This window comes from Arthrobacter sp. BPSS-3 (assembly GCF_044628475.1).
Lineage (GTDB): Bacteria > Actinomycetota > Actinomycetes > Actinomycetales > Micrococcaceae > Arthrobacter.
The window spans coordinates 173015-285031 of record NZ_JBIMMV010000003.1; the positions used below are offsets into that span (position 1 = coordinate 173015).

Below are 112017 nucleotides of genomic sequence, written 5' to 3' on the forward strand. Positions count from 1 at the left end.
AAGGCCTCGTTGATCTCGAACAGGCCGATGTCCTCGATGCCGAGGCCGGCGTTCTTCAGCGCCTTTTCGGTGGCCGGGACCGGGCCGATGCCCATGACCTCGGGTTCGACGCCGGCAAAGGCGTAGCTGACCAGGCGCATCTTGACCGGCAGGCCCAGTTCCTCGGCGGCGTCGGCGGAGGCCAGCAGTGCGGCGGTGGCGCCGTCGTTGAGTCCGGCGGCATTGCCGGCGGTGACACGGCCGTGCGCGCGGAACGGCGTGCGCAGCCCGGCGAGGTCCTCCACCGTGGTGCCGGGGCGGGGAGGCTCGTCCACGGAGTTCACGGTCCAGCCCTGGCCCGGCTTCATGGTGGCCACGGGGACCAGGTCCGGCTGGATCTGCTCCTTGGCGTAGGCCGCGGCGAGCTTGTCCTGGGAGGCGACGGCGTAGGCGTCGGTGCGCTCCTTGGTGATGGCGGGGAACCGGTCGTGCAGGTTCTCGGCCGTGTTGCCCATGTTCAGGGCGGCGGGGTCCACGATCCGCTCGGACATGAACCGCGGGTTCGGGTCCGCGCCGGCGCCCATCGGGTGGTTGCCCATGTGTTCGACGCCGCCGGCGATGACGACGTCGTAGGCGCCGAAGCCGATGCCGCTGGCGGTGGTGGTGACGGCGGTCATGGCGCCCGCGCACATGCGGTCGATGGCGAAGCCGGGAACGGTGCGGGGCAGGCCGGCGAGCAGGGCCGCGGTGCGGCCGATGGTCAGGCCCTGGTCACCGGTCTGCGTGGTGGCGGCGATGGCGACCTCGTCGATCCGCCCGGCCGGGAGGGAGGGGTTGCGGCGCATCAGCTCGCGGATGCACTTGACCACCAGGTCATCGGCGCGGGTCCCGGCGTAGATGCCTTTCTCGCCGGCGCGGCCGAATGGGGTGCGCACGCCGTCGACGAAGACGACGTCGCGCACGGCGCGGTGGGCGGAGCGGGGGGTGCCGCTGCTGCGGGCTCCGCTGGGGCTGTCTTGGCTCACGTGTAACTCCTCATTGAGACAGGGGTGCCGGGCCCGTCCCCGCGGCCGGTGACGGCTGGTGCGCGGGATGGCCCTGGCGGCATCGCTAGCAATGTTACTCGTGAGTAACATCACAAGCAAGGAGCCTGCCCCGGAACTTAGGCAGTCAGACAGCGGGCGGCGTGATCGGCTTGGGTTCCTTGGGCGGCAGCGGCTGCGGGTTGAGGAACGAGTCCGCGATCAGCCCGGCGGTGAGCTCGATCTGCCACTGGCGGGCGCCGAGGTTCTGCAGCTCCTCGGCGATGCCCTCCTCGCTGACCTCGGCCGGCGGGCGCCAGGCCACGCGGCGCAGGAAGTCGGGGGTGAGCAGGTTCTCCACCGGCAGGTTCAGTTCCTCGGCCAGGGCCTGGAGCCGGGGACGTGCGGTGGCCAGGCGTGCCGCGGCCTCGGGGTCACGATCGGCCCAGACGCGCGGCGGCGGGGGAGCGTTGGTGGGCAGGTGTAGCGGAGGCAGATCCTCAAGGTTGCGGGCGGTGCTGATGCAGCGGAGCCAGCGCGGGGCCTCGCGCTGGGCGGCCCGGCCGTGGAAGCCCTTGGTGCCCAGCAGCTGCGGGACCGTGGTGGGCATCGCCTTCGCCGCGGCCACCAGGGAGGAATCGGGGATCAGCCGGCCGGGGGCGACGTCGCGCTTCTGGGCCAGCGAGTCACGCTCTAGCCAGAGTTCGCGGACCGCTGCGAGTTGCCGGCGGTCGCGGATTTGGTGCAGGCCGGAGGTCTTGCGCCACGGGTCCACCCGCGGCGGCGCCTGTCCGGCCTCAAGGATCGCGGCGAACTCCTGCTCGGCGTACTCCAGCTTGCCGTCCGCGGTCAGCAGTTCGATCAGTTCCTCACGGAGCTCGGTGAGGACCTCGACGTCGAGGGCGGCGTAGCGCAGCCAGGGCTCGGGCAGCGGCCGGGTGGACCAGTCTGCGGCGGAGTGTTCCTTCGCCAGGCCGAAGCCCAGGAGCTGTTCGATCACGGCGGCCAGGCCCACCCGGGGAAGTCCGGCCAGCCGGGCGGCGAGTTCGGTGTCGAAGAGTTTGTCCGGCCACATGCCCAGCTCGGAGAGGCAGGGGAGGTCCTGGCTTGCCGCGTGCAGGATCCATTCCACGCCGCGGAGCGCGTCGTTGATGATGGTCAGGTCGCGGAAGGGTTCCGGGTCGATCAGCCAGGTTCCGGCCCCCTCGCGGCGGATCTGGACCAGGAAGGCCCGCTGGCCGTAGCGGAAGCCGGAGGCCCGTTCGGCGTCGACGCCGGCGGGGCCGTGGCCGGCGGCGAGGGCCGCTGCGCACCGTTCCAGGCCGGCCTGCGTTTCGATCACGAGGGGGACGCCGTCGCGCGGGGCGTCCAGGTCGATGACCGCGGGAACCAGGCTGTCGAAGCCCTCGACGGTGATGTGCTCGGCTCCTCCGGGCTCCGGCGTGCCGCCCGCTGTGGCGGCGGCGGTGGGGGCGGCGGCTGGTGCGTCAGCCGTGTCTGCGGGGCTGGAGTCCGGTATCTGAGCGGTCATGGTAACTCCAGTTTACCGATAACCCCGCTGAGCAGGCCGAAAGCCGCTTGACGGGACACCGCGGCAGGGTCCGGCAAGGGGCGTAAACGGTGCTCCCAGGGGCGCCGGAGGGGTGCTCAGGCGAGCCGGGGGCGCCGGCGCGGGAGCACGGCCACGCCCTCGGGAAGCGGCGGCAGTCCGGCGAAGGTGCAGACCATGTCGGCCCAGGCCTCCAGGTGGGCGCCGATGTCCCGTCCCTCCGGGGTCCAGGAGGCCCGCAGCTCGATGTCGATGGTGCCGGGACGGTCCGCCAGCGTGCCGAAGCTTTCCGAGAGAACGCGGGTGGCGGTCCCGCCGGCGGAGCGGTACGGGGCCCGGTGGTTTTCCAGCGCCTCGACCAACCACGTCCAGGCCACGGAGCCGAGCATTTCGTCGTTGCCCATGTCGGGTTCGAGCTGGGCGCGGATGTAGGTGACGATCCGGAATTCGCCGTCCCAGACCTCGGAACCGTCCGGGTCGTGCAGGAGGATGAAGCGCCCGGTGGCGAGTTCGACGTCGTCGCTCCCGGCGGCCGGTGCCAGCGCCGCAGCCGCGGGGCCGTGGACCGGTGCCCCGTCGCCGGGTCCCACTACCTCGGCGCCGAGGGCGACGGCGAAGGGGGCCAGCCGGGCGGGGGCGGGGATCTCGTCGAGACGCAATTCGCTGCGGCAGCGGGCTTCGCGGAGGGTGCCCAGGGCGAAGAGGAAATCCGCCGGCGCCTGGTCGAGTGCAGTCACAGGGACAGGGTAAGCACGGGGTCCGCCCCGGCCGGGCAGGCTCGCCGCCGGGCCGGAGCGGAGGGACGCCTAGTGGTCCGCGAGTTCGTGCCGGATGGCGGCGACAAAGGCATCGACGTCGTCCTCGGTGGTGTCGAAGGAGCACATCCAGCGCACCTCGCGCCGCGCTTCGTCCCAGTCGTAGAACCGGAACGAGGTGCGGAGCCGGTCCGCCACGCCGGGAGGAAGGATGGCGAAGACGCCGTTGGACTCGGTCTTCTGACTCAGCTCGACGCCGGGGACGGACTCGACGCCGGCGCGCAGCCGGGCCGCCATGGCGTTGGCGTGCGAGGCCGAGCGCAGCCACAGGTCGCCCTCCAGCAGGGCGATGAACTGCGCGGACATGAACCGCATCTTGGAGGCCAGCTGCATGTTCATCTTGCGCAGGTAGATCAGGCCGTGGGCGGCCTCGGGGTTGAGGGCCACCACCACTTCGCCGAACAGCAGGCCGTTCTTGGTGCCGCCGAAGGAGAGGATGTCGACGCCGGCGTCGCGGGTGAAGGCGCGCAGCGGCACGCCCAGGTGGGCGGCGGCGTTGGCCAGCCGGGCGCCGTCCATGTGCAGCTTCATGCCCTTGGCGTGCACGTGCTCGGCGATGGCCCGGACTTCCTCCGGGGTGTAGCAGGTGCCCAGTTCGGTGGTCTGGGTGATGGAGACGGCCAGCGGCTGGGCGCGGTGCTCATCGCCCCAGCCCCAGGCCTCCTGGTCGATCAACGCGGGGGTCAGCTTGCCGTCCGGCGTCGGGACCTGCAGCAGCTTGATGCCGCCGATCCGCTCCGGGGCGCCGTTCTCGTCCATGTTGATGTGGGCGGTGGAGGCGCAGATGACCGCACCCCACCGGGGCAGCAGCGACTGCAGGGAGAGCACGTTCGCGCCGGTGCCGTTGAAGACCGGGAAGCACTCGATGCCGGTGCCGAAGTGTTCCTCCATCAGCTGCTGGAGGCGGGCGGTGTAGTCGTCCTCGCCGTAGGAGACCTGGTGGCCCTCGTTGGCGGCGGTCAGGGCGGCCAGCACCTCGGGGTGCACGCCGGAGTAGTTGTCGGAGGCGAAGCCGCGGACCGCGGGGTTGTGCAGCCGGGCGATCGTGGGTGCTTGTTCGGGGGTGTGGACCGCGCTGGTCATCGTTTCGTTCACGCTTTCAGTGTAGGCAGGTGCCGGTTCAGCGGCTAAGCGGCAGGCGCTGGCCGTTGAGTTCCCCGGCGGGGGTGTCGAAGAGCCGGACGACGGCGGCGGCCAGGTCGGCGACGTCCGTGTAGCCCGGGAATTTCCGCTCCGGCGCCGCGGCGCGCATGGCGTCGTCGACCAGCGCCTTGACCACGAAGACCGCCGCGGCGCTGTGCTGTTCCACCGGGTGTTCCTTGTGGCCGGACTGCTCGCGGCGGAAGCCGTCGGCCACGGCCAGGGTCCAGGCTTCGGCGGCGGCCTTAGCCGCGGCGTAGCTGGCCGCGCCGGCGGTCGGGGCGGCCGCGGTGGTGGAGGAGACCATGGCGAACCGCCCGGTGCCGGAGGCGGCGAGGTCGTCGTAGAAGGCGCGACTGACGTTGCGGAGCGTGGTCACGGCGTTCCGTTCCAGGAAGTCCCAGTCCTCATTGGGCTGGTCCGCGATGCCCTTGGCGCCGCGCCAGCCGCCCACCAGGTGGATGACGCCGTCGAGCCGGACGCCCCGCCCGGTGAGGTCTGCGCGCAGGGCAGCGACGGCGGCCGGGTCGGCCAGGTCGCAGGTCAGCGGGACCACGCCCTCCCCGGCGGCGGCCGCGGCGGCCGTGATCCGGGCGGCGTCCGAGCCGACGGTGAAGACCGCGTGCCCGGCGCCGCGGAGGGCGCGGGCGACGGCGATGCCGGAGGCGCCGCTGCCGCCCGCGACCAGGACGTTCAGCACGTCAGCGCTCATGCGACGGTGGCGGTGGCGGAGCTGCCGGTGATGCCCGCGGTGGACTCGATGACGGTGCGCATCTTCTTCTCCAGCGCCTCGTAGAACATCGAGAGCGGGAACTCGTCGTCGAGGACCTGGTCGGTCAGGCCGCGCGGCGGGCCGTCGAGGGGGAGCGCCTCCGGGCCCTTGGCCCAGACCGAGGCCGGGTTGGGCGTGACGGTCGAGGAGATGAGCTCATACGCGGCCAGCCAGTGGGCGGTCTTGGGCCGGTCGATCGAGCGCCAGTAGAGTTCCTCGATCCGGGCGCCGAGTTCGACGACGACGTCGGCGGCCTCGTCCCAGTCGATGCTCAGGCGGCTGTCGGTCCAGTGCAGGACGTGGTGCTGGTGCATCCAGGCGAAGAGCAGTTGGCCGCCCAGGCCGTCGTAGTTGCGGACCCGGCTGCCGGTGATGGCGAAGCGGAAGATGCGGTCGAAGATCACGGCGTACTGCACCAGCTTGGCGTGCCGGCGGGCTTCCGGATCGGCGTCCTCGTCCTTTTCGATCTTCACGGATTCGCGGAAGGCGGTCAGGTCGCAGCGGAGTTCCTCGAGGGAGTACAGGAAGAAGGGCATGCGCTGCTTGATCATGAACGGGTCGAAGGGCAGGTCGCCGCGCATGTGGGTGCGGTCGTGGATCAGGTCCCACATCACGAAGGTTTCCTGGGTCAGCTCCTGGTCCTCGAGCAGGGCCGCGGCGTCGGCCGGCAGCTCCAAAGAGGTGATGTCCGCGGCGGCGCGCAGCACCCGGCGGAAGCGGGCGGCCTCACGGTCGGCGAAGATGGCGCCCCAGGTGAAGGTGGGGGTCTCGCGGACGGCGACGGTCTCCGGGAAGAGCACCGCGGAGTTGGTGTCGTAGCCGGGGGTGAAGTCGAGGAAGCGGATCGGCACGAAGAGCTTGTTGGAGTACTCGCCCGCTTCGAGGCCGTCGATGAATTCCGGCCAGATGACCTCGATCAGGACGGCTTCGACCAGCCGGTTGGTGCTGCCGTTCTGGGTGTACATCGGGAAGACCACCAGGTGCTGGAGTCCGTTGACCCGGTGCTGCTGCGGCTGGAAGGCCTGCAGGGAGTCCAGGAAGTCCGGGACGCCGAACCCGCCGTCGGCCCAGCGGCGGAAGTCCGTGACGAGCAGGTCCAGGTAAGCGGCGTCGTGCGGGAAGGCCGGGGCCATGGCGGCGATGGCCGCGGTGATGGTGGCGACGTGGTCCGCGGCGGCGGCGTGGTCCGCGGCCTCGGGGACCGAACCGTCCTTGATCTGCAGGGCCTGGAGGGCGGTGGCGGCGGACTTCAGGCGCTGCCAGTCCGGGGACTCGGCGGTGATCGGGGCGGAAACGGTGAGGGCGGTAGCGGTCACGTCGGCGGCCTTTCTGGTTGCTCGGGAATCTACGGCGAGCGTAGCAAGCAAGCAGCATCCCTAACGCAAAATTAGCGCGAGCATAAGAAAGACTGGGGCAACCGTGGCCGCCCCAGTCTTCCAGCTCAAGCTGTCCGCGCCCTTGGCTAGTCCTCTGCCGGAACCAGGGTCAGCGACACGGAGTTGATGCAGTACCGCTGGTCCGTGGGGGTGCCGTAGCCCTCGCCCTCAAAGACGTGGCCGAGGTGCGAATCGCAGGCGGCGCACCGGACCTCGATGCGCTCCATGCCCAGGGTACGGTCACGGATGTAGCGGACGTTGCCCTCCGCGAGCGGTGCCCAGAAGGAGGGCCAGCCGCAGTGCGAGTCGAACTTCTCGGCGCTGGTGAAGAGCTCGGTGCCGCAGGCGCGGCACTTGTAGACGCCCTGGGTGTGGGTGTCCCAGTACTCGCCGGTGTAGGGCCGTTCGGTGCCGGCCTGACGGAGCACCTGGTATTCGGCCGGGCTCAGTTCCTGGCGCCACTCATCCTCGGACTTGACCACCGGCCGCACGCCGGTGCCGGCAGTCTGCTCCGTGTCGGGTTCGGCGTCGGTGACGGGGGAGGGGACGGGTGAATTCTTGGGTTTGTTGCCAAAGATACTCATGGCATCCATAACGCTTAGGAGTCCCCGATAAATCCCGAGCCGGCGTACAGGTGCAACACCGGCAGGCCCAGCTTGTCCTGCGCCTCGTTGGCCCAATCGGTGTGGAAGGTGTCCGCCACCGCGTGCGGGCGGGTGATGACCACGGCCTGGCCGGCGTTGAGCTCCCGTGCCTTGGCAACCAGAGCGTCCACCGGCTTGCCTTCGACTACCTCTCCGGTCACGCCGCCGCCGATGCCGCCCAGGGCGGTCAGCGAGGCCGCGAGGGTCTCCGCGGCGGCCGTGCGCTCGTGCTCCGGATCCGGCTGCTTGCCGGAGAGTTCGCGGAATGCCTTCGCGAACTCCAGCATGGAGAGGTTCTCCAGGAAGTCCACCAGCAGGTGCCGTTCGGTGTTGGCCGGGACCAGGACCACCAGCGGCATGTCGCCGTCGGCGACCAGGGTCTCGATGTTGACGCGGTCGTCCGCGTTCAGGGGCTCTTCTGTCAGGATGACAATCGGGTCGCTCATGCCCCCAGCCTAGTCCCCGCGGAAAGCATCCGGGCGGGTCCCGCGCCCGATGCCGGACTGGCGTGCCGGGTGGGTGAGAATGATGGCATGGTCTCCCTTCCGCGTCCCTCCCGGCGTCCGGTGCCGGTACCGATGTCAGCCGCCCTCGCCTGGCAGAGTCCGCCTCCGGCGTCGCGCGCCATGCAGCGTTTCTCCGGCGGAGCATTCCGCCGCGGCACCAGCCGCCGCGTCCTGCCCATCCCGGTGGCGGCTGCCCCCGCGCCGGCCGCGTCCCTGACCCGCAACGCGAAGTGGGCGGCGGCCGGGATTGCCGGCGGCGGAGCCGCTGCCGGACTGCTGGCCGCCGGCTCGTCGGCGCTGGCGCTGTATTTCGCCCGCCGCGTGGTCACCCCCGTCCGGGTCCGGGAGGAGGACCAGGAGGTCCTGGCCGTGATCCGCGACGCCGGCGGGAAGCCGCAGGTGATCCTCAAGGCCACCCCGGACGCCGTGGTGGACGGCGTCTATGGGCTGTTCTTCGACGGCGGCCGCGGGCACGCCCGGATCGGCCGGATCGTCTCCTACTCGCCGGCGGAACAGACCGTGCTGCGCGAGGTGGAGGCCGTCTACGGCGGCGACCTCAGCCAGGTCCGGCGGGCCTACTGGAGCGGCGCCGTGCATCCGGATCCCGCGGCGCTGGGCCTGCCGGCGGAAGACGTCGAGATCGAGGTCGACGGCGGCACGGCGCCGGCATGGCTGGTCCGCCCCGCCCCGGCCGTCGACGCCCCGTCCGGCGCTCCCGTCGCATCCTCTGCTGCCGGAGACGCTCCCGACGCATCCTTCGCACCCGCCGCAGGCGAAGCCCCCGCCACTCCCGGTGCCGAGGCGCCGTCGAGGGAATCGGCGCCGCCGTCGGATGTGTGGGCGATCATGGTCCACGGACGCGGCGCCTCACGGCAGGAGGGCCTGCGGGCCGTCCGCGTGGCCCGCGACCTGGGCCTGACCAGCCTGCTGATCACCTACCGCAACGACGGCCAGGCGCCCTCCGCCCCGGACGGCCGCTACGGTCTGGGCTGGACCGAGTGGCGCGACGTCGAGGCGGCCATCGGCTACGCCCTGGAGCACGGCGCCCGCGAGGTGGTGCTCTTTGGCTGGTCCATGGGCGGCGCCATCAGCCTGCAGACCGCCGACCTCTCCCGATACCACCACCTGATCCGGGCCATGGTGCTGGACGCTCCGGTGATCAACTGGGTGGACGTGCTGGCCCACCACGCCCAGCTGAACCGGATTCCCTCGGGTATCGGACGCTACGGGCAGCTGATGATGAGCCACCCGCTGGGCCGGCGCCTCACCGGTCTGGCGGCGCCGGTGGACCTCAAGGCGATGGACTGGGTGTCCCGCGCCGTGGAGTTGCGGACGCCCACGCTCATCATCCACTCGGTGGACGACGAGTACGTTCCCTACGGCCCGTCCGCGGTGCTGGCGGAGAAGAACCCGGAGATGGTCACGTTCGAATCGTTCACCACCGCGCGGCACACGAAGGAGTGGAACGTGGACCCGGAGCGCTGGGAAGCCCTGGTGACGGCGTGGCTGGGACAGCGGTTGGCCCCGCGGGCCACCCCGGTGGACTAGGCGGAACGCCCGGCCGTCAGCGGCCGGTGCCGATCCGGGCCGTGCTGGCGCCGGTGAGCCGAACCAGGTCCTGCGGGCTGAGTTCCAGGTCCAGGCCGCGCCGTCCGCCGGAAACCAGGATGGTCTCGAGGGCCAGGGCGCTCTCGTCCAGCACGGTGGGGGAGGACTGCCGCTGGCCCAGCGGGGAGATCCCGCCGAGGACGTACCCGGTGCGGCGCTCCGCCGTCGCCGGATCCGCCATGGCTGCCTTCTTCCCGCCGAGGGCCGCCGCGATGGCCTTGAGGTCCAGGTTGCCGCTCACCGGCACCACGCCGACGGCGAGCCGGCCGTCGACGTCGACCATCAGGGTCTTGAACACCCGGGCCGGGTCGATGCCCAGCACCTCGGCGGCCTCCATGCCATAGCTGGCCGCCGCCGGATCGTGGGTGTAGGGGTGCGCGGTGAAGGATACCCCGGCCGCCGCGAGTGCCGCGGTGGCCGGGGTTCCCTGGGAGGCAGTCTTGCGTGCCATGGTGCCGTTTAGCCCTGCTGCGGCAGTTCGGCGACCTTGCGCTTGATCCGCCCGAGCATCGCGGTCATGCCGCGCATCCGCAGCGGGGTGATGGCGCGGGTCAGGCCCAGCAGTTCGGGCATGTCGTCCGGCACCGCCAGGATCTCCGCGGGGCTCAGCCCGTCGAGTCCCTCGTGCAGGACACCGGCAAACCCGCGGGTGGTCGGAGCCTCCGGCGGGGCCTTGAAGAACAGCCGGACGCTCTGGGCCCCCGACTGATCCGCGGCGGGCTCGGTTTCGATCGTAAGGAACAGCGGCGACTGGCACTCGACCACCTGCTCCAGCAGCTCCGGGTGGTCCAGGAGCCGGGCCGGCGGGTCGGGCAGTTCGCGGGAGAACTCCAGCAGCAGCTGCAGGCGCTCGGATTCCTCGAGTGCCTGGAAGTCGTCAACGATCTCCGCCAGGGCGGTGGGCAGGGCAGTGGAAGTCACGATTCCAGCTTACTTTCCCGCGGGGACGGTGCCGCGCTCGGCGCCCCTGGCGATCGGGACGCGGACGGCGTTGCCCCACTCGGTCCAGGAGCCGTCATAGTTGCGGACGTTCTCGAAGCCCAGCAGGTACTTCAGGGCAAACCAGGTGTGGCTGGAACGCTCGCCGATCCGGCAGTAGGCCACGACGTCGTCGCCAGGGGTCAGCCCGGCCTCGCCCAGGTACAGCGCCTCAAGCTCGGAGCGGTCGCGGTAGGTGCCGTCCTCAGCGGCCGCGCGGGCCCAGGGGATGGAGGCGGCGGTGGGGATGTGGCCGCCGCGGAGGGCGCCCTCTTCGGGGTAGGCCGGCATGTGGGTGCGCTGGCCGGTGTATTCCTCGGGGGAGCGGACGTCGATCAGCGGCTTGCCCAGGTGGGCCAGCACGTCGTCCTTGAAGGCGCGGATCGGGGTGTCGTTGCGCTCGACCACGGGGTACTCGGCCGGTGCGACGGCGGTCTTGTCCGTGGTGAGCGGCCGGCCCTCGGCGATCCACTTGTCGCGGCCGCCGTCGAGCAGCCGGACGTCCTCGTGGCCGAACAGGGTGAAGACCCAGAGCGCGTAGGCGGCCCACCAGTTGGACTTGTCGCCGTAGATGACCACGGTGCTGTCGCGGGAGATGCCCTTGGCGGAGGCCAGGGCGGCGAAGGCTTCCCCGTCGACGTAGTCGCGGGTGACCTCATCGTTCAGGTCCGTGTGCCAGTCGATCTTCACGGCGCCCGGGATGTGGCCGGTCTCGTAGAGCAGCACGTCCTCGTCGGATTCGACCACCACCAGCTGGCCGTTCCCGACTGCCCCGTCCTCCAGCGCGGCGGCGAGCCACTCGGTGGAGACCAACCGCTCGGGGTGGGCGTAGCCGGCAAATTTCTCGTTCTGCTCAACGGGGTAGGGCATCAAGAGCGCCTTTCACTGGAAGTCGGGGGTGCCCGGCGGACGCGTGTCGCGGCCCCGGGCCTATGACAACACTAACCACGGGCGCGCGGGATTGTTCCTTCGGGGTTCTCAGGGGGAAATATGGTCTTCGTCACGGCCGCGGCCGCCGCCGGTAGCCACTGCGGCTTTGCCGGTAGTCTTTCTGGGGACACGAGACCAGCAGAACGGACCACCTTGGTACAGATCGAACAGCTCGCCGCCAGAACCCCGGCGGTTTCCGTGGATGAACTCCTCAAGGGTTTTTATCCGTCGCCGCGCTTTGGTGAGGTCTCTTTCGCCAGCTACCGCCCCGATCCGGCCCAGCCCAGCCAGGCTCACGCCGTCCGGGCGCTGGAAACCTTCGCGGCCGGCGTCGGCGCCGGAAGCGGCGATGGCCTGTTCAAGCGGCTCTTCGGCAAGAAGGAAACGTCCCGCGCGGGCATCTACCTCGACGGCGGTTTCGGCGTCGGCAAGACCCACCTGCTGGCCTCTCTCTGGCACGCGGCGCCCGGGCCCAAAGCGTTCGGCACCTTCGTGGAGTACACCAACTTGGTCGGCGCGCTGTCCTTCCGGAAGACCGTGGAGGCACTGAGCAGCTACAAGCTGGTCTGCATCGACGAGTTCGAGCTCGACGATCCGGGGGACACCGTGCTGATGTCCCGGCTGATGCGCGAGCTCGCCGACGCCGGCGTCAAGCTCGCCGCGACCTCCAACACACTGCCCGGTTCCCTGGGCGACGGCCGCTTTGCCGCCGTCGACTTTCAGCGCGAGATCCAGGTGCTGGCGGACCAGTTCGACGTCGTCCGGATCGACGGCGAGGACTTCCGCCACCGCGGTCTGCCGAAGGCTCCGTCGCCGCTGCGCAACGACGAACTCACCCACCACATGCAGCGGGAATTCGACGGCAAGACCGTGGCCAAGGACGAATTCAGTACCTTGATCAACCACCTGGCCGGCGTGCACCCCAGCCGCTACCGGCAGCTGATCGACGGGATCGACGGCGTGGTGTGGCGGAACGTGGAGACCATCACCGAGCAGGCCGTGGCGCTGCGCTTCGTGGTGCTCGCCGACCGGCTGTACGACAAGGACGTCCCGATCCTGGCCAGCGGTGTGCCCTTCGACCGGCTCTTCACCGAAGAGATGATGACCGGCGGCTACATGAAGAAGTACTTCCGGGCGGTCTCGCGCCTGACCGCCCTGGCCCGCGAGGGCCAGAACCACGAACCGTCGTAGGACTCACGGCGGCGGTGGTCCCGCCGTCCGCCCCGGCGCCGCCGGCTGCCCGCGGCAGCCGCGCCGCGTCGGCGTCTCGGCGTCTCGGTGTCACTGATTAAACGACGAAGGTGCCGGCGCCGCCTCACGGCGGGACCGGCACCTCGCTGACGTACCTGGGCTAAAGGCCCTGCTGCCGGGGTTCCCCGGCTACTGGCGGGACCCCCGCGACGTGGGGTTCGCTGGCGGGACCCGTTTCGGGCCGTCCGTTGGCGTTGTCCACGTAATCGGAGGCGCTCCGCTGAACGGTGTCGACGCGGTCGGCGTACTTTCCGCCGGTCTTGGAATCGACGAAGTCACCGGCCTTCTCGATGCCGTCCTTGATAGCCGTTTCGTTGCCATCAATCAGCTTCTGAGCCTTGCCCTTTAGATCGTCAAGTAAACCCACGGGCACCTCCTTTCAGTCGCGGAGCCAGATCGCTCCTAGCGCTTTCGATCCTAGCCCCGGCCCGGAGGCATGCCAAGGGAACTGACGGTTTGTACGCCCAGAGGAGAAAGCCATGATGGAAGGGGCATCACGACGGCGGCCGGTCGCGGTGCCGGGAGGCGAGGAAACGAAAAAAGCAGCTCCCGGGGGAGCTGCTCTGAGAGTGGGCGATACTGGGATCGAACCAGTGACCTCTTCCGTGTCAGGGAAGCGCGCTACCGCTGCGCCAATCGCCCGCAACCGGAAGAATCCGGAGTGGATGGTAAAGAGAGCGGACGACGAGATTCGAACTCGCGACATCCACCTTGGCAAGGTGGTGCTCTACCAGCTGAGCTACGTCCGCATTTAGTCCGTCCGGCAATGCCGGCGGTACTGGTCAAGCAAGTTTCCTTGCTTTGGTGGGCGATACTGGGATCGAACCAGTGACCTCTTCCGTGTCAGGGAAGCGCGCTACCGCTGCGCCAATCGCCCCTATGCATCCGGCCGGGACCGGAAACCAGGGTTTTCACCGAGGTGGGTACGGGATTCGAACCCGTGTATACGGCTTTGCAGGCCGCTGCCTCGCCTCTCGGCCAACCCACCGTGTAGACAGAATCCGTGAAGATCCTTATCCGTGACAGTGTCCTGCGAGCGGACGACGAGATTCGAACTCGCGACATCCACCTTGGCAAGGTGGTGCTCTACCAGCTGAGCTACGTCCGCAGTGTTGATTGTTGATTTCCCGCCGCACTCGGCAGTTCCTCGCGTTCCAACGAGTAAGAACTCTATAGGAGGTTCAGGCAATCTACAAATCGAGGGCGCTCCGCCGGCCGGCAACCCCCGCGGATCCCTGTAACCACGCGGATTTTGCTAATTACAGAGCTGTAATTCGGGGCCGTTTCCGGCATCGTCGCGAGGGGCGGAGGCGACAGCTCGGCTGGGGACACGACCGGCCCGGCGCCGCTCCGGCGTCACGACTCGCTGGTCCGGCCATCCGAATCCTGGCTTTGTACGGCCGAAGGCTCTGCGGAGGATCCGACGTCGTCATCACGATTCGCGGACACCCCCGATATGGGCCCGGCCCGGGACCCGTCAGGCCGCCCCGCCCCAGTTGAAGGCCGATTTTAGATTTCCGCCGGGGTGGGCTAGCATTCAAGGGCACCCGGGGCGATTGGCGCAGTGGTAGCGCGCTTCGTTCACACCGAAGAGGTCACTGGTTCGAACCCAGTATCGCCCACCAACAGATGGTCCGTTCCGCTCTTAGAGCGGGGCGGACCATTGTTTTTTTGCGGTGAGGCGTCGTTATCGGCTGGGCCGGTCGGGCCGAGGACTGGACGGTCTCGGACAACTCGACGGACACCGACCGCGGGCAGCGCCTCCCGGCGATGTATTTGGCCACCGGCTACCAGCTACGCACACGCGGCGCCCGCAACCGCCGTCGTCGTTGATCGCCTCCACAGTTTCATATCGCGTCAGACCCCTGTGAAAGAGTTTTTGCCATGACAGCCCCACTCCTCGCCCACGCCACCGAGTATGGACGGATGTACGCCCGTTCCACCTCGGCCCAGTTCACGGTTCCCTCGATCACCACAGTGATCGGCCAGCAGCCGCACGGACTGGATGGCTGGTTCGGCTACATGGGCGCCAACAGCCTGGCCGCAGATCCATCGCTGCCGGAGATCCTGGGCAGCCCGGCAAAGGTCCGCCAGGCCGTCAGCCGGGCGGCGAAGGCAGCGGAAACCTATCGGGACGACGCGGCCAAGCGCGGCGACCGGGTACACAACTACTGCGAACAGGTTGCGTTGCGTGCCTTGGGCCGGCCGCACCAGATGAAGGAAACCCGCGAGGCACTGGCGGCTAACGGCGAGGAAGCCTTCGCGGCCCGCTTCGACGAGTGGTGGGAGCTGTTCCAGGTCGAACCGATCGCACCGGAGATCACCGTCTGGAACCAGACCGTGGGCTACGCGGGAACCCTCGACCTGGTGGCGAAGATCAACGGCCGCACCTGCCTGATCGACTACAAGACCAAGGGCACCACGCGGGACGGTATGGTGAAGCCGCTGGACGCCAAGGTGGTGATGCAGCTGGTGGCCGGTATGAAGGCCGAGGAGAGCCTGGTTGACCCGGTGGCGGGGGAGTGGGAGCCATGGCAGCACGGTGATTCGCCCATCCTGCTGGCCGTGGCCATCGGCGAGACCGAGGTCCGCCCGGAACGCGCCAACCCCAATGTCCTGAAGCACCACTGGTGGAAGTTCTGCGCGCTGCGACGGGTCTGGGAGATGTCGGCCGACACCGTGGCGGCGGGTCCTGCGCTGCTGCCGATCGCCCCGCCGATGGCACGCTAACCCTTCGCCTTAGCGCCTCTTTCGGGCCGAAACGCCCTGCCGCGAAGCGGCGCCGGGTGGGCAGGCTAGGGCATGGCAGTTCGGCGTAGCTCTCTTTTTCTCTGCATGGTCGGTGCCTTCACCATGGCACTGCTAAGTGGTTGCGCGGCTCCCGGAGGGCCGGGACGGGGGACGACATCCGCAGCACCCACCGTGGAATCGGGATCCCCGACCGCTCAGGCTCCTGGACCAGCGACCACGCCGGCATCCCGGTCGGGCGCCCCAGCCACTACTGCCGTGCCGGCGTCGGAGACTCCTGTTGCCGTGCCGTTCAACCTCTTCACGCATTGCGGTATCCGCGAGGCACTGGTCGACGGGACGTACTTCCTCGCCGACGAGATCCTCGACGACGGCAATGGCAACCCTCCCGCCGGCTGGGACAACCCCTACCAGGCCGGCACGATGACGGTCAGTGGCTCCACCGCGGTCTTCCGAGACGACGCGGGACACGAAGTGACCTTCCATTCGCGGCCGGGAGCCACCGGTTTCCTGAACATGTGTTCGTGACAGCAACCCCGGGCAGGCCTAGTCACGACGGCGCCGCCAGCCACTAAACGGCGGGAGGTAGCAGCCGGTCCCGCGGCGCTGGCCGAATGACCGGCGGGAGGTAGCATCCCGTCCCGCGGCGCCGGCCAGATGACGACGGCAGACAGTAGCCGGCCGCGCGGCAATGGCACGGAAGCGCCGGCCAGCCAGCAAACGGACGGACATTCCGGCTAGGCAGCGAGGGGACGGAAGAACCCGTTGCGGCGCGGTCTTCGGCCGGGGTCCACGTGCGGTGGCGGGATGAACCAGGGCACCCCCAGGCGGACTCGGATCTCCCACTGCTCCTTGTGGACCACGTGGTGGTGGTGCGAGCACAGCAGCGCTCCGTTGTCAGTGCTCGTCGCGCCGCCCCTGGACCAATAGTCGATATGGTGCGCCTCGCACCATGGCGCCGGAATGGAGCAGCCTGGAAAGGCACATCCTTGATCCCGAGCCACCAGTGCTTTCCGGATGTGCGGCGGGAACACCCGTGACGCCCGGCCGATGTCCAAAATGCGGCCCTCACCGCCGAGCACCACGGGAATGATGTCCGCGTCGCACGCAATCTTCCGCACCGTCGAGGCGGTGACCGGGCCCGAGAAGAGCATGGTCCCCGTGCCCTCGCTTGATTCGATCCGTTCCAACAGGTCCCGGTAGTCGATAGTCACCATCACCTGCGGCCTGAGCCCTCCGGCGGCCGGTAGCCCATCTGAGCCGGAGGCAACCTTGCAGCCACCGACCAGTCCGTCGAGGCGCTTCTGGGCAAGGGAGCGCAGGTCGAGTCCCACCCCGCCGTCCATATCCGGGGGTGAACCAGAGACGCCGCCCTCGGTGCCCGGCCTTCCGCAGCTGGCGCCATCGCGGCCCTCTGCAGGGGTTACGGACCCACCGTCGTCGTTCCCGATCCGCGGGTTCGTTGCCGTGTTCATGACGGTGATGAGGTGCTCGAACTGCTCGTCGGTGGCGAAAATCTCGAGGTGCTGCAGACCGTGCCGCCGCCTCCGGATGAAAGCGCCCTGCAGCTGCCGGAGTAGCTCCTCCGACGGTTCGCTCCCGTCCGGGTCCACAGCGTTCAACCACCGCTGCGCGATCCGGACCAGGAAATCGGGGTCCTGTTCGACGGCCGTGCGGGTGAGGGCGTGTTCGATGCGCCGGAGCGTAGCGGTGTCGCAGACGGGTTTTGCGTTTGCCAGGGCCGCCACGGTGACGCCGGCCGACCGCGCAGAGACGTCGCCCGCTGCCACCGCGGCTCCCAGTTCCTCGCGGACCGGCGGAAGGAGCTCTCCAGTCAGGTCCTGCCGTGGCAGTACCGCCTCGGACAGCCGCAGCCTGCTCCGTGCCTCGGCGAGAGAGATGTGCAGCCTGGCCCGGAGGAATTCCGCAGAATTCCGGCATCCGTCGTCCGAAGCAACGGCAGGGGTGATGGCGGGATCTTTGGGGGCCGCCCGCCGCGCGGGAGCCACTGTCGCTGCCGCCTCCGCGATTTCCGGCCGGGTCGGCTTGGCAGACGCCTGCCAGCCGGTGGTCCACCCGGGAACGGCGTGTGCGTCCGGCGCGACAAGCTTCCTGCTTCGGTCCACCGCCGCTGCGGCCACGAGTTGCCAATATTCGGTGAGCCGGGACAGCTGCTCGACCGCATCTGCCAGGTCGGCCGCGGCCTGGATGTCGAATCGATAGGCGGCCCGCACCGCCTCCGGACCGGCCTCCCGGATCAGGGACAGGGCCGCATAGAGACCGGCGACCGACGTCGGTCCGGAATCGAGATCCGCGATGAAACCCTCGATGGCTTCCATGGATCAAGTCTCCTGCGGGGGTCTGACATTTTTAGCGGGGGGTGCACAAGGCAGGGAAAATCCCCGCCGCCGAATCTGGCACTAAACTGGATGGAATCCCTGACCGCCCAGCTCGAAGGACAGATCACCCATGGCCATTTTGAACATCCGCATCATCGGGGACCCTGTGCTGCGCACAGTTGCCGATCCCGTGACGGAGTTCGGGCCCGAGCTGGAGAAGCTGGTGACGGACATGCTCGAAACCATGGAAGACGTCGAAGGCGCCGGCCTGGCCGCCCCGCAGGTGGGCATCAGCCAGCGCGTCTTCACGTACCGGATCCGCGGCGTCGAGGGCCACATCATCAACCCCGTCCTGGACAACAGCGAGGACTTCCAGCCCGACGAGGTGGAGGGCTGCCTCTCCATCCCCGGCCTGGGCTTCCCGGTCCGCCGCTTCCGCCACACGCGGGTGACCGGCGTCGACGTGCACGGCAACCCGGTGGAGCTCGAGGGCGAGGGCATGCTGGCCCGCGTCTTCCAGCACGAGACGGACCACCTGGACGGCATCCTCTTCACGGACCGTCTCGAGGGTGAGGACCGGAAGGCCGCCCTGCGCGCCATCCGCAACGCCAACTATGACTCCATCACCGAACAGACGACGTCGAAGCGCGCCAAGACCGTCGACTCCAGCTTCGGCGCCGGCGCTTCCTTCGGTTCCGCCCAGTGAGGGTTCTCTTCGCCGGGACCCCCGCCGTCGCCGTCCCCTCACTTGACGCCCTGGTCGGCGCAGGGTTCGACGTCGTCGCCGTCCTGACGCGCCCCGACGCGCCGCTGGGGCGCAAGCGCGTCATGACCCCGTCGCCGGTGGCGGCGCGGGCGGCCGAGCTCGGCATTGAGGTCATCCACGCGGCCAAGGTCGACGCCGATGTGACGGCCCGGATTGCCGCCGCCGCCCCGGACGTCGCCGCCATTGTTGCCTACGGAGGGCTGATCCCGCGATCCGCGCTCGACGTCCCCGCTCACGGCTGGATCAACCTGCACTTCTCGCTGCTGCCGGCCTGGCGGGGCGCCGCCCCGGTCCAGCGCGCCCTGATCGCCGGCGACGACGTGACCGGCGCCGTGACCTTCCGGCTCGAGGAAGGCCTGGACACCGGCCCCGTCTACGGCACCCTCACCGAGTCCGTCGGACCCGAGGACACCGCGGGGGAACTCCTGGAACGCCTCTCCCACAGCGGTGCCGTGCTGCTGGCCCAGACACTCTCCGCGGTCGACGCAGGCAAGGCCGCCGCGGTCCCGCAACAGGGGGATGTCACCCTCGCCCCGAAGCTCACCCTCGAAGACGGCCGGCTCGACTGGCAGCTCCCGGCGCTGGCAATCAGCCGACGCTCGCGCGGCGTCACACCCGAACCGGGTGCCTGGACCACGCTGGACGGACAGCGGATCAAACTTGAGCCGGTCCGGCTGCGACCCCAGGCTGGGGCACTGCAGGCTGGCCACGTGGCGTTGGATGGGAAGGCCGTCCTGGTAGGAACCGGCTCACACCCGGTGGAACTGACCCGGGTACAGCCCGCAGGCAAGAAAATGATGGCCGCCGCCGACTGGGCGCGCGGGCAGGCAACACTGGAAAGCGTGGTCTTCGAATGAGCGAGTCCGGATCCAACGGAAACGGCCGCGGCCGCAGCGGAGGCGGCGCGGGCAACCAGCGCGGCCAAGGAAACTCCGGTAACCAGCGCGGCCAAGGAAACTCCGGCAGCCAGCGCGGTAAGGGCGGCGCCGGAGCCGACAGCTCCCGCGCCGGCGTGCGCCGCGACGCCCAGGGCCGCGAACGCAACCGGGGTCCCAAACGCAACTTCACCGAAAGTGCCCCGGCCCAGCGCACCCGCCGCGCCGACCCGGCCCGGCTGGTGGCCTTCGAGGTGCTCCGCGCCGTCGCCGCCGAGGACGCCTACGCCAACCTGGTGCTCCCGGCGCGGATCCGCCACCACGGCCTGGACAAGCGCGACGCCGGCTTCGCCACCGAACTCAGCTACGGCGCCCTCCGCGGCCAGGGCACCTATGACGCCATCCTGGCCCGCTGCGTGGACCGGCCGCTGGACCAGCTGGACCCGGCGATCCTCGATGCCCTGCGGATCGGCGCGCACCAGCTGCTGGCCATGCGCGTTCCCGCCCACGCCGCCCTGGACGAGACTGTCGGCCTGGCCCGCGCCGTCATCGGCGCCGGCCCCTCCGGCCTGATCAACGCCGTGCTGCGCAAGGTCTCCGCCCACACGCTCGACGAATGGCTCGAGCTCCTGCTCACCGGAGAAGCGGACGAGACCAAGGGCGCCGCCATCCGCTACGCCCACCCGGAATGGATCGTCCGGGCCTTCCGCCAGTCGCTGGTGGCGCACGGCCGGCCGGTCTCCGAGATCACCAGCCTGTTGGAGGCGGACAACGCCGCCCCGGTGGTCAACCTGGTAGCCCTGCCCGGCCTCGGCAGCCTCGACGAGGCGCTGGAAAACGGCGCCACCCCCGGCGAGCTGGTGGAGGGCTCGGCGCTCTCCAGCGGCGGCGACCTGGGCCGGCTCGCCTCCGTCCGGGACGGCAGCACCCGCGTTCAGGACGTCGGCTCCCAGCTCGTGGCCCGCGCCCTCGCCGCGGTGGACCTCGCAGCCGAAGGCCACGGAGAAGCCAAGAACGACGACGGCGAACGCTGGCTTGACCTCTGCGCCGGCCCCGGCGGCAAGGCGGCCCTCCTCGGAGCCCTCGCCCGGCAGCACGGCGCCACCCTGCTGGCCAACGAACCCGCGCCGCACCGCGCCAAGCTGGTCAGCCAGGCCCTCAGCGCCGTTCCCCGTGAGACCTGGCAGGTCCGCACCGGCGACGGCCGCGAAGTGGGAACCGAGATGACCGGCCAGTTCGACCGAGTCCTCGTCGACGTGCCCTGCACCGGCCTCGGGGCCCTGCGCCGCCGCCCGGAATCACGCTGGCGCCGCACGCCCAAGGACCTTGCGGACCTCGGTCCGCTGCAGCGGGAGCTGCTCAAATCCGCACTCGATGCGGTCAAGCCCGGCGGCGTCGTCGCCTACGTGACCTGCTCGCCGCACCCGGCCGAGACCACCGCCGTCGTCAGCGACGCCCTGCGCAAGCGCGAGGACCTGGAGCTGCTCGACGCCGGCGCCGCCCTGGACGCCGTGAGCCTCACCGGTCACCTGGACGCCGGCCACGAGTCGACCGCCCAGCTCTGGCCACACCTGCACCGGACGGATGCGATGTTCCTGGCGCTCATCCACAAAAAGGCCTGATCCAGCGGTCATACTGGCACCACACCGGCACCACAGCAAAGGACTTCCATGTCGCACACCTGCATCAACCCCAGCATCCTCTCGGCCGACTTCGCGAACCTGCAGACCGAGCTGGCGAAGATCCGGACCGCGGATGCGGTGCATGTGGACGTGATGGACAACCACTTCGTGCCCAATCTCTCCCTGGGCCTTCCGGTGGTGCAGCGGCTGCAGGAGATCAGCCCGATCCCGCTCGACGCCCACCTGATGATCGAGCATGCGGACCGCTGGGCACCGGCCTATGCCGACGCCGGCGTCGCCTCCGTGACCTTCCACGCCGAGGCGTCCATCGCTCCGGTGAAGCTGGCGCGCGAATTGCGGGCCAGGGGAGCAAAGGCCGGGCTGGCGCTGCGCCCGGGCAGCGGCGTCGAGCCGTTCTTCGACATGCTCGGCGAACTGGACATGATCCTGATCATGACGGTGGAGCCCGGCTTCGGCGGCCAGGAGTTCCTGGAACTGACCCTCCCCAAGATCCGCCGGGCCCGCGCGGCCATCGACGCGTCCGGCCTGGACGTGCTGCTGCAGGTCGACGGCGGCATCACCGAGGACACCATCTGGCGGGCTGCCGAGGCGGGGGCGGATGTCTTCGTCGCCGGTTCCGCGGTCTATGGGGCCGACGATCCGGCTGAGGCGATCGAGCGGCTCCGCGAGGCCGGAAAGCGCTAACACCGGACCGAGCGTCTGGACGACGCTGCGGCTTCTGGACGACCCCGCGCCTGTTTCGTCCGGTGACGGCCGCGGGCCCGGAATACCCGGCCGCCAGGCGCGGTTGTGTCAGAATAGCTACACACATACGTGCTCCGGGGTCGGTGTAAGTCCGAACCGGCGGTGATAGTCCGCGACCCGCGAGCCGGCGCCTTCCAACAGGAGGGCAACGGCGGACGGTTGAACCGGTGGAATTCCGGTACCGACAGTTAAAGTCTGGATGAGAGAAGCACGTACAGCTGTTACTGCGGCGCCCTTTCGCGCCGCGGCACTGTGCTGTCGTATACCCCCGGAGCCATCGCGGTTCAGAGGAAAGGTATAGACAGACACATGAACCCCCTGCGATGGCTCTTCAACCGCACCGCGGTCCTCCGGGACCGGGCGGGCGGCCGATGAGCGTTCACCACACCACACCTGACTTCAGCGCAGCCGAATCGGCGGCCATGGACGCCGCCCTCGCCGCGGCCGCCCTCGGTCCCCGCGGCGCAAATCCGCTGGTGGGAGCCGTCATCATCGCCCCCGACGGGTCCCCGCTGATCACCGGCTACCACCGCGGCGCCGGCACCCCGCACGCCGAGGCCGACGCGATCGAGCAGGCGAAGCTGGCCGGGTTCGACCTCACGGGAACCACCATGGTGGTTACCCTCGAGCCCTGCAACCACGTGGGCCGCACCGGCCCCTGCGCCCGGGCCATCATCGACGCCGGCATCGCCAACGTCGTCTACGCCGTGGACGACCCGCATGATCCCGCCGCCGGGGGAGCGGCCACGCTGCGCGCCGCCGGCGTCACCGTCCGTTCCGGCCTTGCCGAAAAGACGTCACTGGAGCTCAACCGGCGGTGGTTCGACGCCGTCGCCGCCCAACGGCCGTTCGTCACCCTGCACATCGCCCAGACCCTCGACAGCAGGATCGCCGCCGCGGACGGCACCAGCCAGTGGATCTCAAGCCCCGAGTCGCTTGAAGATAACCACGCCCTGCGCGGCCGGATCGATGCGATCCTGGTGGGCACGCAGACCGTCCTGGTGGACAACCCGCGGCTGACGGCCCGCACCCCCGACGGCCGGAACGCGGACAAGCAGCCGCTACGCGCCGTGATGGGTCTGCGGGGCATCCCGGAGGACGCCGCCGTGCACGGCGACGACGGCAAGGTGCTGCACCTGCCCACCCGCGAGCCGGCCGAGGCGTTGGAACAGCTGTTCGACGCCGGCGTCCGGCACCTGATGGTGGAGGGCGGCTCCAGGATCCTCAGCGCGTTCCTGTCCGCCGGCCTGGTGGACGAGCTGATCCTCTACCTCGCGCCCACCCTGCTGGGCTCCGGCACGGCCGCCCTCGAGGACCTTGGCATCGGCACCCTAGCCGACGCCCAGCACTGGGACTGGGACGAGGCCACCGGCGGCTCCGTGCAGCGGCTCGGCCGCGACCTGCGGCTGCACCTGCGGCCCCGCTCCGCCCACCCGGGCGCCGAGACAGGCACCCCTTCTTCATCTGAGACCACCCCGCGCCACCCCGCGATCACCGCCCCAGGAGGCAACTGATGTTTACCGGAATTATCGCCGAACAAGGAAAGGTACTCTCGGTCGCCCGCGACGGGGACACCAGCGCCACCCTCCGGCTGCACGCACCCACCAGCACCGAGGGCCTGGCCCACGGCGGCTCCATCGCCGTCAACGGCGTCTGCCTGACCGCCACGGACATCGACGGGACCGACTTCAGCGTCGACGTCATGGGCGAGACCCTGGTCCGGAGCGCCATCGGCAGCCTTGCTGCGGGGGACCGGGTCAACCTGGAACGCTGCCTCCCGGCCGGCGGCCGGCTGGACGGGCACGTCGTGCAGGGCCACGTCGACGGCGTCGGACAGCTCCTGGAGCGCGAGGCGCTGGGCAACTGGGACCGGCTGCGCTTCGGTGTGCCCGCGCCGCTGGCCCGCTACATCGCCGAGAAGGGCTCCATCGCCGTCGACGGCGTCTCCCTCACCGTCACCGCGGTCAGCCCCGCCCCGGCGTCCGAGCCATGGTTCGAGGTGGGCCTGATCCCCACCACGCTGGCCGAAACCGGACTCGGCGCCAAGGAGATCGGCGCGCCTGTGAACCTGGAAGTGGACGTGCTGGCCAAGTACACCGAACGGCTCCTGGCCTTCGCCCCCGCACGCACCGCTGGAGAGGACGCATCATGAGCACGCTGCAGAACCGCCAGGACGACGCCGTTCGCGCCGCCGGCGCGCGTGCCCGGGTGCTCGACCCGGTCGAGGACGCCATCCGCGCCATGGCGGAAGGCCGTCCGGTCCTGGTGGTCGACAACGAGGACCGCGAAAACGAGGGCGACATCATCTTCGCCGCCGCGCACGCCACCCCGGCGCTGATGGGCTGGACCATCCGGCACAGCTCCGGCGTGATCTGCGTGCCGCTGGAGGACGACCGCGCCGACGCCCTGGCCTTGCCCCCGATGGTCACCATCAACGAGGACGCCAAGGGCACCGCCTACACCGTCTCCTGCGACGCCGCAATCGGTGTCAGCACAGGAATTTCCGCCACGGATCGGGCCCTTACGGCCCGGATTCTGGCCGATCCCACCAGCGAACCCAGCTCCCTGACCCGGCCCGGGCATGTTTTCCCGCTTCGCGCCGTTAAGGGGGGTGTGCGGGAGAGGCCCGGCCACACCGAAGCAGCCGTCGAGTTGTGCCGGCTGGCCGGCGTCGAACCCGTTGGTGTGATCGCAGAAGTAGTGCACGACGACGGAGAGATGATGCGGCTGGACGGACTTCGCAGCTTCGCGCTGGAGCACGGCTGCCCGCTGATCTCGATCGCCGACCTGGTGGCGTACCTTGAGGCCGGGAACACCGGTAGCTACGCGGCGGCCTCCGCCTAGGACCTTGGACAGAGGAGAAACAATGACGACTTCCCCAGCGCAGCCGGCCACCCCGGCGCAGCAACCGCACCCGGTCAGCGGCGGCCCCATCGTGCAGCTTCCCACCGCCTTCGGCGAATTCGTGGCCCAGGCCTGGACGGACCTGGAAACCGGTGCCGAGCACCTGGCGGTCAGCTCCCCGCTGCCCGCCACCGACGGCAAGGCGCCCCTGGTCCGGCTGCACTCGGAGTGCCTCACCGGCGACGTATTCGGCTCCTACCGCTGCGACTGCGGCGAGCAGCTGGCCTACGCCCTGGAACTGATCCACGAGCACGGCGGAACCCTGCTCTACCTGCGCGGCCAGGAAGGCCGCGGTATCGGCCTCGCGAACAAGATCCGGGCCTACGCGCTGCAAGAAGCCGGCTTCGACACGGTCGAGGCCAACGAGCAGCTGGGCCTGCCGGTGGACGCCCGCTCCTACCAGGCCGCTGCCCAGATCCTGGCGGAGATGGGCCTGAACGAGGTCCGGCTCCTCAGCAACAACCCGGACAAGCAGGACCGGCTGGCCCAGGCCGGCGTTCACGTGGTCGAAATGGTCCCCACCGAGGTGCCCTCCCGCGAGCAGAACCTCCGCTACCTGCAGACCAAGAAGGACCGGATGGACCACCGCCTGGTCCTCGACATGCAGCCGGCCACGCTGGACCCCGGAGCTGGTGCCGCCGGCGTCGAATCCGGCGTCCAGGCCGGCTAGGCCGCACCTCCTCCCACCCACTTTCTCCCCACAGAACCAACAGCAAGGACACCCTATGAGCGGCCACGGCGCCCCCACGATCGACCTGACCACCCAGTCCTCGGAAACCGGCAGCCTCAAGGTGGCCATCGTTGCCGCCAGCTGGCACACCGCCATCATGGACGGCCTGCTCGACGGGGCCCTCCGCGCGGCCAAGGAGGCCGGCATCGCGGAGCCCACCGTCCTGCGCGTGCCGGGCACCTTCGAACTGCCCGTCGCCGCCGCCCGGCTGGCGCCGCACTTCGACGCCGTCGTCGCCCTCGGCGTCGTCATCCGCGGCGGCACCCCGCACTTCGAATACGTCTGCGAGGCGGCCACCATGGGCCTGACCGAGGTCAGCGTCCGCACCGGCACGCCGGTGGGCTTCGGCGTTCTGACCTGCGACACCGAGCAGCAGGGTATCGACCGGGCCGGCCTGCCCGGTTCGAACGAGGACAAGGGCCACGAGGCGTTCACCGCCGCCGTCGCGTCCGCCGTCACGCTCAAGCAGTACCGCTAGGCTGTGGAATCCCTCACATCAGGGGAGTCATCAGGAGGCCCGGCAGGCGGCGTCACGCCCGGAGCAAGTAGGCTGGAGGGTGTGAAGAATTTCGAGTCGCTGTTCGCAGAACTGAGTGAGAAGGCCGCCAGCCGTCCGGCAGGCTCCCGCACCGTCGCCGAACTTGAGTCCGGCGTCCATGGCATCGGCAAGAAGGTGGTGGAGGAAGCCGCCGAAGTGTGGATGGCTGCCGAGTACGAATCCGACGAGGCCGCAGCCGAGGAGATCTCCCAGCTGCTGTACCACCTGCAGGTCCTGATGCTCGCCAAGGGACTGACCCTGGAAGACGTCTACAAGCATCTCTAGCCACGCGGTTCCGCGTCCCCCGGCCCACGCCGGCGGACGCGGAGCAGTCCGTGGCCCGCAGTGCCTGTTACCCCATGACGATCGATCCAGAAAGAAACTTCCCATGCTGAGAGTTGCCGTCCCGAACAAGGGATCCCTGTCCGAAGCCGCCTCGGCCATGCTCGCCGAGGCCGGTTACCGCCAGCGCCGCGACAGCCGCGAACTGGTCATGGTCGACCCGGACAACGACATCGAGTTCTTCTTCCTCCGCCCGCGCGACATCGCCGTCTATGTCGGGCAGGGAACGCTCGACGTCGGCATCACCGGCCGCGACCTGCTCCTCGACGCCGAGGTCGACGCCGAGGAACTGCTGCCCCTCGGTTTTGCGGCCAGCACTTTCCGCTTCGCCGGCCCGGTGGGCGACTTCAGCTCCATCGACCAACTCGAGGGCAAGCGCCTGGCCACCAGCTACGACGGACTGCTCCGCGGCTACCTGGCCGAGCGCGGCATCAACGCCAAGGTCGTCCGGCTGGACGGCGCGGTTGAATCCTCGGTCCGCCTGGGCGTGGCCGACGCGATTGCCGACGTCGTCGAGACCGGGACCACGCTCAAGGCCGCCGGCATGGAGATCTTTGGCGAACCGATCCTGAAGTCCGAGTCGGTGCTGATCGGACGCAAGGGCGAGCAGAACCCCGCCGTCGAGATCCTCATCCGCCGTCTGCAGGGTGTGCTGGTGGCGCGCCAGTACGTGCTGATGGACTACGACATCCGCAACGAGCTCGTGGAGCAGGCCGCCGCCCTGACCCCGGGCCTGGAATCGCCCACGGTGTCTCCGCTGCGTGACTCCGACTGGGTTGCCGTGCGCTCGATGGTGCCGAAAAAGGACACCAACCGGATCATGGACGAGCTCTATGACCTGGGCGCCCGCGCCATCCTGGTGAGCAGCATCCACGCCTGCCGGATCTAGGTCAGCCGGTCTTAGGTCAGCCAGGGCCCCCGAACAGCACGTCAACAGCAGGAGCAGTCATGTCAGTAGCCGTCCGCGTCATCCCGTGCCTGGACGTCGACGCCGGCCGCGTGGTCAAAGGCATCAACTTCGAGGGCCTGCGCGACGCCGGTGACCCGGTGGAACTGGCCCACCGCTACGACAACGGCGGCGCGGACGAGCTGACCTTCCTGGACGTCACGGCCTCCTCGGGCAACCGGGAGACCACGTTCGACGTCGTCCGGCGCACCGCCGAGGAAGTCTTCATCCCGCTCACGGTGGGCGGCGGAGTCCGCGGCGTTGCAGAGGTGGACAAGCTGCTGCGCTACGGCGCGGACAAGGCCGCGATCAACACCGCCGCCGTGGCCCGGCCGGACGTGATCGACGAGATCACCCGGCACTTCGGCTCGCAGGTGCTGGTGCTCTCCGTGGATGCCCGCCGCACCCGGCCCGGGTCCAAGCCCACGCCCTCCGGCTTCGAGGTCACCACCCACGGCGGCCGCCAGGGCACCGGCATCGACGCGCTCGAGTGGGCGCGGGAAGCTGCGGACAGGGGAGTGGGGGAGATCCTGCTCAACTCGATCGACGCCGACGGCACCAAGGACGGTTTCGACCTGGAACTGATCCGGCTAGCCCGAGCCGCCGTGAAGGTCCCGCTGATCGCCTCCGGCGGCGCAGGCCGGCCCGAGCACTTCCCGCCGGCAGTGGCCGCCGGGGCCGACGCCGTCCTGGCCGCCTCCGTCTTCCACTTCGGCCCGGTGGACATGATCGCCCAGGTCAAGACCGCGATCCGCGACGCTGGGTTCGAAGTCCGATAGATCGGGCTGGGCTTTACCGAACCTCTTGTGGTGAGTGTGGCGTGTTTAGGTCCCCTGCGCTGGCGTCGCGAGTTTTGCGAGGTGCCTGGCGATGCGGTTCGCACGCAGACCTTTTGTCCGGGCGGTGGTTACATCGAGCAGTATCCGATAGCGGGCGCCGCTCGGGAGGGCATTGAAGGCAGCCTCTGCATCGGGCGCTGTGCGGAGAGCGCAGCGTAAGTCGTCGTGTACCTCTATTGACGCGGGCCCAGCGTAGGCCCTGTCCCAGCGCCCGTCTGTCTGGGCGAGAGCTACTTCGGCGTGACCGCGTTCGCGCATGCGGCCCGCAGCGGTAAGTGCACCGACAATTTTGATGTTGCGTTCTGACCACATGGATCGTGCCCGGCGCGGAGTGAAGTGCTGGCTGTACGTTCGGGCATCGATCTTATTCCTGCGACCATCGATCCACCCGCTGCACAGCGCTTCCTCAAGAGCTTGGGTGTACGTGAGTGTTGTTGGGGTACTGGTGTCCTTCTTGGCGAGGGTCAGCCACACCCCGTCGCTTGTGTTCTCGTATTCGTTCAACCACTCCCGCCATGCACTGGCGTCTGCCACGGTCAAATGTGAGTGGATCATGGCTTGCCTGCTTCACAGCGGGTCGTGTCGTTGCCGCCCACCAGGGCAACCGACTTGGCCGGGTGCGCGGACCAAGTGAAGTCAGAGCGGGCAGGGAACATGATTCTCTTTTCATGGAGGGTGGTGTGCAGCTGCGGAGGCCGTGGCGGGAGTCAACCGGACCCCGCGCCACGGCGTTTGGAGCATTTAGGCGGTAGTGACGCTGAAGCTCCAGGTAACGCCGAACTGATCGGTGAGCATCCCGAAACCGGCGCTCCACGCCGACGCGGCAAGCGGTTCGATGATGGTGGCATCAACGGCCAGCGCGTCCCAGTAACCCTGAAGCTCTTCGAGGACGTCGGATTCGATAGCGACGAAGAAAGCCTGGTCGGTGATAGTGGTGTTTTTCTCACGGCGGGTCGAGCCGCCCCCGGCAATCGTGCCTTCGCTTTCGCCGGGAATGTCGTAGCCCATCACGCGGAAACCGTTTTCCGCGGTGACGAGGCCAAATACGATCTTGTCGGCACCGGGTAGTTCAGCTGGCATGCCGAAGTCTGCGTAGGTGTTTAGCACGGTGTGTCCGCCGAATACGGACTGGTAGAACTCCAGCGCTTGGCGTGCATCGCCGCGGAAGTTGAGGTGGGTAGTGGTTTGAATAGTCATTGGGCTCCTCGGTGAAATACGGCCTACCGGCTCGATGGAACCAGCATTACAGGCGTCTAGGTCAGATCGTGTCCTAGACCTCCACATATGCTGGAGTGCATGACAACGACTTCACGGCTGCTGAATCTGTTGTCTCTGCTGCAGACCCGCCGGGACTGGCCAGGATCGCTCCTGGCCACACGGCTGAACATCAGCGACCGCACCGTCCGCCGAGACATCGACCGCTTGCGGGAAATGGGCTACAGCATCCGGGCCACCATGGGTCCGGACGGCGGGTACCGTCTCGACAACGCAGGCAAAGAGCTGCCACCGCTGCTCTTCGACGATGATCAAACCCTCGCCGTGGCCATCGCCCTGCAGGCAGCCCCCGCCCTCGGCGCGGGAATCGAAGAAGCCGCAATCCGCGCCCTCGGCACCGTCCGCCAAGTAATGCCATCACGGCTCCGGCGCCGGCTCGATGCGCTCACAGTCACGCCAGTCGGGGGGCCCGGCGACGCGGCACCCAGAGATGTCTCCCTAGACACTCTTGTCACCGTCGCGAATGCCATCCGTGACCGGGAATCCCTCCGCTTCGACTACGCCGCAGACGAAGCCACCTCTGACACTGGGAGTCAGGCACCATCACCCCGCCGCGCGGAACCCCATCACCTGGTGACCTCTCGCGGGCGGTGGTACCTCGTCGGCTGGGACCTGGATCGAAGCGACTGGCGCCTCTACAGGATCGATCGCCTCCACCCTCGCGAACCCCGCGGTGCCCGCTTCACCCCGCGCATGGTGCCCGGCGGCGACGTCAAAGACTTTGTCTCCGCCCGCTTCAAAGGGTCCCACCTCAATCAGTGGCAGTGCCGCGGCACAGTCATTCGTAACCTCCCCGCGCAGAAAGTCCTTCCCTTCGCCAACGACGGAACAGTTACCGCCATCGATGCCCGAACCTGCAGCCTCGAAGCAGGAGCCTGGTCCTGGGAAGCGCTGGCCGCCTCATTTGGAAAATTTGAAGCGCACATGGAAGTCGTCGGTCCCCCCGAACTCACCTCAGCCTTCGCCAGCCTCGCCCAGCGATACGCCACCATTGGCAGAATCAGCGAGCCGGACTAAGAGCGGGTCGAGACGAAGTCGATAGTCCGGCGCCGGATTCCCTTTAGGGCATCTCCGCCCGGCAGATTGCGGGCGGCCTGCACGAGACATCCTGAACGGGTATTCCGCAGTGTCGTACGTCAAACCTCGGTTGTCGCAGTGGGGGACCGGCATACGGGCGCGGTCAGGTCATTCCTTATCGCAGCGGGTTACTTCTCCTTATGACCGCATATGCGTCATCAGATGCAGCCGGCAAAGGTCGAGCGATGAACTTAAGAACCATTTGCTTCCCCCAATTCCAATACCTCAGACTACACGGCGCCCCGGCCCGCATCGTCTGGATCAATGAAGCGGGGTCCGCAGGCCGTGCTGATGCTCCGAAGACATGCGCCGTGAATCGTGCACCGTACTACTACTGTGGGGCCATGACCTTTGCGAATGTGGGAACGCTTGGCACAGTCTCTGGTAAGCGCGACGAACTGGTGCGTCATTTGACGCGGCGCAGCGAGACCCTTCGGCAGGTCGGCTGCCTTGCCTACGAGGTGGGAGTCAACGAGGATGACCCGGACACCGTGTTTGTCGTGGAGCTGTGGGAAAACGAGGAGGCGCATCGGTCGTCCCTCACATTGCCGGAGGTTCAGGCGTCTATCGCCCTCGCACGCCCGCTACTGTCCGGCGCATTTGGAGGGTTCCGATTCGAGGTTGTCGGGTCACCGCTCCGTGACTGAGCCACGACAGCAGCGTCGGCGCCAACAACGGCTCTTGCCGCTGCTAGGCAGAAGCGGCGGCCCCGACGCCATCGTTGGGTCCATGCTCGATGAGCGGGCCCAAGACGTCTCCGATCCGGGTACCCTTCTCGGTTGTTGCGCCCATGACCATCACTCCAAACTCGAAGCCCGAGTACCGCCTCCGCTTAAATGGGCCGGCCTTCGGCTCAGCATGCCCGCCGGGCCCGACCGCCGATATGAAGACGTCACGGGCCTCGTCACCACTGGCGACGAAGGTCACCCGACGGTGGAATGTCTCCGAGTCGAAACGGGCGCGTAGCTCGATGACAAACTCGCCACCCACCTTCACATCAGGATGCAGGATGCGCAGTTCGCCCAAGACGACTTCTCCTGAAGGCTCCAGGGTCCCGTCAGCCTGGCGGACCAAAATCGTGGCGCTACCTTCCCGGACCCTGCCATCTTTCGCCCAGGAGACGTCGTCGCGCGGATAACACCCCACAGTCACTTCGTCCGCTTTCACAACATGCGCCCTTTCCTGGTCCATTGGGCACAACCTTACGGTGAGGCGAATGGGATTCCGCCGGCATGTGGCTGGCGCCTTCACCAAAATCGCATAAACAGTCAGTGCGCCGTAACGCCGTTGGATTAGGGCGGCGGATACTTCCGCGGTTACGACCCGCTGCGGCCCGGGATTATCGGCGGTGGCCCGTATTATCCAGGCCGACAAAATGTGAATTGCCCAGGGTCTGGCCGCGGTGAAAGTCGCGAAGCGCCCGTTCCGAATCCGGGCCCGATACCGCTGGCGGCCGTAGCGACTTTCTTGAGACATCGCGCCAAATAGATGCAACGATAATGACCAGAGCGGCAATGCCTAAAAGAATCCATTCCATGACTTCCCCCTAGGTCATCAGTCTAGCCCGGGGCCTGCGGGCCGCCTTGAATCAGGGCTTTCCCACATGCGCAGCACGTCGGTGGGTAGCATGCGGAGGATGACGATCAAACTGGAGAACGTTGGGATTGCCGTCCGCGACATCGAGGCGGCGATCGCCTTCTTTGTTGACTTGGGCCTCGAACTTGTCGGCCGGGACACCATTGCGGGGGAGTGGGCGGACACCGCCGTCGGCCTCGACGGTAACCACGCCAAAATCGCCGTCCTGACGACGCCGGACGGGCACGGGCAGATCGAGCTCTTCGAATACCTCCACCCCGACGCCATCGAGACAGGCCCCACCCTGCCCAACGAGATTGGCATGCACCGCGTTGCGTTCTCCGTGGACGACATCGACGCGGCGCTGGACATAGCGTCCCGGCACGGCTGCTATCCGCTTCGCGGGGTGGCAACGTACCGGGACATCTACAAGCTCACGTACCTCCGCGGTCCGAGCGGCATTTTGGTCATGGTGGCCGAGGACCTGACGAAGAACAGAGGGCCGGCTGAGTAGCGTCCCTACTTGCGTCGGGCGGCCAAAAAAACAAGTAGTGCACTCTCTGTTGCCTCGCCGTCGCTTTGGATAGTTTGGGCGCCATCGCGCCAGCGAGCGGCGCGCGAGGGGGACGCGCTGCACCTGCCGTTGAGTCTGCGGGGCCCGGACCCGCGTGCTGCTTACCTGCGTTGAGCTAGACGCCGCACGGTCCGGCTCCTATCGGGGCACCGCATCCGGGTGGTGCCGGAGCGCGCCCCCCGGATCGGGAGGCGGACCGGTGATCCGAGAAGGGACGCCTCATGCAGCGAACATCCACCACGGCGGCGATCATCACGGCCGCCTTGCTTTCCCTCACCGGCTGCGGAACGGGGTCCGGCACCGGAGGAGGTACCGCGACGGCGGAGGCTACGCCGGCGGCGGCCCAGCCATCCTCGTCCACACCGACCCCCGTGAAGACCTTCAGCAACGCAGACCTCAGCGGCTTGCTCTCCACGCTCAGGGATGACCAGGGCCAGCCCCTGACCGTCGTTCCGGCCGCGCAGATCGATCAAGGCATTCTCAGGGCCAAAGAGCTGCTCAAGACCGCAGTGGTGAGCCCCGAAACCTGCAAACCTCTCGTCGACAGCAACGCCAATGTCCCGGACGGCAGTACCTACGCCGGAGGCACGTCCATCTCCGCGGCCGACAAAACGACGATCGCGGTGACGGTCATCGCACTGAAGGACACCAAAACCATGACCCAACAGCTTGCTGCCTCACAGGCTGCGGCCGCTCCGTGCAAGTCGTTCACCATCGAGGTGGGCGGCCAGAAAATAACCACTGAGACCACGCCCGTTGACGCCAAGTCCGACGGCGACGCGTCCTTTGCGGCGCTCACCACCCAGCACCTTGCCACCGGACAAGCCCAGACCGCACTGACCGTCACCGACGTCAAGGGCAATCTCGCCGTCACTGCGGTGAAGGCGGGGCCGGCGGTGACTCAAACGGCGTCGGCCGAGCTCATCAAGCTGATCAACACGGTCCTCGCCCACGACTGACGCGATGGTTGGTTCAGGGTCCCGCAGCGGACCCTGGACCAACGGCCGGCCTACGGGCCACCATGTTGGGTCTCGCGGCGCTGCTCGATCTCTGTGGCTATCCATCCGCTACACCGGGGCGGAGAATGACAGGATGAACACCATCGAGTGGTGGCCAAATTTGGACGCCGATGCACGGGCGTGGCTGATCGAACACAACGGCGAGGCTATCGCCGCTGATGTCGTGATCAAGATCGCGGCCGCCGGCGGCGACGTTGCATCGAACGCCTGGTGGATCGGGGAACAAAATCCCGAAGGAATTTATCTTTCCGACTAAGCCGTCGATTGGATCGAGGGAACCGCCAACGGCGAATGAACCGGAGCGTGCCAGAGGGAAGATTCACTGGCCCCGAAAGTCGTGATGGACCAGGCGGGTCGGTGATGACTGGAGGGCAGCACAGAGGGGAACCGCCCGGCCTCCGCGCGTAGGATCGGGTGATGAGCTGCCAGAAGGAATCCCCAGCCACGCAGGTCAAGAGAACCGGAATCATGCGGTGAATCCAGTGGATAGCCTGCTTTGATGTACTCGCAGGGCGGTCTTGGGGCCAGTCGGGGCCAGCTTTCCCGCCCTCCGTGGCCCAGCTCGCGGTCTATCCGGTGGGACAAGCGATTCCCTTGGGCGTGACGCCCGGCCTGTTGATACCTCAGGGCATGTTTTTACGCATTGAACGCCCCGCCAAACGAACAGAGAAGAGCAACCTCATGACCACTGTCCTCGTTGCCGGAGCCACCGGTGATCTCGGCCATCGGATCGTCCGCGAGCTGCTCGCCGCCGACGCCGAAGTCCTTGTTCGTGTTTTGACCCGCCCAGGCGGCGGCGCCGCTCAGGCGCAATACGGCGGGTGTGACCGCGTTGAGGTTCGCGCGGCGGCCTATACGGACCACACCGGCCTCGTCGACGCTCTCCGCGGCGCCGACGTCGTCGTGTCTGCCGTCAGCGGCGCGCGCTCCGTCATCGTCGACGCCCAGGAGGCGCTGCTGGCTGCGGCCGTTGAGGCCGGTGTGGCACGCTTCATCCCGTCCGACTACTCGGCTGATTACCGCCGGGTAACCCCTGGCAGCAACCGCAACTTCGAGCTGCGCCGGGAGTTCGCCGCCGCCGTCGATGCCACTCCGCTCCGGGCCACGTCCGTGCTCAACGGGGCCTTCGCGGACATGCTGACCGGGCAGGCTCCAATGATCCTGTTCAGGAGGCACAAGGTCCTCTACTGGTCCTCGCCCGACCAGCTGCTCGACTTTACAACCAAAGACGACGTCGCCCGCACCGTCGCTCGCGTGGCACTGGACGACGCCGCGCCACGCGTCGTCGAGGTGGCCGGGAGCCGGGTGACAGCCCGGGATATCGCGCGGATTATGACAGAGCTCACCGGCGCCGCGTTCAGCACCCAGTGGGCGGGCACCACGGGATTGCTGTCCGGCATGGCCCGGATCGGACGTCGCATATCAAGGGACGAGGACGCGACGTTCCCTGCCTGGCAGGGTATGCAATATTTCGTCAGTATGTTCAGTGGCGAGGGCCAGTTGCATCACGTGAACAACGACCGCTACGGGCCGCAGGCGTGGACCAGCATCCGTGACGTCCTTGAGGCGCACGTGAAGGACGGTGCGACCAGGGGCTGACGACGGCGACGCCGCCTCGGCTTGGCCCGCGGGAACGAGAAGGCGAGCTTGCGGTACTCGGCGGGGAGCATCACCCGCAGAAGTGTCATGATGGTCTGAAAGCCGGTGGGGCCGAGCTGCACGGCGCCCATGGGACAGGGGTGTGACTGTTTCGGTAACAGCGGCGTGGAAGGGCAGCCATGATTGATGAGCGGGTAGCCGCCGAGCGCTTTGACCGGATTGTCCTGATCTTCAATCCCGGCAAGCCCGGGATGGGTGCCAGGATCGATGAGGTGCGGCGAAGCCTGGCTGACGGATTGCCGGGTCTGCCGGTTGAGTCGATGCCGTCGGAGTTCGCCGGGCATGCCCGGGAGCTGGCGCGGTCCGCGGCCGCCAGGGGTGCGCCCCTTATTGTTTCCATCAGCGGCGACGGCGGGTACCACGAGGTCGTCAACGGGGTCATGGATGTACGCGACAGCAGGGCTGTGTGTACCGTCGTCGCGGCCGGCAACGCCAATGATCATCACCGCAGCATGCCCGCGCGTTCGTTGCCTGCTGCCGTGCGTGAAGGCCGGATCCGCCACATCGACTTGTTGCGCATCCGATTCAGCGGGGAACACGGCGAGCAGACGCAGTACGCCCATTCGTATATAGGCTTCGGACTCACACCCTTGATGGCGATCGGCATCGAGAAGGGCCGCAAGGGAAAAATCCTCGAACTCATATCCGTGGCCCGCACCCTTTCGGCGTTGAGTCCGTTTGAGCTCATTCGGGGAGACGGAGCCACTGCGCGCTTTGACAGCCTGATCCTTGCCAACATTTCCCGGATGGCCAAGTACGGAACGGTCAGCGAAATGGGCACTCCGGACGACGGCATGTTCGAGGTGGTGACGCTGCCACATGCCGGGCGGTGGAAGATGGCGTTGATGACGCTGCGGGCTGTGACGCTGGGCCTCGGCCACCAGCCAAGCGTGAGCAGTTACGCCTTCACCACGAGGGACGCCGTTCCGTGCCAGATCGACGGCGAGGTCCTTCACCTTCCGGCGGCAACGCACGTGCTGGTGGAGAGCGCCAAGGGGGCCTTGGCAGTCGTGTGACTCCTGAGGCCTTGCCCCAGTCGCTGGATGGTGGACCGCCGGGCGATCCGAACCCACCGCTTGACCATTGATGTGTCAGTTTCCACCTATCTCAGCGGACGAGGGCGTACAGTCAGAGTATCGGGACGGCCTGACTGGACATCCGGTATTCCGACTATTTGAAACTAGCTCCGCGCCCGCCGCCGGCACCATGCGGCTGCGACATCCGGTCACTGCAACCTCGTGGTGATGAGCTGGGATGACGAGGGCGGCCCCACCGTTCGGCCGCGTGCATGCCGGACTCTTGCGGCCCTGCCCTCCCTACCGATAGGCCCGGTTTCGGGTTCGTCGACCTCCAGCCGCCGTTGATCCGCCCGTTTTCCGGCGTTGTCGACTGCGCATCTCCAAGAAATGTTGGCGCTATGCCATGACCACCACCCCAGTACAGCCCGTCCAAACCGTGGGGAGACTCGCCCTCAGCGGGGTTCTCGCCTCCGCCCTGCCTCACGACCTCGGCACGGCGAAGGCCGCGTCTCGATACATTGTCCCTGTCGTCTTCTCCCGTAGGCCCCAGCCCCGGGAACTGGACCTGCTTCATGATCAGAGCGTCACCCGGCGCTTGGCGGAAGAGGGCTACAGCGACGTCGAGCTGCGAGTCTCTGACCGCCGCCTCCTCATTACCAACACCAATCTGCAGGACCTTAAGTCAGGTCTTGCGCACCTGGTTGGCATGATCCTGCGCGAGATCTCAGTGCAAGCCGACGCGGAACGCGCGCATAGATCAGAAGAACTGGATACTTTGGGGCTTCTCGAAGAGCAGCGAATCGAAGCAGTCCGCCGGTCCGCGGCCGACATCAGCTTCGACTAATACTCCCAGGCGCACTGGCGCGAATTCTGCGCCGCGGGTTGCTTTCTCGGCACGTAGTTGGGGGCCGAGAAAGCATCGTCCTGGAACGACCCGCAACGGAAAAGGAAACAATGACTTCCATGCATCTTGAGGAACACTGGCACCGCCTGTCTCCGGCCAGCAAGCAGTGGTTTATCGACAACCCTGGTTGTGTAGTTCTACCCCGGACCATCTCGGCCGAAATCAATGCCGAATCCGGAGAGAACGCCGATTCTGATAGACACGGCGAAACGGTCCTGTCGCAGGAAAATATCGATTTCATCCGATCCAAAACACACCCGGAAGAACCTTCCATGGCGCAGCCGCCCTATCGGTTCTTCGACTCCGTGCAGCCCTGAACTGCTGCCGGCGGCCACCCAGGATTGAGGCCGGCCGGTTCCCTCGTGCCCGAATCATGTGGGCCCGCTCAAGAAGCAAACAAACAGATCCGCACGTTGCTGAGAAGACGGCTCGGCGGGGGATAGTTGGAGGTGTGGCAATTAACGACTCCCGGAGTTTTTACACGCGGGGTGATTCCATTAGCGTCGGTGCTTCACGGGAACACATCGAACGTTCCCTGCTGAACTTTGGGGCAACCGAGATTATTTTCAGCCAACGTGGCCATCTGAACGCTATTTCGTTCAGGGCCTGCGGAAGGCAATTCCGGATGGTGCTTCCGCTGGTGCCGGCAAAGGCGCACGCTACTGCTCCGGATGGAGTCTCCGAGGTCCCCGGCCGGGACGCTTCCGCACGAGTGCTCGAACTCGATGCCCGTCGCTTCTGGCACGCCTTAGCCCTGTCGACGGATGCCAAACTCGCGGCAGCGACAGCGGGCGTTGCAACGCTGGAGTCCGAATTTCTGGCCCATGTGGTGCTCCCCGGGAACCATACGGTGATGGATGAGCTTGGACCCGTCATAGCCTCGGCCTACAGGTCCGGGCAGCGACCCACGATCGGCACTGCGTGTCCTCCGACCGCGGCCAAGGCGAACACCATGACGTGAATCAACGGATTTCCCTGATTCCTATCGGACCGTTCCCGAGGGTTTAGAGTCGAGGCACAACTAATGGGGGGAGTCTCGGTGCAGCAGCTGACTGGTCAGAACAGGCCGAATACAACGCCGGCGCCGGAACGTGGGCCGGCAATTGCTGTTGTCACCGCTGTGGCGGGTTCGCTGCTGCTCATTCTCTTGACGGGCTATCTCACGATGCAGCTTGTGATGTCCGGGATGAGCGCATTCATGACCTTTGATTCCCGCGCCGTTGGGATCTCAGCCGGCTGGTTGCCATACGTGTGGCGGCTGAGTCTGATTCTCCTCGCCCTCGCAGCGGTGATGGTGCACCGCAATATCCTCCGGGGCACAGCCGGCCGGATCGTAGCGCTGGCAACCCTGGCTGCTGTTGCGTTCATCGGCACTACGATGACGACTGGACAGCACCCCGCCGGGGAGCAGCAGTCCCTGATCCTGGTGATCGCTGCAGAAGGTGCCAAATCACCGCTAATCCTGGCTCTCATTGGAGTAGGTGTTGCCGACCTGGTTGCCCGCCGCCAACCGACGCGTGCGCAGTAACCTGCCGCGGCACCTGACAATTGACAGCTAGGGAAGCGTCCTTTGCGCGGTCATGCGACGGCGGGAATCCGCGGCGGCCTGCTCTCGGGACGTTGGGCACTGTCTCGTGGGCTCGGTGGGGTCTAGGGTTTGGACCCTCTTGGTCGGCGTCGTGGGGGCGGTGCGCGGTTCCCGGGAGGGCCTGCTAGCCCCGGGCGGGAAACTACCCGCGTTGTCCTAAGCGGGCCCAGTGATTCATGGACGGCGCCTTTGGAGGCAAAGGCGACAGATCGGAACAGCAATGATGGCTGACCCGGAATTCCCTCTGCCCGTTGCCGCTCCTGGCGGCGGAGTGTACCTGTTGGACGACCACGAAATTGTGCGGCGTGGCGCGCGCTATTTGGTGGAGTCTGCCGGATTGGTCGTTGTGGGCGAGTCCGGGTCGGCGCGTGAGGCGTCCCGCCGGATTCCTGCCCTGCGCCCGGCCTTGGCCATTCTCGATGATGATCTTCCGGACGGCTCGGGAGCGGAAGTATGCCGCGCCGTCACCACGGCCGACCCATCTATCCGGTGCATCCTCATGACAGCCAGCGACGACGAATCGGTGCTCATCCGCTCAATCCTCGCGGGTGCCTGGGGTTGCCTTTCGAAGCTGGATGACAGCGGTGAGCAGCTCAGGCTGATTTCCCGCGTCCTCTCCGGCCACGCCGCGTACAGCCGCAGGTTTTACCCGGCCCTCATGGGACCGGCCCGGGATGTGCATCCAGGGGTTGACGAGATGAGGCTACGGGACCTGTCGAAGCGCGAATCAACAGTTGCCCTGGGCATCGCCACCGGGCTCAGCAATCGGCAGATTGGTCAGGAGATGTTCATCGCGGAGAAGACGGTAAAGAACATGGTCTCCTCGATATTGAGCAAGCTTGGCATGGCCCGAAGAACCGAGGTGGCCGTCATGGTAGCCGGGACGCTCAACCGTTCACGTGCCGTCGCTGCCGACGGCGCGGACTACCGGTCCTGCGCTTTCCCCGACCTGGTCTCCGATGTCACGGCCGCACTGCGGGAATGCGTCAGCGAGGATCCTTCACAATCCGAGGCCACAGGGGGGCGGACCGCAGCTGCTGCCAGGCTCGCCCGGACGCTGGCCGCCACCAAGCCTTGAGCTGTCCCAGCTCATGGCTTCCCTGCAGTCGCGCCCGCGGGCAGTCGCCTAGAGCCCGACTTCGGCGGACTGCAGGAGGGCGACGGCGTCGGGCTGGCCCTCGAAGGTGACCAGCGCGTGCCGGGTGCGGCCGTGGGCATGCATCAGCAGTTCGCCGGGCTCGCCGACGATCGCCACGGAGACGGGGGCCCGCTTGGCGACGTGCCGGGGTCCGGAGGGGCTGACCAGCACAATGCCCAGGTCGACGCCGCGGTAGAGGATGGCGGCGCGTTTGATCAGGTCATCCCACAGCGCATCCGAATAGCCCTCGTCCAGCGCCCGGGGAGCCCAGCGGTCCACTGCCCGGCGCACGTCCTCGGTGTGGACGAAATATTCAGTCAGGTTGGAGCTCTCGTCCAGCGCCTTGATCCGCATGGGGGACAGGGCGGGCGGCCCGGCGCGGAAGGTGTTGACCAGCTTCGCGTACGCCTCGGGGCTCTTCAGGGTCTCCGCGAGTTCCGCCGTCGCCTCATCCGAGGTCTTCCTCAGGCTCTTGATGAGCAGGCCCAGTCCCACGCGCGCCTTACGCTCACGCAGGTACAAGTGCGCGGCAAGATCACGCGTCTGCCAGCCCTTGCAGAGCGTGGGGGAGTCGGGGCCGGCCGCAAGCAGGGTTTCGGCCAGGACTTCTCGGGACGGGTCGACGAAATGCATCACTTGTGAAACTAGCACGAGACGCCCTTCCCTGCGCACAGGAAACGGCGGTCATTTCGCAACCCGTGGCCGTAACCCGTGGTGCGGGTGATGAAGGAGATAGGGCGACGACGGCGGGCCAGGCCCCGGCGGGTGCCCCGGTGCACGGCGTCGAGGTCGCCCGGAGCTCGTTCGGTAGCGCCGGGGGCTTCGCACTGGGACCCGGCGGGCGGCGTGTCCCGCGCAGGCACTAGACTTGGGGGTGATGTCTGAGCAGCCCGCCCCCGCCCCCGCCGCGCCTTCCGGCCCCCTCCTCGAGGACCTCGCACGATCCCTGAAGCGGGACGCCGCCGGACTGGTCGCCGCGATCATCCAGCAGTTCGATACCGGCGAGGTGTTAATGCTCGGCTGGATGGATGACGAGGCGCTGCATCGGACCATGACCACCGGCCGGGTGACCTTTTACTCCCGGTCCCGCCAGGAATACTGGCGCAAGGGCGATACCTCCGGCCACGTCCAGTGGGTCAAGTCGCTCGCGCTGGACTGCGACGGCGACGCCCTGCTGGTCCGCGTCGACCAGGTGGGCGCGGCCTGCCACACCGGCACCCGCACCTGCTTCGACGGACGCGACCTCGACGCCGTCGTCGGCCACGCCGGCTGACCGGCCGGCACCATCCCGCGCAGCAGGCGCCGCCGCAGCCGGGAACTACCGCAGCCGAACCAACCCGCACACCTAAGACCTACAGAACAGGCGGAAGTACGCAGCCATGCAGGACCTCGGAATCATCAGCCCCAGCCTGGAGGAGTTCCGCGAGCTCGCGGCCGGCAACCGCGTCATCCCGGTCCGGCTCAAGGTGCTGGCCGACGCCGAAACGCCTATCGGCCTCTACCGCAAGCTCGCCCAGGGCCAGCCGGGAACATTCCTGCTCGAATCCGCCGCCGTGGGCGGATCCTGGTCCCGGTACTCCTTCATCGGTGCCCGGTCGCGCGCCACGCTGACCACCAAGGACGGCCAGGCGCACTGGCTCGGCGAACCGCCCGTGGGCGTCCCCCTGTCCGGCAGCCCCGTGGACGCCGTCCGGGACACCGTCCGCGCCCTGCACACCGAGCGCTTCGAGGGCCTGCCGCCCTTCACCTCGGGCCTCGTCGGCTTCCTCGGCTGGGAATCCGTCCGCCACTGGGAAAAGCTCACCAGCCCGCCCGAGGATGACCTGCAGCTGCCCGAGATGGCGCTGAACCTGGTCACCGACATGGCCGTGCACGACAACATGGACGGCACCGTCCTCCTGATCGCCAACGCGATCAACTTCGACAACAGCTCCGAGCGCGTGGACGAGGCCTGGCACGACGCCGTCGCCCGGGTCAAGGAACTGCTCGCCAAGGTCAGCACCCCCACAGCACAGCCGGTCTCCGTGCTGGAATCCGCCGCCCTGGACTTCGCCTCCAGCGTCCAGGAGCGCTGGGACGAGAACCAGTACCTCGCCGCCCTGGACCGCGGCAAGGAGGCGATCGTCGACGGCGAGGTCTTCCAGGTGGTGATTTCCCGCCGCTTCGAGATGGAGTGCGGTGCGGACCCGCTGGACGTCTACCGCGTGCTGCGCAACACCAACCCCAGCCCCTACATGTACCTGTTCAGCCTGGCCGACGCCGACGGCCGCGAATACTCGATCGTCGGCTCCTCGCCCGAGGCGCTCGTGACGGTCACCGGCGACGAGGTCATCACCCACCCGATCGCCGGATCCCGCCCGCGCGGCAAGACCGTGGAAGCGGACAAGGCCCTGGCCGAGGAACTGCTCGCCGACGAGAAGGAACGCGCCGAGCACCTGATGCTAGTGGACCTCTCCCGCAACGACCTTTCCAAGGTCTGCGTCGCCGGCACCGTGGACGTCACCCAGTTCATGGAGGTGGAGCGGTTCAGCCACATCATGCATTTGGTCTCCACCGTCGTCGGCCGCCTCGCCCCCGACGCCACCGCCTATGACGTCCTGAAGGCCACCTTTCCGGCCGGTACGCTCTCCGGCGCTCCCAAGCCGCGCGCCCTTCGTCTCCTCGACGAGCTGGAACCCCACCGCCGCGGCATCTACGGCGGCGTGGTGGGCTACCTCGACTTCGCCGGCGACATGGACATGGCCATCGCAATCCGCTCCGCCCTGTTGCGCGACGGGCGCGCCTACGTCCAGGCCGGCGGCGGCATCGTCGCGGACTCGGTCAACGCCGCGGAGGCCCAGGAAACCATCAACAAGGCCGCGGCCCCCATGCGCGCGGTCCACACGGCCCAGTCGCTGCACACCATCACCCCGGACTCGTTGCCGGGCGCCGAGGGGAGCCGGGCATGAGCGGCACGGTCAAGAGCACCAGCCCGGTGGTTCCCCGCTGGGCCCGCAAGTCCAGCCTGGTCCTGCTGATCGTGGTGCTGGCCCTGGCGGTCTTCGGCGCCACCACCCAGACCTGGCTCACCGTCCGGCTGGACGCCGGGCAGCTGGGCCAGGCGGTCGCCAACCGTGACGGCCTCCAGGTGCAGGGGAGCAAGGCCGCGACGGCGGTCACGGCGCTGGCCCTCGTGGCCCTCGCCGGCGGACTCGCCGCCGCCATCGCCGGCAAGGTCGCCCGCTGGGTCATCACGGTCATCATCCTGCTCGCCGCCGCCGGAATCGTCACCGCCGCCGGCACCGTGCTGGCGGACCCACTGGCCGCCGCGCAGGGATCCATCGCCGCCGCCACCGGCATCAGCGGCAGCAACGTCTCGGTGGCGACCACCGTCTTCCCCCTCCTGGCCGTCATCGCCGGGGCGCTGCTGGGCCTCTCCGCGCTGCTGGTCGTCCCGGCCAGCCGACACTGGAAGAGCCGGACGAAATATGACGCCGCCGCCGTCAAGGCCGGCACCGGGGGTCCCGCCGACGAAATCGACAGCTGGGACCGGCTCACCCGCGGCGACGACCCGACGTAGGCAGCGCCCCGCGCGGCCCGGCTCACGTGCCGACCGGCCCGCCCGCGCCCCCGGCCATTGTCACGGCCAAAAAATGGCAGAATGTAAGCAGTATTGATCCTGAGGAGATTTCCATGAGCAAAGCCCCCATGTCTGCACCGAAGCCCGCCGCCGGCACCGGCATCTACGACGACGTCGACCACAGCGAGCCCACCGGCCACGGCAACAGCCCCGCCGCCTGGACCACCGTGATCATCATGCTGGTGGGCGCACTCATCGCATCGATCGCCTTCGTGATCGCCAACACCCCGATCTTCGTCGCCGGCGCGGTCATTATGCTGGTGGGCCTGGTCGTTGGCTTCGCCATGCGCAAGGCCGGCTACGGCGTGGGCGGCAGCAAGCTGAAGAACTCCGGCCACTAGGAGTGAATGTTCTCGACGACATCAATGCCGGTGTCCGGGAGGATATGGAGGCCCGCCAGCGGCTGGTTTCGCTCGCCGAGCTGAAGGACCGCGTGGCGGCCGTCGCTCCGGCCCGCGATGCCTGGGCCGCCCTGGGCGGAGACTCCGCCAGGGACCAGCTGAAGGTGATCGCCGAGATCAAGCGCAGCAGCCCCTCCAAGGGAGCGCTGGCCACCATCGGCGATCCGGCCTCGCTCGCGCGGCAGTACGCCGACGGCGGTGCGGCCGTGATCAGCGTCCTGACAGAGCAGCGCCGCTTCCACGGTTCCCTTGCGGACCTGGACACGGTCCGCGCCGCGGTGGACGTTCCGCTGTTGCGCAAGGACTTCATGATCGATGAGTACCAGTTCTGGGAAGCCCGCGCCCACGGCGCGGACCTGGTCCTGTTGATCGTCGCCTCCCTCTCCGACGCCCAGCTCCGTGATTATGCGGCGCTGAGCCACGAGCTGGGAATGAACGTCCTGGTCGAGACCCACACCCCGGAGGAAGTCGAACGGGCCGCGGCGGCGGGTGCCAGGATCATCGGCGTCAACGTCCGCAACCTCAAGACGCTCGACGTCGACCGCTCCGTCTTCGCCGACCTCGTCGCCGCCATCCCCGCCGGCGCGCTCGTCGTCGGCGAATCCGGTGTGCGCGACGTCGACGACGTCCGGCACTACGCGGCGCACGGCGCCAACGCCGTCCTCGTCGGCGAAGCCCTGGTCAAGAACGCGACCCCGCAGGAGCGGATCGCCGAATTCATGGCCGCGGGCGCCGAGGAAATCGCAGCACGGTCCTGACGCCGGGAAGGCGCCGGGCCTCTGCGGTCCGGCCCTCCGGCGCCTCCGTGCGGCCCCAAGATCTAGTTAGCAGTGGAACAGGATGGTGAGACTGATGGTCGATGCACCCATGACCGGCTCAGAGGAAAGCCCCGCGGACGCGTTCCTGCAGGGAAACCGGCCCGATGAAGCAGCGCAGGGCACGCCCTCGCTGCGGCACGCCCCGGGACCGTACTTCGGTTCCTACGGCGGCCGCTGGATGCCCGAATCCCTGATCGCCGCCCTGGACGAACTCGAGGACACCTTCGAGAAGGCCAAGGCCGATCCCGAGTTCACCGCCCAGATCGCCGAGCTGAACAAGAACTACTCCGGCCGGCCCTCGCTGCTGACCGAGGCCAAGCGGTTCGCCGAGCACGCCGGGGGAGTGCGGATCTTCCTCAAGCGCGAGGACCTCAACCACACCGGCTCGCACAAGATCAACAACGTCCTGGGTCAGGCCCTGCTGGCCAAGCGGATGGGCAAGACCCGCGTCATCGCCGAGACCGGCGCCGGCCAGCACGGCGTGGCCAGCGCCACCGCCGCGGCCCTGCTGGGGCTCGAGTGCGTCGTCTACATGGGCGCCGAGGACTGCCGCCGGCAGGCCCTCAACGTCGCCCGGATGGAGCTGCTCGGCGCCACCGTGGTCCCCGTGACGAACGGCTCCCAGACCCTCAAGGACGCCATCAACGAGGCCCTCCGCGACTGGGTGGCCAACGTGGACAGCACCCATTACCTGCTGGGCACCGCCGCCGGTGCCCACCCGTTCCCGGCCATGGTGCGCTACTTCCACGAGGTCATTGGCGAGGAAGCCCGCGCCCAGATGCTGGAACAGACCGGCCGGCTGCCGGACGCGGTCTGCGCCTGCATCGGCGGCGGCTCCAACGCCATCGGCATCTTCCACGGCTTCCTGGACGATCCCTCCGTGAAGATCTACGGCTTCGAGGCCGGCGGCGACGGCGTCGAGACCGGCCGCCACGCCGCCACCATCACGCTCGGCCGCCCGGGCGTGCTGCACGGCGCCCGCTCCTACCTGATGCAGGACGAGGACGGCCAGACGGTTGAATCGCACTCCATCTCCGCCGGCCTGGACTACCCGGGCGTCGGCCCGGAGCACTCCTACCTCTCGGACATCGGCCGCGTCAGCTACGAGCCCATCACGGACAGCGAGGCCATGGACGCGTTCCGGCTGCTGTGCCGCACCGAGGGCATCATCCCCGCCATCGAGTCGGCCCACGCCCTTGCCGGTGCCATCAAGATCGGCCAGCGCCTCGCCGCTGAAGCGGCCGAGTCCGGCAACCCGGAGAGCGTGCACGAGAAGATCGTGCTGGTAAACCTCTCGGGCCGGGGCGACAAGGACGTGGCCACCGCCGCGGAATGGTTTGACCTGCTGGACAAGAACTCTCCGGAAGCGGAGATCGCCAAGGAAGGGGAGCAGCTGTGAGCTCCGAGACGCCTGCAACGGCCAGCAAGTCCGCCGCCGCCATCGACCGCGCCCGGTCCCAGGGCCGCGCCGCGCTGATCGGCTACCTCCCCGCCGGGTACCCCACCGTCGAGGAGACCATTGCCGCCGGCATCGCGCTGGCCGAGAACGGTGCCGACCTGATCGAAATCGGGATCCCGTACTCGGACCCGGTCATGGACGGCCAAGTCATCCAGGCCGCCACCACCGAGGCCCTCGCCAAGGGATTCCAGGTCAGCCAGGTCTTCGACGTCGTCCGCGGCATCACCAGCAAGACCGACGCCGCCGTCCTGGTCATGACTTACTGGAACCCCGTGGTCCGGATGGGAGTGGACGAATTCTCCCGCCGCCTGGCCGAGGCCGGGGGAGCCGGGCTCATCACGCCCGACCTGATCCCGGACGAGGCCACCGAATGGATGGCCGCCTCGGACAAGTACGGCCTGGACCGGGTATTCCTGGTGGCGCCGTCCTCGACTCCGGAACGGATGAAGCGCACCGTGGACGCCAGCCGCGGCTTCGTCTACGCGGTCTCCATCATGGGCGTCACCGGTGCCCGCACCTCGGTCAGCTCCGCCGCGAAGAACGTGGTGTCCGCGGCCCGTGCCGCCGGCGCCGAGCGGGTCTGTGTGGGCCTGGGCGTTTCCAACGCCGGCCACGTCCGCGAGATCGCCGCCTACGCGGACGGCGTGATCGTCGGCACCGCGCTGGTCGCGGCGATCGGTGAGGGCGGCGTCGATGCGGTAGCGTCCCTGACGAAAGAGCTCAGCACCGGCCTCACCAAGGAAGAAGCGTAGTCAATGCAGGCAGTCCTCCACGCGGCAGCGCTGGTTCCCACGAGCATACCGAGCCCGGTCTGGTCCGGGTTCGACATCCCGCTGCCCTGGGGTTCCCTGCGGATCCACGCCTACGCGCTGTGCATCCTGGCCGGCATCATCGCCGGCCTCTGGCTCACCTCCGTGCGCTGGGCCAAGCGCGGTGCCCCTGAGGGGAGCGTCTGGGACATCGCCATCTGGGCCATCCCGTTCGGCATCATCGGCGGCCGGCTCTACCACGTGGTCTCCTCCCCGGACGCCTATTTCGGCCCCGGGTTCGACGGTACCGGCGACCTCTCGCTCATCCCGCAGATCCAGCGGGGCGGCCTGGGCATCTGGGGCGCCGTGGTGCTCGGCGCGGTGGGAGCCTGGATCGGCTGCCGCCGCTCCGGCGTCAAGCTCAGCGCCTTCGTCGACGCCGCCGCGCCCGGCCTGCTGCTGGCCCAGGCCATCGGCCGCTGGGGCAACTACTTCAACCAGGAACTCTTCGGCGGCCCCACCACCCTGCCGTGGGGCCTGCAGGTGGACCCCACCAACCCGAACTTCCCTGCAGGAATGCCGGCGGACACGCTCTTCCACCCGACCTTCCTCTACGAGTCCCTGTGGAACCTCGTCGGCGTCGTGATCCTGCTGGCCCTGGACCGGAGGTTCTCCTTCCGCCGCAGCCGGCTCTTCTGGCTCTACGCCATGTACTACACGCTGGGTCGGGTCTGGATCGAGACCATGCGCATCGACGATGCCGAGCAGATCAGCCTGTTCGGCATCACCACCCGCCTCAACGTCTGGACCAGCCTCCTGGTCCTGGCCGGCTCGCTGCTGGCCTTCATCCTCCTGGGGCTGCGGAAGAAGACGGGCGAGGACACCGTGTACCTGCCCGGCCGCGAACCCGCCGCCGTCGAGGGTGACGCTGAGGATGCCGACGACGACCACGTCACCGAAGTCAGCGCGGAGGAGCGCGATGCCGCCGAAGGCAAGGCGGAAGAGCGCGACGGCGAACGGGACGCGGAGGACCGCGACGGCGACGCCGTCGAGGGCGGCCGCGACGCCGAGAAGGCCACCGTCCCGGCCGTCCGCCATTCGGACTCGGCTGTCTCAGATAATGAATCCCGTGATAATCTCCCGGTGAATACCAGCGGTCCGGACCGGGCTTCGGCCCAGGCCGTAGCCGCGGGCGAACCCAACGGCGGCCACGATGCCGCCGCCGCGAAGCCGGCAACCGGGAAAACCGGCCGCCGCGCCGCCGGAACCGCGCCGGAGACTGACGCCACCCCATAGTTCAGGACCGGCATTCGGGCTGCAGGGAAACCCCCGGCCGGGCCCGTTACCCACAGCGTCGTGGTCTCATAGGACAGCGCGTCCGGCACATAACAGCCGCGCGCAAGTCCGGCCGGCGGCCCGCGTAACTGTTCGTGCAGTATGCGGCCCTGGCCTACAATTCCAGTAGGAAAATCACACTGTTGTGCCCGTCACACCGGCGCAGCGTCACGGGCCAATGTTGTCCCTCCCATACGCTCGATCAGGAGGAAGGACGTCTCCCATGACCCAAACTCTGCACAGCCCCAGCTGGTCCGAACCGGACCAGCCCGCGACGGCACTCTCGCCTTTCCGGCGCTTCGCGGCACTGCCCGACGCCGCAGGCCTCTACAACCCGGAGCAGGAGAAAGACGCCTGCGGCCTGGCCATCATTGCCACCCTCCGCGGCGAACCCGGCTACGACATCGTCGATGCCGCTCTCACCGCCCTGCGCAACCTCGAACACCGCGGCGCCGTCGGAGCCGATGAGGGAACCGGCGACGGTGCCGGCCTCCTCATGCAGATTCCGGACGAGTTCTTCCGTGCCGTGACCAGCTTCGAGCTGCCCGCCGCCGGCCAGTACGTGGTGGGCACCGCCTTCCTCCCCGCCGAACAGCGCGAAGCCGACGCCGCGAAGGCAGGCATCGAAGCCCTCGCCGCCGATGAGGGCCTCGCCGTCCTCGGCTGGCGTGAGGTGCCGGTGGTCGCCGACCTGGTCGGCGCCATGGCCCGGGCCTGCATGCCCTACTTCTCCCAGCCGTTCCTGGCCTCCAGCACCGGTGAGGTGCTCTCCCACAACGACCTGGACTCCCGGGCCTGGCGGATCCGCAAGCGCGCGCAGAACAAGTTCGGCGTCTACTTCCCGTCGCTCTCGTCTCGGACGATGGTCTACAAGGGCATGCTCACCACCGCGCAGCTGGAGCCGTTCTACCCGGACCTCTCGGACAAGCGCTTCAAGACCAAGCTGGCGATCGTGCACTCGCGCTTCTCCACCAACACCTTCCCGTCCTGGCCCCTTGCCCAGCCGTTCCGCACTATCGCGCACAACGGCGAGATCAACACCGTCAAGGGCAACCGGAACTGGATGCGGGCCCGCCAGTCGCAGCTGGCCAACCCGCTGCTGGGCGACAGCCCCGAGGAGCTGTACCCGATCTGCACCCCCGGCGCCTCGGACTCGGCGTCGTTCGATGAAGTCGCCGAGCTGCTCTGGCTCTCCGGCCGGCCCATCACGCACTCGATCATGATGATGATCCCCGAGGCCTGGGAAAACCATGCCACCATGGACCCCGCCCGCCGGGCGTTCTACGAGTACCACTCCCTGCTGATGGAGCCGTGGGACGGCCCCGCCGCGGTGTCCTTCACCGACGGCGCCCTGGTCGGCGCCACCCTGGACAGGAACGGCCTGCGTCCGGGCCGTTACTGGATCACCGAGGACGGCCTGGTGGTCTTCGCCTCCGAGGTCGGCGTGATCGACGTCGAACCGGCCAAGGTGGTCAAGAAGGGCCGCGTCTCGCCCGGCAAGATGTTCCTGGTGGATACCGAGGCCGGCCGCATCATCGACGACTCCGAGGTCAAGGCCGAGGTGGCCGCGGCCAACCCCTGGGCCGAATGGCTCAAGGACAACCTGATCGACCTCAAGGATCTACCCGAGCGCGAGCATGTGGTGCACACCGCCGCGTCGGTGAACATCCGCCAGCGCACCTTCGGCTACACCACCGAGGAACTGAAGATCCTGCTCGGCCCGATGGCCCGGACCGGTGCCGAACCCCTCGGCGCCATGGGCTCGGACACCCCGGTGGCCGTCCTCTCCAAGCGGCCCCGGCTCTTGTTCGACTACTTCGTGCAGTCCTTCGCCCAGGTCACCAACCCGCCGCTGGACGCCATCCGCGAGGAACTGGTCACCTCGCTGACCTGCGCGATCGGCCCCAACGGCAACCTGCTGGACACCAAGCGGGTCCGCCAGCCGCAGGTCTCGCTGCCGTTCCCCGTGATCAACAACGACCAGCTGGCCAAGATCGCGAACATCGAGAACGCCGACGGCGACCGCGTAGCCATGAAGGTCCGCGGCCTGTACCGGCCCGAGGGCGGCGAGAACGCGCTCCGGGCCCGGCTGACCGAAATCTGCGAGCAGGTCTCCGGCGCGATCAACCGCGGCGTGCAGTACATTGTGCTCTCGGACCGTGACTCGAACGCCCAGTGGGCCCCGATCCCGTCCCTGTTGCTGGTCAGCGCCGTGCACCACCACCTGCTGCGCAGCGCCAACCGCACCAAGACCGCGCTGGTGGTCGAGGCCGGAGACGTCCGCGAGACCCACCACGTGGCCGTGCTGATCGGCTACGGCGCGTCCGCGGTCAACCCGTACCTGGCGATGGAATCCGTGGAACAGCTCATCGCCTGCGGCGACGTCACCGGCGTCACCCCGCAGGACGGCGTCTACAACCTGATCAAGGGCCTGGGCAAGGGCGTCCTGAAGATCATGTCCAAGATGGGCATCTCCACGGTGGCCTCCTACACCGGCGCCCAGACCTTCGAGGCGCTCGGCCTCGGCCAGGAACTGGTGGACGAATACTTCGCCGGCACCCACTCCCAGCTCGGCGGCGTCGGCCTCGACGTCATCGCGGCCGAGGTGGCCGCCCGGCACCGCATGGCCTACCCGGAGAACGGGATCGAGCAGCCGCACCAGCCGCTGCTGGGCGGCGGCGAGTACCAGTGGCGCCGCGACGGCGAACCGCACCTGTTCAACCCGGAGACGGTCTTCCGGCTGCAGCACGCCACCCGGGAACGCCGCTACGACATTTTCAAGGCCTACACCCGCGGCGTGGACGACCAGTCCACCAACCTCATGACCCTCCGCGGGCTGCTGAAGTTCAAGGACGGACTGCGCCCGGCCGTGCCGCTGGAGGAAGTGGAACCGGTCTCCAGCATCGTCAAGCGCTTCTCCACGGGCGCGATGAGCTACGGCTCCATCTCCCAGGAGGCCCACGAAACCCTTGCCATCGCGATGAACCGCCTCGGCGGCAAGTCCAACACGGGCGAGGGCGGCGAGGACGTCGAGCGGCTGCTGGACCCCACCCGCCGCTCTGCGGTCAAGCAGATCGCGTCCGGCCGGTTCGGCGTCACCAGCCTCTACCTGACCAACGCCGACGACATCCAGATCAAGATGGCCCAGGGCGCCAAGCCCGGCGAGGGCGGCCAGCTGATGGCCCAGAAGGTCTACCCCTGGGTGGCCCGGACCCGGCACTCCACGCCCGGCGTCGGACTCATCTCCCCGCCGCCGCACCACGACATCTACTCGATCGAGGACCTGGCGCAGCTGATTTACGACGCCAAGCGGGCCAACCCCTCGGCGCGGGTGCACGTCAAGCTCGTCTCCGAGGTGGGCATCGGCACCGTGGCCGCCGGCGTGACGAAGGCCAAGGCCGACGTCGTGCTGGTCTCCGGCCACGACGGCGGCACCGGCGCCTCGCCGCTGAACTCGCTCAAGCACGCGGGTGTGCCGTGGGAGCTCGGCCTCGCCGAGACCCAGCAGACCCTGATGCTCAACGGCCTGCGCGACCGCGTGGTGGTGCAGGTGGACGGCCAGCTCAAGACCGGCCGCGACGTGGTCATCGCCGCGCTGCTCGGCGGCGAGGAATACGGCTTCGCCACCGCGCCGCTGGTGGTCTCCGGCTGCATCATGATGCGCGTCTGCCACCTCGACACCTGCCCGGTGGGCGTCGCGACGCAGAACCCGGAACTCCGGTCCCGGTTCAACGGCAAGCCCGAGTTCGTGGTCAACTTCTTCGAATTCCTGGCCGAGGAAGTCCGCGAGATCCTCGCCGAACTGGGCTTCCGCAGCCTGGAGGAGGCAATTGGCCACGCCGAGATGCTGGACACCCGCGAGGCGATCAGCCACTGGAAGGCCGAGGGCCTGGACCTGGACCCCATCCTGCACGGGCTGGAGTTCGACGACGACGCGCCGCTGCGCAACCTCACCGGCCAGAACCACGAACTCGACAAGCACTTCGACCAGCGCCTGATCGCGATGGCCGCCGAGGCCCTCAGCGACCGGACGCCGGTGAAGATCTCCGTCGACGTGATCAACACGGACCGCTCCGTGGGTACGATGCTGGGCCACGAGGTCACCAAGACCTTCGGCACCGACGTGCTCGCCCCGGACACCATCGACATCACCCTGACAGGCACCGCCGGCCAGTCGCTCGGCGCGTTCCTGCCCGCGGGCATCACGCTGCGGATGTTCGGTGACTCCAACGACTACGTCGGCAAGGGTCTCTCGGGCGGCCGCGTCATCGTCCGCCCGGACCGCACCAACGTCTTCCCGGCCGAGCGCAACGTCATCGCCGGCAACGTGATCGGCTACGGCGCCACCAGCGGCGAGCTGTTCCTGCGCGGCCAGGTGGGGGAGCGGTTCATGGTCCGCAACTCCGGCGCCACCGCCGTCGTCGAGGGCATCGGCGACCACGGCTGCGAGTACATGACCGGCGGCCAGGCGCTCATCATCGGACGGACCGGCCGGAACTTCGGCGCGGGCATGTCCGGCGGCACCGCCTACGTCCTGGACCTGCAGCCCGAACGGGTGAACAAGCAGGCCCTCGACGCCGGCGAACTGCTGCTGCGCGAGCTCGACGCCGAGGACCGCGAGATTGTCCGCGCGCTGCTGACCCGGCACGTGGAGGAAACCGAGTCCCAGCACGCGGCCCGGCTGCTCGAGGACTTCGACGACACCGCCGCCCGCATCACCAAGGTCCTGCCGCGCGATTACGCGGCGGTCCTGCAAACCCGTCTCGACGCCATCGAAGAGGGCCTGGACCCCGACGGCGAAGAAGTTTGGTCTCGAATCCTGGAGGTTACCGGTGGCTGATCCACGCGGATTTTTGAAAGTACGCCAGCGTGAGACCCAGCCGCGCCGTCCCGTCCCGGTCCGCATCATGGATTGGAAAGAGGTCTACGAGGCGCAGGAGAAGGGCGTCCTGAAGGCCCAGGCCGGCCGCTGCATGGACTGCGGCGTGCCGTTCTGCCACCAAGGCTGCCCGTTGGGAAACCTGATCCCCGAATGGAACGACCTGGTCTGGCGGGACAAGGGCGAAGAGGCGATGGAGCGGCTGCACGCCACCAACAACTTCCCCGAGTTCACCGGCCGGCTCTGCCCCGCCCCCTGCGAGGCGTCCTGCGTGCTGGGCATCAACCAGCCCGCCGTGACCATCAAGCAGGTTGAGGTCTCGATCGTGGACCAGGCGTTCGACAACGGCTGGGTCACCCCGCTGCCGCCGGCGCGCCTCACCGGCAAGACCGTCGCCGTCGTCGGCTCCGGCCCGGCCGGCCTGGCCGTGGCCCAGCAGCTCACCCGGGTGGGCCACACGGTTGCCGTCTACGAACGCGACGACAAGATCGGCGGCCTGCTGCGCTACGGCATCCCCGACTTCAAGATGGAAAAGGACCACGTCGACCGCCGGCTGGACCAGATGAAGGCCGAGGGCACCCGCTTCCGCACCGGCGTCGCCGTCGGCACCGACGTGACCTGGGAACAGCTGCGCCGCCGCTACGACGCCGTCGTGATCGCCACCGGCGCCACCGTGCCCCGTGACCTGCCGATCCCGGGCCGCGAGCTCGAGGGTGTGCACTTCGCCATGGACTACCTGGTGCCCGCGAACCGCGTGGTGGCGGGGGAGACCGTGGAGAACCAGATCAACGCCGCGGGCAAGCACGTGGTGATCCTCGGCGGCGGCGACACCGGCGCGGACTGCCTCGGCACGGCCCACCGCCACCAGGCCGCCTCCGTGACCACCCTGGCGATCGGCAAGCAGCCGGCCGCCGAGCGTGCGCCGCACCAGCCCTGGCCCACCTTCCCGACCCTGTTCGAGGTCGCCAGCGCCCACGAGGAAGGCGGCGAGCGGACCTACCTGGCCTCCACCGTCGAGTTCGTCGGCGAGAACGGCAAGCTCACCGGCGTCAAAGTCGCCGAGACCGAGTTCGTCGACGGCAAGCGCCTGCCCAAGGCCGGGACCGAGCGGATCATCCCGGCGGACCTGGTGTTCCTTTCGCTCGGCTTCACCGGCGCCGAACCGGCCGGCATCACCGAGCAGGTCCACGCCGACTTCGATGGCCGCGGCAACGTGGCCCGGGACGGCTACTACATGACCAACACCGAGGGCGTGTTCGTCGCCGGTGACGCCGGCCGCGGCCAGTCGCTGATCGTCTGGGCGATCGCCGAGGGCCGGGCCTGCGCCGCCGCGGTGGACAAGTTCCTGATGGGCAGCACCACGCTGCCCGCGCCAGTCGCGCCGACGGACCGTGCCATCTCGGTCCTCTAAACCGGCTCCGGGCCGGCGGGGCGATCCCTCGCCGGCCCGTGAAGGACGCCTGCCGTTCTTCTCCCCGTCAGCTTAAACAACCAAGAGACTACTAGGGTAGGTATATGAGACGCGCTAAAATTGTGGCCACCTTTGGACCGGCGATCGCCAGCTTCGAGAACACTCTCGCCGTGCTGGAAGCCGGCGTGGATGTGGCCCGGATGAACATGAGCCACGGCGACTACTCCGTGCACGACAACACGTACGAGAACGTGCGCAAGGCCTCCAAGCAGCTCGGCAAGGCCGTCGCCATCATGGCCGACCTGCAGGGTCCCAAGATCCGCCTCGGCCGCTTCGTCGACGGGCCGCACCTGCTCGCCGTCGGCGACATCTTCACCATCACCACCGAGGACGTCCCGGGCACCAAGGACATCTGCTCCACCACCCTGAAGAGCCTCACCGAGGACGTCAACCCGGGCGATGCCCTGCTGATCGACGACGGCAAGGTGGCACTGCGCGCCCTGGAGGTCGACGACGTCAAGGTTGTGGCCCAGGTTGTCGTGGGCGGCTTCGTGTCCAACAACAAGGGCATCAACCTCCCCGGCGTGGCCGTCAACGTGCCCGCGCTGAGCGAAAAAGACGAGGATGACCTCCGCTGGGCCATGAAGCGCGGCGTCGACATGGTGGCGCTGTCCTTCGTCCGCGACGCCTCCGACATCACCCGCGTCCACGAGATCATGGACGAGGAGGGCCGCCGGGTTCCGGTGATCGCCAAGATCGAGAAGCCGCAGGCCGTGGAGCAGCTGCCCGAGATCATCGACGCCTTCGACGCCATCATGGTGGCCCGTGGCGACCTCGGCGTGGAGCTTCCGCTGGAGGAAGTGCCGATCGTGCAGAAGCGCGCCGTCGAGCTGGCCCGCCGCTGGGCCAAGCCGGTCATCGTCGCCACCCAGGTGCTCGAATCCATGATCGACAACCCGCGCCCGACCCGCGCCGAGGCCTCCGACTGCGCCAACGCCGTGCTCGATGGCGCCGACGCGGTCATGCTCTCCGGCGAAACCAGCGTGGGCAAGTTCCCGATCGAGACCGTCAAGACCATGGCCCGCATCATCGAATCCACCGAGGTCCACGGCCTGGAGCGCGTCCCCCCGCTGGGCACCAAGCCCAAGACCCGCGGCGGCGCCATCACCCGTGCCGCCGTCGAGATCGCCGACCAGCTGGAGGCCAAGTACATCTGTACCTTCACCCAGTCCGGTGACTCCGCCCGCCGCCTCTCCCGCCTTCGCCCCACCCGCCCGGTGTTCGCGTTCACCCCGGTGGAGCACGTGTGGAACCAGCTGGCGCTGACCTGGGGTATCCAGCCGGTGCTGGTCCCGATGGTGGGCCACACCGATGAGATGACGGCCCAGGTGGACCGCAACCTCCTCGAGATGGACCTCGTCGACGACGGCGACATGGTGGTCATCGCCGCCGGTTCGCCTCCGGGCAAGGCCGGTTCGACCAACATGCTCAAGGTGCACCGCGTAGGCGACCTCGCCGACGCCGGCAGCCAGGGCGACGCGACCGTCACCAAGGACAAGCTCGGCCCGTGGCCGGAAAAGAAGAAGAAGAACAACAAGATCTAGTTCTTCGGACACACAAGGAGGGCCCCGCCGCTGGAAACCAGCGGCGGGGCCCTCCTTGTTTACGTGCTGTGTGGCTCTAGTTGACCTGGTTGATGATGGTCTCGGCGACCTCGCGCATGCTCAGGCGGCGGTCCATGGAGGTCTTCTGGATCCAGCGGAACGCCTCCGGCTCCGTCAGGCCCATCTTGGTGGTCAGCAGGCTCTTGGCGCGCTCCACGAGCTTACGGGTGGCGAACTGCTCCTGCAGGTCGCTGACCTCGCTCTCCAGGGCCTTGATCTCCTCGTGCCGGGACAGGGCGATCTCCAAGGCGGGGATCAGGTCCGCGGGGGTGAAGGGCTTCACCACGTAGGCCATGGCGCCGGCGTCGCGGGCGCGCTCGACCAGTTCCTTCTGGCTGAAGGCGGTCAGCAGCACGACCGGGGCGATGCGGGCCTTGACGATCTTCTCGGCGGCGGAGATGCCATCCATGACGGGCATCTTCACGTCCATGAGGACCAGATCCGGCTTCAGCTCCTCGGCGAGCTGCACGGCCTTCTCGCCGTTGTCCGCCTCGCCGACGACGTCGTAGCCTTCGCCGCGCAGGATCTCGATGATGTCCAGGCGGATGAGGGTCTCATCCTCGGCGACCACGACGCGGCGGGCGGGCTGGGAAGCGGGGGTGGAATCCGTCTGTTCTGACACGGGAACTCCTTGAAAAGGTACGGCGGGCGTTGAGCCATTCTGTGGCGCGTCCGCGGGTGTACTGGGGCCGTTGGGGATCGATGCGGCTTCACTGGCGCGATTCTGGAATTCAGCCTATCTGCATGTAGAGTAAATCCGCGCACCGGAAGCGATCGCGTTGCTCACAGGACCCCTGGAGCGGCCGATTATGACAGCCGGTGTCTCCGCGCCCGAGTGGCGGAATTGGCAGACGCGCCGCACTCAAAATGCGGTATCGAAAGGTGTGTGGGTTCGAGTCCCACCTCGGGCACGTTTAGACCCCTCCTCAGAGGGGTTCTTTGCTTTAACGTCTGTGCAGCGCTCCTTCCGGGGGCACTTTGGCGCGGACTCGCCGATAGCCAGGCCGCCGGCGTCGGGCATTGACCCTGAAAGTGCCCCCGGACAGAGGCGGCGACGCAGTAAAGCGGCGTCCTCATGCGGTTCGGCCGGCAGCGCGACCCCTCGTCGGAGGGGACCACGCCGAGGCCGGCTCGGGCCAGAGTTCCTTGAGTTGGTGCGGCGCTCAGTCCTCAAGCTTCGAATGCTCGCCCAGCCGATGCCACGAACGGTTGTGGTAGACCAGTGCGTCGCCGGAGTCGCCCGCTCGGACCTCACGCATCATGCGGAACTCCAAGGCGTGGACGGCGATGATCGTGGACGTCCCGACCTCCATGCGGTTGATCACGGCGCAGCGCACCCAGGCACGCGCGTCGTCGTACACCGCCTCGCCGGTTGCAAGGGTTGACCAGCGGTGCGTCTGGTCAAAGCGGTCCGCCCCGGGGGTCGCCCCACGCTTCGCCAGGTCGACGTCGTGCGCGTCCAGCAGGTGCACGACGACGGTCTCGGCGCGCAGAAGTACCTCCGACGCCGAAGAAAGCGCCGAGACCGAGAAAATCAGTAACGGAGGGTCCGCACTCACGGACACGACCGACGATACCGTCAGCGCCACCGGTCCTTCGCCGGCATCTGCGGTGATGACGGCGACACCTCCCGGGTGGCCGCGGAACAGTGCCTTGAATTCGTCGGCTGTGAGGGAAGACGGGAAGCGTTGCGCGGGTGCCTGCAGCCAGGTATCCGGGGGGTAGGCGTGGAACACGGTTACGACGCCCCGGGGGCGGAGCGGGCGAGCTCCTCGCGAACGATGTTCGTCCCCGCACTCAGGGCACTCAGTTTCGCCAGTGCCACATCCCGGGGAAACGGTGCCATGCCGCAGTTGGAGCTGGGGATCAGCTTGTCCGCATCCACGAACTGCAGGGCCTTGCGGAGCGTGTTGGCGACCTCCTCCGGGGTCTCGACGGTCTCGCTGGCGACGTCGATGGCCCCGAGCATGACTTTCTTGCCGCGGAGGAGTTCGATGAGGTCCATGGGCACGTGGGAGTTCTGGCATTCCAGCGAGACGATGTCGATGCTGGAGGCCTGCAACAGCGGGAAGGTCTCCTCGTACTGCCGCCACTGCGCGCCGAGCGTCGCTTTCCAGTCGTTATTGGCCTTGATCCCGTAGCCGTAACAGATGTGCACGGCGGTCTCCGCGCGCAGTCCCTCTGCCGCTCGCTCCAAGGCGGCCACGCCCCAGTCCTTGACCTCGTCGAGGAAGACATTGAACGCGGGCTCGTCGAACTGGATGATGTCCACGCCGGCCGCTTCCAGCTCTTTCGCCTCCTGGTTCAGGATCGTGGCGAACTCCCAGGCCAGCTTCTCGCGGCTCTTGTAGTGGTCATCGTAGAGCGTGTCCACCATCGTCATCGGACCGGGAAGGGTCCACTTGATCGGGCGGTCGGTGGTTGCGCGGAGGAACTTTGCGTCGTCGACGAACACCGGCCGTTCGCGGCGCACCGGTCCGACGACGGTCGGCACGCTCGCGTCGTAGCGGTCGCGGATGCGCACAGTCTTGCGCTGTTCAAAGTCGACACCGCTGAGATTCTCGATGAAGGTCGTGACGAAGTGCTGGCGGGTCTGCTCGCCGTCACCGACGATGTCGATGCCGCGTCGGCTCTGCTCGTGGATTGCGATGCGCAGCGCATCCTCCTTGCCCTCGACCAGTGCATCTCCCTCCAGCTTCCACGGGGACCAAAGAGTCTTCGGCTGGGCGAGCCACGATGGCTTTGGCAGGCTTCCGACGACGGTGGTGGGCAACAGTGTGTTCATGAGTGAGGATTCTCCGTGTGTCAGTTGACGAGAGCGGGGTAGTTGGCGGTCCACTGGTCCAGTAGATCCTTGTGGGGCGTGATGAAGTGCTCTTCCGTGTACTTCGCCTGCGTGATCGCGAGCTGACCGCGCTCGACGCGGTCGTAGGCGATCTGGGTCCGCGAGTAATCCTGCTCGCCCAGGCTCGGCTGGTAGACGGCGGCGGCTGCGGAGTTCGCGTTGTAGACCTCCGGGCGGTAGATCTTCTGGAACGTCTCCATGGTGCTGATCGTGCCGATGAGCTGCAGGTTGGAGTAGTCGTTGAGCAGATCGCCGCGGAAATAGAAGGCAAGCGGCGCAACGCTGCCGCGTGGCATGAAATAGCGGACCTGAAGCCCCATCTTTGCGAAGTACGCGTCGGTCAGCGAGAACTCGTCCTGCTGGTACTCGACGCCCAGGACCGGGTGCCGGTTCTCCGTTCGCCGGTAGGTCCTGCTTGTCGAGACGCTGATGCACACCACGGGCGGCTGCGGGAAGCGTTCCCGGCATGCCGGGGAGTCGAGGAACTTCTGGAACAGTTTGCCGTGAAGATCGCCGAAGTCCTCGGGGATGGTGGGCTTCCCGGACTCCGCTGCTGCCGCCGGCAGCACTACGCTGAAGTCGAAGTCACGGACGTAGGAAGAGAAGTTGTTCCCGACGATCCCATGGTGGCGGACCCCGTTCAGCCGGTCGACGATCGAGATGTCGAGAACCTCGAACAGGGGGAACTGCCGATCCTTACCATCGGCGGTGAACTCTATCTGCACGGAGACGATGTCAAGGTCGATCACGTAGCGGTCCCTGTCAGGGTTGTCCCAGTCTGCGAGATCGTTGAAGCGGCGCCGCATCATGGTGAGGGCGTTGCGGAGGTTTTCCCGGCGGTGCTCGCCCCGTGCCAGGTTGGCGAAATTGGTCGTGATCCGGGAGTCCTCCGACGGGGTGTAGTCCTCGTCGAAGCGTGTGGTGCGGATGCTGAAGGTGAAGTCGTCTGCCATGTGCTGCCAATCCGTGGTGATGGGCCGGGATGGCCGTCCAGAAGAGATGTGTCAATGGTGCAACCTGGCGACAGCTATCGAGTAACTGTGCCTTGCTATGCGCTGATATAGCATTTGCCTATGCCACATCTTTCGAGCGGACTGACCCTGCAGCAGCTCCGTTACTTCATCGAAGTTGCAGCTGAGGGGTCGATCTCCGCGGCCGCCGATCTTTTGTACGTAGCCCAGCCGACCATGTCCGCGGCGATGAAGGACCTTGAGGCCCGGGTGGGCCGCGCGCTCCTGGTTCGCTCCGCCCGCGGGGTCACCCTCACCGCCGACGGGGCAGAGTTCCTTGGGTATGCGCGGCAGGTCGTCGAGCAATTCGCCCTTCTCGAGCAGCGTTACCTTGGCAGGCCGCCGACGCGGCGGCTGTTGGGGGTGTCAACGCAGCACTACTCGTTCGCCGTGGACGCCTTCGTTCGGATGGTCAAAGCCACTGACGTGGCCGAATACGAGTTCTCGCTCCGTGAGTCCCGCACCTGGGACATCATCGAGGACGTCCGCACCCTCCGCAGCGAGATAGGCATCCTCTACCGGAACGACTTCAACCGCAAGATCATCGACAAGCTGCTCCGGGAATCCGGGCTCGCGTTCACGCCACTTTTCCACGCCGATCCGCACATTTTCGTTGCACGGAACAATCCTCTTGCGTCAAAGGAACGCGCGACCCTCGACGATCTCGCCGGCTTACCGCGGCTGACTTTCGATCAGGGTGCGAACAACTCGTTTTACTTCGCGGAAGAGATTCTCTCCACCATGTCCAGCAAGCAGGAGATCCGGGTCTCCGACCGCGCCACGATCTTCAACCTCATGATCGGGCTCCACGGCTACACGATCTCGACCGGCATCATCAGCGGGGAACTAGACCCCGAGATCGTCGCCATCCCGCTCGACGTTGACGAACGCATCGAGATCGGCTGGATTGGTCACGCCGCGATACCGCTGACCGAGCAGGCGAAGCGCTACCTCGGGGAATTGCGGGCCGTGGTCTCTGAGTTCGGGATAGTGCTACTCGGCTGACTGCAACCGGTAAGGCGGGTGCCACCCCCGCGGCGCGTTCCTGTTGCGCCAAATGTGATCTGGGATAAGCTCCAAAGATGGCACCGCGGAGTTTTCTAGAATGGCCGGTTATCCGGCAGCTCAGCACCGGCGATTTGCTCGGGCGTGGTCCCTCTGTGACCTCGCCCAAGACCCGAAGCATGGCCCCGCGGACGGCCACCGCCGATAAGGTGGTGCAAAGCGTCTGCCCGTACTGCGCCGTCGGCTGCGGCCAGCGCGTCTACGTGAAAGACGAACGCGTCGTCCAGATCGAGGGTGACCCGGACTCGCCCATCTCGCGCGGCCGGCTCTGCCCCAAGGGCTCCGCAAGCGAACAGCTCGTCAACTCTCCCGGCCGTCAGACCAAGGTCCTCTACCGCGCCCCCCGCGCCAAGGAATGGCGGCGGCTGGAACTCTCCACCGCCGTCGACATGATCGCCGACCGTTTCATCGAAAGCCGCCGCCGGACCTGGCAGCAGACCGACGATCACGGGCGCCTGCTGCGCCGGACCATGGGCATCGCCTCCCTCGGCGGCGCCACCTTGGACAACGAAGAAAATTACCTGATCAAGAAGCTCTTCACCGCCGCCGGAGCGGTACAGACGGAGAACCAAGCCCGTATATGACACTCCGCCACGGTTCCCAGTTTGGGAGCCTCGTTTGGACGCGGTGGTGCTACGCAATCACTGCAGGACATGGCCAACGCCGACTGCATCATCATTCAGGGATCCAACATGGCCGAGTGCCATCCGGTCGGATTCCAGTGGGTGGCGGAGGCGAAGGCACGCGGAGCCAAGGTCATCCACATCGACCCCCGGTTCACGCGTACCTCGGCGGTCGCTGACAAGCACCTGCCGATCCGGGCCGGATCCGACGTCGTGCTGCTTGGCGCCCTGATCAACTACGTCATCGCCAATGACCTGTGGTTCAAGGAGTACGTGAGCGCGTACACCAACGCGGCCACGCTGGTCCACGAGGATTACCGCGACGCCGAGGACCTGGGCGGCCTGTTCTCCGGTTTCGACCCGGAGAAGGGGGCTTACGACAACTCGTCCTGGGCCTACGATGAAGCCAACGACGGTTCCATCACCGAACCCGGAGGTCCGGAGCACGGCGCCGAAGCCGGGGCCCGTGCCGCCGGCGATGCGCTCGGCAGCGGCGGCGCGCCCCTCGAACACGCTGAGGTGCTGCGCGACGACACGCTCCAGAACCCCCGGACGGTCTTCCAAATCGTGAAGCGGCACTACGCCCGCTACACCCCCGACATGGTTCGCGACATGTGCGGCATCAGCGAAGCGGACTTCGCCTATCTGGCGAAGACCATCACGGAGAACTCCGGGCGCGACCGGACCACCTGCTTCGCCTACGCGGTGGGCTGGACCCAGCACTCCCTGGGGGCCCAGTTCATCCGCGCCGCCGCCATCCTGCAGCTGCTGCTGGGCAATGTGGGGCGCCCGGGCGGCGGGATCATGGCCCTGCGCGGCCACGCCAGCATCCAGGGTTCCACCGACATTCCCACGCTGTTCAACCTGCTGCCCGGCTACCTGCCGATGCCCAGTGCCGGCCGCCACGACACCCTTGAGGAGTACCTCAAGGCAAACGCCTCGAAGAATCAAAAGGGTTTCTGGGCCGATGCCGACGCGTACACCATCAGCCTGCTGAAGGCGTGGTGGGGGGACGCGGCGACGGCGGACAACGACTGGGCGTACGACTACCTGCCGCGCCTCACCGGTGCGCACGGTACCTACGAGACCGTGATGAGCATGCTTCGGGATGAGGTGGAAGGCTACTTCCTGCTCGGCCAGAACCCGGCGGTCGGCTCGGCCCACGGCCGGATGCAGCGCTTGGGCATGTCCCACCTGAAGTGGCTGGTGGTCCGCGACCTGAACATGATCGAGTCGGCGACGTGGTGGAAGGACGGCCCGGAGATCGAGTCCGGGGAACTCCGCACCGAGGACATCGAGACGGAGGTCTTCTTCCTGCCGGCGGCGACCCACGTGGAGAAGGCAGGGTCGTTTACCCAGACCCAGCGGCTGCTTCAGTGGCGCCACCAGGCGGTGGCCCCGCCGGGGGAGTGCCAGAGCGAACTGCAGTTCTTCTACGAACTCGGTCACCGGATCCGGGAAAAGCTCGCGGACTCCCAGGACGAACGCGACCGGCCGCTGCTGGACCTGACCTGGGACTACCCGACGGACGAGCATGGCGACCCGGACCCCGAGTCGGTGCTGGCCGAGATCAACGGCCGTCACCTCACCGGACCGGACGCCGGGAAGCCCCTCTCGGCCTACACCGAGATGCGCGCCGACGGTTCCACGTCCGGGGGGTGCTGGATCTACACCGGCGTCTACGCCGACGGCATCAACCAGGCCGCCAACCGGAAGCCGGGCGACGAACAGGGACCAGCGGCCCCTGAGTGGGGCTGGGCGTGGCCGGCCAACCGACGAATCCTGTACAACCGCGCCTCCGCCGACCCCGACGGGAAGCCGTGGAGCGAACGCAAGAAGTACATCTGGTGGGACGAGGAACAAGGCAAGTGGGTGGGCGACGACGTCCCCGACTTCCCGCCGACCCTCGCCCCCGGGACCAAACCCGACCCGTCCGTGGGCGGACCGGCCGCGCTCAGCGGCGACGATCCGTTTATCATGCAGTCCGACGGCAAGGGCTGGCTCTTCGCGCCGAAGGGACTCGTGGACGGGCCGCTCCCGACCCACTACGAGGCCCAGGAATCACCGGTCGCCAACGGCCTCTACCCACAGCAGCAGAGCCCGTCACGCCTGAAGTACCCGCGGAAGGACAACCTCAGCGCACCCAGCGCAGGCGATCCTGGCGCTGATGTCTACCCGTTTGTGTTCACCACGTACCGGCTCACCGAGCACCACACGGCGGGCGGCATGAGCCGCTGGCTGCCGTACCTGTCCGAGCTGCAGCCGGAGATGTTCTGCGAGGTCTCGCCCGAACTCGCCGCCGAACGCGGACTGGAGCCCTACGGGTGGGCCACCATCATCTCGGCGCGCTCCGCCATCGAGGCGAAGGTGCTGGTCACCGAGCGGATGACGCCGCTGACCGTCGGGAACCACACCGTGCACCAGATCGGGCTGCCCTACCACTGGGGCGTCGGGAACAGCGCCGTCGTCAGCGGCGACGCCGCCAACGACCTGCTGGGCGTGACCCTCGATCCCAACGTCCAGATCCAGGAATCGAAGGTGGCCTCCTGCGACATCCGCCCCGGGCGCAGGCCGCGGGGACCGGAACTGCTGGCGCTCGTCACCGAGTACCAGGAGCGCGCCGGGCTCACCGTGGAGACCAGCAACAGCACGGTGACCCACCCGGCCGCCGAGGGTGAACACCCGGGCGGGCAGACGCCGTGACCCGCTCATCGGGAGCTTCCCGGCACGCAGCAGATCTTGCCCGGTCCGGGCGGTGGCACCTCGCTGCCGCCCGGACACCGACCCGACGTTGGAGGACCGTATGGGCCAGCTGACCGGACCGACCGACCCCACCATCGACGCGCACTGGGAACACAACCATCCCCGCAAGGGATTCTTCACAGACACCTCCATCTGCATCGGCTGCAAGGCCTGCGAGGTGGCGTGCAAGGAATGGAACCACAATCCGCAGGACGGGAACCTGGAACTGCTGGGCTCCTCCTATGACAACACCGGGTCCCTCGGCGCCAGCACCTGGCGGCACGTCGCCTTCATCGAGCAGGGCCAGGACCGCATCGCCGAGGCGCGCGAATCCGGCCGTGCGCTGGTCAGCCTGGGCATGCCGCGCATCGGTCCGCCGCCCCAGCCCGGGGAGGTCGTCGCCGGCGCGGACACCACCCCGCCGGACACCGCCGACTTCCGCTGGCTGATGTCCTCGGATGTGTGCAAGCACTGCACGCACGCCGGCTGCCTGGACGTGTGCCCCACCGGGGCGCTGTTCCGCACCGAATTCGGCACGGTGGTGGTACAGGACGACGTCTGCAACGGCTGCGGGACCTGCGTGGCCGGCTGCCCCTTCGGCGTCATCGAACGGCGCAGCAACGGTACCGTCAAGGTCGCCACCAGCCGCGAGGAACAGCACGGGCACCCCGAGGTCCCCAACGCCGGCGTCGCCCAGAAATGCACGCTCTGCTACGACCGGCTTGTGGCGGACGAGACGCCCGCCTGCGCCAAGGCCTGCCCGACGACGTCGATCAAGTTCGGCGACCACGACGACATGGTGGAGACCGCCAAGGAGCGCGTCGCCACTTTGCACGCCCAGGGCATGACCGAGGCGCGACTTTACGGCGCGAACGAGAACGACGGCGTGGGCGGCACCGGCTCTGTCTTCCTGCTGCTTGACGAACCCGAGGTCTACGGCCTCCCGCCGGACCCGCGGGTTCCCACGGCCGACCTGCCGAAGATGTACCGGCGCGCCGCCGTCGCGGTGGCCGGCATGGCGGCGGCCGCCGCCGTGGCATTCCTTGGAGGACGCGAGTGACGCTTTCCGAATTCGACAGCTTCCGTCCCGCGGAACCCGCCCGACGCCGCCGCAACGGAGGCAAGCGGGGAACCGGCCGGCGCAGGGACAACGGTGACGGCTCCCGCGAAATGCCGATGGTGCCGGAGCCGGAGTTCACCTCCTACTACGGCCGCCCCGTCGTCAAGCCGGCGCCGTGGGGTGACGACGTCGCCGCGTACCTGTTCCTCGGCGGCGTTGCCGGCGGATCGGCCCTGCTGGCCGCCGGCGCCCAGCTGAGCGGACGGCCGCTGCTGAGGCGGAACGCCCGGCTCGGTGCCCTTGGCGCCGTCGGCCTCGGCGCCGCCGCCCTGGTCAAGGACCTCGGACGCCCGGAGCGCTTCCTGCACATGCTGCGCACCTTCAAGGTGACCTCGCCGATGAGCGTCGGCTCCTGGATCCTCAGCGCCTTCAGCGCCGGGGCCGGCGTCGCCGCCGCGGCCGAGGTGGACCGGCTGACCGGCGAACGGCTGCCGCTGGGACCGCTGCGGGGCGTGCTGCGCGCCGTCGAAGGCCCAGCCGGCCTCGAAGCCGCCGTCTTCGCTGGCCCGCTGGCTGCCTACACGGCCGTCCTTCTCGGCGACACCGCGACGCCGACCTGGAACGAGATGCACGGGGAACTGCCGTTCGTGTTCGTCAGCTCCGCCAGCCTGGCCTCCGCCGGGCTCGCGATGGTGACGACGCCGGTCCGCGAGGCCGGGCCCGCGCGGAACCTCGCGCTCCTCGGCGTGGTGGGGGACGTGGTGGCGATGAAGATCATGGAACGACGGATGGACCCGGTGGCCGCGGAGCCCCTGCACCAGGGCAAGGCCGGCACCATGCTGACGTGGAGCGAACGGCTTGTCCTGGCCGGGGGACTGGGGACCCTACTGGGCGGCCGGAACCGCATCGTCGCGGCGGCATCGGGACTGGCGCTGCTGGCCGGTTCGGCGCTGACCCGCTTCGGCGTCTTCGAGGCCGGGCTCGCCTCCGCCAAGGATCCCCGCTACACCATCGAACCGCAGAAGCGGCGCCTGGCGGAGCGGCGGGCCGCCGGGGTCACCGGCGACGCCATCACCACCGGCGGCTGACAAACCGGCCCGGGGCGACCACGCGGCGCCGGCCGCCCTGCACGGCAGCGCGCCGGCCCTAACGGATCCGGATGCCCCGGCTTGCCGTCGTGTGCCCGATCACCGGGTAGCCGGGCACCTCGCCGACCACCAGCAGGCCGCCGGAGGTCTGCGCGTCCGCCAGGAGCAGCAGGTCGTCCTCGGTGATTCCAGCATCGGCGTTGAGGTGGGCGCGCACCCAGTCCAGGTTGCGCTTGGTGCCGCCGGAGACGAACCCGTCGCGGAGCGCCTCGCGGGCCCCGTCCACCAGGGGGACGGACTGGAGGTCGATCACGGCGCCGATTCCGGAGGCGCGGACCATCTTGTAGAGGTGTCCCAGCAGGCCGAAGCCGGTGACGTCGGTGGCGGACTTCGCCCCGGCGGCGACGGCCGCGTCGGAGGCGTCCCGGTTGAGGCGCGCCATCGTCTCGACCGCCTCGGCGAAGACCTCGCCGGTCTGCTTGTGGCGGTTGTTGAGCAGCCCGACGCCGATGGGCTTGGTCAGGGTGATGGGCAGGCCGGGCGCGGCAGCGTCGTTGCGCAGCAGGCGGTCCGGATGAGCGACGCCGGTGACGGCCATGCCGTACTTGGGCTCCGGATCGTCAATGGAGTGGCCGCCCAGCACCGGGCAGCCCGCCTCGGTGGCGACGCTGAGCCCACCGCGGAGGACCTCGGTCATGAGTTCCATCGGCAGCACGCCGCGCGGCCAGCCGAGGAGGTTGATGGCCGTCACGGGCCGGCCGCCCATGGCGTAGATGTCGGACAGGGCGTTGGCCGCGGCGATGCGTCCCCAGTCGTAGGCGTCGTCGACGACCGGGGTGAAGAAGTCGGCCGTGGTCAGCACCGCCAGGTCCTCGCGGACCAGGACGGCGGAGGCGTCGTCGCCGCTGTCCAGACCGACCAGCACCTCCGGCCCGGGGTGCCCGATCAGGCCGCGGACGGCGTCCTCGAGTTCGCCCGGCGGGATTTTGCAGGCGCATCCTCCGCCGTGCGCAAAGCCTGTGAGCCGGATGGGCGCGGCGCCCTCTTCCGGCTCCCGGATGGTTGTCTGGGCCTCGGTCACCCGCCCAGCGTACCCCCAAGGCAACCCTGCTATATTGATGCGCGGTGGCGTCCGGGTCCTGGTGGGCCCCCCGGTCTTCAAAACCGGTGCGGCCGAGCATCTCGGCCTGGCGGGTTCGATTCCCGTCCGCCACCGCCAACTTAAGGCGTGACTGCCGCCGGCCGAGGAGGACCGTGGACCAGACCGACCCCCGGCGGCATATTCCGCGGACGAACGACCTGCTTGCCCTGCCCGCCGTCCTGGACGCCGCCGGACGGCTCGGCGGCCACGTCATCCGCGAGCTGGTCCGGGACGTCCAGGACCGGGCCCGGCGCGGCGAACTGGCCCCCGGCCAGGTGGAATCGACGCTGACGTCGGAGGTGAACGCCCGCCGTGCCACCGCATTGCGGCCGGTGCTCAACGCCACCGGGGTCATCGTCCACACCAACCTCGGACGCGCCCCGCTCTCGGACGCCGCAAAGGAAGCCCTCATCGCCGCCAGCGGCTACGTCGACGTCGAACTCGACCTCCGGGACGGCAGCCGCTCCAGCAGGGGAGCCGGCGCCCGGGCGGCGCTGCTCGCCGCCTGCCCCGCCGCGGAGGCCGCGCTGGTGGTCAACAACGGGGCGGCCGCCCTCGTCCTGGCCACCACCGCCTTGGCGGCCGGCAAGGAAGTGGTCCTGAGCCGCGGCGAACTGGTCGAAATCGGCGCCGGCTTCCGGCTGACGGACCTGATGGAATCCACCGGCGCCGTGCTGCGGGAAGTCGGCACCACGAACCGGACACACCCGGCCGACTACGCGAACGCCATCGGAGCGCAGACGGGGTGCGTGCTCAAGGTCCACCCCAGCAACTTCCGGGTCGACGGGTTCACCTCCGCCGTCCCGGTCCGGGAACTGAGCCGGCTCACCCGGTCCGGCGACGTACCCCTGGTGGCCGACCTCGGCAGCGGACTGCTGGCCCCGGACCCCCTGCTGCCCGACGAGCCCGACGTGACCTCAGCACTCCTGGACGGCGCCGACGTCGTGATCGCCAGCGGCGACAAGCTCCTGGGCGGCCCCCAGGCCGGCCTGCTGCTGGGCCGCAAGGACATCATCGACAGGCTGGCCCGGCACCCGCTCGCCCGCGCGGTCCGCGCCGACAAGCTCGCCCTCGCCGCCCTCGAAGCCACCGTCACCGCCGGCGCCACGCCCGTGTCCCAGGCCCTGCACGCCGACGCCGACGAGCTGCGCCGGCGCACGGACCGTCTCGCCGCCGCCCTCGACGTGCCGGTCGTGGCCCACGACGGCAGGGTCGGCGGCGGCGGCGCCCCCGGCGTGCCGCTGCCGGGCTGGGCGCTGCGGCTGCCGGAGCGGCTCGCCGGGCCGTTGCGTACCGGCACCCCGGCCGTGTTGCCGCGGGTTCACGACGGCGCCTGCCTGATCGACCTCCGCTGCGTGCCCGCCGACGACGACGACCGGATCCTCGACGCAGTCCGCCAGGCCCAGGCAGGGTTTGCTGCCGCCGTCACCGGGGGCGCGGCCTGACCCATGCACGTCATCGCCACGGCCGGACACGTCGATTCCGGCAAGAGCACCCTGGTCCGCGCCCTCACGGGGATGGAACCGGACCGTTGGGAAGAGGAACGCCGCCGCGGGCTGACCATCGACCTGGGCTACGCCTGGACCGCCCTGCCCTCCGGCCGGGACGTGGCCTTCGTCGACGTCCCGGGACACGAGCGGTTCCTCGGGAACATGCTGGCCGGCATCGGGCCCGCGCCCGTGGTCTGCTTCGTGGTGGCCGCCGATGAGGGGTGGCAGGCGCAGTCCGGTGACCACCGGGACGCCGTCGTTGCCCTGGGCATCGAGCACGGCGTGATCGTCCTGAGCCGGTCCGACCGGGCCACGGAACAGCGCCGCGCCGAGGTCCTGGCCAGGACCCGTGCGGAGCTCGCCGGAACCGGCCTGCGCGACGCGCCCGCCGTCGCCGTCTCCGCCATCGACGGCACCGGACTGGACGAGCTGCGGGCCGCGCTCGACGACGTCCTCGCCCGGGTGCCGGCCCCCACCCTGACCGGACGGGTGCGGCTCTGGGTGGACCGGTCCTTCACCATCACCGGATCCGGGACCGTCGTGACGGGGACCCTGGCCGCAGGAACCCTGGCCCGCGGCGACCGGCTGATGCTCCTCGGCGACGCCACCGAGCGGCCGGTGACCATCCGCGGGCTCCAAAGCTGCGACACCGCCCGGACCTCCGTGGAACCGGTCAGCCGGGTGGCCCTGAACCTCCGCGACGTCGGCCCCGCCGAGATCCACCGCGGCGACGTCCTGGTCACCCCGGACGCCTGGCCCACCACCGCCGTCGTCGGCATCCAGCGGGCCTCGGGCCGGGAATACACGGAGGTGCCGGAGAACATCATGGTGCACGTGGGAACCGCCGCGGTCCCGGCCCGGCTGCGTCCCTTCGGCGCCGACCTTGCCCGCCTGGTGCTCGACCGGGCGCTGCCGCTGGTGCTGGGGGACCGGCTGGTGCTGCGGGACCCCGGCCGGCACTCCGTCCTGGGCGGCGCCCGCATCCTCGACGCCGACCCGCCCGCACTGGAGCGCCGCGGCGATGGGGCGAAATGGGCGAGGCGGCTGGCCGCGATGGACCCCGCCGGCGACCTCCCCGGCGCGGTCGCGGCCCGCGGCGCGGTCCGGGAGGATCACCTGCGGCGGCTGGGGCTGCTGACCGGCCAGGACCCCGCGGGGTTCGACGACATTTACGTCGTGGGGGACTGGTGGTTGCACGCCCCCGTCCTGGAGGCGTGGCAGCAGCGGCTGCGGGCGGCCGTTGAGGACCTGCAGCAACGGGACCCGCTGGCCCCGGGGCTCTCCATGGGGGCCGCGGCGGGCCTGCTGAACCTGCCGGACGAAAGGCTGCTGCCCCACGTGATCGAGGGAGCCACGCTGGAGGCCGACGCCGGCCACATTAGTGTGCCCGGCAGCCGCGACGATCTCGGCGCCGCCGAGACAGCCGTCGCCGAGATCGAACGCCGGCTGACCGCGGACCCGTTCCACGCGCCGGAGGCCGAGGACCTCGCCCGGTTGCGCCTGGGCAGCCGCGAACTGGCCGCCGCCGAGCGCGCCGGCCGGCTGCTGCGGCTGAGGGACGGGGTGGTGCTGCTGCCCGCAGCGCCGGCCCTTGCCATGCGTGCGCTGGCCCGGCTGGACCAGCCGTTCACCACCAGCCAGGCCCGGCAGGCGCTCAACACGACGCGCCGGGTGGCAATCCCGCTCCTGGAACACCTTGATTCCCGGGGCTGGACCCGGCGCCTGGACGCGGGTCACCGCACCGTGGTGCGCTGACCCGCACCGGCCGGGCTACGGGTTGGTGCCGCCGCTCGGGGAGCCGCCACCCTGGCCGCCGTCCTGGGAGCCGTTTTGTGAGCCCGGTGCCGTCGGCTGGCCCTGCCCGCCGCGCCGGCCCTGGCCATTGAAGCCGCCCTGGCGGCCGTTCTGGAACCGCTGCGCGGCTTGGTGCGCCGCATCCGACTTGCCCATCGAATACCCAATCGCGGCGCCGCCGCCCCCGGCGAGCAACACCGCGAGGCCGGCAGCCACCAGGACCTTCGGCAGGCTCCACCAGGACCTCTTCGCGGGCCGTCCCGGGCCGGGAGCGCCGGGGCCCGGGGTTCCCGGACCGGGGGTACCGGGACCTGCGGACCCATTGCCTGCGTAGGCCGGGCCCGGGGTTCCCCACACCGGGGCCGCCGGCGCGGACGACACCGGCTGCGGCCCGGCGTTCGATGCAACCGGCCCGGCCGTCGGGATCCGCTGTGTTTCGGTGTGCGGCACCGGCATGGTGGGCGGCGTGGTGGGGCCATAGGGCGGGGTGCCGGGGGCCTGGCCGGCGCCCTCCGGGTAGCTCTGTTCGTCCACGGTATTTCTCCTCAAAACTGGATGTTTCCGCCCCAAGTAAAGGGCAGAAGACTGGGCGGATGCTGTGATCCGGCAGGGGATCCGCCGCGCACTGGCGGGACGGGGCGGACGACGGCGGAACCGGTCCGTCATCCGGAACGCCGCGGCCAAACCCTTGGGCTGCCAACAATTTGCAGTTACGATGCAAATTGTTGCCCCGATGTGACCTGGATCGCAGGGGCCGCACACCCCTAGGCAAAGGAGCCCCGCAGTGTCCGGACCGGAGATCACCAGTGATTACTTCCTGCTCGACGACGAACTCTCCGCGGAGGAACGCGGGCTGCGGGACCGGGTCCGGGCCTTCGTCGAGGCGGACATCCTTCCCGTCATCAACGACCACTGGGAGCGGGCCGAGTTCCCCTCCGGACTGATTCCAGGCCTGGCGGGGCTGGGCATCATCGGCAGCACCATCCGGGGCTACGGCTGCCCGGGACTGAGCCGCCGCGCCGCCGGCATCGTGGCCCGCGAGATCGCCCGCGGCGACGGCTCCATCAACACCTTCGTCGGGGTCCACTCGAGCCTGGCCATGGGCAGCATCAACATTCTCGGCTCCGAGGACCAACGCCGCCGCTGGCTCCCCGCCATGGCGGCCATGGAGAAGATCGGCGCCTTCGCCCTCACCGAACCGCTGCACGGCTCCGACTCCGTCGCCCTGGAAACCTCCGCCCGACGGGACGGGGACAGCTACATCCTCAACGGCCACAAACGGTGGATCGGCAACGGCCACATGGCCGACGTCGTCGTCATCTTCGCCCGCGACGACGCCGACGGGCGGGTGAAGGCGTTTGTCCTGGAAAGGGACGACGACGGCAACCACCCGGCCGGCTACCAACCCACCGTCATCACCGGCAAGATCGGCAAGCGCGCCATCCAGCAGGCCGACATCGTCATTGACAACCTCCGCATCCCGGCAGAAAACCGGCTGGAGAACTGCACCTCCTTCAAGGACGTCACCACCGTCCTGTCCGCCACCCGGGGCGGCGCCGCCTGGGAGGCCATGGGCCACGGCATGGCCGCCTACGAGATCGCCGCCCGCTACGCGCTGGACCGGGAACAGTTCGGCCGGCCGATCGGCTCCTTCCAGCTGGTGCAGAACAAGCTCGCCAACATGCTCAGCGAACTGACCGCCATGCAGCTGATGTGCCACCGCATGGCCGAACTGGCCGAGTCCGGGCGGCTGACCGGGCCGATGGCGTCCATGGTCAAAATGTCCACCGCGCAGAAGGCCAAGTGGATCTGCGCCGAGGCCCGCGACATGCTGGCCGGCAACGGCATCCTCCTGGAGCGGCACGTCGCCCGCCACATGACCGACATGGACGTGGTCAGCACCTACGAGGGCACCGACTCCATCCAGTCCCTCCTGGTGGGCCGCGACATCACCGGCATCCCCGCCTTCAGCTGACCCCTCCACGCCGAAACGGCCTCGGCCACCGGCAGAAAGGCAGGCACCCCGTGGGCGAACCTGCAGATCGAATCGTCGACGTCTCAATAGCGGACGGCGTCGCGCGCCTGACCATGCGCAGCGGCAGCGTCAACGCCCTGGGGCGGGACCTGCGCCGTGAGCTGGCCGCCGCGCTGGACCGCACCGCCATCGACCAGGACGTCACCGCCGTCCTGCTGCTCGGCCAGCCACGGGCCTTCTCCGCGGGCGCGGACATCACCGAGTTCCACAGAGCCGAATCACGCGAGACCGATGCAGACAGTGCCGACGCCGGGCAGCCCGGCCACGCGGACGGCCCGGACCTCCGCGCACTCGTGGCCCGGGTGGAGGACTTCCCGAAGCCCGTCATCGCCGGGATCACCGGCGTGGCCCTGGGCGGGGGACTGGAACTCGCGATGGCCGCGCACGCCCGGATCGCCGCCCCTGAGGCCCGGCTCGGACTGCCGGAAATCACGCTGGGCCTGATCCCCGGAGCCGGCGGCACCGTCCGGCTGCCCCGCCTGGTGGGTCCCCACCGCGCCCTTTCCATGATTCTCACGGGCAAGGACGTCACCGCGGCCGATGCGCTCCGCGACGGGCTGGTCGACGCGGTGGCGGAAGACCCCGGTGCGCCCGGCGCCGTCACGGACGCCATCGCCCGGGTCAATGCCCTGCCGGCGCGGCGCACCCGGGACCGGGAGGACAGGATTGCTGAGGCGGCCGCTGCCCCCGGCACGGTGGAACGGCTCGCCGGGGCGGCGCTCGGCAAGGCCAAGGACCCGTTCGCCGCCCGTGCCGCGGTGGACGCCGTCGCGGCCGGCATCGAGGAGTCCTTCGACCGCGGGCTGGAGGTGGAGCGGGAGAAGTTCCAGGAACGGCTCGCCAGCGAAGAATCGGCGGCCCAGCGGCACCTCTTCGCCGCCGAACGTGCGGCCCGCCGCCCGGCGGGCCTGGACCCGGAGGCGGCACGGCCCGTCCGGCGGGCCGGGGTGGTGGGCGCGGGAACCATGGGCGGCGGCATAGCCATGGCACTGGCCTCCGCCGGCATCCCCGTCACGGTGGTCGAAGCCGAACGCTCCGCCCTGGACCGCGGCCTCGCCCAGGTGGACAAGAACCTCGCCGTGTCCGTCTCCCGCGGCAGCCGGAGCGAGGAGGACGCCGCGGCACTGCGGTCCCTGATCACCGGAAGCCTCGACTACGCGGACTTCGCCGACGCCGATTTGGTCATCGAGGCCGCCTACGAGGACCTGGGCGTCAAGCAGGGGATCTTCGCCACGCTGGACGCCGTGGTCCGTCCAGACTGCATCCTCGCCTCCAACACCTCCTACCTGAGCATCGACACCATCGCCGCGGACACCCGCCTGCCGTCCCGGGTGCTCGGCCTGCACTTCTTCAGCCCGGCCAACGTCATGCCGCTGGTGGAGGTGGTGCGCGGGGCCGCCACCGACGCCGCGGCGATGGCCACCGGGGTCGCCACGGCGCGCCGGATCGGCAAGACGCCGGTCGTCGTCGGGGTCTGCCATGGTTTTGTCGGCAACCGGATGCTGGAGGTCCGTTCCGCGCAGGCCGAGCAGCTGCTGCTGGAAGGAGCGCTGCCGGGCCAGGTGGACCGGGTCCTCAAGGACTTCGGATTCCGGATGGGTCCCTTCGAGATGGGGGACATGGCCGGCCTGGACATCGGGTGGCGCAACCGCAAGGCGGAGGGCACCACCGCCCCGGTGTCCGACGCGCTCTGCGAGGCGGGGCGGTTCGGCCAGAAAACCGGCGCCGGCTACTACGCCTACGACGGGCGGGAGGGCCGCGAGGACCCTGAGGTGGAACGCCTGATCGTCGAGGTCTCCCGTACCGAGGGGATCACCCGGCGGAGCCTCACCGACGGCGAGATTCTCGAGCGGCTGCTGTTCCCGATGATCAACGAGGGCGCCCGGATCCTGGCCGAGGGCATCGCCGAGCGCGCCGGGGACATCGACGTCATCTGGGTCAAGGGCTACAACTGGCCCGCCTACCGCGGCGGACCCCTCTGGTACGCCGGCCACGTGGGCCACGGGTACGTCGCCGAACGGCTGCGGCACTACACGGAGCAGACCGGCGACGCCTCGCTGCTCCCTGCCGGGTTCCTCGCCGGCGCATGACCGCCACCGACGGACGCAACGCACGGACCCTGCGGACCCGGCAGGTCATCCGCGACGCCCACATGGCCCTCCTCCGGGACGGCGAACTCAAACCGTCGGCCCGGCAGATCGCGGCCCGGGCCGGGGTCTCGGTCCGTGCCCTCTGGGACCACTTCAAGGACCTGGAGAGCCTCATGGCCGCGACGGCCGCCCGGCAACTCGCCGACCAGGATGCCGGCGTCGCACCCGTCCCGGCGGGGCTACCGCTGGGGGAACGGATCGCGGCCTACTGCGCCCAGCGGGCCGCCGTGCTGGAAGCCCTGGCGCCGCTGGCGCGGGCGGCGGACGTGCAGCGTCCCTTCTCCGCGGCGCTGCAGGAGAACTTGCGCGGGAATCTGGACCGGATCAGGGCCGACGTCGAACGGCTGTTCGACGCGGAACTGGCCGCCCTGGACCCGGAACGCCGCACCCGCACGGTCCTCTCGGTCTGCGCCGCGGCGGACTGGGCCACCTGGAAACTGTTGCGGGACCATCTGGGGCAGTCCCCGGAGCAGGCCCGGGCGGTCCTGGAGAACACCCTGACGGCCGTCCTGGCCGGACCCCTTACCGGACGTGAACACGAGAGAAAGCAGAACCCATGACAGCGTTGTCGCTCGCTTCAATCCTGGCCGAATCCGCCCGCAAGTACCCGGAGAAGACCGCCGTGATCAGCGGTGGCCGGTCCTATTCGTACGCCACCCTGTGGCGGCAGGCCCTGAGCTACGCCGGCCAGCTGGAGGACGCCGGGGTCCGCCCCGGGGACGTGGTGGGACTGATGGCCCCCAACGTCGTCGAATTCCCCGCCGCCTACTACGCCATCCAGGCGACCGGCGGGGTGGTTGTGCCCGTGCACCTGCTGCTGACCGTCCGGGAAGTCATCCACGTGCTCCGCGACAGCGGCGCCACGGCGCTCCTCTGTCACCCGGCGTTCCTCGAGGTGGGGCGGCAGGCAGCGGGGGAGGCAGGGATTCCTCTCCTGCTGGTCGGCCCCGCGGCGGCCGACGGCGGACCGGGCCCGGGCGCGACGGGCCGGAACGGCGACGACGGCGTCCGGCACCTCGACCCCGAGGCCCCCGGCGGCCTGGAGACCTATGTGAGCCGTGAGGCGGAGGACCCCGCGGTCATCTTCTACACCTCCGGCACCACGGGCCGTCCGAAGGGTGCCGTCCTGACGCACCTGAACATGGTCATGAACGCCACCGTCTCCGCCGTGGACGCCAACGACGTCCGCTCGAGCGACGTCGCCCTCGGCTGCCTGCCCCTGTTCCACGTCTTCGGGCAGACGGCCAGCATGAACGCCCTGTTCCGGCTGGGCGGCACCCTGGTGCTGCTGCCCAAATTCACCGGCGAGGCGGCTCTGGAGCTCATCACGGCGCATCAGGTGGACATCTTCCACGGCGTCCCGACGATGTACATGCAGCTGCTCGCCGCCGCCGAGGGGCGCGCCGGCCTGCCCACACTGCGGCTCTGCGTCTCCGGCGGCGCGCCGATGCCGCTGGCCGTGATGGAGAAATTCAACGCCGCCTTCGACGTCACCATCTACGAGGGGTACGGCCTTTCGGAGACCTCTCCGGTGGTCTCCACCAACACGCCGCACGCCGGCGCGCGGCCCGGAAGCGTGGGCCAGGCGGTCTGGGGCGTGGAGGTCACCATCGCCGACCACCGCGAGCCGGAGCGCGTGGTCCCCATGCCCTCGGGCGAACTAGGGGAGATTCTGGTCCGCGGCCACAACGTCTTCGCCGGGTACCTGAACAACCCGGAGGCCACGCGCGAGGCCATGGTGGACGGCTGGTTCCGCACCGGCGACCTCGGCACCATGGACGAGGACGGCTTCATCTACGTGGTGGACCGGACCAAGGACGTCATCATCCGCTCCGGCTACAACGTCTACCCGCGCGAGGTGGAGGAGGTGCTCTCCCGGCACCCTGCCATCGCCCAGGTGGCCGTCGTCGGACTGCCCGATGAACTGCGCGGCGAAGAGGTCTGCGCCGTCGTGGTGCTGGACCCCGCGCACGCCGGGAACCCGCCCACCGAGCAGGACATCATCGACTGGAGCCAGCAGCACCTGGCCAAGCACAAGTACCCCCGGCATGTCCGGTTCACCGGCGAATTCCCGCTGGGGCCAAGCCATAAGGTGCTCAAGCGGGAACTGCGTCGCACGCTGGCGGGCGGCAAGGCGTAAGGGGACGACGGGTTGTAGGGAGACGGCGTCGTTAGAAGGCGGACGACGGCGGCGGGGACGGGTGAGGGGCGCGGCAACATGCAGCGTCCTGTCAGCGCCCGTCCACCGGATTCCCACTCTGCAGGTCGACAATGGGCTCGACACCACCAGATGGTGGCGCACGGTATGGTTCGGGGGAGATACCCCGAACAGCTCGAGAAGGACCGGCCATGACTGTCCCGCCAAGCACCCCAAACGCCGGGTACGGCGCACCCGGTAACCTGCCCGCGCCGGGCTGGTACGCGGACCCTGCGGGATCCGGTTACCTGCGCTGGTGGGACGGGACGGCCTGGACCGGCTACCTCAGTGCGGGGCACCTCAGCGCGGGGCACCCGGGCGCCCCTGCAAACCCGTACCGCACCGGGCGCCCGCAGATCAGCCCGTCCACCCCGGTCTACAACCCGTTCATCTGGCTGATCGCCACCCTGCCGATCATCCCGCTGATCAGCCTGGCATTTTGGAATCCCGTCCTGCGGACCAGGACGACGGGGTTGCGACGGGTGCAAACCATGGACCCGGCGTCGATCCTCACCCTGCCCTACCTGCTGGCTCTGGGCACCGGCCTGATCATCTACGCCGTGTCCGCCGTGCTGGCCTACCTCGACTGGCAGAAGCTGCGCCGCGACGGCGTGGTCCGCCCGTTCCACTGGGCCTGGGTCTTCCTCAGCCGGGAGCTCTACGTGATCGGCCGGTCGGTGGTGGTGCACGAGGCCGCTCCCCGTCGCGGGCTGGCGCCCGTCTGGGTGACCCTCGGCATGATCGTCCTGACGGCCGCCCTCGTCGGCATCAAGGTCTCCACGCTGGTCACCGCCGTCGCCGGGCACACCATCATCTGAGTCCTCGGCGACGCCGCTCCCGGCGTCGGGGCTTAGTCCTTCTTCCCGGCGATGTTGACCAGCCAGGCGACGCCATACTTGTCGTTGCACATGCCGAACGCGTCGCCCCAGGGCGACATGGACAGCGGCATCGTGACGGTGCCGCCCTGGGAGAGCTTGTCCCAGTAGCCGCGCAGTTCCGCGTCGTCGTCGCCGCTGAGCGAGACGCTGAAGGTGTTGCCCGGTGTGTAGTCCATCCGCGCCGGGGTGTCAGAGCCCATCAGGACGAACCCGCTGGGGGACTCCAGCTGGGCGTGCATCACCAAGGTGTCCTCCGACGGATCCTGGCTGGCCTGGAAGTCCGCGAAGGTGCTCACGGTCAACTGGCCGCCGAAGACGTCGCGGTAGAACTCCATGGCCTCGCGGGCGTTGTCGCGGAAGCTCAGGTAGGGGTTGAGGTGGGTGGCCATGGCGGTTCTCCTTGCGGACGGGGGTGGGACTCCGGGATGCGGGCGCCTTACCGGGTTTCGGCGGCGTCCGCGCCCATGCTAGCAACGCGCCGCCGTCCCGGACAGGGGTCCGGGACACTTCGGAGGGCGCGGTGCCGGGAGACGGCGCACGGGCGTGACCCACTGCCCGGGCGCGGGAGTCTTCCGACGTCGGTGCCGGATGGTTTGATTAGTCGGTGCTCCGACTCAAACGCCTCCTCGTCTTCGGCCTGCTGGCCGTGGCCGTCATCGCCGGTTTCTCGTTCTGGGCGGTGGGCCGGTCCGGCGAGGGCATCCGGACCGCCGTCGCCGCCCCGCCGAGCGCGGTAGCGAAACTCGAGGGCGCCGACATCACCACGGCGGTCAACGTCACCCCCAGCCCGGATGCGCAGTGGCTAACCGGCGCCGCCGCACGGACCGGCATCCCGGCCCGGGCACTGCGGGCCTACGTAGCCGCCGCAGTCACCGCGAACGCCACCACCCCCGGCTGCGGCATCGGCTGGAACACCATCGCGGCGATCGGCTTCGTCGAAACGGCGCACGGGAGCTACGGCGGCGGCAGCCTCAACGCGGCCGGCCAGGTCAGCGGCCCGATCGTCGGGCCCAGCCTCAACGGCGACGGGTTCGCCGCGATCCCGGACACCGACGGCGGCGCGCTCGACGGCGACCCGCACTGGGACCACGCCGTCGGACCCATGCAGTTCATCCCCTCTACCTGGCGGCTGGCGGGCCGGGACGGCAACGGCGACGGCGTCGCCGATCCCTTCAACATCGACGACGCCGCCCTTAGCGCCGCCGACTACCTTTGCGGCCACGGCCGGGACCTCACCACCCCGCGCGGCTGGACCGACGCCATCTACGCCTATAACCAGTCCGACGCCTACATCCGCAACGTCCAGGCTCGGGCAACCGTCTACGCAGCGCAGGCCGCCGCCTAGGGCTGAGAGGCCCGCCAAGGCGGCGCACCGGACGGCGCTGCGGCCCCGCCCGGGGAGGCCGCGGCTCCGAAGTCCTTGAGCGGACCGCCCGCCGCTCCTAGAGTGGGCTCGGAAACCCGGCCACCCGCCAAGGAGCTCACATGTCCCTCGTCCGCGTACACAATTTCTCGATCTCCCTGGACGGCTACGGCACGGGCGAGGACCAAAGCCTCGAGGCGCCCTTCGGCCACGCCGGTACCCGGCTGATGCAGTGGGCGTTCGGCACCCGCACCTTCCGCGCCATGGGCCTGCCCGGCGACGGCGAACCCTCCTTCGGCGTCGACGAGGCCTTCGCCGGCACCTGGGCACCCGGCATCGGCGCCGAAATCATGGGACGCAACAAGTTCGGCCCCCAGCGCGGACCCTGGCAGGACGAGGAATGGAAGGGCTGGTGGGGGGACAATCCGGTCTTCCACACGCCCGTCGTCGTCCTCACCCACCACCCCCGGCCCGTGCTGGAGATGGAGGGCGGGACCACGTTCCACTTCCTCGACGCCGGCCCCGCCGAGGCGCTGGAACGTGCCCGGGAGCTCGCCGGCGGCAAGGACGTCAGGATCGGCGGCGGGGTCGCCACGGTGCGGCAGTTCCTCGCCGCCGACCTGATCGACCACCTGCACCTGGTCCTGGTGCCGATCCTCCTGGGCCGCGGGGAGCGGCTTTGGGACGGGCTCGAAGACTTGGAAAAGCGCTTTGAGATTGAGGCGACGCCCTCGCCGTCGGGCGTCACCCACCTGGTCTTTACCCGGCGTCCGCGGGACTAATTCCCGTCCCGCCGAAGTTATGACCTCGGAACCGCGCGGTTCCGGGCGCCGTACGGCGTGGACGACGACGGGAACGAAACCAGTGACGACAACAAGCGACGGAGTCGGCTTCCGCTCCACCCGGGGACCGATCCTCATTGCCCTGATGCTCTCGACCGGCCTGGTGGCGATCGATTCAACGATCGTGGCCACCGCGGTGCCCTCGATCGTGCGCGACGTGGGCGGCTTCTCGTCCTTCCCCTGGCTGTTCTCCGCCTACCTGCTGGCGCAGGCCGTGTCCGTGCCCGTCTACGCGAAACTCTCCGACGTGGTCGGCCGCAAACCCATCATCCTGATCGGCATCGGCCTGTTCCTGCTCGGATCCATCCTCTGCGGCATCGCCTGGAGCATGCCGGCGCTGATCGCCTTCCGGGTGCTGCAGGGCCTCGGCGCCGGTGCGGTCCAGCCGATGGCCATCACCATAGCCGGGGATATCTACACCCTGACCGAACGGGCCAAGGTGCAGGGCTACCTCGCCAGCGTCTGGGCCATCTCCTCCGTCGTCGGCCCCACCCTGGGCGGCGTGTTCTCCACCCTCGGCATCTGGCGGGGCATCTTCCTGGTCAACATCCCGCTCTGCCTGCTGGCCGGCTGGATGCTGCTTCGCTCCTTCCGGGAGGACGTCAAACGCCAGGGCCACACCGTGGACTACCTCGGCTCCGCGCTGCTCACTGCGGCGCTGACCCTGCTGATCCTCGGCGCCCTCGAGGGCGGCCAGGCCTGGGCCTGGAACTCCGCCCCCAGCATCGGCGTCTTCGCCAGCGGTGCGGTGCTGCTGGCCGTCTTCGTGCTGGTGGAACGCCGCGCGGCCGAGCCCGTCCTGCCGCCGTGGGTGGTCTCCCGCCGGCTGCTGGCGACGACGGCGCTGGTCTCCTTCGGCGTCGGCGCCGTCATGCTGGGCCTGACCTCCTACGTGCCGACCTTCCTCGAGGGGTCCATCGCCACATCCCCGATCCTGGCCGGGCTCGCCCTCGCGGCACTGACCATCGGCTGGCCGATCAGCGCCTCCCAGTCCGGCCGCTTCTATCTGCGCCTGGGCTTCCGGACCACCGCGCTGATCGGCATCAGCATCACCGTGGTGGGGACCGCGGTGCTGGCGTTGACCGCCTCCTCACCGAGTGTGCTGCTGGTCGCGGCCAGCTGCTTCATCGTGGGGCTGGGCCTGGGGCTCGTCGCCACGCCCACGCTGATCGCCGCCCAGTCCAGCGTGGAATGGAACGAACGCGGCGTGGTGACCGGCACCAACCTGTTCGCCCGTTCGATCGGCAGCTCGATCGGCGTGGCGGTCTTCGGCGCCGTCGCCAACGCCATCTACGCCGGGACCCCGGGCGGGGACACCAACCCCGGGACCGTCGTCACCGCCTCCGGCGCGGTGTTCCTGGCGGTGCTGGTGGGCGCGGTGCTGACGGTGGTCGCCGTCGTCGCGATGCCCGCCACGGGCCGGAAGCCCGCCGAGCAGGCCCACGCCGGTGACGCCGCGGATTCCGCGGTGGCGGAGCGCAGCTAGGCGCTTTGCTTGTTAGAGGCGGGGCTTGTTAGGGACTGGGCTGGTTGGGGACGGGGCTGGTTAGGGACGCTGCGAGGCGGCGGCCTCGGGGCTGAGATCCGAGAGGTCGAGCCGGTGCCGGGGCCCGTCCGGGAACGGAAACGTGGACGTGACTGCCAGGTCCGGACCCACCCGCAGCATTTCCCCGGGGGCCAGCGCACGCCAGCCGGGATCGTGGTCCATCGGCTCGGTGGCGATCAGCACCTGCGGCCCGGCGGCGAGGTCCTCGCTGCGGGCATGGATGCGATGGCTGCGCGCCTCCAGCGGCGCGGCCGGGCCGTGGACCCGCCCGGGATCGCGCTCCAGCACGTGCAGCTCATGGGTTTCCGGGTACCGCAACGCCCACAGCTCCGTGCTCGTGGTGACGATCAGGTTCAGGCTGAGCACCGGCAGTTCGGCGGCGGCCCAAGCCACCGCGCGGGTGATCCCGGCGCCGACGTCGCCGTCCGCCCGCCGGGTTTCGGCGGTGATCAGGGCGAAGAGGCGTTCGCTGTCCGTCTGCCCCCGGACCAGGTCGGCGACACCGAGCTCCGCGAGCCGTGCGTCCAGCCGGTCCAGGCCGCCGAACGCGCCGTTGTGCGCGAACAGCCGCCCGTCCTGCTCGAAAGGGTGGGTGTTGGCCACGGTGTGGGCGCCGGTGCTGGCGTAGCGGACATGCGCGAGGAACGTGGTGCTCCGCAGCGTCCTGGCCTCCCGGGCGAAGGCGTGGTCCTCCCACGCCGCGAGCGGCTGTTTCGCCACGTGCGGCTGTCCGAACTCGTCGAAGGTGCCGATGCCCGCCCCGTCCGGCTCGCGCCGGCTCTGGACGGACAGGCTGTCCGGCGCGTCGAGCAGCCAAAATGTGGCACGCACCGTTCGGGCGCCGGCGTGGAGCCCGAACAGTCGGCACATGGTGGCTCCTCCGTGGTTTACGCGGCGTCATGGGAGCCAGTGTACGTCCGGGTTACTGCCAGGCGCGGACGTAATCGACCAGGACCTGCGACGCCGGGCCGTAGGCCGGGTTGGTCGAGGAGGCACCGACGTTCAGGACCAGGTACTGCGGGGCGTTGCCGTCGTTGGTCGGGTAGGACTTGACCTTGACGCCGTCGAAGTAGACGTCCGAGGAGCCGGCCATCCGGTGCAGGCCGAAGGTGTGGTACTCGTTGGCCCAGTTGCCCCCCACGCCGCCCTGGTTCTGGGCGCCGCTGGTGGAGTGGTAGTTGACCGTCATCTTGGCCTTGAGGACCTCGGCGATGTCGTTCTCGCCGGTGGCGGGCCAGGACTGGCCGGTGGTCCAGAATGCCGGCCAGTTGTAGAGGCCGTTGGCGTTGCCGGGGAACTTGATCCGGGCCTCGACGTAGCCGGTGGTGAACTGGTAGCCGGTGCCGGCGCCGCCGCGGGGGTTGGAGGAGACCAGCGCACCGGAAGTGGCCGACGCCAGGTTCAGGACCAGGTTGCCGTTGCTGACCGAGACGTTGGCGGGGCTGGTGCTGACCTTGTTCATGGTTCCGCAGCCGGGCGCGAACCAGCAGGCGGCCCACTTGTTGGTATCCAGGCCGGCGCCGTTGAAGTCGTCGTTGAAGGCCAGGCTCCAGTTGCCGGGGACACCCAGGGGAGCGGGGCCGCCGGTGGAGGCTACGGCCAGGGCGGGTGCCGGTGCGGCCTGCACGGCTGCGGGGGCGGGGGCCGCCACCGGGGGAGCGGCCTGCGCCGGTGCGGGGGCCGCCGCCGTCGCCGGGGCGGACGGGGCTGCGGCCGCGGTGCTGGCCGGTGCGGCCGCAGTCGCCGACGGCGAGGCCGGGGCGGAAGCGGGGGCGGCCTGGGAGACCTCCGACGCCTGCGCCTGGGTCAGGCTGTTCAGGGTGGCCTGGCCGAGTGAACCGAGGCCGACGACGGCGACGGCCGCCGCGGCGGCGAGGGACAGGACGCGGGGGGACTTCAGCCGAAGGGCGGTGCGTCGAAGGGGGAAGGGAGCGGACTGGTCACGGCGGCGCGCGGCGGCGCACGTCTGATCCTGGGGTGCAGACATGGAAGGTTTACCTCTCAACGCCTGCGGAGTTAGCTGTCGGGTTCGGATGAGGTCATCCGGCCGTGGGACACCACGGCTTCACCCCGAGGGCAGGCCAACGCCATACCCGGGACACTTGGGTCCCCCGCCTCTGCCTTATATTTAGCGGATCCCGGGCGCGGCAGAGCTCAGCGACGCACGGAATTGGGACCAACGTTGACGGTCCACCCGTCGACCGTACGGCATCGAGCCGGTTAATCACAATTAAGTAACGGCAGTCACCGGCCTCCGCGTGGCGGCTTGAGATGCGTCGGCGTCCGCGGCGGGTTTAGGGAACAAAGCGGCGGTCAGGGTCCGCGACGTCCCGGCCAGGCGGAATGCAGCAGCGGGAGCACGGAGACGGCCAGGAGCGCCGTTCCGAGCACCGGGTCGTCGTGCCGGAGGATGGCGCCGGCGATCAGCAGGGCGGTGAAGAGGAGGGCGGACACCGCGCGGCGCACGGTGCGGTCCAGCCGGGCCACCTGGCGCTCCAGCCGGGGGTTGCCCACGGTCAGGGAACCCTCCTCGGCGCGGGCCGCCAGGCGGTCGAGGCGCTGCGGCAGGCGGAAGGCCACCGCCGCGGCGTCGAAGACCTGGCGGCCGGCGTCCTGCAGGAGGTTTCCGCGCTCCTCGCGCAGCAGCCGTGCCGCGTACGGCTCCACCGAGTCCCAGAGGTTGAAGCGCGGGTCGAGGGAACTGCACACCCCGGAGGTGAGCGACATCGCCCGGATAATCAGCAGGAAATTCTCCGGGACCTGAAACGGCAGCGAGCGGACCAGTTCGCCGAACTCGTTGGCGAAGGCCAGGAACTCCCGCGGGTCCACCTCGCGCAGTTCGGCGAAGCCCATGCCGCCGAAGCGGGTGAACAGCCGGGACATGGCCCGCTCCAGTTCGGCGGTATCCGCCGTGGGCAGCAGCACCCCGATCTCGCCGATCGCCGAGACCAAGCCTCCGCCGTCGCGCGCGGCCGCCGCGATGAGCAGCTTCCGCAGCCCGCTCCGGGTGCCCGGGGGCACCTCGCCCATCATGCCGAAATCGATGAACGTCAGCCGCCAGGGCAACCCTCCGGCGCCGGGGGTCGGGGTGACGAAGATGTTCCCCGGGTGCGGGTCGGCATGGAAGAACCCGGTGGTGAAGAGCTGGTCGAACATCACCGATGCGAAGACCGGAGCCACCTCCACGGGGTCGATCCCCGCGGCCCGTAGGCCGTCCGTGTCCGTGATCTTGATGGCGGTGACGTCTTCCAGGGTCAGGACCCGGCGGGTGGTCCGTTCCCAGGCGACGCGGGGGACGGCCACCCGCTCGTCGCCGGCGAAGTCGGCGTCGAACCGCTCGGAGTTGGCCGCCTCCTGCAGGTAGTCGACCTCCTCGAGGCTGGTCTGGGCGAACTCCTCCACCAGGGACGGCATGTCCGCGCGGTCCGAGACCAGCCGGAAGTGGCTCAGCCAGCCGCCCACCCTGCGCAGGGCGGCCAGGTCGACGTCGACGATCGCCTCGATCCCGGGGCGCTGAACCTTCACCACGACGCCGCTCATGCCGGCATCCTCCGCCGCCGCGGGCAGCAGCGTCGCGCGGTGCGCCTGCCCGAGGGACGCCGCGGCGATGGGCGTCTCCTCGATGACGGCGAAGATGTTCTCCAGCGGTGTCCCCAGTTCTGCCTCGGCCAGGTCCCTGATGGCCGGGAACGGGACCGGGGGAACCTCGTCCTGGAGGTCCTCCAATTCCTTGGTGATCTCCGGCGGGAGGACGTCCAGGCGCGAGGAGAGGAACTGGCCAACCTTGATCATCAGGCCGCCCAGCTCCACGGCCAGGGCGCGGAAGCGCCGGGCGAAGCGGATCATCCGGCGTGTTCGGGTGCGCTCGGTGATCCGGCGCAGGCCCAGGCGGGGGAGCAGCAGCTCGTACCACCAGGTCACGGCGAGGTGCCAGGCCGCGAAGCGCAGGATCCGCCGGTAGCGGGCGCGGGTGCTCCCGGTCCCGGCCGCCGGGTCCGCCCGGGCCCGGCCAGCCTCCGCCACCCGCGTCAGTCCTGGGCCAGGATCGAGTACAGCCGGCGCCGCGCCTCGTCCAGCACGGCCACGGCCTGCTTGACCTGCTCGGGCGTGCCGGTGCGGCCCACCTGGGATGCCGCCTGGGCCAGCTCGATGCCTGCCTTCGGCAGTGCCCCGAAGCCGGGGCCCTGGTCCGCGTCGGCGGACTCCCAGGGAGCCGAGGTGCCGCCGGAGACCTCGTCGCGGCCGGCGTCCGTCAGGGAATAGATCTTCCGCCCGTTGGACTCCTCGGCGCGGATCAGGCCCTCGTCGGCCAGCAGCTGCAGGGTCGGGTAGACGGAGCCGGCGCTCGGCTTCCAGCTGCCGCTGCTGCGCTCCTCGATCTCGCGGATGATCTGGTAGCCGTGCATGGGCCGCTCCGCCAGGAGCGCCAGGACGGCCGAGCGGACCTCGCCGCGGCCGGCGCGGCTGCCGGTGCGCTTTTCGAAGCGTGAACGCAGGTCCTCGACGGCCTGCCACATGCCATCAAAGCTGGGGGCGCCGAAGCCGCCCATCGGGTATGAGTTACGCATGATGCTCTCCTCCAGGGGTTCGCTAACGATACTTAACGATACGTCCCGATATGCGGAAACAACAGGGTTGCGCTGTGGGCGATAGGGCCACGGGTGTGGGAGCCTCAGGCGGCTGCGGGCCGGGGGAGGTGGACAAAGGCCTCCCCGCGCTGCTTCATCGCATCGAGGGCGCGGGCCAGGCCGGCCGCGGTCCCGCCGGCGGGGTGGTTGCCGTGGGAAATGACGATGTCCCCGGTGTGTGCGCCGGAGATTTCCTTGGCCACGGCCGGGGCGGGGAGCGTCGCACCGGCGTCGCCGTTGACGGAGAAGCCGACGGGCGTGACCCCGAGGGCGTGCACGATCTGGGCGGAGACATCGTCCAGATAGGCGGTCCCCGGCCGGAAGAAGAGCGGGCGCTTCCCGGTGAGCTCCGCGATGCGGGCGTCGTTAGTCATGATCTCGTCGTAGACCTCGCCCGGGTTGCGGGTGCCCGGAATGTTGTAGGCGCTCTTGCCGGACACGGACAGTGGCCGGTGTGAGGTGCCATGGTTGGCGAGCTCGAAGAGGGGATCCGCGGCGAGTTCGGCGGCCAGGGCCGCGTTGGCGGCGATCCAGCGGTGGTTGAGGAACAGGGTCGCCGGAACCCCGTGGCGGCGGAGTTCGGTGAGGACGCCGGTGTCCGCGGCGTTCCCGCCGGTGCCGCCGCAGAAGTCGAAGGTCAGGGCGACGCCGGCGGGCGCGGGCAGGCGCGACAGGACTCCGGGGGCGGCGAGCCCCCAGTAGCCGGCGGTGCGCTGGGAGAAGGCGGCGATGATCTGGTCGCGGGACGGGGCACCCTGGGGCTGGGCCGTGGCCGGGACCGGGGCGGGCTGCGCGTCGGCGCCGGCCGTCTCCACCAGAGGCCCGTCGGCCGGGGTTGCGTCGGGCTCGCGGAGATCCTTCGGGCGGCTGTCCTGCGGCAGCGCCGCCAGGGCCCCGAGGGAAAGGGCGGCAGCGGCCGCCAGGAATGACCTCCGGTCAGGGGTCCACGCCACGTGAATGTCCGTTCTCTTCGCGGCCCGGCTACTGGGTAGTCTGCGGAATCCTGCCGTCTCAAACCTCGCCCATCGTAGTGGACGCCGGGGCGTGCTGGCGCCCCGGTGACGCGGGGTCCCGCCGCGTGTCGCCCGCTACCCGCCGGCGGTGGCTTGGCAGGTCGTGTCGCTGCCGGTCTGGGACACTGCCCCGCCGGCCTGCGACGGCGGCGCCGCGGGCTTGGAACCCGTGGCGAAGTCCTCGCCGGCGTAGAGCTGGACGCCCTGCACCCCGGGGACCTGCTGCACGCTGGAGGCCGGCAGGCCGAACACCGCGGCCACGTCGGCGGCGACGTCCTCGAACCCGGCGCCGAAGTAGACCATGGTCTGCTGGCGCGGCTGGGCCGGGATGCGGGAGAGCTTCGTGAACCCGGCGTCGGAGAGAATTGTCCCGATCTCGGCGCCGCGGCTGGCGACGTTGGTGCCGTTGGCCACGGTGACCGGCTGCAGTGCCTTGTTGTAGGCGGGGGCGGCCGGGGCGCTGGAGGTCTCCGGGGCCGCCGAGGCCGGCGCGGGCTGGGACAGGTCCGGGCTGCGGCGCAGTGCGGCGAAGAGGTTGTCCGCCGCCGGCTCGTCCAGGGTCAGCCGGTTGGGATCCGACGGCGCCGGGACGGTGGGGGTGGTGATGAAGTTGACCTTGGCCGGGTCGATGTTCTTCAGCCGGTTGGCGAGGGTCAGCATGGTTGGGACCGAGGCGAGGCCGTCGTCGACGGTGAGGTTCTTGGTCATGGTGTCGGCAATGCTGAGCACCTTCTGCGGGTCGCTGAGCGTGCCGTCGGCCTTCAGCTTCCGGGTCAGGGACGCCAGGAACGACTGCTGGGCCTTGATCCGGCCGAGGTCCCCGCCGTTGGCGAAGGCGTGCCGGGTGCGCAGGAAGGCCAGGGCCTGTTCGCCCTGGACCTGGGAGGTGCCCTTGGGCAGCTTCAGGCCGGAGTCGGGATCGTTGACGGCGGTGTCCACGCAGACGTCGACGCCGCCGACGGTGTTGGAGAGTTCTTTCACGGCGTTGAAGTCGGCCATCATGAAGTGGTCGATTTCCATGCCAGTGAGCTTGTTGACGGTGTCCACCGCGCAGCCGATGCCGGCCTCGGCCATGGCGGAGTTGATCATGACTCCGGACCGGGCCGCATGCTGTTCGTTGGTGGCGCTGTCCTTGCAGGCGGGGACGTCCACCAGGAGGTCGCGGGGGAAACTGACGACGTTGACGTGGTTGTTGTCCGCCGAGATGTCCAACAGCATCATCACGTCCGACTGTCCGTAGCCGGAGGAGTCGGCCGTCGAGCCGTACTGGCCGTTCTTGCCGCTGCGGGTGTCGCTGCCCAGCACCAGGATCTGCAGCCGGTCCTTGCTGTCGTTGACCGGGCCCTCGGTGCGCACCCCGCCGGCGCCGAGCGCAGAGGTGCTGATGTTGGACTGGAGCCGCCAGAGCCAGTAACCGCCGAAGGCGATCACACCCACCAGGATCACGGCCGCGGTGATGCCGGTGATCTTGAGCCAGCGCGGCCGGCGGCCCTGACGGTAGTTGCTGCTGCCCTCCACCAGGGTGCCGTAGCCCGGGTAGGGCTCAGGGGTCCCCTTGCCCGGGGCGGACGATTCGTGACGCAATGGAGCAACCTCTCAACAGACTCTCGAACCCGGCCATGATACTGGCCGTCGCTGGAGATTTCCCCGGAAAACGCCAGCGGCACCGGCCGGGGGTGTCACGTCCCCTGCCGGTGCCGCTGTCAACCGCCGGGTGGTTTCTCAGTCCACCTGGGCGGTCAGGCCGGCCGCACGGACGGCGGTTGCGGCCGCCGTCTCATCGTTGTCCGAGGTGTCCCCGCTGATGCCCACGGCGCCCAGCAGCGCGCCGTCGGCGTCGCGGATCAGGACCCCGCCCGGGACCGGGATCAGCCGGCCGCCGATCGCCGCGGCGGCCGCGGCGATGAAGTACGCCTGCTGCTCGGCGCGCGCCATGATCGAGCGGGAACCCATGCCCAGGGCCAGCGCCCCGTAGGCCTTGCCCTGGGCGATCTCGAAGCGGTTGTTCGACGCACCGTCCTGGCGGGCGGCGGCGGTGACGTGGCCGCCGGCGTCCAGGACGACCACCGTGAGCGGCTTGAAGCCGTGCTCGGCGCCCGTTGCGAGGGCCTGGTCGATGATGGTCCGGGCGGTGTCCAGGGTCAGGGTCATGAGGCGTTCCTTGCAAGGTCGTTGGCGTGCTTGTGGGCGGCCCGGCGGCGGTGCAGCACGGGTTCGGTGTAACCGGAGGGCTGGGCGGCCCCCTCGAGGACCAATTCACGGGCGGCGAGGAAGGCCTCGCCATCGAACTCGGGGGACATCGGCCGGTAGCCGGGGTCGCCGTCGTTCTGCCCGTCGACGACGGCGGCCATCCGCCGCAGCGAGGCTTCCACCTCCTCCTGCGTCACGATGCCGTGGAGCAGCCAGTTGGCCACGTGCTGGGAACTGATCCGGCAGGTGGCGCGGTCCTCCATCAGGGCGGTGCCGTGGATGTCGGGGACCTTGGAGCAGCCCACGCCGTCGTTGACCCAGCGGACCACGTAGCCCAGGGTGCTCTGGATGTTGTTGTCCAGCTCGTTCCGGCGGTCCTCGGCGGACCAACCGGCCGGGTCGCCCAGCGGGATGGTGAGCAGCTGGCGCAGGGTGGAGCGGCGCTTGCCTGCCAGTTCGGCCTGCCGGGCGTCGACGTCCACCTGGTGGTAGTGGATGGCGTGCAATGTTGCCGCGGTGGGGGACGGGACCCAGGCGCAGTCGGCGCCGGCCTGCGGGTGGCCGGCCTTCTGCGCCAGCATGTCCGCCATGTTGTCCGGGGCGGCCCACATGCCCTTGCCGATCTGGGCCCGTCCGGCGAAGCCGCACGCCAGGCCCGTGTCCACGTTGGACTCCTCGTACGCCTTGATCCAGCTGGAGTTGCGCATATCCGCCTTGCGGACCATGGGGCCGGCGAGCATGGAGGTGTGGATCTCATCGCCGGTGCGGTCCAGGAAGCCGGTGTTGATGAAGGCCACACGGTCCCGGGCCTCCTTGATGCAGGCCTTGAGGTTGGCCGAGGTGCGGCGTTCCTCATCCATGATGCCGATCTTCAGGGTCAGCGGCTCGAGCTTGAGTACCTTTTCGGCGCCGGCCAGCAGCGCGCAGGCCACGGCGACCTCCTCGGGGCCGTGCATCTTGGGCTTGACCACGTAGGCGGACCCGGCGCGGGAGTTCCGTCCGGCCGTGGCGCCGCGCAGGTCGTGCACCGAGCCCAGCCCGGTGAACAGTGCGTCCAGGATCTCCTCGGGGACGGGCTGCCCCTCGGCGTCCAGGACGGCGTCGCTGGTCATCAGGTGGCCCACCTGGCGGATCAGCAGCAGGGAACGGCCGGGCAGGACCAGCTCGGAACCGTCCGGGGCGGTGTAGCTTCGGTCCTCGTTCAGCCGGCGGGTGTAGCTGCGGCCGCCCTTGGACACCTCGGCGGTGAGCGTGCCCTGCATCAGCTTCAGCCAGTTGCGGTAGCCGTCCACCTTGTCGCCCCCGTCGACGGCGGCCACGGAGTCCTCGAGGTCCATGATGGTGGTCAGCGCAGATTCGAGGACGATGTCCTTGACGCCGGCCGGATCACCGGAGCCGATCGGGTGCCCGCGGTCCACCTGGATCTCGATGTGCAGCCCGTGGTGGACCAGCAGGATGGCTTCGGGCTGGTCTTCGTTGCCGCGGTAGCCGGCGAACTGGGCGGGATCGGCCAGGCCGGTGGTCCCGGCGGGGGTCTCGGCGGCGAGCGCGCCGTCGGTGATCCGGTAGGCCGTGACGTCGGCGTGGGAGCCGGAGGCCAGGGGCGTGTGCTCGTCCAGGAGCCGCCGGCCGAAGTCGACGACGGCGGCGCCGCGGACGGGGTTGTAGCCTTCCGTGTGCCCGCGGCCGTCGGCGTCGTCGATGGCGTCGGTGCCGTAGAGGGCGTCGTAGAGCGAACCCCAGCGGGCGTTGGCGGCGTTGGCGGCGAAGCGGGCGTTCAGCAGCGGGACCACCAGCTGCGGGCCGGAGACGCTGGCGATCTCGCTGTCCACGCCGTCCGTGCTGATGCTGAAGTCGGCCGGTTCCTCCACCAGGTAGCCGATCGAGCGCAGGAATTCCTCGTACGCCTCGGGATCGATCTCCGCGCCGGCCTGCGTGCGGTGGTACTCGTCGATCTGCTGCTGCAGCCGGTCGCGGACCTCGAGGAGTTCGCGGACGCGGGGGGAGAATTCGGCGATCAGGCCGGCCGCGCCGTCCCAGAACTCCCCGGCGTCGAGTCCGGTGCCGGGCAGCGCCTCGTCCCGTACGAAGGAGTACAGCTCCTCCGCGACGTGGAGTCCGTTGGTCTCCAGGTGATTTGACATTCCGGTCACGCTCCGTTCAGTTGCTGTGGTGCATTGCGGGTGTCTCTGCGGTGTCTTAGCAGTTCCGTAATGCGGAAATAAAATATCAATAAGTAAAAACTATCCAGCCCCGCGGCGGACTGTCAACGCCCGTCCGCGGACCGTCGGCGGTGGTCCGACCATTCTGCGGCAACCTGTTGACTGTGATGTGGATCGCACATATGGTCTATCCACACAATAAGAGATTTATTTCGCCATGCGGAAAATCTTCCCGTCGCCCCATGACGCCCGGGTCAGAGGCCCGCCACCACTCGTAAAACAAAGGAGTTTTTGTGAGTCCCAGGTTTGAGCCGTTTCAGCAGGTCGTAGACCCGATCGCCGGGTCCCTTGCTGTTTCCGCCGTGGTGGCCGCGCTGCCGCTGCTCCTCTTATTCGTCCTGCTCGGCGTGTTCCGGGTCAGGGCCCCGAAGGCAGCCATCGCCAGCCTGCTGCTCTCGATCGTCCTGGCGATCGTGGGCTGGCATATGCCCATAGTCCAGGTCCTCAGCGCCACGGCCCAGGGTGCCTTCTACGCGATCTTCCCGATCCTCTGGATCCTCATCAACGCGTTGTGGGTCTACAAACTGACCGTGGCCACCCCGTGGTTCGAGGCGCTGGGCCGCACCATCCGCTCCATCTCAAACGACCTGCGGATCCTGGCCATCCTGGTGGCGTTCTGCTTCGGCGCCCTGCTCGAGGCCCTCGCCGGCTTCGGCGCGCCGGTGGCCATCTCCGGGGCCATGCTGATGGCGGCCGGCATGAAGCCGCTGAAGTCGGCCATCGTGGCGCTGCTGGCCAACACCGCGCCCGTCGCGTTCGGCGCCATGGCCGCGCCGATCATCGCGCTCAACGGTGTCACCAACATCCCGCTGCACGAGCTCAGCTCCATGGCCGGCCGGCAGACCCCGTTCGTCGCGGTCCTGGTCCCGCTGATCCTGGTCTTCATCGTCGACGGCAAGCGCGGCGTGCGCCAGACCTGGCCCGTCGCCCTGGTCTCGGGCGTCGTCTTCGGCGTGGCCCAATTCCTGGCCTCGAACTTCCTGGTGGTGGAACTGACCGACGTGATCGCCGCGATCGCCACCGTGGCCGTCGTCCTGGTGATGCTCCGGTTCTGGCAGCCTGCGGAGATCGTCGGCATGCACGACGTCGCAGACACAGACACAGGCAGCGACACCGACGCCGCCGAAGCCGACCTGGTGGGCGCCACGGCCACCGGGCGCACCGGCTACGGCACCTCCTCCGGCCTGGGCGGCGTCAGCCGCAACGGCCAGCCCCTTCCGGCTCACGCTGCAGGCGCTGCCGGATCGGACGCGGCCGGGACCGGCACGGACACCGTCGCCCGGCCGCCGGCCCGCGATGTGTGGATGGCGGTGGCCCCCTACCTGATCATCATGGCCGTCTTCTCCATCGCCCAGCTTCCCGGCGTCAAGAACTGGCTCACCGCCGTCGGCTCCGTCACCTTCGACTGGCCCGGCATCGACGCCGTCGACCCCTCCGGCCACCAGGTCTCCGCCCACAAGTTCAAGCTGGACCACCTCAAGGCCACCGGCACCCTGCTGCTGATCTCCGGCATCATCACCATGGCGCTGTACCGGCTCAAGCCCCTGCAGGGACTGCGGATCTACCGCGACACCTCTTCCAGCTGCGCTGGACGATCGTCTCGGTCACCTCCGTCCTGGCCCTGGCGTTCGTCATGAACGTCTCCGGCCAGACCAACTCACTCGGCTTCGCCCTCGCCTCCGCCGGCGGCTTCTTCGCCTTCCTCTCCCCGCTGCTGGGCTGGATCGGCGTGGCCCTCACCGGGTCCGACACCTCGTCCAACTCGCTCTTCGGCCAGCTCCAGGTCACCGCCGCGCAGCAGACCGGCCTCTCGCCGGTCCTGATGGCCGCATCCAACTCCTCCGCCGGCGTCCTCGGCAAGATGCTCTCGCTCCAGAACCTCGCGGTGGCCTCCGCCGCCGTCGGCCTGGACGGGGCCGAGAGCGTCCTGTTCCGCAAGCTCCTCGGCTGGAGCCTCGGCCTGCTGGCCTTCATCACCATCCTTGTCCTGCTGCAGTCCACCCCGGTCCTGGGCTGGATGGTCCCCTAGGGACCCCGCCCGCGCCGATCACCTCCTGCACCCGATAGAAAGCAGTCCCCGTGAGCACCACCGCCAATGACACCACCGCCACCCGCTCCGCCGCCGGCCTGATCGCCGCGGCACGGAACGGCTCCACCGAGGAAGCCGACCGCCGGAGCGTCAACACGGACCGCTCCGGCTACACGCCTTCGTCCCTGCCGGACGGCGTCGTGTACGCCACCGCCGTCGAGGACGTGGTGGACACCATGGTCCGGGCGACGGCCGACCGGATCCCCGTCGTCGCCCGGGGAGCGGGGACCGGCCTCGCCGCCGGCTCCTCCGCCCAGACGGGGGAGATCGTCCTGGACCTCTCGCGGATGAACCGGATCCTGCGCATCGATCCGCTGGAGCAGCTGATCGTGGTCGAACCGGGGGTGCTCAACGCCGAGGTCAACGCCGCCGCGGCCGAGCACGGACTCTTCTACGCGCCGGACCCGGCGAGCACGGCCATCTGCTCGATCGGCGGCAACATCGCCACCAACGCCGGGGGCATGCGCTGCGCCAAGTACGGAGTCACCCGCGAATCCGTGCTGGCGCTCAAGGTGGTGCTGCCGGACGGCCGGATCCTGGTCACCGGCCGCGAGACCATCAAGGGCGTCACCGGCTACGACCTGAATGCGCTGTTCATCGGCTCCGAGGGCACCCTGGGCGTGGTGGTGGAAGCGACGCTGCGGCTGCGGCCCATGCCGGTCTCCACCGCCACGGTAGCCGCCTACTTCCCGGACATCGTCGCCGCGGCCGAGGCGGCGTCGGCGATCATCGCCTCCCGCATCACGCCCTCGGTGCTGGAACTGATGGACGGGCCCACCCTCGCCGCCGTCGACGCCGCCCTCGGCACCGACTACCGCAGCCGGGGCGGGGCCTTCCTGCTCGCCCAGACCGACGGCTACGGCGCGTTCCTGGAGCAGGACGTGCTGATCAAGGCGATCGAACCGTTCGCCACCTCGTACGAGAAGGCCACGGACCCGGACCACACCGCGGAGCTGCTCCGGGCCCGCCGCGAGGCCATCCCGTCCCTGGAACTGCTGGGCACCGTCTGCATCGGCGACGTCGGCGTTCCGCGCGGCCGCCTGGCCGAGATGGTTACCGGCATCGAGGAGATCTCCCGCCGCACCGGCGTGAGGATCTTCACCGTGGCCCACGCCGCCGACGGGAACCTGCACCCGATGATCGTCCTGGACGAGGGACAGCCTTCCACCGAGGGCCCGGCGAAGGCCGCGCTGGCGCAGATGTTCGAGCTGGCCCGGAGCCTCGGCGGAACCCTGACCGGCGAACACGGGGTGGGACTGCTCAAGCGCGACTGGCTGGTGGACGAGCTGGGCAACGATTCCCTCGGCCTGCAGCACGCCATCAAGGGCGTCTTCGATCCGCTGGGCATCCTCAACCCGGGCAAGGGCATTTAGGGGCATCCTTCCGGGGGATCCGGTGGTGGCCGCGAGGCCCTGCGGTATCGTGGGCCTCGGAAACTTTCACGATGCGGATATTTCGCTCGGCGGGTGCATTCACCCGGCGCGAAGGGTGTCCACGCAACGTGAGTCAGGAAAAGGTGCCGGCCGGCGACGGCCGGCACCCAAGAGGAGGGGTGGCATGGCGGAACGGGCCGCAGGCGGCGTGCAGTCGGTGGAGCGGGTCTTCGAGCTGCTGGAGCTGATCGCCGACGCCGGGGGAGAGGTGATGCTCAGCGAGCTCTCCTCGGCCACCGAGCTGCCGCTGCCCACCATCCACCGGCTGCTGCGGACCCTGGTGACGCTGGGCTACGTCCGCCAGCTGCCCAACCGCCGGTACTCCCTGGGCCCGCGGCTGATCCGGCTGGGCGAGGGGGCGTCCAAGCAACTGGGAGTGCTCGCCCGGCCGCAGCTGAAGCCCCTGGTGGACCGGCTGGGCGAGACCGCCAACGTGGCCATGCTCGACGGGGACATGGTGGTCTATGTCGGCCAGGTCCCCTCCCGGCACTCCATGCGGATGTTTACCGAGGTGGGCCGGCGCGCGCACCTGCACTCCACCGGCGTCGGCAAGGCGATCCTCGCCCAGCTCGACGACGAGCGGGTGCGGGCGATCGTGTCCCGGACCGGCATGCCGGCCGCGACGCCCAAGAGCATCGGCGACGTCGAGACCCTGCTGCAGGACCTGGACACCATCCGGCGCCGCGGCTACTCGATCGACGAGGAGGAGCAGGAACTCGGGGTGCGGTGCTTCGCCGCCGCGGTGGCCGACGCCCCGACGCCGATGGCGATCTCCGTCTCCGGCCCGGTCTCCCGCGTGGACCAGGCGTTCGCCGACCGCGCCGTCCCCCTGCTGCAGGAGGCTGCCGCCGCGATCTCGGCGGAACTGAGCCTCGCCTAGGCCCCTCGCCGGTCTGCTCCCGGGGCTACTCCGGACCTTCCGCCGGACCTTCTACCTGCGGCCGGAGCGCCGCTGCGTAAGACTCGAGCCGGTGCTGCATGTCCCAGTACGGGGTGGCTGAAGGGGCGGTGCCCCCGTCCCGCAGGGCCGCGACGGACGCGATGGCGGCATCCACCGCCGCGCGGTAGGGCAGCGACCCGGAACTGACGCGCCGCACCCCGAGCCCACCAAGTTCCGCCACGGTCAGGGTGGGATGCGGCAGGACGTTCACCGGCAGCTCCAGGGCCCCGGTGATGGGCTCGATCTCGGCCGGGTTCGCAAGCCCGGGGACGAAGATGCCGTCCGCCCCGGCGTCGGCATAGCGCCGGGCCCGCACCAGCACGGCGTCCACGGTCGGGTCCTCCTTGAACCACAGGTTGTCCACCCGGGCGTTGATGAACACGCCGGGGCAGCGCTGCCGGACGGCGGCGATCTTCGCGGCGGCGTCCTCCAGGGCCACCAGATGCCCGTCCAGGCTGTCCTCCAGGTTGATCCCGGCCACGCCTGCCTCCACCAGGCCCGCGACGAAGTCGGCAGCCTCGCCGGGATCCGGGGAGTAGCCGTCCTCGACGTCGGCCGTCACGAACACCGGCAGCCGGCACAGCAGCGGCACCAGCGCCGCCGTCGCCGCCTTGCTGGCCCGCCCGCCGTCTGGATAGCCGGCGCTTGCCGCCACGCCGAAGCTGGTGGTCCCGATCGCCGGGTAGCCATCCGCCACGAAGGCGACGGCGGAGCCCACGTCCCACGCGTTGGGCAGCAGCAACGGTGACCCGCCGCGGTGAAGCTCCCGAAAAGTGTCCATGTGTCCTCCTTCTCGCCTCCCCGCCGTTGTTCCAGCCGGTGCCCGCCCCTGGATATGGGTCTACGCCGGGTCCCGGAGTCCGTCAACGGCTGTCAGGCTGTGCGGCTAGCATGGCCGCATGAACGAGACGACGAAGAACACCACCCGCACCGTGGCCGTGCTCGGCCTGGGCATCATGGGCGCCGCGATGGCCCGCAACCTTCTCCGCGCCGGCCTCGAGGTCCGGGTCTGGAACCGCGACCCGGCCAAGACCGGCCCCCTGGCCGATGCCGGCGCGCACGCGGCCGCGACCCCCGCCGAGGCGGTCGAGGGCGCCGACGTGGTCCTGACGATGCTCTACGACGCCGCCGCGGTGACGGAGGTGATCCGGCAGGCAGCCGCGGGCATCACGCCCGGCACCGCCTGGGTGCAGTCCACCACGGTAGGCGTCCACGACGCCGGGGCCTTGGCGGAGCTTGCCCGCGAGGTGGGACTGGAGCTGGTGGAGGCTCCGGTGTCCGGCACCCGCGAACCCGCCGAGGCCGGCCAGCTGCTGGTGATCGCCGCCGGTGCGCCCGCGGTGCGGGACGTGGTGGCACCGGTCCTGGACGCGATCGGGGCGCGCACCACCTGGACCGGTGAGGATGCCGCCGCCGGTACCGCCGCCCGCCTGAAGCTCGTGGTCAACAGCTGGGTCATCGCGGCCTCCAACGCCACCGGCGAGATCCTGGCCCTGGCCGGGGCGCTGGGGGTGGAGCCGCAGCAGTTCCTCGACCTGATCGAGGGCGGCGGACTGGACCTGCCCTTCCTGCGGGGCAAGGCCGGACTCATCCTCGGCGACACGCTGGACCCGGCGTCGTTTGCCGTGGACACCTCGCTCAAGGACGCCCGGCTGATCCTGGCGGCGGCAGCGGAACAAGGCATCCGCCTCGACGGGACCGAGGCCGCGGCGGCCCGGCTGGAGCGGGTGGCCGCCCAGGGCCGGTCCAAGCAGGACATGGCGGCCGCGTACTACGCCAGCACGCCGGCGGACGGCGGGGCCGGGGACTAACGGTAACCGTCAGGACCGGCCGGCCCAGGGATCATAGTCGGCCAGCAGTTCTTCCTGCGGCGGCCGCCGGTCCTCCGGGATGTGCTGGAGGTTGATCCGGACCCGGTACCAGAGCGAGCTGGAGCCGCGCATCCCGTCGACCAGGACGTCGGCGGGGTGCAGGCCTGCCGCCGTCCCGGCATGGCCCGCCTTCCACGCCTCAAGGGCCGCGAGCGCCTCCGCCTTGGTCCTGGTCCGCGCCACCTCGATCAGCGGCATCACGGACTGGCGCCGCCCGGAGCCGTCCTTTCCGGCGCCCCTCGGCGCCTTTTCCGCCGGGCCCAGCGTCCCGGCCAGCTCCAGCAGGGCCGCCAGGCTGCCGGCGGCCTCATCGATGCCCGCATGCGGGTCGCCGTCCTTTGCGTACCGGTCCGGCACGGTCAGCGCGGTGAACTGTTCGGGCCGGGCGGACGGCACCTCCTGCCAGGTCAGCGGCGCGGACACCCGGGCGTCCGGGAGCGGACGCACCGAGTAGGCGGAGGCCACGGTGCGGTCCTTGGCGTTCTGGTTGAAGTCGACGAAGACGCTCTCGCCGCGTTCCTCCTTCCACCACCGGGCGGTGGCCAGGCCGGGGGCCCGGTTCTCCACCTCCCGGGCCAGGGTCTCGGCGGCGAGGCGCACCTGCGGGTAGGACCAGTCCGGCGTGATGCGGACCAGGATGTGCAAGCCGCGGGAGCCGCTGGTCTTCGGCCAGCCGACCAGCCCGACGTCGTCGAGCACGCCCCGGGCGATCAGGGCGGTGTCCACGATCTGCTCCCAGCCGACGCCCGGCATAGGGTCCAAGTCGATCCGCAGCTCGTCCGGGTGCTCGAGGTCGGCGGCCCGGACGGGGTGCGGGTTCAGGTCGAGGCAGCCGAGGTTGACCAGCCAGGCCAGCCCGGCGGCGTCCCGGATCACGGCCTCCTCCGCGGAGGTCCCGGAGGCGTAGTGCAGGGTGGCGGTGTCGATGAAGTCCGGATGGTTCTCCGGGACCCGCTTCTGGAAGAACGGCTCCGCGTCGATGCCCTTGGGGAACCGTTTGAGGACCATCGGCCGGCCGCCCGCGCCGCGGAGGGCGCCGTCGGCGACGGCGAGGTAATAGTGCACCAGGTCCAGCTTGGTCAGCCCCGGCCCGGGGAAGACCACCTTGTCCGGGCTGGAAATGCTCACCTCGTGCCCGGCCGCGGTGATGATCTCAGGCGGAGTCTTCGACGGGCTCATGCGGCCACGCTAGCAACGTTCCCGCGCCCCAACCAGAGGCCACCGCGGCCCGCTGCCAGCCCGCCATCAGGTTCTGCCGGGATAATCCGCAGTCAGCAACGGTACACACCGCGTGCGCCCGGTCCGCGGGCTGCTCGGCGGTGACGAAGGAGGATCCCCATGTCCGAGCAGGAATACCAGAATCCGGCGCCGGAGCCCGCCGCGCCGGCGAAGGGCCCGGCGGCGAAGGGTCCGGCGGCGCTCTGGTCCGACGGGCTGGGCCGCGCCGGGACCCGGGCCGCGCAGGTGCTGCTGCTGGTGGGCCTGGCGTGGGTGGTGATTCGGGTCCTGACCCTGGTGCCGCTCGTGGTCATTCCGGTGCTCCTGGCGGTCATTCTGGCCGCCGCCATCTCCCCGCTGGTGCGCTGGCTGGCCGGCCACGGCTGGCCGCGGGCCTTGGCGGTGCTGACCTCCTTCGTCGCGGTCCTGGCCGTGTTCGGTGGCGTGGTCACCGCCGTCGTCGCCCTGGTGCGGATGCAGTTCAATGAGCTGGTGACCCGCGCGCTGGCCGGGATCGACCAGCTGCACGCCTTCCTGAACAACGGGCCGGTCCCGGTCTCGGACCAGGAGCTCGCCAACGCCAAGGAGTCGGTGCAGAAGTTCTTCAGCAGTGGCAACCTGGGCTCCGACGCCCTCACCGGCCTGCGCACCGGCGGGGAGATCCTCGCCGGCATGGTCCTGATGGCCGTCATCCTGTTCTTCTTCCTCAAGGACGGCGCCGTGATCCGGGCCTTTCTCTTCGGGTTCCTCCCGGTCCGGCACCGTGACCGGGCGCACCGCGCCGCCGCGGCCAGCACCCGCGTCCTCGGCGGTTATGTGCGGGGGACCGCGCTGATCGCCGCGATCGACGCCGCCATTGTCGCCGTCGCGCTGTTGATCCTCGGCGTTCCCCTGGCGGTGCCGCTGGCGGTCTTCGTGTTCATCGGCGGGTTTATTCCGATCATCGGCGCCACCGCCGCCGGAAGCCTGGCCGTCCTGGTGGCTCTCGTCTCCAACGGCCCGGTTCCCGCCGTGGTGGTCCTCGCCGTGCTGGTGGGCGCCAACCAGCTCGAACATCATGTCCTGCAGCCGCTGCTGATGGGCAAGGTGCTAAATATCCACGGGCTGGTGATCCTGCTGTCCCTGGCCGCCGGGACCATGCTCGCCGGTGTCATCGGGGCGCTGCTGGCGGTGCCGCTGGCCGCCGTCGGCTGGACCATCATCAAGGTCTGGACCGGGCGCGACGCCGCCGACCTGCCGGCACCCGGGCAGTCCCCACCCCACGAGCCGGCAGTCGCGGGGTAGGCCCGTCCAGAGCCACGAATCACTAGCCTGGGCCTGTCGCCCGCGTCAGTAGGTCGCGGCGTTCGAGAGGATCAGCGGCGGCTGCGGGGCCTGGTTGAAGTCGAACGCCGTGGTCAGGTCGCCCAGGAGGGGGTTGGTCTCCCGCACGCTGGGCCGGCCGTCAGGGCGCCCGTCGGTGCCGGGGTCGATCCGCTGGCCGTGCAGGAAGTCGTCCTCGATGAACTTGATGTAGGCGTCGTGGCTGGCGGTCTGGTGGTCGATGTAGCCCTTCCGGGCGTACGGGCTGATGATCAGTCCGGGCACCCGGAGGCCGTAGCCGTTTTCGTCCGCCACGGGCGGGGCAACGTGGTCGTAGAACCCGCCCCAGTCGTCCCAGGTCAGGAAGATCGCGGTGCTGTCCCAGTCCGGTCCGGACATGACGGCGTTGACCAGGCCGGCCACGTAGGCCTGGCCGGTCTTGATGCTGGCCGGGGCGTGCTCGCTGACCTTGTCGGTGGGCGCCACCCAGCTGACGGCCGGCAGGGTGCCTTGCTTGGCGGCGTCGTAAAAGTTTCCCAGCGCCTGGATGTTCCCCAGCTCGCCGTCCTCCTTGACCGTGTCGAAGTACAGCAACGGATTCCAGAGGCCCGGCGTCTTGGCGTCCTGCTTCACCGGGGCGCAGGTCGCGGCGTCGTCCCGGCAGTCCGGTTCGGTCCCGTTGAAAACGTAGTAGGCCCACGGGACGTGCTGCTGGTGGAGCAGGTAGGTCAGGTCCGTCCAGGCGTAGTCGGGGAGTTCGAGCTTCTTGGCGGCGTCGCTGAGCTTTTTCTTCAGCGCGGCCGGGACCTGGGCCGCGTCCACCGCGGCCTGGCAGCTGGGGTAGGAGTCGGTGGGCTTGCAGCTGGCGCTGATCAGCTGATCGATCTCGGTGGCCAGGTCCGGGCTGATGCCGGCCGCCTTGAGCGCGTCCTGGCAGGGCTGCAGGTCCAGGCCGGTCTGGCACTTGCCGATCAGGGTGTTGCGGATGATCTCCGGGTCGGGTCCGCTGTCCGGGTTCTGCAGTTCGTTGACGCACGACGACGGGTCCCCGGCCCTGCTGCACTTGGCGGACCACTCCGAGACCAGGTAGAGGTGGGCGGGCAGGCTCCAGGCCGATGCCGCGGCGAAGAGGTGGTCCTGCAAGGTGAAGTTCTGGGCGTAGGCCCAATAGTTCGGCAGGTCGGTGCCGTCGTGATAGCCCATCACGTCGGTGGCCTTGGTGTTGTACTGGCAGGCCGCAGCCGTGGCGGCGCAGCCGGAGAGCCCCTTCTCCGCCTGGGCCACGAAGCCGTCCATGGCCCCGCCGTTGACGTCGGCGACCTCGTCGGAGTGGCTGTGCGGTGCCCCGGCGTTGTTGACCTCCGGGTTGTGGTAGGGCCGGATGCAGCCGCCGCGGCCCGGATCGGGCAGGCAGACCGACGGCGTCCCATCCTGCATGGGGATGCCGTCCGCCCCGGGGTAGGTGCCGAAGTAGCTGTCGAAGGACCGGTTCTCCTGGGTGATGATGACCACGTGCTTGATCTTGGCGATGCCCTGGGGTGGCGCCTGCAGCAGTTGGAGGCCGCCCAGGACGTTGCCGATCAGCCCGGTGCCGCCCGCTCCGGCGCCGGCCAGCACAGCCACCAGCACCAGCAGGGCCACGGAGGAGCCGGCGGCGATCACCAGGCGTCGCCGCCCGAACCGGCCGATGCGGCCACGGAGGGTGTGCTGACTCATGGCTGCCCCTGGGATCCGGAGCGGTAGACGTCGCCGCCGAAGGCGTTGACCCCGGGCTGGGCCGCGCCGGCCAGACGGGGCAGGCCGAAGATGTCCTCCATGCTGGCCAGCAGGCTGTAGTGGTTGTACGCCCGGTCCGAGCTGCCGCCCGGGACCGTGAACGGCGAGAGCACCAGGGCCCCGACCTTGCCTCCCGCCGTGCCGCCGGTGACGCCCGACGACGGTCCGACGGCGCCCCCGTCGGCCTCGTCGAAGGTGATCACCAGCATGCCGTCCTGCTGGTAGGCAGGGGAGGCGAGGATCGCCGGGACCTGGCTCTTCAGCCACTCATCCGCCGTGCCCAGGCCGCCCGCGGTGCCGTCCACGCAGGGGCTGTCGTGGCCGTCGTGGCAGAGGTTTGGCGTGATGTAGGAGAGGTTCGGGGTGGTGGCGGCTGAGGAGAGGTCGTGTGCCAGCGCCGAGTAGTTGACGACGTTCCGGCCGCAGCCGGAGCCGTCCGTGATGGAGCGGAAGTAGACAAACGGGTTGTGCCGGGTGCCGTACTGGTCGCCGGCGCTGGCGGCGACGTGGGTGTCCACAGCCCCCGGTTCAGGGTGCTCGCACGGGATGGCCATGTCCTCCATATAGCCGCGCCAGGTCTTGTGCGCCGCGTCCAGTTGGCCGGCGAGGGTGGGAACGTCGGCCGGGAAGAGGCACCCGTCGCCCAGCAGTTGGCCCTGGGAGTCCAGCCCCGTGCCGCTGAAGGGCGTGTAGGTGTGGCAGTCATGTTCGGTGCTGGTGTTGGGTGGCTGGCCGGAGATCTGGGCGAGGTAGTTCGGCAACGAGTTGTGGGAGATGCCGTAGTAGCTGTCCAGCAGGACACCCTGGGCGCGCAGGGTTCCGGCCAGGTAGGGGGCGGGGGAACCGCTGTCCCAGACCCGGTCGAAGCCCTTGTTCTCGAGGTTGATCACGAAGATGTGCCCGGGTGTCCCGGTCCGTTGCGGCGCGGCGGCGGGGGACTGGCAGGCCGTGATCGCGGTGAGGAGCAGGGCGAGCAGGAAGGCGGCCCGTGCGGCATGGCGGCGCCGACGCCGGTGCGCGCTCCGGTGGGGAAGCAGGATCACGGTCAGCTCCTCTCGGGACCGCCGGGGAAGCCGTGTCCGCGCCTCCGGGTGGGGGAGCAACGGGATACCCGGTTCAAAAACTGTGCCATGCCGCGGAGGCTCCGCTCCCGCGCGAAGGCTGTGAGTTCCCCTTGAATTTCGGTGGCCCGAAACTTATTGGCGTCTCGCCGGCTACTCGGCGCTGGGCCGGCGGCGCTGCTGCTTCGTCGCGGAGCGCAGTTTCTTCCCGGCCAGCCGCCGCCGGGTGGAGCCGCGGGTGGGCGAGGTTTTGCGCCGGGCGGCGGGTCCGGGCGCCAGTGCCTCCGCCACCAGGTGGACAAGGCGGGCTGCGGCGGCCTCCCGGTTGCGGAGCTGGGACCGGCGCTCGGACGCGGCGACGGTCAGGACACCGCCGGTCAGCCGGCCTTCCAACCGGCGGCACAGCAACTCCCGCTGGTCCTCCCGCAGCGAGGGTGATCCGGTGACGTCCCAGGACAATTCCACCCGGCTGTCCGAGGTGTTCACGTGCTGGCCGCCGGGGCCGGAGGAACGCGAGAACCGCCAGCGCAGTTCCGACGCCGGGATCGTCAGGGAATTGTTCACCTCCAGGTCCATGCCACCAGCGTGTCACAGAACTCGCGGCCGTCGGCGGAACGATTGGCGGGACGACCCGGCGCCGCGCCCGCCGCCGTCGGGCCCCTCACCCGGCGCTCCGCCCAGCGGTGCGGCGTGGCGCCGTTCCGGGTGCGGCGTGTAATCTCTGAACACGGCGATGGATCCCGCCGGAACGGCCTGCACTCCGCACCCCGTTCAAACCGCCTCCTGGCTGATGGTTCCTGCCTTTGCACCAACGAAGGTGGGTGACCCGTGCTGACAGCCGCGTCGCCGCGACGCCTCACACAGACGCCACAGGACAGGAGCATCATGACACCAGCAGGACCCTTCCCCGGCCCGGAGGACCCCGCCGCCGGAGGGCAGCCCGCCGCATCCGGACACACCTCCGGCTCCATCGATCGCATCGCCGGGCCCGTGGTCATGGGCGCGGTCCCGGGCCAGCCACCGGCCGTCGCCCACCGGGCCGCCGAGCTTGCGCTCAGCCTGGGTGTTCCCCTGATCTGCGCCTACGTGGACGTCACCAGCTACCTCGCCGATGACCCCGGCGGCCGCCGTCCTAGTGATCCCAGCGGCGCCCGGCCGATCGATCCCGACGGCATCGACGACGACGTCGAGGGGATCGCCGCGGCGCTGAAGACCAGCCTGGGGGAGACCCTGGACGCCGGCGGCGTGCCTTGGTCCTTCGTCGCCCTGGCCGGGGACCCCGCGCGGGCACTCGGCCGGCTCGCCGAGGCCAGCGGCGCCTCGATCATCGTCGTCGGGACGCGGGAGCGCGGCCTCGGCGCCCGCTTCGAGGAGCTGCTGGTCGGCTCGGTGGCCGTGCACCTGACCCACCGCCAGCACCGCCCGGTCCTGGTGGTCCCGCTCGCCCCGCAGCCCCGGCACCACGCACGGGAGGGCCGGTAATGGAACCCCGCACCCCGGACACCGTCCCCGCCGCCCGGCCGCCCGGCACCGACGCCGCGGCGTCCGGCCCCGGGCACCGTGCCCCCGGCTCCGGGCACCCCGCGCCGGAGCCGGCACGCCTCCGGCGACCGCTGCACCTGCACCCGGGCTTCCTGCTGCTGGTGTTGGCCGGCGGGATCGCCGGAACGCTGGCCCGCTACGGCCTCGGCTCCGTCCTGCCCGCCCCCGGCGGCTGGCCGCTGCCCACCCTCGTGATCAATCTGGCGGGGGCGTTCCTGCTGGGCCTGCTGCTGGAGGCCCTGATCCGCCGCGGCCCCGACGCCGGACGGCTCCGCGTCATGCGGCTGCTCATTGGCACCGGGTTCATGGGCGCCTTCACCACATACAGCACCCTGGCCCTGGAAAGCAACGGACTGCTCGCCGCGGGCCGTTCCCTCGACGCGCTGGCGTACGTGGGAGCCTCCCTGATGGGCGGTTTCCTCGCCACCTTCGCCGGCATCCGGCTGGCCTCCGCGCGGAAGGGGGCGTCCGAATGAGCCTGGTCACCGTCGCCCTGCTGGGCCTGGCCGGGGGCCTCGGCGCCGCCTCCCGGTTCCTGCTGGACGGACTGATCCGCAGCCGGGTCCGCGCCGCCCTTCCCGTGGCCACAATCGTCATTAACGTCACCGGCTCCTTCCTCCTCGGCCTGATTGCCGGGGCCGTCGGAGCCCACGCCGCACCGCCGGAACTCCAGCTCATCGCCGGGACCGGGTTCCTGGGCGGCTACACCACCTTCAGCACCGCCAGCTTCGAGACCGTGCGCCTGGTCCAGTCCGGCCGGTCCGGGCTGGCGCTGGTCAACGGCCTCGGCACGGCCTTCGCCGCTGTCGGTGCGGCCGCCGGCGGCCTGGTCCTGGGCGGCCTGCTGTGAGCTCCTTTGGGCAGCCGGCGCAGGCCGAGCAGGCAACGGCCGCGCGCCGCAGAAACCGGTTCGGCCCGATGGGCTTCGTCCTGTCCTTCGGCGTGGTCAGCATGCTGGCCGACGTCGTCTACGAGGGCGCCCGCGCCATCACAGGCCCGTACCTGGCCACCCTCGGCGCCAGCGCCGTGATGGTGGGCTTCATCACCGGCGTCGGCGAGGCCGTGGCGCTGGTCCTCCGGCTCGGAACCGGGCCGCTGGCTGACCGCACGCGCAAGTACTGGCCGCTGACCATCGCCGGGTACGCCATGACCGCCGTCGCCGTCCCGCTGCTGGCCCTCGCCGGCTCCCTCTGGCAGGCCTCAGCCCTGGTGATCACCGAACGCTTCGGCAAGGCCGTCCGCACCCCGGCGCGCGACACCATGCTCTCCCACGCCGGGGCGACGCTGGGCCGCGGCCGCGCGTTCGCGATCCACGAGGCGCTGGACCAGTCCGGGGCGCTGGTGGGCCCGCTCCTGGTGAGCCTGATGATTGCGGTCTCCGGCTACCAGCTCGGCTTCGGCGTCCTCGCCATCCCAGGCGCGCTGGCCATCGCCGCGGTCGTCCTGCTCCGGCGCTTCGTCCCGGCCCCCGAGCGGTTCGACGCCGGGCTCGCCGGCAACGGCGAACTCGCCAACGCAGCGGCTCACGTGACGGTGCCCGCCGCACCGGCCGTCCGCACTCCGTTGCCGGCCCGGTTCTGGTGGTACAGCGGCTTCACCGCCGTGTCCATGTTCGGGTTCTCCACCTTCGGCGTGATCTCCCACCACCTGGAGGTCGAGAAGGTGCTGGCGCCGGCGCTGATCCCCGTGACCTACGCCGTGTCGATGGGCGCGGCGGCCCTCGCGGCGCTGGCCTCGGGCGCGCTGTACGACCGGATCGGATTGCGCGGGCTGCTGGTGGCCCTGCCGCTGACCGCCGCGGTGCCGTTCCTGTCCTTTTCGGATTCGCCGGCCCTGGTGTGGGCGGGCGCGGCGGTCTGGGGCGCGGCGCTGGGCATCCACGAATCCACCCTGCGCGCCGCCGTCGCGGACCTGGTCCCGGCCGCCCGGCGCGGCACCGGGTACGGGATCTTCACCGCCGTCTATGGCCTTGCCTGGCTCGCGGGCTCGACCATCATCGGCGCCCTGTACGCCTCGTCCCCGGCGGGGCTGGCGGTCTTCACGATCGCCACCCAGGTGGCCGCCCTGCTGGTCTTTATCCCGCTGCTGCGTTCCGGCGCGGGGCGGCCCGCCGCGTCGGCGTAGGCGCCTATCCGGCCGGGTCGGCGGCGAGTTCGCGCTTGAGGATTTTGCCGCTGGGACCCAGCGGCAGTTCGCTCAGCAGTCGAATGATGCGCGGGTACTTGTAGGCGGCCAGCTGCGAGCTGGCGAACTCGACCAGTTCCGCTTCCGTGACCGTGGCCCCGGCGTCGAGCACGATCGCCGCGGCAACCTCCTGGCCGTGGACCTCGTGCGGGACGCCGTAGACGGCGGCGCTGACCACCTGCGGGTGGGTCAGCAGCAGCTCCTCGACCTCGCGTGGGTAGACGTTGTAGCCGTTGCGGATGATCATGTCCTTCTTGCGGTCCACGATGGTGAGGTAGCCGTCGTCGTCCTTGGTGCCCAGGTCGCCGGTGCGGAACCAGCCGTCGACCACGGCCTCCGCGGTGGCCTCGGGACGGTTCAGGTAGCCCTTCATCAGCAGGTGGCCGCGGACCACCAGTTCACCGAGTTCACCGGTGGGCAGCAGTTCGATGCTCTCCACGGTCTCGGCCCGCGCAATCTCGATGTCCACGCCCCAGATCGGGATGCCGATGGTGCCCGGCCGCGGCGTCATGCCGACGTGGTTGAAAGCCGCCACCGGGGAGGTCTCGGTCAGGCCGTAACCCTCGTGGATTTCGATGCCGAACACGTCGCGGAACCGGTCCATCACCGCCAGCGGCAGTGACGCCCCGCCGGAGATGCCGTAGCGCAGGTCTGCCGGCCGCACCGCCGTCGACTTTGCGGCCTCCAGCAGGGCCACGTACATGGTGGGCACCCCGACGAAGACGTTGACCTTGTGCTTGGCCACGAGCTCCAGGGCACCCTGGCCGGTGAACCGCGGCAGCAGCACCACGGTGGCGCCCGCGCGCAGCCCGGCGTTCAGGACCACCGTCTGGCCGAAGGTGTGGAAGAGCGGCAGTCCGCCGAACAGCACGTCCCCGGGCTTGAAGTCCATCACGCTGGTCAGGATCACGGAGGTCTGCTCCACCAGCGCGAAGTGCGTCCCCAGCGCACCCTTGGGCTTGCCCGTGGTGCCGGAGGTGTAGAGGATCGTGGCGGTGTCCGAGGGGCGGCAGGGTTCGTAGCTGCGGATCGGTTCCGCCGCGGCGGCCTCAGCCTCGAGCCGGGGCAGGTCCCCGCCCTCGGGCGACATGACCGTCAGGACGTCGACGCCGCTGGCCGCGGCCCCGGCGGCGCCCTCGCCCAGGAGGGCGTCCGCGCAGATCATCAGCCGGGCGCCGCTGTCCTGCAGGACGTACTCGATTTCGCGGGCCTTGAGCAGGGCGTGCACCGGCACCACGATCGCGCCGAGGGCCAGCACCGCGTAGTACACGCGGGCGAAGTCCGGCACGTTCGGGATCAGCACGGCGACCGCATCGCCCGGGCCGATGCCGCGGGCCCGCAGGGCGCCGGCGTACTCCCGGGTCTGCCGCCAGAGATCGCCGTAGCTGGTCCGGTCCTCCCCGACGATCAGGGCCGTCCGGTCCGGGGAGCGGCGGGCGGACTCCGCCAGGATCGCCGCGACGGAAATGGTGGCGAAACCGTCGCCGCTGGTGGTGTTGGTCATGGCCTGCTTCTTCGTCGGAGGGGGTGGTTAGGCTTTGAGGACCAGGGCGTCGCCCTGGCCGCCGCCGCCGCAGAGGGCGACGACGCCGGTGCCGCCGCCGCGGCGCTTCAGGGCGAGTGCCTGGTGCAGGACCAGGCGGGCCCCGGAGGCGCCGACGGGGTGGCCGAGGGCGATCGCGCCGCCTTCGGCGTTGACGACGTCGGTGTCGATGCCCAGGTCGTTGGCGGACTGGATCAGCACGGAGGCGAAGGCCTCGTTGATTTCCACCAGGTCCAGGTCCTTGGCGTGCAGTCCCTCCTGGGCGAGGGCGCGGTCGATGGCCCGCGCCGGCTGGGAGTGCAGGGAGCCGTCCGGGCCGGCGGTCTGGCCGTGGGCGCCGATCTCGGCGATCCACTCCAGGCCGGCGGCGATCGCGGCTTCCTTGCTGGCGATGACGAGGGCCGCGGCGCCGTCGGAGAGCGGCGAGGCCGAACCGGCGGTGATGGTGGCGGCGGCGTCCTTGGAGAACGCCGGGCGCAGCTGCGCGAGGGACTCGGCGGTGGTGTCGGCGCGGATGCCCTCGTCGTGCTCCAGGGTCAGGGCCGGGCCCTTCCGCTGGGGCACCTCGATCGGGGCGATTTCCTCGGCGAGGATCCCGGCGGCGCGGGCGGCCTCGGCGCGCTGGTGCGAGCGGGCCGCGACGGCGTCCTGCTCCTCGCGGCTGATCAGTCGTTCGACGTTGCCGGCGTCCGTGGCCTCGCCCATCAGCTTGCCGCTGACCGGGTCCTGCAGGCCGTCGTGGTTGAGGGAATCGAGCATGGGCGCGTCGCCGATAACGACGCCGGCGCGCAGTCCGGGGACCAGGTGCGGGGCGTTGGTCATGGATTCCTGGCCGGCGGCGACGATGAAGTCGGCCTCCCCGGCGCGGATCATCCGGGCGGCGTCGATCACGGCCGTGAGGCCGGAGAGGCAGAGCTTGTTGATGGTGACGGTGGGGACGTCCCAGCCGATGCCGGCGGCGAGGCTGGCCTGCCGGGCGGGGCCCTGGCCCGCGCCGGCCTGGATGACCTGGCCGACGATCACGGCGCCGACCTGTTCGGGGGCGACGCCGGTGCGCTCCAGTGCGGCACGGATGGCGTGGGCGCCCAGTTCGCTGGAGGAGAAGGCGGACAGGCCGCCGCGGAAGCGGCCGAACGGGGTGCGGGCGCCGCCGAGAATGACCGGGGTGATGGCGTTCTGGTTCATGGGTGGGTCCTTTGGTGGGTGGCGTCTGTCAGGGGACGGCGAATCAGGCGAAGGCGTGGAGGGGTCAGGCGAAGGCGGAGGTGCCGGTGATGCCGCGCCCGATGATGAGCGCCTGCATCGTCTCCGTGCCTTCGTAGGTGTGGATGGCCTCGATGTCGGCCAGGTGCCGGGCGACGCGGTTGGCCAGCAGGATGCCGTTGCCGCCGAGCAGGTCGCGGGCGTTGGAGGCGATGCCGCGGGCCAGCCGGGTGCAGGTGTACTTGGCCAGCGCGGCCTGTTCTGCGGTCAGGGTTCCGGCCTCGTCCAGCCGGGTCATCTGCACGACCATCAGCTGCATGGTGGAGAGCTCGCTGAGCATGCGGGCCAGCCGTTCCTGCACGATCTGCGAGGAGGCCAACGGGCGGCCGAACTGCTTGCGCTGCTTGGCGTACTGGACGGCAGTCTCGTAGCAGGCGGTCGCGTGGCCGACGGCGGACCAGGCGACGCTGAGCCGGGTGGCCAGGAGCACGCGGGCGGTGTCCTTGAAGGTCCGGGCGCCCGGCAGGATGTTCTCCTCCGGAACGAAGACGTTCTCCAGCCGGATGTGGGCCTGCCAGATGGCGCGCAGGGCAAGCTTGCCCTCGATGGTGGTGCCGGTGTATCCGGGGGAGTCCTGCGGGACGAGGTAGCCGTGGACCTGCCCGTCCTCGCCGCGGGCCCACACCACGCTGAGGCCGCCGATGGAGCCGTTGCCGATCCACTTCTTCTCGCCATTGAGCAGGACGCCGCCGTCGGTGGGGGTGGCGGTGGATTCCAGGCCCACGGAGTCGGATCCGTGGGTGGGTTCGGTGAGGGCGAAGGCGGCGTACTCGGTGCCGTCGGCGATGGGCGCCAGCCAGCGCTGCTTCTGTGCCTCGGATCCGCATTCTGCGACCGAGCGGAGGGCCAGGCCGCCCTGCACGGCGATCATCGTGGCCACGGAGCCGTCGCCGCGGCTGATTTCCATGGTGACCAGGCCGGCGGCCATGCTGCTCATCGGGGAGTGGCCCTCGACGTCGATCCCGTCGCGCAGCAGGTCCAGTTCGCCGAGGCGGCGCAGCAGGTGCACGGGGTACTCGGCGCGTTCCCAATAGCCGTCGATCACCGGCAGCACCTCGTCCTGGACGAAGCCGCGGGCGCGGTCCCAGTAGGCGCGGTCCTCGCCGCCGATGCCGGTGAAGAGGGCTGCCGGGTCGGTTCCCAGCGCCTCGGTCAGGAGGTAGTCCGGCTCCACGGTGCCGGCGGGGAAGCCGGCCGGGACGGTGCTGGAATGTTCGGTGGCCGCGGAGGCGGGCGACGTCGTCGTCATGTGCGTGCTGGTCCTCGTCGATAGCGTCGGCGGCTGCGCCGCCCGTGGCGTGGCTCACACCACGTCGATCAAGGATGCAATGAAACGCAGTTCCACGTCAAGAAACTCCGTTCCAAGGTGGCTGCGGCGCGTTGGGGGGAACTCGTCAGGGGAGCGCGTCGCGGACCGCGCGGGCCACGGCGTCCTTGTCCGCGGCTCCGGCCAGCACGGTCACCACCACGGTGCTGGCTGCCGCAGTCGGGGCGGTGCCGAGCAGGACCGGGCGGAACAAGGCGGACAGGCCGCGGAGTTCCGTGGCGAGATCGCGCATCCGCCCGGTGTCGGCGTTCTCCTGCTGTCGGGTTTCTTCGGTGGCGGGGGAGCGCAGCCATTGGCGGAGGAAGGCGTTGTGGACGGCGACGACGGCGGCCGCGTAGGCGACGGCGGTGTGCTCACGGTGATCCGCCCCGGCCAGTTGGTCACCCGTTCCGGCGGCGG

General features: G+C 69.4%; 104 protein-coding genes, 8 tRNA genes and 3 riboswitches (2 of these 115 only partly in view). Of the genes, 66 read left to right on the forward strand and 46 right to left on the reverse strand.

Features of this window, described 5'->3' with window-relative positions; genetic code table 11:
* The 8 genes from ACFVY3_RS06550 to ACFVY3_RS06585 all read right to left on the reverse strand — a co-directional run.
* A protein-coding gene (locus ACFVY3_RS06550; protein ID WP_400159164.1) for a thiolase family protein crosses the window boundary here: on the reverse strand, positions 1–1004 show its 5' portion. 301 nt of this gene lie to the left of the window's left edge; only the first 1004 of its 1305 coding nucleotides appear in the window; it begins with the start codon at positions 1002–1004; its stop codon lies off the left edge, out of view.
* A gap of 145 nt (positions 1005–1149) precedes the next feature.
* Positions 1150–2532, reverse strand: a complete 1383-nt coding sequence (locus ACFVY3_RS06555; RefSeq protein ID WP_400159165.1) for an HRDC domain-containing protein — start codon at positions 2530–2532, stop codon at positions 1150–1152.
* 116 nt (positions 2533–2648) lie between these two features.
* Complete coding sequence (locus ACFVY3_RS06560; protein WP_400159166.1) at positions 2649–3287, reverse strand: DUF3000 domain-containing protein; 639 nt, start codon at positions 3285–3287, stop codon at positions 2649–2651.
* A 69-nt stretch (positions 3288–3356) separates the two neighbouring features.
* A complete protein-coding gene (locus ACFVY3_RS06565; protein ID WP_400159284.1) occupies positions 3357–4448 on the reverse strand; it encodes a threonine aldolase family protein in 1092 nt (363 codons plus the stop codon).
* A gap of 37 nt (positions 4449–4485) precedes the next feature.
* Positions 4486–5217: an SDR family NAD(P)-dependent oxidoreductase gene (locus ACFVY3_RS06570; RefSeq protein WP_400159167.1), complete on the reverse strand. Its 732-nt coding sequence runs from the start codon at positions 5215–5217 to the stop codon at positions 4486–4488.
* Positions 5214–6593, reverse strand: coding sequence for a DUF6421 family protein (locus ACFVY3_RS06575; RefSeq protein WP_400159168.1), 1380 nt, complete (start codon positions 6591–6593; stop codon positions 5214–5216). Before ACFVY3_RS06575 ends, ACFVY3_RS06570 begins: the two co-directional genes overlap by 4 nt.
* 146 nt (positions 6594–6739) lie before the next feature.
* A complete protein-coding gene (gene msrB, locus ACFVY3_RS06580; RefSeq protein ID WP_400159169.1) occupies positions 6740–7237 on the reverse strand; it encodes a peptide-methionine (R)-S-oxide reductase MsrB in 498 nt (165 codons plus the stop codon).
* A 14-nt stretch (positions 7238–7251) separates the two neighbouring features.
* Complete coding sequence (locus ACFVY3_RS06585) at positions 7252–7743, reverse strand: hypothetical protein (protein ID WP_290258084.1); 492 nt, start codon at positions 7741–7743, stop codon at positions 7252–7254.
* 180 nt (positions 7744–7923) lie between these two features.
* Between ACFVY3_RS06585 and ACFVY3_RS06590 the strand changes: the two genes are divergently transcribed.
* Complete coding sequence (locus ACFVY3_RS06590; RefSeq protein ID WP_400159285.1) at positions 7924–9351, forward strand: alpha/beta fold hydrolase; 1428 nt, start codon at positions 7924–7926, stop codon at positions 9349–9351.
* 16 nt (positions 9352–9367) lie between these two features.
* Here ACFVY3_RS06590 and ybaK read toward each other — a convergent pair whose 3' ends face one another.
* Genes ybaK through ACFVY3_RS06605 form a run of 3 tightly spaced genes read right to left on the reverse strand, consistent with a single transcriptional unit; the run spans position 9368 to position 11259 of the window.
* The gene (gene ybaK, locus ACFVY3_RS06595) at positions 9368–9862 is read right to left on the reverse strand and encodes a Cys-tRNA(Pro) deacylase (RefSeq protein WP_400159170.1); all 495 of its coding nucleotides are present in this window, start codon (positions 9860–9862) and stop codon (positions 9368–9370) included.
* Positions 9863–9870: 8 nt separating this feature from the next.
* Positions 9871–10332, reverse strand: a complete 462-nt coding sequence (locus tag ACFVY3_RS06600; RefSeq protein WP_290258081.1) for a SufE family protein — start codon at positions 10330–10332, stop codon at positions 9871–9873.
* Positions 10333–10341: 9 nt separating this feature from the next.
* The gene (locus ACFVY3_RS06605; RefSeq protein ID WP_400159171.1) at positions 10342–11259 is read right to left on the reverse strand and encodes a sulfurtransferase; all 918 of its coding nucleotides are present in this window, start codon (positions 11257–11259) and stop codon (positions 10342–10344) included.
* A gap of 213 nt (positions 11260–11472) precedes the next feature.
* Between ACFVY3_RS06605 and zapE the strand changes: the two genes are divergently transcribed.
* The gene (gene zapE / locus ACFVY3_RS06610; RefSeq protein WP_400159172.1) at positions 11473–12510 is read left to right on the forward strand and encodes a cell division protein ZapE; all 1038 of its coding nucleotides are present in this window, start codon (positions 11473–11475) and stop codon (positions 12508–12510) included.
* A 160-nt stretch (positions 12511–12670) separates the two neighbouring features.
* On the opposite strand, the gene ACFVY3_RS06615 is transcribed toward zapE, so the two are convergent.
* From ACFVY3_RS06615 to ACFVY3_RS06640, 6 genes are all read right to left on the reverse strand, one after another.
* Complete coding sequence (locus ACFVY3_RS06615; protein ID WP_377972929.1) at positions 12671–12937, reverse strand: antitoxin; 267 nt, start codon at positions 12935–12937, stop codon at positions 12671–12673.
* A 203-nt stretch (positions 12938–13140) separates the two neighbouring features.
* Positions 13141–13212 (reverse strand) — tRNA-Val (locus ACFVY3_RS06620).
* 34 nt (positions 13213–13246) lie between these two features.
* Positions 13247–13319, reverse strand: a tRNA-Gly gene (locus tag ACFVY3_RS06625).
* 53 nt (positions 13320–13372) lie between these two features.
* Positions 13373–13447: transfer RNA gene (locus tag ACFVY3_RS06630), tRNA-Val, on the reverse strand.
* 40 nt (positions 13448–13487) lie between these two features.
* A tRNA-Cys gene (locus ACFVY3_RS06635) sits at positions 13488–13558 on the reverse strand.
* 47 nt (positions 13559–13605) lie between these two features.
* Positions 13606–13678, reverse strand: a tRNA-Gly gene (locus ACFVY3_RS06640).
* A gap of 442 nt (positions 13679–14120) precedes the next feature.
* On the opposite strand from ACFVY3_RS06640, the gene ACFVY3_RS06645 reads away from it, so the two are divergent.
* The 3 genes from ACFVY3_RS06645 (at position 14121) to ACFVY3_RS06655 (ending at position 15846) form a co-directional block, all read left to right on the forward strand.
* Positions 14121–14195 (forward strand) — tRNA-Val (locus ACFVY3_RS06645).
* A 259-nt stretch (positions 14196–14454) separates the two neighbouring features.
* A complete protein-coding gene (locus ACFVY3_RS06650) occupies positions 14455–15300 on the forward strand; it encodes a cytochrome (RefSeq protein WP_377972928.1) in 846 nt (281 codons plus the stop codon).
* Between the two features lie 303 nt (positions 15301–15603).
* Positions 15604–15846, forward strand: coding sequence for a hypothetical protein (locus tag ACFVY3_RS06655; RefSeq protein ID WP_400159173.1), 243 nt, complete (start codon positions 15604–15606; stop codon positions 15844–15846).
* A gap of 209 nt (positions 15847–16055) precedes the next feature.
* On the opposite strand, the gene ACFVY3_RS06660 is transcribed toward ACFVY3_RS06655, so the two are convergent.
* On the reverse strand, positions 16056–17657 hold the full coding sequence (locus ACFVY3_RS06660) for a DUF222 domain-containing protein (protein ID WP_400159174.1): 1602 nt from the start codon (positions 17655–17657) through the stop codon (positions 16056–16058).
* Between the two features lie 130 nt (positions 17658–17787).
* On the opposite strand from ACFVY3_RS06660, the gene def reads away from it, so the two are divergent.
* The 12 genes from def (at position 17788) to hisF (ending at position 27924) form a co-directional block, all read left to right on the forward strand.
* Positions 17788–18363: a peptide deformylase gene (gene def / locus ACFVY3_RS06665; protein WP_400159175.1), complete on the forward strand. Its 576-nt coding sequence runs from the start codon at positions 17788–17790 to the stop codon at positions 18361–18363.
* Positions 18360–19280, forward strand: a complete 921-nt coding sequence (gene fmt / locus ACFVY3_RS06670) for a methionyl-tRNA formyltransferase (protein ID WP_400159176.1) — start codon at positions 18360–18362, stop codon at positions 19278–19280. The genes def and fmt overlap by 4 nt, the downstream gene beginning before the upstream one ends.
* Positions 19277–20920, forward strand: coding sequence for an RsmB/NOP family class I SAM-dependent RNA methyltransferase (locus tag ACFVY3_RS06675; protein ID WP_400159177.1), 1644 nt, complete (start codon positions 19277–19279; stop codon positions 20918–20920). Before fmt ends, ACFVY3_RS06675 begins: the two co-directional genes overlap by 4 nt.
* 48 nt (positions 20921–20968) lie before the next feature.
* A complete protein-coding gene (gene rpe, locus ACFVY3_RS06680; protein ID WP_364137674.1) occupies positions 20969–21625 on the forward strand; it encodes a ribulose-phosphate 3-epimerase in 657 nt (218 codons plus the stop codon).
* Positions 21626–21750: 125 nt separating this feature from the next.
* Positions 21751–21901, forward strand: a riboswitch (FMN riboswitch).
* Between the two features lie 155 nt (positions 21902–22056).
* Positions 22057–23199: a bifunctional diaminohydroxyphosphoribosylaminopyrimidine deaminase/5-amino-6-(5-phosphoribosylamino)uracil reductase RibD gene (gene ribD / locus ACFVY3_RS06685; protein ID WP_400159178.1), complete on the forward strand. Its 1143-nt coding sequence runs from the start codon at positions 22057–22059 to the stop codon at positions 23197–23199.
* Positions 23199–23837, forward strand: a complete 639-nt coding sequence (locus tag ACFVY3_RS06690) for a riboflavin synthase (protein WP_400159179.1) — start codon at positions 23199–23201, stop codon at positions 23835–23837. Before ribD ends, ACFVY3_RS06690 begins: the two co-directional genes overlap by 1 nt.
* The gene (gene ribB / locus ACFVY3_RS06695) at positions 23834–24529 is read left to right on the forward strand and encodes a 3,4-dihydroxy-2-butanone-4-phosphate synthase (protein ID WP_400159180.1); all 696 of its coding nucleotides are present in this window, start codon (positions 23834–23836) and stop codon (positions 24527–24529) included. Before ACFVY3_RS06690 ends, ribB begins: the two co-directional genes overlap by 4 nt.
* A 22-nt stretch (positions 24530–24551) precedes the next feature.
* Complete coding sequence (ribA, locus tag ACFVY3_RS06700; RefSeq protein WP_400159181.1) at positions 24552–25259, forward strand: GTP cyclohydrolase II; 708 nt, start codon at positions 24552–24554, stop codon at positions 25257–25259.
* Between the two features lie 55 nt (positions 25260–25314).
* A complete protein-coding gene (gene ribH, locus ACFVY3_RS06705) occupies positions 25315–25797 on the forward strand; it encodes a 6,7-dimethyl-8-ribityllumazine synthase (protein WP_400159182.1) in 483 nt (160 codons plus the stop codon).
* 81 nt (positions 25798–25878) lie between these two features.
* Positions 25879–26142, forward strand: a complete 264-nt coding sequence (locus ACFVY3_RS06710; protein WP_290258065.1) for a phosphoribosyl-ATP diphosphatase — start codon at positions 25879–25881, stop codon at positions 26140–26142.
* 103 nt (positions 26143–26245) lie between these two features.
* Positions 26246–27088 carry an ATP phosphoribosyltransferase gene (gene hisG, locus ACFVY3_RS06715; RefSeq protein ID WP_290258064.1) on the forward strand — a complete coding sequence of 281 codons (843 nt, stop codon included), beginning with the start codon at positions 26246–26248 and terminating at the stop codon, positions 27086–27088.
* Between the two features lie 59 nt (positions 27089–27147).
* Positions 27148–27924: an imidazole glycerol phosphate synthase subunit HisF gene (hisF, locus tag ACFVY3_RS06720; protein ID WP_290258063.1), complete on the forward strand. Its 777-nt coding sequence runs from the start codon at positions 27148–27150 to the stop codon at positions 27922–27924.
* A 45-nt stretch (positions 27925–27969) separates the two neighbouring features.
* Here hisF and ACFVY3_RS06725 read toward each other — a convergent pair whose 3' ends face one another.
* Together ACFVY3_RS06725 and ACFVY3_RS06730 are read right to left on the reverse strand one after the other, a co-directional pair.
* Positions 27970–28539, reverse strand: coding sequence for a YdeI family protein (locus tag ACFVY3_RS06725; protein WP_400159183.1), 570 nt, complete (start codon positions 28537–28539; stop codon positions 27970–27972).
* Positions 28540–28725: 186 nt separating this feature from the next.
* Complete coding sequence (locus ACFVY3_RS06730) at positions 28726–29181, reverse strand: VOC family protein (protein WP_400159184.1); 456 nt, start codon at positions 29179–29181, stop codon at positions 28726–28728.
* A gap of 99 nt (positions 29182–29280) precedes the next feature.
* Here ACFVY3_RS06730 and ACFVY3_RS06735 point away from each other — a divergent pair, with 99 nt between their 5' ends.
* Positions 29281–30276: a helix-turn-helix transcriptional regulator gene (locus ACFVY3_RS06735; RefSeq protein WP_400159185.1), complete on the forward strand. Its 996-nt coding sequence runs from the start codon at positions 29281–29283 to the stop codon at positions 30274–30276.
* A 404-nt stretch (positions 30277–30680) separates the two neighbouring features.
* Positions 30681–30983 carry a putative quinol monooxygenase gene (locus ACFVY3_RS06740; protein WP_400159186.1) on the forward strand — a complete coding sequence of 101 codons (303 nt, stop codon included), beginning with the start codon at positions 30681–30683 and terminating at the stop codon, positions 30981–30983.
* 43 nt (positions 30984–31026) lie between these two features.
* Here the strand turns inward: ACFVY3_RS06740 and ACFVY3_RS06745 are convergent, their stop codons facing one another.
* A complete protein-coding gene (locus ACFVY3_RS06745) occupies positions 31027–31527 on the reverse strand; it encodes a hypothetical protein (protein ID WP_364137651.1) in 501 nt (166 codons plus the stop codon).
* A gap of 445 nt (positions 31528–31972) precedes the next feature.
* On the opposite strand from ACFVY3_RS06745, the gene ACFVY3_RS06750 reads away from it, so the two are divergent.
* The 10 genes from ACFVY3_RS06750 to ACFVY3_RS06795 all read left to right on the forward strand — a co-directional run bounded on the left by ACFVY3_RS06750 (position 31973) and on the right by ACFVY3_RS06795 (position 39752).
* A complete protein-coding gene (locus tag ACFVY3_RS06750) occupies positions 31973–32425 on the forward strand; it encodes a VOC family protein (protein WP_364137649.1) in 453 nt (150 codons plus the stop codon).
* A 281-nt stretch (positions 32426–32706) separates the two neighbouring features.
* A complete protein-coding gene (locus ACFVY3_RS06755; protein WP_400159187.1) occupies positions 32707–33444 on the forward strand; it encodes a hypothetical protein in 738 nt (245 codons plus the stop codon).
* A 133-nt stretch (positions 33445–33577) separates the two neighbouring features.
* A complete protein-coding gene (locus tag ACFVY3_RS06760) occupies positions 33578–33760 on the forward strand; it encodes a hypothetical protein (RefSeq protein ID WP_364137645.1) in 183 nt (60 codons plus the stop codon).
* Between the two features lie 374 nt (positions 33761–34134).
* Positions 34135–35103: an NmrA family NAD(P)-binding protein gene (locus ACFVY3_RS06765; RefSeq protein ID WP_400159286.1), complete on the forward strand. Its 969-nt coding sequence runs from the start codon at positions 34135–34137 to the stop codon at positions 35101–35103.
* Between the two features lie 179 nt (positions 35104–35282).
* Positions 35283–36179, forward strand: coding sequence for a diacylglycerol kinase family protein (locus tag ACFVY3_RS06770; protein WP_290258053.1), 897 nt, complete (start codon positions 35283–35285; stop codon positions 36177–36179).
* Positions 36180–36585: 406 nt separating this feature from the next.
* Positions 36586–37026 (forward strand): hypothetical protein, encoded by a 441-nt coding sequence (locus tag ACFVY3_RS06775; RefSeq protein ID WP_400159188.1) that lies wholly within the window; start codon positions 36586–36588, stop codon positions 37024–37026.
* Positions 37027–37145: 119 nt separating this feature from the next.
* Positions 37146–37403 (forward strand): hypothetical protein, encoded by a 258-nt coding sequence (locus ACFVY3_RS06780; protein WP_364137641.1) that lies wholly within the window; start codon positions 37146–37148, stop codon positions 37401–37403.
* Between the two features lie 134 nt (positions 37404–37537).
* On the forward strand, positions 37538–38047 hold the full coding sequence (locus ACFVY3_RS06785; protein ID WP_400159189.1) for a hypothetical protein: 510 nt from the start codon (positions 37538–37540) through the stop codon (positions 38045–38047).
* Between the two features lie 78 nt (positions 38048–38125).
* A complete protein-coding gene (locus ACFVY3_RS06790) occupies positions 38126–38614 on the forward strand; it encodes a hypothetical protein (protein WP_364137639.1) in 489 nt (162 codons plus the stop codon).
* Positions 38615–38954: 340 nt separating this feature from the next.
* Positions 38955–39752 carry a response regulator transcription factor gene (locus ACFVY3_RS06795; protein WP_366173061.1) on the forward strand — a complete coding sequence of 266 codons (798 nt, stop codon included), beginning with the start codon at positions 38955–38957 and terminating at the stop codon, positions 39750–39752.
* A 48-nt stretch (positions 39753–39800) separates the two neighbouring features.
* On the opposite strand, the gene ACFVY3_RS06800 is transcribed toward ACFVY3_RS06795, so the two are convergent.
* Positions 39801–40445 (reverse strand): TIGR03085 family metal-binding protein, encoded by a 645-nt coding sequence (locus ACFVY3_RS06800; RefSeq protein ID WP_290258047.1) that lies wholly within the window; start codon positions 40443–40445, stop codon positions 39801–39803.
* A 244-nt stretch (positions 40446–40689) separates the two neighbouring features.
* On the opposite strand from ACFVY3_RS06800, the gene hisI reads away from it, so the two are divergent.
* The 11 genes from hisI to pyk all read left to right on the forward strand — a co-directional run bounded on the left by hisI (position 40690) and on the right by pyk (position 56087).
* On the forward strand, positions 40690–41085 hold the full coding sequence (gene hisI / locus ACFVY3_RS06805) for a phosphoribosyl-AMP cyclohydrolase (RefSeq protein ID WP_400159190.1): 396 nt from the start codon (positions 40690–40692) through the stop codon (positions 41083–41085).
* A 106-nt stretch (positions 41086–41191) separates the two neighbouring features.
* A complete protein-coding gene (locus ACFVY3_RS06810) occupies positions 41192–42760 on the forward strand; it encodes an anthranilate synthase component I (RefSeq protein WP_290258045.1) in 1569 nt (522 codons plus the stop codon).
* On the forward strand, positions 42757–43371 hold the full coding sequence (locus ACFVY3_RS06815) for a Trp biosynthesis-associated membrane protein (protein WP_400159191.1): 615 nt from the start codon (positions 42757–42759) through the stop codon (positions 43369–43371). The genes ACFVY3_RS06810 and ACFVY3_RS06815 overlap by 4 nt, the downstream gene beginning before the upstream one ends.
* A 113-nt stretch (positions 43372–43484) precedes the next feature.
* A complete protein-coding gene (locus ACFVY3_RS06820) occupies positions 43485–43772 on the forward strand; it encodes an HGxxPAAW family protein (protein WP_290258043.1) in 288 nt (95 codons plus the stop codon).
* Positions 43773–43774: 2 nt separating this feature from the next.
* Positions 43775–44590: an indole-3-glycerol phosphate synthase TrpC gene (trpC, locus tag ACFVY3_RS06825; protein ID WP_400159192.1), complete on the forward strand. Its 816-nt coding sequence runs from the start codon at positions 43775–43777 to the stop codon at positions 44588–44590.
* 94 nt (positions 44591–44684) lie between these two features.
* Positions 44685–46049 carry a tryptophan synthase subunit beta gene (gene trpB, locus ACFVY3_RS06830; RefSeq protein WP_364137625.1) on the forward strand — a complete coding sequence of 455 codons (1365 nt, stop codon included), beginning with the start codon at positions 44685–44687 and terminating at the stop codon, positions 46047–46049.
* Positions 46046–46861 carry a tryptophan synthase subunit alpha gene (gene trpA, locus ACFVY3_RS06835; protein WP_400159193.1) on the forward strand — a complete coding sequence of 272 codons (816 nt, stop codon included), beginning with the start codon at positions 46046–46048 and terminating at the stop codon, positions 46859–46861. The genes trpB and trpA overlap by 4 nt, the downstream gene beginning before the upstream one ends.
* 3 nt (positions 46862–46864) lie before the next feature.
* Positions 46865–48154 carry a prolipoprotein diacylglyceryl transferase gene (lgt, locus tag ACFVY3_RS06840; protein WP_400159194.1) on the forward strand — a complete coding sequence of 430 codons (1290 nt, stop codon included), beginning with the start codon at positions 46865–46867 and terminating at the stop codon, positions 48152–48154.
* Positions 48155–48416: 262 nt separating this feature from the next.
* Positions 48417–53033, forward strand: a complete 4617-nt coding sequence (gene gltB / locus ACFVY3_RS06845) for a glutamate synthase large subunit (protein WP_400159195.1) — start codon at positions 48417–48419, stop codon at positions 53031–53033.
* Positions 53026–54483, forward strand: a complete 1458-nt coding sequence (locus ACFVY3_RS06850; RefSeq protein ID WP_400159196.1) for a glutamate synthase subunit beta — start codon at positions 53026–53028, stop codon at positions 54481–54483. The genes gltB and ACFVY3_RS06850 overlap by 8 nt, the downstream gene beginning before the upstream one ends.
* A gap of 104 nt (positions 54484–54587) precedes the next feature.
* Positions 54588–56087, forward strand: coding sequence for a pyruvate kinase (gene pyk / locus ACFVY3_RS06855; RefSeq protein ID WP_290258036.1), 1500 nt, complete (start codon positions 54588–54590; stop codon positions 56085–56087).
* A gap of 76 nt (positions 56088–56163) precedes the next feature.
* Here pyk and ACFVY3_RS06860 read toward each other — a convergent pair whose 3' ends face one another.
* Entirely contained in the window at positions 56164–56769 is a 606-nt protein-coding gene (locus ACFVY3_RS06860; RefSeq protein WP_290258035.1) for an ANTAR domain-containing response regulator, read from the reverse strand.
* A 207-nt stretch (positions 56770–56976) separates the two neighbouring features.
* Between ACFVY3_RS06860 and ACFVY3_RS06865 the strand changes: the two genes are divergently transcribed.
* Positions 56977–57058 (forward strand) — tRNA-Leu (locus ACFVY3_RS06865).
* A 252-nt stretch (positions 57059–57310) separates the two neighbouring features.
* On the opposite strand, the gene ACFVY3_RS06870 is transcribed toward ACFVY3_RS06865, so the two are convergent.
* From ACFVY3_RS06870 to ACFVY3_RS06880, 3 genes are read right to left on the reverse strand one after another with little or no spacing between them, the layout of a single operon-like run.
* On the reverse strand, positions 57311–57883 hold the full coding sequence (locus ACFVY3_RS06870; RefSeq protein WP_400159197.1) for a flavin reductase family protein: 573 nt from the start codon (positions 57881–57883) through the stop codon (positions 57311–57313).
* Positions 57884–57885: 2 nt separating this feature from the next.
* Positions 57886–58932 (reverse strand): methionine synthase, encoded by a 1047-nt coding sequence (locus ACFVY3_RS06875; protein WP_400159198.1) that lies wholly within the window; start codon positions 58930–58932, stop codon positions 57886–57888.
* 20 nt (positions 58933–58952) lie between these two features.
* Positions 58953–59945: a DUF1852 domain-containing protein gene (locus tag ACFVY3_RS06880; RefSeq protein WP_400159199.1), complete on the reverse strand. Its 993-nt coding sequence runs from the start codon at positions 59943–59945 to the stop codon at positions 58953–58955.
* Positions 59946–60065: 120 nt separating this feature from the next.
* On the opposite strand from ACFVY3_RS06880, the gene ACFVY3_RS06885 reads away from it, so the two are divergent.
* From ACFVY3_RS06885 to nrfD, 4 genes are all read left to right on the forward strand, one after another.
* A complete protein-coding gene (locus ACFVY3_RS06885; protein ID WP_400159200.1) occupies positions 60066–61007 on the forward strand; it encodes a LysR family transcriptional regulator in 942 nt (313 codons plus the stop codon).
* A gap of 77 nt (positions 61008–61084) precedes the next feature.
* Positions 61085–64393, forward strand: a complete 3309-nt coding sequence (gene fdh / locus ACFVY3_RS06890; RefSeq protein WP_400159201.1) for a formate dehydrogenase — start codon at positions 61085–61087, stop codon at positions 64391–64393.
* Positions 64394–64493: 100 nt separating this feature from the next.
* Positions 64494–65492, forward strand: coding sequence for a 4Fe-4S dicluster domain-containing protein (locus ACFVY3_RS06895; protein WP_400159202.1), 999 nt, complete (start codon positions 64494–64496; stop codon positions 65490–65492).
* On the forward strand, positions 65489–66580 hold the full coding sequence (gene nrfD / locus ACFVY3_RS06900) for an NrfD/PsrC family molybdoenzyme membrane anchor subunit (RefSeq protein ID WP_400159203.1): 1092 nt from the start codon (positions 65489–65491) through the stop codon (positions 66578–66580). Before ACFVY3_RS06895 ends, nrfD begins: the two co-directional genes overlap by 4 nt.
* Before the next feature lie 58 nt (positions 66581–66638).
* On the opposite strand, the gene selD is transcribed toward nrfD, so the two are convergent.
* Complete coding sequence (gene selD / locus ACFVY3_RS06905) at positions 66639–67661, reverse strand: selenide, water dikinase SelD (RefSeq protein ID WP_400159204.1); 1023 nt, start codon at positions 67659–67661, stop codon at positions 66639–66641.
* Between the two features lie 43 nt (positions 67662–67704).
* Here selD and ACFVY3_RS06910 point away from each other — a divergent pair.
* The 3 genes from ACFVY3_RS06910 (at position 67705) to selB (ending at position 70966) form a co-directional block, all read left to right on the forward strand.
* A tRNA-Sec gene (locus tag ACFVY3_RS06910) sits at positions 67705–67799 on the forward strand.
* Between the two features lie 35 nt (positions 67800–67834).
* The gene (gene selA, locus ACFVY3_RS06915; RefSeq protein ID WP_400159205.1) at positions 67835–69166 is read left to right on the forward strand and encodes an L-seryl-tRNA(Sec) selenium transferase; all 1332 of its coding nucleotides are present in this window, start codon (positions 67835–67837) and stop codon (positions 69164–69166) included.
* 3 nt (positions 69167–69169) lie between these two features.
* Positions 69170–70966, forward strand: a complete 1797-nt coding sequence (gene selB, locus ACFVY3_RS06920; RefSeq protein WP_400159206.1) for a selenocysteine-specific translation elongation factor — start codon at positions 69170–69172, stop codon at positions 70964–70966.
* A gap of 15 nt (positions 70967–70981) precedes the next feature.
* Here the strand turns inward: selB and ACFVY3_RS06925 are convergent, their stop codons facing one another.
* The gene (locus ACFVY3_RS06925; protein ID WP_400159207.1) at positions 70982–71539 is read right to left on the reverse strand and encodes a hypothetical protein; all 558 of its coding nucleotides are present in this window, start codon (positions 71537–71539) and stop codon (positions 70982–70984) included.
* A gap of 250 nt (positions 71540–71789) precedes the next feature.
* Between ACFVY3_RS06925 and ACFVY3_RS06930 the strand changes: the two genes are divergently transcribed.
* The 5 genes from ACFVY3_RS06930 to ACFVY3_RS06950 all read left to right on the forward strand — a co-directional run bounded on the left by ACFVY3_RS06930 (position 71790) and on the right by ACFVY3_RS06950 (position 78205).
* A complete protein-coding gene (locus ACFVY3_RS06930; protein WP_400159208.1) occupies positions 71790–72980 on the forward strand; it encodes an acyl-CoA dehydrogenase family protein in 1191 nt (396 codons plus the stop codon).
* A gap of 50 nt (positions 72981–73030) precedes the next feature.
* A complete protein-coding gene (locus tag ACFVY3_RS06935; RefSeq protein ID WP_400159209.1) occupies positions 73031–75130 on the forward strand; it encodes a 3-hydroxyacyl-CoA dehydrogenase NAD-binding domain-containing protein in 2100 nt (699 codons plus the stop codon).
* Positions 75127–75750, forward strand: coding sequence for a TetR/AcrR family transcriptional regulator (locus ACFVY3_RS06940; protein ID WP_400159210.1), 624 nt, complete (start codon positions 75127–75129; stop codon positions 75748–75750). The genes ACFVY3_RS06935 and ACFVY3_RS06940 overlap by 4 nt, the downstream gene beginning before the upstream one ends.
* Positions 75747–77330, forward strand: a complete 1584-nt coding sequence (locus ACFVY3_RS06945; protein ID WP_400159211.1) for a long-chain fatty acid--CoA ligase — start codon at positions 75747–75749, stop codon at positions 77328–77330. Before ACFVY3_RS06940 ends, ACFVY3_RS06945 begins: the two co-directional genes overlap by 4 nt.
* Positions 77331–77539: 209 nt before the next feature.
* A complete protein-coding gene (locus tag ACFVY3_RS06950; RefSeq protein WP_400159212.1) occupies positions 77540–78205 on the forward strand; it encodes a DUF2510 domain-containing protein in 666 nt (221 codons plus the stop codon).
* 32 nt (positions 78206–78237) lie between these two features.
* Here ACFVY3_RS06950 and ACFVY3_RS06955 read toward each other — a convergent pair whose 3' ends face one another.
* Positions 78238–78654, reverse strand: a complete 417-nt coding sequence (locus ACFVY3_RS06955; RefSeq protein WP_400159213.1) for a VOC family protein — start codon at positions 78652–78654, stop codon at positions 78238–78240.
* 215 nt (positions 78655–78869) lie between these two features.
* Between ACFVY3_RS06955 and ACFVY3_RS06960 the strand changes: the two genes are divergently transcribed.
* From ACFVY3_RS06960 to ACFVY3_RS06970, 3 genes are all read left to right on the forward strand, one after another.
* The gene (locus ACFVY3_RS06960) at positions 78870–79610 is read left to right on the forward strand and encodes a lytic transglycosylase domain-containing protein (RefSeq protein ID WP_400159214.1); all 741 of its coding nucleotides are present in this window, start codon (positions 78870–78872) and stop codon (positions 79608–79610) included.
* 140 nt (positions 79611–79750) lie between these two features.
* On the forward strand, positions 79751–80410 hold the full coding sequence (locus tag ACFVY3_RS06965; RefSeq protein ID WP_400159215.1) for a dihydrofolate reductase family protein: 660 nt from the start codon (positions 79751–79753) through the stop codon (positions 80408–80410).
* Between the two features lie 145 nt (positions 80411–80555).
* Complete coding sequence (locus tag ACFVY3_RS06970) at positions 80556–81956, forward strand: MFS transporter (protein WP_290258256.1); 1401 nt, start codon at positions 80556–80558, stop codon at positions 81954–81956.
* 60 nt (positions 81957–82016) lie between these two features.
* Here ACFVY3_RS06970 and ACFVY3_RS06975 read toward each other — a convergent pair whose 3' ends face one another.
* The 8 genes from ACFVY3_RS06975 to ACFVY3_RS07010 all read right to left on the reverse strand — a co-directional run bounded on the left by ACFVY3_RS06975 (position 82017) and on the right by ACFVY3_RS07010 (position 91991).
* Complete coding sequence (locus ACFVY3_RS06975; RefSeq protein ID WP_400159216.1) at positions 82017–82886, reverse strand: class II glutamine amidotransferase; 870 nt, start codon at positions 82884–82886, stop codon at positions 82017–82019.
* Positions 82887–82938: 52 nt separating this feature from the next.
* Entirely contained in the window at positions 82939–84003 is a 1065-nt protein-coding gene (locus tag ACFVY3_RS06980) for a family 16 glycosylhydrolase (protein WP_400159217.1), read from the reverse strand.
* Between the two features lie 6 nt (positions 84004–84009).
* A riboswitch (cyclic di-AMP (ydaO/yuaA leader) is annotated at positions 84010–84160 on the reverse strand.
* A gap of 169 nt (positions 84161–84329) precedes the next feature.
* Positions 84330–86039: an ABC1 kinase family protein gene (locus tag ACFVY3_RS06985; RefSeq protein ID WP_400159218.1), complete on the reverse strand. Its 1710-nt coding sequence runs from the start codon at positions 86037–86039 to the stop codon at positions 84330–84332.
* Positions 86040–86044: 5 nt separating this feature from the next.
* The gene (locus ACFVY3_RS06990) at positions 86045–86584 is read right to left on the reverse strand and encodes a PadR family transcriptional regulator (RefSeq protein WP_400159219.1); all 540 of its coding nucleotides are present in this window, start codon (positions 86582–86584) and stop codon (positions 86045–86047) included.
* Positions 86585–86688: 104 nt separating this feature from the next.
* A complete protein-coding gene (locus tag ACFVY3_RS06995) occupies positions 86689–87597 on the reverse strand; it encodes a polysaccharide deacetylase family protein (RefSeq protein WP_400159220.1) in 909 nt (302 codons plus the stop codon).
* Positions 87598–87732: 135 nt separating this feature from the next.
* Positions 87733–89241 carry an LCP family protein gene (locus tag ACFVY3_RS07000; protein ID WP_400159221.1) on the reverse strand — a complete coding sequence of 503 codons (1509 nt, stop codon included), beginning with the start codon at positions 89239–89241 and terminating at the stop codon, positions 87733–87735.
* A gap of 138 nt (positions 89242–89379) precedes the next feature.
* Positions 89380–89808 carry a heme-binding protein gene (locus tag ACFVY3_RS07005; RefSeq protein WP_290258002.1) on the reverse strand — a complete coding sequence of 143 codons (429 nt, stop codon included), beginning with the start codon at positions 89806–89808 and terminating at the stop codon, positions 89380–89382.
* Entirely contained in the window at positions 89805–91991 is a 2187-nt protein-coding gene (locus ACFVY3_RS07010; RefSeq protein ID WP_400159222.1) for a malate synthase G, read from the reverse strand. Before ACFVY3_RS07010 ends, ACFVY3_RS07005 begins: the two co-directional genes overlap by 4 nt.
* Positions 91992–92302: 311 nt before the next feature.
* Between ACFVY3_RS07010 and ACFVY3_RS07015 the strand changes: the two genes are divergently transcribed.
* The 4 genes from ACFVY3_RS07015 to ACFVY3_RS07030 all read left to right on the forward strand — a co-directional run bounded on the left by ACFVY3_RS07015 (position 92303) and on the right by ACFVY3_RS07030 (position 96471).
* Positions 92303–93706 (forward strand): L-lactate permease, encoded by a 1404-nt coding sequence (locus ACFVY3_RS07015; RefSeq protein WP_400159223.1) that lies wholly within the window; start codon positions 92303–92305, stop codon positions 93704–93706.
* Complete coding sequence (locus tag ACFVY3_RS07020) at positions 93703–94098, forward strand: L-lactate permease (protein WP_400159224.1); 396 nt, start codon at positions 93703–93705, stop codon at positions 94096–94098. Before ACFVY3_RS07015 ends, ACFVY3_RS07020 begins: the two co-directional genes overlap by 4 nt.
* A gap of 50 nt (positions 94099–94148) precedes the next feature.
* Positions 94149–95531 carry an FAD-binding oxidoreductase gene (locus tag ACFVY3_RS07025; protein WP_400159225.1) on the forward strand — a complete coding sequence of 461 codons (1383 nt, stop codon included), beginning with the start codon at positions 94149–94151 and terminating at the stop codon, positions 95529–95531.
* A gap of 184 nt (positions 95532–95715) precedes the next feature.
* Positions 95716–96471 (forward strand): IclR family transcriptional regulator, encoded by a 756-nt coding sequence (locus tag ACFVY3_RS07030; RefSeq protein WP_290257998.1) that lies wholly within the window; start codon positions 95716–95718, stop codon positions 96469–96471.
* A 25-nt stretch (positions 96472–96496) separates the two neighbouring features.
* Here ACFVY3_RS07030 and ACFVY3_RS07035 read toward each other — a convergent pair whose 3' ends face one another.
* Complete coding sequence (locus tag ACFVY3_RS07035) at positions 96497–97312, reverse strand: isocitrate lyase/phosphoenolpyruvate mutase family protein (protein WP_400159226.1); 816 nt, start codon at positions 97310–97312, stop codon at positions 96497–96499.
* Positions 97313–97430: 118 nt separating this feature from the next.
* Here ACFVY3_RS07035 and ACFVY3_RS07040 point away from each other — a divergent pair, with 118 nt between their 5' ends.
* Complete coding sequence (locus ACFVY3_RS07040) at positions 97431–98342, forward strand: NAD(P)-dependent oxidoreductase (RefSeq protein ID WP_400159227.1); 912 nt, start codon at positions 97431–97433, stop codon at positions 98340–98342.
* Positions 98343–98351: 9 nt separating this feature from the next.
* On the opposite strand, the gene ligD is transcribed toward ACFVY3_RS07040, so the two are convergent.
* On the reverse strand, positions 98352–99581 hold the full coding sequence (gene ligD / locus ACFVY3_RS07045; protein ID WP_400159228.1) for a non-homologous end-joining DNA ligase: 1230 nt from the start codon (positions 99579–99581) through the stop codon (positions 98352–98354).
* A gap of 159 nt (positions 99582–99740) precedes the next feature.
* On the opposite strand from ligD, the gene ACFVY3_RS07050 reads away from it, so the two are divergent.
* Positions 99741–100904: an AI-2E family transporter gene (locus ACFVY3_RS07050; RefSeq protein ID WP_400159229.1), complete on the forward strand. Its 1164-nt coding sequence runs from the start codon at positions 99741–99743 to the stop codon at positions 100902–100904.
* Between the two features lie 45 nt (positions 100905–100949).
* Here ACFVY3_RS07050 and ACFVY3_RS07055 read toward each other — a convergent pair whose 3' ends face one another.
* The 3 genes from ACFVY3_RS07055 to arfB form a co-directional block, all read right to left on the reverse strand.
* Positions 100950–102638, reverse strand: a complete 1689-nt coding sequence (locus tag ACFVY3_RS07055) for a phospholipase C (protein WP_400159230.1) — start codon at positions 102636–102638, stop codon at positions 100950–100952.
* Positions 102635–103741: an alkaline phosphatase family protein gene (locus tag ACFVY3_RS07060; protein WP_400159231.1), complete on the reverse strand. Its 1107-nt coding sequence runs from the start codon at positions 103739–103741 to the stop codon at positions 102635–102637. The genes ACFVY3_RS07055 and ACFVY3_RS07060 overlap by 4 nt, the downstream gene beginning before the upstream one ends.
* A 171-nt stretch (positions 103742–103912) precedes the next feature.
* Positions 103913–104335: an alternative ribosome rescue aminoacyl-tRNA hydrolase ArfB gene (gene arfB, locus ACFVY3_RS07065; protein ID WP_400159232.1), complete on the reverse strand. Its 423-nt coding sequence runs from the start codon at positions 104333–104335 to the stop codon at positions 103913–103915.
* A gap of 144 nt (positions 104336–104479) precedes the next feature.
* Positions 104480–104566: riboswitch (Fluoride riboswitch) on the forward strand.
* 78 nt (positions 104567–104644) lie between these two features.
* On the opposite strand from arfB, the gene ACFVY3_RS07070 reads away from it, so the two are divergent.
* Genes ACFVY3_RS07070 through ACFVY3_RS07085 form a run of 4 tightly spaced genes read left to right on the forward strand, consistent with a single transcriptional unit; the run spans position 104645 to position 107425 of the window.
* On the forward strand, positions 104645–105241 hold the full coding sequence (locus ACFVY3_RS07070) for a universal stress protein (protein ID WP_400159233.1): 597 nt from the start codon (positions 104645–104647) through the stop codon (positions 105239–105241).
* Positions 105241–105777, forward strand: coding sequence for a fluoride efflux transporter FluC (locus ACFVY3_RS07075; RefSeq protein ID WP_400159234.1), 537 nt, complete (start codon positions 105241–105243; stop codon positions 105775–105777). Before ACFVY3_RS07070 ends, ACFVY3_RS07075 begins: the two co-directional genes overlap by 1 nt.
* Positions 105774–106151: a fluoride efflux transporter CrcB gene (crcB, locus tag ACFVY3_RS07080; protein WP_400159235.1), complete on the forward strand. Its 378-nt coding sequence runs from the start codon at positions 105774–105776 to the stop codon at positions 106149–106151. The genes ACFVY3_RS07075 and crcB overlap by 4 nt, the downstream gene beginning before the upstream one ends.
* A complete protein-coding gene (locus tag ACFVY3_RS07085; protein WP_400159236.1) occupies positions 106148–107425 on the forward strand; it encodes an MFS transporter in 1278 nt (425 codons plus the stop codon). The genes crcB and ACFVY3_RS07085 overlap by 4 nt, the downstream gene beginning before the upstream one ends.
* A gap of 4 nt (positions 107426–107429) precedes the next feature.
* Here the strand turns inward: ACFVY3_RS07085 and ACFVY3_RS07090 are convergent, their stop codons facing one another.
* The 4 genes from ACFVY3_RS07090 to ACFVY3_RS07105 all read right to left on the reverse strand — a co-directional run.
* Positions 107430–108989 carry a long-chain fatty acid--CoA ligase gene (locus ACFVY3_RS07090; RefSeq protein WP_400159237.1) on the reverse strand — a complete coding sequence of 520 codons (1560 nt, stop codon included), beginning with the start codon at positions 108987–108989 and terminating at the stop codon, positions 107430–107432.
* 27 nt (positions 108990–109016) lie between these two features.
* On the reverse strand, positions 109017–110213 hold the full coding sequence (locus ACFVY3_RS07095) for an acetyl-CoA C-acetyltransferase (RefSeq protein ID WP_400159238.1): 1197 nt from the start codon (positions 110211–110213) through the stop codon (positions 109017–109019).
* Between the two features lie 64 nt (positions 110214–110277).
* Positions 110278–111540, reverse strand: coding sequence for an acyl-CoA dehydrogenase family protein (locus ACFVY3_RS07100; protein WP_364137539.1), 1263 nt, complete (start codon positions 111538–111540; stop codon positions 110278–110280).
* 145 nt (positions 111541–111685) lie between these two features.
* Positions 111686–112017, reverse strand: partial view of a TetR family transcriptional regulator gene (locus tag ACFVY3_RS07105; protein ID WP_364137537.1) — the 3' end only. 424 nt of this gene lie beyond the right edge of the window; only the last 332 of its 756 coding nucleotides appear in the window; the start codon falls outside the window, past its right edge — the gene reads right to left on this strand; its stop codon occupies positions 111686–111688.

Excerpts from the sequence above, each read along its gene's own strand:
- ACFVY3_RS06690 (WP_400159179.1), top strand. The coding sequence starts at position 23,199 with ATGTTTACCGGAATTATCGCCGAACAAGGAAAGGTACTCTCGGTCGCC.
- ACFVY3_RS06810 (WP_290258045.1), top strand. The coding sequence starts at position 41,192 with ATGCAGGACCTCGGAATCATCAGCCCCAGCCTGGAGGAGTTCCGCGAG.
- ACFVY3_RS06585 (WP_290258084.1), bottom strand. The coding sequence starts at position 7,743 with ATGAGCGACCCGATTGTCATCCTGACAGAAGAGCCCCTGAACGCGGAC.
- ACFVY3_RS06800 (WP_290258047.1), bottom strand. The coding sequence starts at position 40,445 with ATGCATTTCGTCGACCCGTCCCGAGAAGTCCTGGCCGAAACCCTGCTT.
- ACFVY3_RS07035 (WP_400159226.1), bottom strand. The coding sequence starts at position 97,312 with ATGGACACTTTTCGGGAGCTTCACCGCGGCGGGTCACCGTTGCTGCTG.
- ACFVY3_RS06750 (WP_364137649.1), top strand. The coding sequence starts at position 31,973 with ATGACGATCAAACTGGAGAACGTTGGGATTGCCGTCCGCGACATCGAG.
- ACFVY3_RS07050 (WP_400159229.1), top strand. The coding sequence starts at position 99,741 with ATGTCCGAGCAGGAATACCAGAATCCGGCGCCGGAGCCCGCCGCGCCG.
- ACFVY3_RS07100 (WP_364137539.1), bottom strand. The coding sequence starts at position 111,540 with ATGACGACGACGTCGCCCGCCTCCGCGGCCACCGAACATTCCAGCACC.
- ACFVY3_RS06955 (WP_400159213.1), bottom strand. The coding sequence starts at position 78,654 with ATGGCCACCCACCTCAACCCCTACCTGAGCTTCCGCGACAACGCCCGC.
- ACFVY3_RS06555 (WP_400159165.1), bottom strand. The coding sequence starts at position 2,532 with ATGACCGCTCAGATACCGGACTCCAGCCCCGCAGACACGGCTGACGCA.
- ACFVY3_RS06975 (WP_400159216.1), bottom strand. The coding sequence starts at position 82,886 with ATGTGCCGACTGTTCGGGCTCCACGCCGGCGCCCGAACGGTGCGTGCC.
- ACFVY3_RS06590 (WP_400159285.1), top strand. The coding sequence starts at position 7,924 with ATGCAGCGTTTCTCCGGCGGAGCATTCCGCCGCGGCACCAGCCGCCGC.
- crcB (WP_400159235.1), top strand. The coding sequence starts at position 105,774 with ATGAGCCTGGTCACCGTCGCCCTGCTGGGCCTGGCCGGGGGCCTCGGC.
- ACFVY3_RS06725 (WP_400159183.1), bottom strand. The coding sequence starts at position 28,539 with ATGATCCACTCACATTTGACCGTGGCAGACGCCAGTGCATGGCGGGAG.
- ACFVY3_RS06650 (WP_377972928.1), top strand. The coding sequence starts at position 14,455 with ATGACAGCCCCACTCCTCGCCCACGCCACCGAGTATGGACGGATGTAC.
- ACFVY3_RS07005 (WP_290258002.1), bottom strand. The coding sequence starts at position 89,808 with ATGACCCTGACCCTGGACACCGCCCGGACCATCATCGACCAGGCCCTC.
- ACFVY3_RS06875 (WP_400159198.1), bottom strand. The coding sequence starts at position 58,932 with ATGAACACACTGTTGCCCACCACCGTCGTCGGAAGCCTGCCAAAGCCA.
- ACFVY3_RS06965 (WP_400159215.1), top strand. The coding sequence starts at position 79,751 with ATGTCCCTCGTCCGCGTACACAATTTCTCGATCTCCCTGGACGGCTAC.
- ribH (WP_400159182.1), top strand. The coding sequence starts at position 25,315 with ATGAGCGGCCACGGCGCCCCCACGATCGACCTGACCACCCAGTCCTCG.
- ACFVY3_RS06675 (WP_400159177.1), top strand. The coding sequence starts at position 19,277 with ATGAGCGAGTCCGGATCCAACGGAAACGGCCGCGGCCGCAGCGGAGGC.
- ACFVY3_RS07070 (WP_400159233.1), top strand. The coding sequence starts at position 104,645 with ATGACACCAGCAGGACCCTTCCCCGGCCCGGAGGACCCCGCCGCCGGA.
- ACFVY3_RS06760 (WP_364137645.1), top strand. The coding sequence starts at position 33,578 with ATGAACACCATCGAGTGGTGGCCAAATTTGGACGCCGATGCACGGGCG.
- ACFVY3_RS06815 (WP_400159191.1), top strand. The coding sequence starts at position 42,757 with ATGAGCGGCACGGTCAAGAGCACCAGCCCGGTGGTTCCCCGCTGGGCC.
- arfB (WP_400159232.1), bottom strand. The coding sequence starts at position 104,335 with ATGGACCTGGAGGTGAACAATTCCCTGACGATCCCGGCGTCGGAACTG.
- ACFVY3_RS06775 (WP_400159188.1), top strand. The coding sequence starts at position 36,586 with ATGACCACCACCCCAGTACAGCCCGTCCAAACCGTGGGGAGACTCGCC.
- ACFVY3_RS07095 (WP_400159238.1), bottom strand. The coding sequence starts at position 110,213 with ATGAACCAGAACGCCATCACCCCGGTCATTCTCGGCGGCGCCCGCACC.
- ACFVY3_RS06730 (WP_400159184.1), bottom strand. The coding sequence starts at position 29,181 with ATGACTATTCAAACCACTACCCACCTCAACTTCCGCGGCGATGCACGC.
- ACFVY3_RS06950 (WP_400159212.1), top strand. The coding sequence starts at position 77,540 with ATGACTGTCCCGCCAAGCACCCCAAACGCCGGGTACGGCGCACCCGGT.
- gltB (WP_400159195.1), top strand. The coding sequence starts at position 48,417 with ATGACCCAAACTCTGCACAGCCCCAGCTGGTCCGAACCGGACCAGCCC.
- ACFVY3_RS07010 (WP_400159222.1), bottom strand. The coding sequence starts at position 91,991 with ATGTCAAATCACCTGGAGACCAACGGACTCCACGTCGCGGAGGAGCTG.
- ACFVY3_RS07040 (WP_400159227.1), top strand. The coding sequence starts at position 97,431 with ATGAACGAGACGACGAAGAACACCACCCGCACCGTGGCCGTGCTCGGC.
- trpB (WP_364137625.1), top strand. The coding sequence starts at position 44,685 with ATGGTCGATGCACCCATGACCGGCTCAGAGGAAAGCCCCGCGGACGCG.
- ACFVY3_RS06880 (WP_400159199.1), bottom strand. The coding sequence starts at position 59,945 with ATGGCAGACGACTTCACCTTCAGCATCCGCACCACACGCTTCGACGAG.
- ACFVY3_RS06660 (WP_400159174.1), bottom strand. The coding sequence starts at position 17,657 with ATGGAAGCCATCGAGGGTTTCATCGCGGATCTCGATTCCGGACCGACG.
- ACFVY3_RS06605 (WP_400159171.1), bottom strand. The coding sequence starts at position 11,259 with ATGCCCTACCCCGTTGAGCAGAACGAGAAATTTGCCGGCTACGCCCAC.
- def (WP_400159175.1), top strand. The coding sequence starts at position 17,788 with ATGGCCATTTTGAACATCCGCATCATCGGGGACCCTGTGCTGCGCACA.
- ACFVY3_RS06765 (WP_400159286.1), top strand. The coding sequence starts at position 34,135 with ATGTTTTTACGCATTGAACGCCCCGCCAAACGAACAGAGAAGAGCAAC.
- ACFVY3_RS07030 (WP_290257998.1), top strand. The coding sequence starts at position 95,716 with ATGGCGGAACGGGCCGCAGGCGGCGTGCAGTCGGTGGAGCGGGTCTTC.
- ACFVY3_RS06885 (WP_400159200.1), top strand. The coding sequence starts at position 60,066 with ATGCCACATCTTTCGAGCGGACTGACCCTGCAGCAGCTCCGTTACTTC.
- ACFVY3_RS06735 (WP_400159185.1), top strand. The coding sequence starts at position 29,281 with ATGACAACGACTTCACGGCTGCTGAATCTGTTGTCTCTGCTGCAGACC.
- ACFVY3_RS06570 (WP_400159167.1), bottom strand. The coding sequence starts at position 5,217 with ATGAGCGCTGACGTGCTGAACGTCCTGGTCGCGGGCGGCAGCGGCGCC.
- ACFVY3_RS07075 (WP_400159234.1), top strand. The coding sequence starts at position 105,241 with ATGGAACCCCGCACCCCGGACACCGTCCCCGCCGCCCGGCCGCCCGGC.
- pyk (WP_290258036.1), top strand. The coding sequence starts at position 54,588 with ATGAGACGCGCTAAAATTGTGGCCACCTTTGGACCGGCGATCGCCAGC.
- rpe (WP_364137674.1), top strand. The coding sequence starts at position 20,969 with ATGTCGCACACCTGCATCAACCCCAGCATCCTCTCGGCCGACTTCGCG.
- ACFVY3_RS06895 (WP_400159202.1), top strand. The coding sequence starts at position 64,494 with ATGGGCCAGCTGACCGGACCGACCGACCCCACCATCGACGCGCACTGG.
- ACFVY3_RS06945 (WP_400159211.1), top strand. The coding sequence starts at position 75,747 with ATGACAGCGTTGTCGCTCGCTTCAATCCTGGCCGAATCCGCCCGCAAG.
- ACFVY3_RS06565 (WP_400159284.1), bottom strand. The coding sequence starts at position 4,448 with ATGACCAGCGCGGTCCACACCCCCGAACAAGCACCCACGATCGCCCGG.
- lgt (WP_400159194.1), top strand. The coding sequence starts at position 46,865 with ATGCAGGCAGTCCTCCACGCGGCAGCGCTGGTTCCCACGAGCATACCG.
- ACFVY3_RS06780 (WP_364137641.1), top strand. The coding sequence starts at position 37,146 with ATGCATCTTGAGGAACACTGGCACCGCCTGTCTCCGGCCAGCAAGCAG.
- ybaK (WP_400159170.1), bottom strand. The coding sequence starts at position 9,862 with ATGGCACGCAAGACTGCCTCCCAGGGAACCCCGGCCACCGCGGCACTC.
- ribD (WP_400159178.1), top strand. The coding sequence starts at position 22,057 with ATGAGCGTTCACCACACCACACCTGACTTCAGCGCAGCCGAATCGGCG.
- ACFVY3_RS06820 (WP_290258043.1), top strand. The coding sequence starts at position 43,485 with ATGAGCAAAGCCCCCATGTCTGCACCGAAGCCCGCCGCCGGCACCGGC.
- ACFVY3_RS06970 (WP_290258256.1), top strand. The coding sequence starts at position 80,556 with ATGCTCTCGACCGGCCTGGTGGCGATCGATTCAACGATCGTGGCCACC.
- ligD (WP_400159228.1), bottom strand. The coding sequence starts at position 99,581 with ATGAGCCCGTCGAAGACTCCGCCTGAGATCATCACCGCGGCCGGGCAC.
- hisI (WP_400159190.1), top strand. The coding sequence starts at position 40,690 with ATGTCTGAGCAGCCCGCCCCCGCCCCCGCCGCGCCTTCCGGCCCCCTC.
- ACFVY3_RS06740 (WP_400159186.1), top strand. The coding sequence starts at position 30,681 with ATGACCTTTGCGAATGTGGGAACGCTTGGCACAGTCTCTGGTAAGCGC.
- selB (WP_400159206.1), top strand. The coding sequence starts at position 69,170 with ATGCACGTCATCGCCACGGCCGGACACGTCGATTCCGGCAAGAGCACC.
- ACFVY3_RS06940 (WP_400159210.1), top strand. The coding sequence starts at position 75,127 with ATGACCGCCACCGACGGACGCAACGCACGGACCCTGCGGACCCGGCAG.
- ACFVY3_RS07055 (WP_400159230.1), bottom strand. The coding sequence starts at position 102,638 with ATGAGTCAGCACACCCTCCGTGGCCGCATCGGCCGGTTCGGGCGGCGA.
- ACFVY3_RS06770 (WP_290258053.1), top strand. The coding sequence starts at position 35,283 with ATGATTGATGAGCGGGTAGCCGCCGAGCGCTTTGACCGGATTGTCCTG.
- ACFVY3_RS07020 (WP_400159224.1), top strand. The coding sequence starts at position 93,703 with ATGAACGTCTCCGGCCAGACCAACTCACTCGGCTTCGCCCTCGCCTCC.
- ACFVY3_RS06990 (WP_400159219.1), bottom strand. The coding sequence starts at position 86,584 with ATGCGTAACTCATACCCGATGGGCGGCTTCGGCGCCCCCAGCTTTGAT.
- ACFVY3_RS06745 (WP_364137651.1), bottom strand. The coding sequence starts at position 31,527 with ATGGACCAGGAAAGGGCGCATGTTGTGAAAGCGGACGAAGTGACTGTG.
- msrB (WP_400159169.1), bottom strand. The coding sequence starts at position 7,237 with ATGAGTATCTTTGGCAACAAACCCAAGAATTCACCCGTCCCCTCCCCC.
- ACFVY3_RS06980 (WP_400159217.1), bottom strand. The coding sequence starts at position 84,003 with ATGTCTGCACCCCAGGATCAGACGTGCGCCGCCGCGCGCCGCCGTGAC.
- hisG (WP_290258064.1), top strand. The coding sequence starts at position 26,246 with ATGCTGAGAGTTGCCGTCCCGAACAAGGGATCCCTGTCCGAAGCCGCC.
- ACFVY3_RS06755 (WP_400159187.1), top strand. The coding sequence starts at position 32,707 with ATGCAGCGAACATCCACCACGGCGGCGATCATCACGGCCGCCTTGCTT.
- ribB (WP_400159180.1), top strand. The coding sequence starts at position 23,834 with ATGAGCACGCTGCAGAACCGCCAGGACGACGCCGTTCGCGCCGCCGGC.
- ACFVY3_RS07090 (WP_400159237.1), bottom strand. The coding sequence starts at position 108,989 with ATGACCAACACCACCAGCGGCGACGGTTTCGCCACCATTTCCGTCGCG.
- hisF (WP_290258063.1), top strand. The coding sequence starts at position 27,148 with ATGTCAGTAGCCGTCCGCGTCATCCCGTGCCTGGACGTCGACGCCGGC.
- ribA (WP_400159181.1), top strand. The coding sequence starts at position 24,552 with ATGACGACTTCCCCAGCGCAGCCGGCCACCCCGGCGCAGCAACCGCAC.